97 protein-coding genes and 1 pseudogene (2 of these 98 cut by a window edge) are annotated in these 115,343 nt (G+C 63.1%); 43 read left to right on the top strand and 55 right to left on the bottom strand.

Going from position 1 to position 115,343, the window contains the following annotated elements:
• Both QYH69_RS07610 and QYH69_RS07605 read left to right on the top strand, forming a co-directional pair.
• Positions 1-453, top strand: partial view of a LysE family translocator gene (locus tag QYH69_RS07610; RefSeq protein ID WP_308831275.1) — the 3' portion only. Its footprint begins 159 nt before the window's first position; only the last 453 of its 612 coding nucleotides appear in the window; the start codon falls outside the window, past its left edge; it ends in the stop codon at positions 451-453.
• Between the two features lie 28 nt (positions 454-481).
• Positions 482-1,627: an FUSC family protein gene (locus tag QYH69_RS07605; protein ID WP_308831274.1), complete on the top strand. Its 1,146-nt coding sequence runs from the start codon at positions 482-484 to the stop codon at positions 1,625-1,627.
• A gap of 46 nt (positions 1,628-1,673) precedes the next feature.
• On the opposite strand, the gene QYH69_RS07600 is transcribed toward QYH69_RS07605, so the two are convergent.
• Both QYH69_RS07600 and QYH69_RS07595 read right to left on the bottom strand, forming a co-directional pair.
• On the bottom strand, positions 1,674-2,096 hold the full coding sequence (locus QYH69_RS07600; protein WP_308831273.1) for a hypothetical protein: 423 nt from the start codon (positions 2,094-2,096) through the stop codon (positions 1,674-1,676).
• Between the two features lie 81 nt (positions 2,097-2,177).
• A complete protein-coding gene (locus QYH69_RS07595) occupies positions 2,178-2,774 on the bottom strand; it encodes a nitrogen fixation protein NifQ (protein WP_308831272.1) in 597 nt (198 codons plus the stop codon).
• 255 nt (positions 2,775-3,029) lie between these two features.
• Here QYH69_RS07595 and QYH69_RS07590 point away from each other — a divergent pair, with 255 nt between their 5' ends.
• Together QYH69_RS07590 and QYH69_RS07585 are read left to right on the top strand one after the other, a co-directional pair.
• The gene (locus tag QYH69_RS07590; protein ID WP_308831271.1) at positions 3,030-5,147 is read left to right on the top strand and encodes an EAL domain-containing protein; all 2,118 of its coding nucleotides are present in this window, start codon (positions 3,030-3,032) and stop codon (positions 5,145-5,147) included.
• A gap of 145 nt (positions 5,148-5,292) precedes the next feature.
• Entirely contained in the window at positions 5,293-6,591 is a 1,299-nt protein-coding gene (locus tag QYH69_RS07585; RefSeq protein ID WP_308831270.1) for an aspartate carbamoyltransferase, read from the top strand.
• A 115-nt stretch (positions 6,592-6,706) separates the two neighbouring features.
• On the opposite strand, the gene QYH69_RS07580 is transcribed toward QYH69_RS07585, so the two are convergent.
• Positions 6,707-7,636 carry a LysR family transcriptional regulator gene (locus QYH69_RS07580; RefSeq protein WP_308831269.1) on the bottom strand — a complete coding sequence of 310 codons (930 nt, stop codon included), beginning with the start codon at positions 7,634-7,636 and terminating at the stop codon, positions 6,707-6,709.
• A 326-nt stretch (positions 7,637-7,962) separates the two neighbouring features.
• The gene (locus QYH69_RS07575; protein ID WP_308831268.1) at positions 7,963-8,352 is read right to left on the bottom strand and encodes a DUF4148 domain-containing protein; all 390 of its coding nucleotides are present in this window, start codon (positions 8,350-8,352) and stop codon (positions 7,963-7,965) included.
• A gap of 643 nt (positions 8,353-8,995) precedes the next feature.
• On the opposite strand from QYH69_RS07575, the gene QYH69_RS07570 reads away from it, so the two are divergent.
• The 6 genes from QYH69_RS07570 to QYH69_RS07545 all read left to right on the top strand — a co-directional run bounded on the left by QYH69_RS07570 (position 8,996) and on the right by QYH69_RS07545 (position 15,110).
• A complete protein-coding gene (locus QYH69_RS07570) occupies positions 8,996-9,790 on the top strand; it encodes a 2Fe-2S iron-sulfur cluster-binding protein (RefSeq protein WP_308831267.1) in 795 nt (264 codons plus the stop codon).
• A gap of 10 nt (positions 9,791-9,800) precedes the next feature.
• The gene (locus QYH69_RS07565) at positions 9,801-10,826 is read left to right on the top strand and encodes a xanthine dehydrogenase family protein subunit M (RefSeq protein ID WP_308831266.1); all 1,026 of its coding nucleotides are present in this window, start codon (positions 9,801-9,803) and stop codon (positions 10,824-10,826) included.
• Positions 10,823-13,054 (top strand): xanthine dehydrogenase family protein molybdopterin-binding subunit, encoded by a 2,232-nt coding sequence (locus tag QYH69_RS07560; protein WP_308831265.1) that lies wholly within the window; start codon positions 10,823-10,825, stop codon positions 13,052-13,054. The genes QYH69_RS07565 and QYH69_RS07560 overlap by 4 nt, the downstream gene beginning before the upstream one ends.
• 90 nt (positions 13,055-13,144) lie before the next feature.
• Complete coding sequence (locus tag QYH69_RS07555) at positions 13,145-13,741, top strand: nucleotidyltransferase family protein (protein ID WP_308831264.1); 597 nt, start codon at positions 13,145-13,147, stop codon at positions 13,739-13,741.
• A 278-nt stretch (positions 13,742-14,019) separates the two neighbouring features.
• Positions 14,020-14,742, top strand: coding sequence for a PIG-L family deacetylase (locus QYH69_RS07550; RefSeq protein ID WP_308831263.1), 723 nt, complete (start codon positions 14,020-14,022; stop codon positions 14,740-14,742).
• Between the two features lie 227 nt (positions 14,743-14,969).
• A complete protein-coding gene (locus tag QYH69_RS07545; protein ID WP_308831308.1) occupies positions 14,970-15,110 on the top strand; it encodes a hypothetical protein in 141 nt (46 codons plus the stop codon).
• A gap of 115 nt (positions 15,111-15,225) precedes the next feature.
• Here the strand turns inward: QYH69_RS07545 and QYH69_RS07540 are convergent, their stop codons facing one another.
• Complete coding sequence (locus QYH69_RS07540; protein ID WP_308831262.1) at positions 15,226-15,819, bottom strand: GNAT family N-acetyltransferase; 594 nt, start codon at positions 15,817-15,819, stop codon at positions 15,226-15,228.
• 171 nt (positions 15,820-15,990) lie between these two features.
• Between QYH69_RS07540 and QYH69_RS07535 the strand changes: the two genes are divergently transcribed.
• On the top strand, positions 15,991-16,833 hold the full coding sequence (locus QYH69_RS07535) for a hypothetical protein (protein ID WP_308831261.1): 843 nt from the start codon (positions 15,991-15,993) through the stop codon (positions 16,831-16,833).
• Here the strand turns inward: QYH69_RS07535 and QYH69_RS07530 are convergent.
• Positions 16,824-17,711, bottom strand: a complete 888-nt coding sequence (locus QYH69_RS07530) for a MipA/OmpV family protein (RefSeq protein WP_308831302.1) — start codon at positions 17,709-17,711, stop codon at positions 16,824-16,826. The genes QYH69_RS07535 and QYH69_RS07530 overlap by 10 nt on opposite strands.
• 508 nt (positions 17,712-18,219) lie before the next feature.
• On the opposite strand from QYH69_RS07530, the gene QYH69_RS07525 reads away from it, so the two are divergent.
• Complete coding sequence (locus tag QYH69_RS07525) at positions 18,220-18,696, top strand: glycine zipper 2TM domain-containing protein (protein WP_308831260.1); 477 nt, start codon at positions 18,220-18,222, stop codon at positions 18,694-18,696.
• A 68-nt stretch (positions 18,697-18,764) separates the two neighbouring features.
• Here the strand turns inward: QYH69_RS07525 and QYH69_RS07520 are convergent, their stop codons facing one another.
• The 3 genes from QYH69_RS07520 to QYH69_RS07510 form a co-directional block, all read right to left on the bottom strand.
• Positions 18,765-20,309: a methyl-accepting chemotaxis protein gene (locus tag QYH69_RS07520; RefSeq protein WP_308831259.1), complete on the bottom strand. Its 1,545-nt coding sequence runs from the start codon at positions 20,307-20,309 to the stop codon at positions 18,765-18,767.
• A gap of 263 nt (positions 20,310-20,572) precedes the next feature.
• The gene (gene dctA, locus QYH69_RS07515) at positions 20,573-21,898 is read right to left on the bottom strand and encodes a C4-dicarboxylate transporter DctA (protein ID WP_308831258.1); all 1,326 of its coding nucleotides are present in this window, start codon (positions 21,896-21,898) and stop codon (positions 20,573-20,575) included.
• Between the two features lie 205 nt (positions 21,899-22,103).
• On the bottom strand, positions 22,104-23,270 hold the full coding sequence (locus QYH69_RS07510) for a mandelate racemase/muconate lactonizing enzyme family protein (protein ID WP_308831257.1): 1,167 nt from the start codon (positions 23,268-23,270) through the stop codon (positions 22,104-22,106).
• 115 nt (positions 23,271-23,385) lie between these two features.
• On the opposite strand from QYH69_RS07510, the gene QYH69_RS07505 reads away from it, so the two are divergent.
• The 4 genes and pseudogenes from QYH69_RS07505 to msrA form a co-directional block, all read left to right on the top strand.
• Entirely contained in the window at positions 23,386-24,297 is a 912-nt protein-coding gene (locus QYH69_RS07505; RefSeq protein WP_075160263.1) for a LysR family transcriptional regulator, read from the top strand.
• Between the two features lie 277 nt (positions 24,298-24,574).
• Positions 24,575-26,404: a cytochrome c biogenesis protein DipZ gene (locus QYH69_RS07500; protein WP_308831301.1), complete on the top strand. Its 1,830-nt coding sequence runs from the start codon at positions 24,575-24,577 to the stop codon at positions 26,402-26,404.
• Between the two features lie 26 nt (positions 26,405-26,430).
• Positions 26,431-26,631 (top strand): hypothetical protein, encoded by a 201-nt coding sequence (locus tag QYH69_RS07495; RefSeq protein WP_308831256.1) that lies wholly within the window; start codon positions 26,431-26,433, stop codon positions 26,629-26,631.
• A 52-nt stretch (positions 26,632-26,683) separates the two neighbouring features.
• A pseudogene (gene msrA, locus QYH69_RS07490) lies at positions 26,684-27,175 on the top strand (peptide-methionine (S)-S-oxide reductase MsrA); the annotation flags it as partial.
• 148 nt (positions 27,176-27,323) lie between these two features.
• Here the strand turns inward: msrA and QYH69_RS07485 are convergent.
• The 3 genes from QYH69_RS07485 to aepX are packed head-to-tail and all read right to left on the bottom strand — an operon-like array spanning position 27,324 to position 31,327.
• Complete coding sequence (locus QYH69_RS07485; protein ID WP_308831255.1) at positions 27,324-28,391, bottom strand: 2-aminoethylphosphonate aminotransferase; 1,068 nt, start codon at positions 28,389-28,391, stop codon at positions 27,324-27,326.
• 42 nt (positions 28,392-28,433) lie between these two features.
• The gene (aepY, locus tag QYH69_RS07480) at positions 28,434-29,603 is read right to left on the bottom strand and encodes a phosphonopyruvate decarboxylase (protein ID WP_308831254.1); all 1,170 of its coding nucleotides are present in this window, start codon (positions 29,601-29,603) and stop codon (positions 28,434-28,436) included.
• The gene (aepX, locus tag QYH69_RS07475) at positions 29,600-31,327 is read right to left on the bottom strand and encodes a phosphoenolpyruvate mutase (RefSeq protein ID WP_308831253.1); all 1,728 of its coding nucleotides are present in this window, start codon (positions 31,325-31,327) and stop codon (positions 29,600-29,602) included. Before aepX ends, aepY begins: the two co-directional genes overlap by 4 nt.
• Positions 31,328-31,965: 638 nt before the next feature.
• Between aepX and QYH69_RS07470 the strand changes: the two genes are divergently transcribed.
• From QYH69_RS07470 to QYH69_RS07460, 3 genes are all read left to right on the top strand, one after another.
• Positions 31,966-33,516, top strand: a complete 1,551-nt coding sequence (locus QYH69_RS07470; protein ID WP_308831252.1) for a methyl-accepting chemotaxis protein — start codon at positions 31,966-31,968, stop codon at positions 33,514-33,516.
• A 229-nt stretch (positions 33,517-33,745) separates the two neighbouring features.
• Positions 33,746-34,492: an aquaporin Z gene (gene aqpZ / locus QYH69_RS07465; RefSeq protein ID WP_308831251.1), complete on the top strand. Its 747-nt coding sequence runs from the start codon at positions 33,746-33,748 to the stop codon at positions 34,490-34,492.
• Between the two features lie 202 nt (positions 34,493-34,694).
• The gene (locus tag QYH69_RS07460) at positions 34,695-36,461 is read left to right on the top strand and encodes a penicillin-binding protein 2 (RefSeq protein WP_308831250.1); all 1,767 of its coding nucleotides are present in this window, start codon (positions 34,695-34,697) and stop codon (positions 36,459-36,461) included.
• 4 nt (positions 36,462-36,465) lie between these two features.
• On the opposite strand, the gene QYH69_RS07455 is transcribed toward QYH69_RS07460, so the two are convergent.
• The 3 genes from QYH69_RS07455 to QYH69_RS07445 form a co-directional block, all read right to left on the bottom strand.
• Entirely contained in the window at positions 36,466-38,754 is a 2,289-nt protein-coding gene (locus QYH69_RS07455) for a cytotoxic necrotizing factor Rho-activating domain-containing protein (protein ID WP_308831249.1), read from the bottom strand.
• Positions 38,755-38,984: 230 nt separating this feature from the next.
• On the bottom strand, positions 38,985-39,230 hold the full coding sequence (locus tag QYH69_RS07450; protein ID WP_308831248.1) for a hypothetical protein: 246 nt from the start codon (positions 39,228-39,230) through the stop codon (positions 38,985-38,987).
• A gap of 37 nt (positions 39,231-39,267) precedes the next feature.
• On the bottom strand, positions 39,268-39,819 hold the full coding sequence (locus QYH69_RS07445) for a lecithin retinol acyltransferase family protein (protein WP_308831247.1): 552 nt from the start codon (positions 39,817-39,819) through the stop codon (positions 39,268-39,270).
• 493 nt (positions 39,820-40,312) lie between these two features.
• Between QYH69_RS07445 and QYH69_RS07440 the strand changes: the two genes are divergently transcribed.
• Entirely contained in the window at positions 40,313-40,597 is a 285-nt protein-coding gene (locus QYH69_RS07440; RefSeq protein ID WP_075160254.1) for a hypothetical protein, read from the top strand.
• 15 nt (positions 40,598-40,612) lie between these two features.
• A complete protein-coding gene (locus tag QYH69_RS07435; protein WP_308831246.1) occupies positions 40,613-41,395 on the top strand; it encodes a protein phosphatase 2C domain-containing protein in 783 nt (260 codons plus the stop codon).
• Positions 41,396-41,463: 68 nt separating this feature from the next.
• On the opposite strand, the gene QYH69_RS07430 is transcribed toward QYH69_RS07435, so the two are convergent.
• The 9 genes from QYH69_RS07430 to QYH69_RS07390 all read right to left on the bottom strand — a co-directional run bounded on the left by QYH69_RS07430 (position 41,464) and on the right by QYH69_RS07390 (position 54,235).
• Positions 41,464-42,864, bottom strand: a complete 1,401-nt coding sequence (locus QYH69_RS07430) for a sigma 54-interacting transcriptional regulator (protein WP_308831245.1) — start codon at positions 42,862-42,864, stop codon at positions 41,464-41,466.
• Positions 42,861-45,920, bottom strand: coding sequence for a peptidase domain-containing ABC transporter (locus QYH69_RS07425; RefSeq protein ID WP_308831244.1), 3,060 nt, complete (start codon positions 45,918-45,920; stop codon positions 42,861-42,863). Before QYH69_RS07425 ends, QYH69_RS07430 begins: the two co-directional genes overlap by 4 nt.
• 57 nt (positions 45,921-45,977) lie before the next feature.
• Positions 45,978-46,730, bottom strand: coding sequence for a peptidylprolyl isomerase (locus QYH69_RS07420; RefSeq protein WP_308831243.1), 753 nt, complete (start codon positions 46,728-46,730; stop codon positions 45,978-45,980).
• Positions 46,731-46,806: 76 nt separating this feature from the next.
• The gene (locus tag QYH69_RS07415; protein ID WP_308831242.1) at positions 46,807-48,180 is read right to left on the bottom strand and encodes an HlyD family efflux transporter periplasmic adaptor subunit; all 1,374 of its coding nucleotides are present in this window, start codon (positions 48,178-48,180) and stop codon (positions 46,807-46,809) included.
• Positions 48,158-50,776: an FHA domain-containing protein gene (locus tag QYH69_RS07410; RefSeq protein ID WP_308831241.1), complete on the bottom strand. Its 2,619-nt coding sequence runs from the start codon at positions 50,774-50,776 to the stop codon at positions 48,158-48,160. Before QYH69_RS07410 ends, QYH69_RS07415 begins: the two co-directional genes overlap by 23 nt.
• A 151-nt stretch (positions 50,777-50,927) precedes the next feature.
• Positions 50,928-52,352, bottom strand: coding sequence for an efflux transporter outer membrane subunit (locus QYH69_RS07405; RefSeq protein WP_374992363.1), 1,425 nt, complete (start codon positions 52,350-52,352; stop codon positions 50,928-50,930).
• A gap of 380 nt (positions 52,353-52,732) precedes the next feature.
• Positions 52,733-53,002: a hypothetical protein gene (locus QYH69_RS07400; protein ID WP_308831240.1), complete on the bottom strand. Its 270-nt coding sequence runs from the start codon at positions 53,000-53,002 to the stop codon at positions 52,733-52,735.
• 276 nt (positions 53,003-53,278) lie between these two features.
• Entirely contained in the window at positions 53,279-53,713 is a 435-nt protein-coding gene (locus QYH69_RS07395; RefSeq protein WP_308831239.1) for a DUF4399 domain-containing protein, read from the bottom strand.
• 72 nt (positions 53,714-53,785) lie between these two features.
• The gene (locus QYH69_RS07390) at positions 53,786-54,235 is read right to left on the bottom strand and encodes a DUF4399 domain-containing protein (RefSeq protein ID WP_308831238.1); all 450 of its coding nucleotides are present in this window, start codon (positions 54,233-54,235) and stop codon (positions 53,786-53,788) included.
• Between the two features lie 182 nt (positions 54,236-54,417).
• On the opposite strand from QYH69_RS07390, the gene QYH69_RS07385 reads away from it, so the two are divergent.
• Positions 54,418-56,319 carry an SUMF1/EgtB/PvdO family nonheme iron enzyme gene (locus tag QYH69_RS07385; RefSeq protein WP_308831237.1) on the top strand — a complete coding sequence of 634 codons (1,902 nt, stop codon included), beginning with the start codon at positions 54,418-54,420 and terminating at the stop codon, positions 56,317-56,319.
• Positions 56,320-56,335: 16 nt separating this feature from the next.
• Here QYH69_RS07385 and QYH69_RS07380 read toward each other — a convergent pair whose 3' ends face one another.
• Positions 56,336-58,600 carry a protein kinase gene (locus QYH69_RS07380; protein ID WP_308831236.1) on the bottom strand — a complete coding sequence of 755 codons (2,265 nt, stop codon included), beginning with the start codon at positions 58,598-58,600 and terminating at the stop codon, positions 56,336-56,338.
• 414 nt (positions 58,601-59,014) lie between these two features.
• Here QYH69_RS07380 and QYH69_RS07375 point away from each other — a divergent pair, with 414 nt between their 5' ends.
• The 4 genes from QYH69_RS07375 (at position 59,015) to QYH69_RS07360 (ending at position 61,090) form a co-directional block, all read left to right on the top strand.
• Positions 59,015-59,284, top strand: a complete 270-nt coding sequence (locus tag QYH69_RS07375; RefSeq protein ID WP_308831235.1) for a hypothetical protein — start codon at positions 59,015-59,017, stop codon at positions 59,282-59,284.
• Positions 59,285-59,437: 153 nt separating this feature from the next.
• Positions 59,438-59,710 carry a hypothetical protein gene (locus QYH69_RS07370; protein ID WP_308831234.1) on the top strand — a complete coding sequence of 91 codons (273 nt, stop codon included), beginning with the start codon at positions 59,438-59,440 and terminating at the stop codon, positions 59,708-59,710.
• A 120-nt stretch (positions 59,711-59,830) separates the two neighbouring features.
• A complete protein-coding gene (locus QYH69_RS07365) occupies positions 59,831-60,064 on the top strand; it encodes a hypothetical protein (protein ID WP_308831233.1) in 234 nt (77 codons plus the stop codon).
• A 420-nt stretch (positions 60,065-60,484) separates the two neighbouring features.
• Positions 60,485-61,090, top strand: coding sequence for a YigZ family protein (locus QYH69_RS07360; RefSeq protein ID WP_308831232.1), 606 nt, complete (start codon positions 60,485-60,487; stop codon positions 61,088-61,090).
• Positions 61,091-61,180: 90 nt separating this feature from the next.
• Here QYH69_RS07360 and QYH69_RS07355 read toward each other — a convergent pair whose 3' ends face one another.
• Positions 61,181-61,897 (bottom strand): H-NS family nucleoid-associated regulatory protein, encoded by a 717-nt coding sequence (locus QYH69_RS07355; protein WP_308831231.1) that lies wholly within the window; start codon positions 61,895-61,897, stop codon positions 61,181-61,183.
• 725 nt (positions 61,898-62,622) lie between these two features.
• Here QYH69_RS07355 and QYH69_RS07350 point away from each other — a divergent pair.
• Positions 62,623-64,632 (top strand): VTT domain-containing protein, encoded by a 2,010-nt coding sequence (locus QYH69_RS07350; protein ID WP_374992362.1) that lies wholly within the window; start codon positions 62,623-62,625, stop codon positions 64,630-64,632.
• A gap of 109 nt (positions 64,633-64,741) precedes the next feature.
• Entirely contained in the window at positions 64,742-65,776 is a 1,035-nt protein-coding gene (locus tag QYH69_RS07345; RefSeq protein WP_308831229.1) for a VTT domain-containing protein, read from the top strand.
• Between the two features lie 36 nt (positions 65,777-65,812).
• Here the strand turns inward: QYH69_RS07345 and QYH69_RS07340 are convergent, their stop codons facing one another.
• Complete coding sequence (locus tag QYH69_RS07340) at positions 65,813-66,955, bottom strand: diguanylate cyclase (protein WP_308831228.1); 1,143 nt, start codon at positions 66,953-66,955, stop codon at positions 65,813-65,815.
• A 344-nt stretch (positions 66,956-67,299) separates the two neighbouring features.
• On the opposite strand from QYH69_RS07340, the gene QYH69_RS07335 reads away from it, so the two are divergent.
• Entirely contained in the window at positions 67,300-68,886 is a 1,587-nt protein-coding gene (locus QYH69_RS07335) for an inorganic phosphate transporter (RefSeq protein ID WP_308831227.1), read from the top strand.
• Positions 68,887-69,017: 131 nt separating this feature from the next.
• Here QYH69_RS07335 and ppk2 read toward each other — a convergent pair whose 3' ends face one another.
• The 16 genes from ppk2 to QYH69_RS07255 form a co-directional block, all read right to left on the bottom strand.
• The gene (gene ppk2, locus QYH69_RS07330) at positions 69,018-69,944 is read right to left on the bottom strand and encodes a polyphosphate kinase 2 (protein WP_308831226.1); all 927 of its coding nucleotides are present in this window, start codon (positions 69,942-69,944) and stop codon (positions 69,018-69,020) included.
• 121 nt (positions 69,945-70,065) lie between these two features.
• Positions 70,066-70,467 (bottom strand): VOC family protein, encoded by a 402-nt coding sequence (locus tag QYH69_RS07325; RefSeq protein ID WP_308831225.1) that lies wholly within the window; start codon positions 70,465-70,467, stop codon positions 70,066-70,068.
• A 21-nt stretch (positions 70,468-70,488) separates the two neighbouring features.
• Entirely contained in the window at positions 70,489-72,189 is a 1,701-nt protein-coding gene (ggt, locus tag QYH69_RS07320; protein ID WP_308831299.1) for a gamma-glutamyltransferase, read from the bottom strand.
• A 267-nt stretch (positions 72,190-72,456) separates the two neighbouring features.
• Entirely contained in the window at positions 72,457-73,857 is a 1,401-nt protein-coding gene (locus tag QYH69_RS07315; RefSeq protein ID WP_308831224.1) for an aspartate aminotransferase family protein, read from the bottom strand.
• A gap of 72 nt (positions 73,858-73,929) precedes the next feature.
• A complete protein-coding gene (locus tag QYH69_RS07310) occupies positions 73,930-75,435 on the bottom strand; it encodes an NAD-dependent succinate-semialdehyde dehydrogenase (protein ID WP_308831223.1) in 1,506 nt (501 codons plus the stop codon).
• A gap of 163 nt (positions 75,436-75,598) precedes the next feature.
• Positions 75,599-76,090: an Lrp/AsnC family transcriptional regulator gene (locus QYH69_RS07305; RefSeq protein WP_308831222.1), complete on the bottom strand. Its 492-nt coding sequence runs from the start codon at positions 76,088-76,090 to the stop codon at positions 75,599-75,601.
• Positions 76,091-76,131: 41 nt separating this feature from the next.
• Complete coding sequence (gene doeB / locus QYH69_RS07300) at positions 76,132-77,232, bottom strand: N(2)-acetyl-L-2,4-diaminobutanoate deacetylase DoeB (RefSeq protein WP_308831221.1); 1,101 nt, start codon at positions 77,230-77,232, stop codon at positions 76,132-76,134.
• Positions 77,233-77,235: 3 nt separating this feature from the next.
• A complete protein-coding gene (gene doeA, locus QYH69_RS07295; protein ID WP_308831220.1) occupies positions 77,236-78,456 on the bottom strand; it encodes an ectoine hydrolase DoeA in 1,221 nt (406 codons plus the stop codon).
• 17 nt (positions 78,457-78,473) lie between these two features.
• Positions 78,474-79,478 (bottom strand): cyclodeaminase, encoded by a 1,005-nt coding sequence (locus QYH69_RS07290; RefSeq protein WP_308831219.1) that lies wholly within the window; start codon positions 79,476-79,478, stop codon positions 78,474-78,476.
• Between the two features lie 103 nt (positions 79,479-79,581).
• Positions 79,582-80,553: a hydroxyectoine utilization dehydratase EutB gene (gene eutB / locus QYH69_RS07285; protein ID WP_308831218.1), complete on the bottom strand. Its 972-nt coding sequence runs from the start codon at positions 80,551-80,553 to the stop codon at positions 79,582-79,584.
• Between the two features lie 116 nt (positions 80,554-80,669).
• Positions 80,670-82,067 carry a PLP-dependent aminotransferase family protein gene (locus tag QYH69_RS07280; protein WP_308831217.1) on the bottom strand — a complete coding sequence of 466 codons (1,398 nt, stop codon included), beginning with the start codon at positions 82,065-82,067 and terminating at the stop codon, positions 80,670-80,672.
• A 202-nt stretch (positions 82,068-82,269) separates the two neighbouring features.
• A complete protein-coding gene (locus QYH69_RS07275) occupies positions 82,270-83,673 on the bottom strand; it encodes an MFS transporter (protein WP_308831216.1) in 1,404 nt (467 codons plus the stop codon).
• A gap of 132 nt (positions 83,674-83,805) precedes the next feature.
• Positions 83,806-84,570 carry a phosphocholine cytidylyltransferase family protein gene (locus QYH69_RS07270; RefSeq protein WP_308831215.1) on the bottom strand — a complete coding sequence of 255 codons (765 nt, stop codon included), beginning with the start codon at positions 84,568-84,570 and terminating at the stop codon, positions 83,806-83,808.
• A gap of 31 nt (positions 84,571-84,601) precedes the next feature.
• Positions 84,602-85,606 (bottom strand): flippase-like domain-containing protein, encoded by a 1,005-nt coding sequence (locus QYH69_RS07265; protein WP_075160223.1) that lies wholly within the window; start codon positions 85,604-85,606, stop codon positions 84,602-84,604.
• Positions 85,603-86,451 carry a 2OG-Fe(II) oxygenase gene (locus tag QYH69_RS07260; protein WP_374992361.1) on the bottom strand — a complete coding sequence of 283 codons (849 nt, stop codon included), beginning with the start codon at positions 86,449-86,451 and terminating at the stop codon, positions 85,603-85,605. The genes QYH69_RS07265 and QYH69_RS07260 overlap by 4 nt, the downstream gene beginning before the upstream one ends.
• Positions 86,448-87,071 (bottom strand): CDP-alcohol phosphatidyltransferase family protein, encoded by a 624-nt coding sequence (locus QYH69_RS07255; RefSeq protein ID WP_374992360.1) that lies wholly within the window; start codon positions 87,069-87,071, stop codon positions 86,448-86,450. The genes QYH69_RS07260 and QYH69_RS07255 overlap by 4 nt, the downstream gene beginning before the upstream one ends.
• 333 nt (positions 87,072-87,404) lie before the next feature.
• Here QYH69_RS07255 and QYH69_RS07250 point away from each other — a divergent pair, with 333 nt between their 5' ends.
• From QYH69_RS07250 to QYH69_RS07230, 5 genes are all read left to right on the top strand, one after another.
• Positions 87,405-87,848 (top strand): hypothetical protein, encoded by a 444-nt coding sequence (locus QYH69_RS07250; protein ID WP_308831213.1) that lies wholly within the window; start codon positions 87,405-87,407, stop codon positions 87,846-87,848.
• A gap of 278 nt (positions 87,849-88,126) precedes the next feature.
• Positions 88,127-88,555, top strand: a complete 429-nt coding sequence (locus tag QYH69_RS07245) for an HIT family protein (protein WP_308831212.1) — start codon at positions 88,127-88,129, stop codon at positions 88,553-88,555.
• A 574-nt stretch (positions 88,556-89,129) separates the two neighbouring features.
• Positions 89,130-90,281, top strand: a complete 1,152-nt coding sequence (locus QYH69_RS07240; protein WP_308831211.1) for a porin — start codon at positions 89,130-89,132, stop codon at positions 90,279-90,281.
• 211 nt (positions 90,282-90,492) lie between these two features.
• Entirely contained in the window at positions 90,493-90,828 is a 336-nt protein-coding gene (locus tag QYH69_RS07235) for a sugar ABC transporter ATPase (protein ID WP_308831210.1), read from the top strand.
• A 10-nt stretch (positions 90,829-90,838) separates the two neighbouring features.
• Entirely contained in the window at positions 90,839-91,354 is a 516-nt protein-coding gene (locus QYH69_RS07230; RefSeq protein WP_308831209.1) for a metal-dependent hydrolase, read from the top strand.
• Positions 91,355-91,432: 78 nt separating this feature from the next.
• Here the strand turns inward: QYH69_RS07230 and QYH69_RS07225 are convergent, their stop codons facing one another.
• From QYH69_RS07225 to QYH69_RS07185, 9 genes are all read right to left on the bottom strand, one after another.
• Positions 91,433-91,723: a PAAR domain-containing protein gene (locus tag QYH69_RS07225; protein ID WP_308831208.1), complete on the bottom strand. Its 291-nt coding sequence runs from the start codon at positions 91,721-91,723 to the stop codon at positions 91,433-91,435.
• A gap of 107 nt (positions 91,724-91,830) precedes the next feature.
• Entirely contained in the window at positions 91,831-92,742 is a 912-nt protein-coding gene (locus QYH69_RS07220) for a hypothetical protein (protein WP_308831207.1), read from the bottom strand.
• Positions 92,729-93,241 (bottom strand): hypothetical protein, encoded by a 513-nt coding sequence (locus QYH69_RS07215; protein ID WP_308831206.1) that lies wholly within the window; start codon positions 93,239-93,241, stop codon positions 92,729-92,731. Before QYH69_RS07215 ends, QYH69_RS07220 begins: the two co-directional genes overlap by 14 nt.
• Before the next feature lie 13 nt (positions 93,242-93,254).
• Entirely contained in the window at positions 93,255-96,068 is a 2,814-nt protein-coding gene (locus tag QYH69_RS07210) for a lytic transglycosylase domain-containing protein (RefSeq protein WP_308831205.1), read from the bottom strand.
• Positions 96,069-96,104: 36 nt separating this feature from the next.
• On the bottom strand, positions 96,105-98,450 hold the full coding sequence (locus tag QYH69_RS07205) for a type VI secretion system tip protein VgrG (RefSeq protein ID WP_308831204.1): 2,346 nt from the start codon (positions 98,448-98,450) through the stop codon (positions 96,105-96,107).
• A gap of 469 nt (positions 98,451-98,919) precedes the next feature.
• A complete protein-coding gene (locus QYH69_RS07200) occupies positions 98,920-100,092 on the bottom strand; it encodes an FAD-binding oxidoreductase (RefSeq protein ID WP_308831203.1) in 1,173 nt (390 codons plus the stop codon).
• Positions 100,093-100,150: 58 nt separating this feature from the next.
• The gene (locus QYH69_RS07195) at positions 100,151-101,650 is read right to left on the bottom strand and encodes an aldehyde dehydrogenase family protein (RefSeq protein WP_308831202.1); all 1,500 of its coding nucleotides are present in this window, start codon (positions 101,648-101,650) and stop codon (positions 100,151-100,153) included.
• A 263-nt stretch (positions 101,651-101,913) separates the two neighbouring features.
• On the bottom strand, positions 101,914-103,308 hold the full coding sequence (locus QYH69_RS07190) for a heavy metal sensor histidine kinase (RefSeq protein WP_308831201.1): 1,395 nt from the start codon (positions 103,306-103,308) through the stop codon (positions 101,914-101,916).
• Complete coding sequence (locus QYH69_RS07185; RefSeq protein WP_308831298.1) at positions 103,305-103,976, bottom strand: heavy metal response regulator transcription factor; 672 nt, start codon at positions 103,974-103,976, stop codon at positions 103,305-103,307. The genes QYH69_RS07190 and QYH69_RS07185 overlap by 4 nt, the downstream gene beginning before the upstream one ends.
• A gap of 145 nt (positions 103,977-104,121) precedes the next feature.
• On the opposite strand from QYH69_RS07185, the gene QYH69_RS07180 reads away from it, so the two are divergent.
• The 3 genes from QYH69_RS07180 to QYH69_RS07170 all read left to right on the top strand — a co-directional run bounded on the left by QYH69_RS07180 (position 104,122) and on the right by QYH69_RS07170 (position 106,433).
• Complete coding sequence (locus tag QYH69_RS07180; protein ID WP_075160209.1) at positions 104,122-104,757, top strand: hypothetical protein; 636 nt, start codon at positions 104,122-104,124, stop codon at positions 104,755-104,757.
• Between the two features lie 165 nt (positions 104,758-104,922).
• Positions 104,923-105,573 carry a cytochrome b/b6 domain-containing protein gene (locus tag QYH69_RS07175; RefSeq protein ID WP_308831200.1) on the top strand — a complete coding sequence of 217 codons (651 nt, stop codon included), beginning with the start codon at positions 104,923-104,925 and terminating at the stop codon, positions 105,571-105,573.
• Complete coding sequence (locus QYH69_RS07170; protein WP_308831199.1) at positions 105,570-106,433, top strand: molybdopterin-dependent oxidoreductase; 864 nt, start codon at positions 105,570-105,572, stop codon at positions 106,431-106,433. The genes QYH69_RS07175 and QYH69_RS07170 overlap by 4 nt, the downstream gene beginning before the upstream one ends.
• Before the next feature lie 32 nt (positions 106,434-106,465).
• Here QYH69_RS07170 and QYH69_RS07165 read toward each other — a convergent pair whose 3' ends face one another.
• Complete coding sequence (locus QYH69_RS07165; protein WP_308831198.1) at positions 106,466-106,759, bottom strand: hypothetical protein; 294 nt, start codon at positions 106,757-106,759, stop codon at positions 106,466-106,468.
• Between QYH69_RS07165 and trpC the strand changes: the two genes are divergently transcribed.
• From trpC to QYH69_RS07145, 4 genes are all read left to right on the top strand, one after another.
• Positions 106,758-107,549, top strand: coding sequence for an indole-3-glycerol phosphate synthase TrpC (gene trpC, locus QYH69_RS07160; RefSeq protein ID WP_308831197.1), 792 nt, complete (start codon positions 106,758-106,760; stop codon positions 107,547-107,549). The two genes, QYH69_RS07165 and trpC, sit on opposite strands and share 2 nt — an antisense overlap.
• A gap of 425 nt (positions 107,550-107,974) precedes the next feature.
• A complete protein-coding gene (locus QYH69_RS07155) occupies positions 107,975-109,084 on the top strand; it encodes a catalase family peroxidase (protein WP_308831196.1) in 1,110 nt (369 codons plus the stop codon).
• A gap of 144 nt (positions 109,085-109,228) precedes the next feature.
• Positions 109,229-109,777 carry an RNA polymerase sigma factor gene (locus QYH69_RS07150; RefSeq protein ID WP_308831195.1) on the top strand — a complete coding sequence of 183 codons (549 nt, stop codon included), beginning with the start codon at positions 109,229-109,231 and terminating at the stop codon, positions 109,775-109,777.
• Complete coding sequence (locus QYH69_RS07145; protein ID WP_308831194.1) at positions 109,774-110,733, top strand: anti-sigma factor; 960 nt, start codon at positions 109,774-109,776, stop codon at positions 110,731-110,733. Before QYH69_RS07150 ends, QYH69_RS07145 begins: the two co-directional genes overlap by 4 nt.
• Before the next feature lie 196 nt (positions 110,734-110,929).
• On the opposite strand, the gene QYH69_RS07140 is transcribed toward QYH69_RS07145, so the two are convergent.
• Positions 110,930-112,378, bottom strand: a complete 1,449-nt coding sequence (locus tag QYH69_RS07140) for a helix-turn-helix transcriptional regulator (protein ID WP_308831193.1) — start codon at positions 112,376-112,378, stop codon at positions 110,930-110,932.
• Positions 112,379-112,796: 418 nt separating this feature from the next.
• Between QYH69_RS07140 and QYH69_RS07135 the strand changes: the two genes are divergently transcribed.
• On the top strand, positions 112,797-113,486 hold the full coding sequence (locus QYH69_RS07135) for a response regulator transcription factor (protein ID WP_308831192.1): 690 nt from the start codon (positions 112,797-112,799) through the stop codon (positions 113,484-113,486).
• Positions 113,487-114,035: 549 nt separating this feature from the next.
• Complete coding sequence (locus QYH69_RS07130; RefSeq protein WP_308831191.1) at positions 114,036-114,665, top strand: XRE family transcriptional regulator; 630 nt, start codon at positions 114,036-114,038, stop codon at positions 114,663-114,665.
• Positions 114,666-114,692: 27 nt separating this feature from the next.
• On the opposite strand, the gene QYH69_RS07125 is transcribed toward QYH69_RS07130, so the two are convergent.
• On the bottom strand, positions 114,693-115,343 hold the final stretch of the coding sequence (locus QYH69_RS07125) for an FAD-binding and (Fe-S)-binding domain-containing protein (protein WP_308831297.1). The gene runs 2,385 nt beyond the window's last position; the window shows 651 of its 3,036 coding nt (coding positions 2,386-3,036); its start codon lies off the right edge, out of view; the stop codon is at positions 114,693-114,695.

The raw sequence follows: 115,343 nt of genomic DNA, 5'->3' as shown, positions 1-115,343 counted from the left end.
CTCGGTTGCGCAGTCGCCGGTCTCGTCGCACTCGCGCACACGTTCGCGGCCGTGTTCGTCGCGCTGAAAGTTGCCGGTGTCGCGTATCTGCTGTACCTCGCGTGGAAGATGTGGCGTGCGCCGGCCGACGTGCGCGAGAGCCCGTTGCCCGCGCATCGATCGGCATGGCGCATGTTCGGCGCGGGGCTCGCGGTCACGCTCGGCAATCCGAAAATCATGGTCTTCTATCTCGCGCTGCTGCCGACGCTCGTCGATCTGTCGCATGTCGGCACGCTCGCCTGGCTCGAGCTCACGCTCACCATGCTCGTCGTATTGAGCGCGGTCGATCTCGGCTGGGCGCTCGTTGCCGCGCGCGCCCGCAAGCTGCTGACGAGCCGGCGCGCCGTGCGCATCGCGAATCGCGCGAGCGCGACGATGATGGCGGGCGCCGCCGCGGCCATCGCCACGCGCTAAGCGGCGCGCGACCCCGAAGCCGCCGCCGATGAATCCGCTCAACGCCTATGCCCAGCTCTCGCGCTCGGCGATTGTTTCGCTCGGACGCGAACTCGCCGCATGGAAGCCGTCGCAGGAGCGCGCGCTGTTCGGCGCTCAAACCGTGCTGTCGGTCGTACTCGCCGTAGCGGTCGCGCACGCGCTGCATCTGACGAACACCTGGTGGGCCGCGATCAGCGGCTTCGCGGTCATGCAGACGAGCTTCCAGGGCAGCATCGAGCGTTCCACGTACCGCATCCTCGGCACGCTGCTCGGCGCGCTCGTGGGCACCGTCGTCGGCCCGTTGATCGGCGACCGGCCGTGGCTCTTCATTCCGGTGATCGGCGCGATCGGCGGCTTCTGCGTCTACTCCGGCAACGGCGCGGTGGCTTCATACGCGTGGGTGCTCGGCGGCATCACGTCCCTGCTCGTCACCTACGAGGCGCACATCCTCGGGTCGATGGAGAAGACCGCGTCGTTCGCCGTGTTGCGAGTCGCCGAAGTGCTCGTCGGGACGCTGTCGTGCGTCGTGGTAGCGGGGCTTTTCCACATCGTGATCGAATGGCATCGGCGCAGGCGGACCGGCGACGCGGCGCCCTCGCCCGCCGCCGCGGCCGCGCCGCCCTTGCGCGAGCTGCGCGCCGCGCGGATGCTGCTCGGTCTGCAATCGGGACTGGCCATCGCCATCATCGCCGCGCTCACCTATACGCTGAACCTGCCCGGCTTCGCGCAGGCGCTCGTGACCACCGTCGCCGTGATGGTACTGCCCGCCGCATCGCTGACGAGCCTCGATCAGAAACCCGTCGTGCAGAAGATGGTGCAGCGGCTAACCGGGTGTCTGCTAGCCGGCGCGCTCGGCATTGCGCTGCTGCCGCTCATGAACGGCAAGGAGATCCCATGCCTGATCGCGCTGTCGTGCGGCGTGTGGGTCGGCTGCCACGTGCAGAGCGGCAGCGCCGGTGCAAGCTACGTGGGCCGCCAGTTTACGATCGCGTTCATCATGGTGTTCGTGCAGGACCATCACTGGTCGGCCGATCCGCTGCCCGCGCTGATGCGGCTCGAAGGCATCCTGATCGGCATCGTCACGCTCGCCGCCGTGATGTTCGCAACGTCAAACCTGCCGTTCCTGCCGTCCGCCGACGAAGCGAGCCCGTAGCGGCGCGCACCGCGCCGCTTGCCGCCGCTTGCCGTCCCTGGACGACCTACTTCCCCTCCGTCTTGCGCGCCTCTTCCGCGGCGGCCTTGTAGTCGTAAGTCGGATAGAACTCGGTCCGGTAGCCGCCCCAGGCGGTTTCCTCGAGCACACGGTTCACCTCGCGCAGCCGGTTGGCCGGCACGCGCAGCGTCACGACCTGACCGACGCCCATCATCACGTACCACGAAACAACCTCGATGCCCGGCGGCGGAAACGCCTTGTAGAACCCTTGCTTCGCGAGTTCCCTGTTGATCTCGGGCAATGTCTTCGACTGGTCGTGCTTGAGGAAAACGGTGAGCAGAAACGTGCCGTCGCCGGCCGGCGCCGCGGCGGGCGCGCCGGCCGGCGCGGTTTGCGCGAGCGCGGGTGCCGCGCTTGCAACCGCAGCCAGCAGACCGAGTGTCGCGATCAGCTTACGAACTGGGTACATCGACTTCTCCTGGAAACGTGGATGGGGATGCAGCAGCGGTCTTTATACCGGAATCGCCCGCGCGTTGCCGCCCCGTTTTCGTCACGTTTTCGGAAAGCAGAAGCCGAAGTCTTCGCAGCCCGGACACCCGGGCGCGGGCCCGGGCGTGCGCCCTTTGTCGAGCGCGACCTGCTCGGCGAGAAAGCGCTTCCAGCGCAGGTTGTCGACGTTGCGCGCAACGAGCCTCGGATAGTGGCGCGTCATGATGTCGGTGACGTCGTCACGGCCATCGAGACCGAGATCGCGCCACAAGTGATCGCCACGCAGGCACGCGGTCGAAACGATCGTCGCGAGGCACCACGCGTCGATTGCGTTCGCGATTGGTGGCCGTTCATGACGCAGCAACAGCCGGCGCAGATCGTCGACAAATGACTGATGTTGCGTCGCATCGGGGTGTTCAGGAAACGCTTCGAGCGGCATGGCCCCGGTCAGGACGGCGCCGGGGAAATGGCGCGCGGCCAGTGCGCCGAGCGTGTCACGCGGCAACCCGAGCTCCTGCATCGCGCCGCTTGCAAGCTTCGCCGCGATCAGTCGCGCAAACGTGATGGTGTCGGCCCGCACACGGTTGACCGCGTGATCGAGCAGGCTTTGTACACAGGCGTCGCGCGGCGTAGGCGCGTCATCGTTCGGCAAGGTCATCGTCCCGGCACCTCGGATTTCCCCGCATTCTCTTTCGGTGTCCGGCAATCGGTCTGCACATGAAGGCTCCGTGCAGAGCGCGCCTGGACTCGTCAGCACAATACGCCGAAAATGCGCGTCCAGCGACGATGTGGCAAAAATGCGCCGCCCGGTCCGGCGGTTCGCAACTGCGGGCGCGCAACGCCCTATGCGCATTAAATAATTGCAAGCTGGCGTCGATAACCAGTAAAGGAGTCATCTACCGCGGAACCTGTCATGCCGAGCTCGTATAACCTTGCACTCGTCGCGTTGTCGATCTTCGTCGCCACGCTCGCGTCCTACACGGCACTGGACCTCGCGGGCCGCATCACGCTGCAGGCGGTCTTGCGCCAGCGCCACGCGTGGCTCGCGGGCGGCGCAGCCGCGATGGGCGTCGGCATCTGGTCGATGCATTTCATCGGCATGCTCGCGTTTTCGCTGCCGATCCCGCTCGGCTACGATTTGCCGATCACCGGCGCGTCGCTCGCGATCGCCTTCGTCGTGTCCTACTTTGCGCTCGCGATCGTCACGCGGCGCACGCTGTCGCGCCCGCGCCTCATCGCGGGCGGCGTGCTGATGGGCGTCGGCATCGCCGGCATGCACTACACGGGCATGGCCGCGATGCGCATGGCACCGGGCATCCGGTATGAACCCGCCCTCTTCGCCGCTTCGCTTGCGATCGCCGTCGCGGCGTCGATGGCCGCGCTATGGATCGCGCACACGCTGCGCGATTCGAGCCAGCGCGGCATCATCGCGAAAAGGACCGGCGCTGCCGCAGTGATGGGCATGGCGATCACGGGCATGCACTACACGGGCATGGCCGCCGCCGACTTCGCGCCTGGCGCGATCTGCGGCGCCGTGCAGGGCGCGAACCCGAGCGTGATCGCCGGCGAGCACGCGCAGTGGCTGGCGACCAGCGTCATTCTGTTCACGCTCGCGATTCTCGTCGTGACGCTGCTGCTGTCGCGCTTCGATGCGCGCGCAAGCCTGCTCGCGGGCTCGGTCTCGACGCTGAACAACCAGATCGTGCGCCTCGCGACCTACGACACGCTGACCGGCCTCTTGAACCGCAGTTCGCTGACCGAGCGGATCGGGCGTGCGATCGACGTGTCGCGCGCGCGCCATAAGCCGTTCGCGCTTCTGTTCATGGACCTCGACGGCTTCAAGACGATCAACGACTCGCTCGGCCACGCGTTCGGCGACGAAGTGCTGAAGGCGTTCGCGCTGCGTCTGCTGCAATCGGTGCGCGTAGCCGACACGGTCGCGCGTCTGGGCGGCGACGAGTTCGTGATTCTTGCCGAAGACCTGACGTCGGCACAGGATGCCGCGCAGATGGCCGACGCCGTGCTCGCGCGCATGCGCGACGGCATCGTCGCCGATGGCCAGCCGCTGCAGGTCATGCCGAGCATCGGCGTAGCGCTGTTCCCGCAGGACGGCGACAGCGTCGACACGCTGCTGCGCCACGCGGACGCCGCAATGTACGAAGCGAAGCGCGAAGGCCGCGGCATCTACCGCTTCTTCGAAGCGCGCATGAACGAGGCCGCGATGCGAACGCTGAAAATCCAGCGCGCGTTGCACGAAGGTCTCGGCAAAGGTTACTTCGCGCTGCATTTCCAGCCGAAATTCCGCGGCGACAACGGCGAGGTCGCCGGCGCCGAAGCACTATTGCGGCTCGACCATCCTGAATTCGGCCAGCTTGCGCCCGTCGACTTCATTCCGATCGCCGAGCGTTCGGGCCAGATCGTGCAGATCGGCTACTGGGTCGTGCGCGAAACCTGCCGCCAGATCCGGCGCTGGGAAGCCGCCGGCCTGCCGCCGATGAAAGTAGCGGTCAACCTGTCGCCGCGCCAGCTGATCCAGCCCGAACTCGTGCCGACCATTCTTGACATCGCGCGTGCCGAACAGGTCGCGTGCGCGCAACTGATGTTCGAAATCACCGAAAGCGTCGCGATGCAGGACGCGCCTAGAACGATCGCGACCATCCACGAGTTCCAGCAGGCGGGCTTCGACATCTCGATCGACGATTTCGGCACCGGCTATTCGAGCCTCGCGTACCTGCAGCGTTTTCGCGTCAAGCAGCTGAAGATCGACCGCTTCTTCACGAACGGTCTCGACGACGACGGCCACGAAGGCCAGGCGATCGTGTCGGCGATCATCGCCCTCGCGCACTCGCTCGAAATGGACGTGGTGGCAGAAGGCGTCGAAACCGAGTCGCAGTACGACAAGCTCAAACACATGCAATGCGACGAGATGCAGGGCTTCCTGCTCGGCCGTCCGCTGACGGCCGACGCGTTCGGCGCGTTGATGCACCAGCAGATCCGGAGCCACCGCGGCGCATCCGCGCTGCTCAACTGAGCGGGCGGGCGCGGCTCGCCGCGCCGGCTTTTTCGGTATTTCCTTGACTTCGGGCGCCAGCGCATTAATATACGCATCGCGTATATCCGCTGACGAAACAACCAACGTCGATCTCAACGTCGGTCCGACTGGACGAGGTGCCCGAATGAGCGTTCCGCAACAAGCCTTTCTGCGCGATGCGATGCGTCGCATGAACCTGACTCGCGACGGCTTCGCCAGCCGCATCGGCGTGTCGCGCCGCGCGCTCGACACCTGGCTGCTGCCCGACGACTCGCAGGAGTCGCGCGCGATGCCGGAAATCGTCGAGCGCTTCGTCTCGGAAATCGTCGTGAGCGGCGACGCACCCGAAAGATATACGCAAAGCGTAGATTCCCGCCGCCCGACGCTGGCGAGCCAGTTCCTGTTCGAAGGCAAGCCGCAATTGCTGTCGGTGGACCAGTTCTCGCGCGATTCGGTCGAGGCGCTGTTTCGCGTCGCGGACATCATGCAGCCGATCGCGCGCCGCAGAAAAATCTCGCGCGTGCTCGAAGGCGCCGTGCTCGGCAACCTGTTCTTCGAAGCGAGCACGCGTACCCGCGTGAGCTTCGGCGCGGCGTTTTGCCGGCTCGGCGGCTCGGTGTGCGACACGACCGGCTTCACGTTTTCGTCGATGGCCAAGGGCGAGTCGATCTACGACACGAGCCGCGTCATGAGCGGCTATGTCGACGCACTCGTGATCCGCCACCCGGAGCAAGGCTCGGTCGCCGAATTCGCGCGCGCGACCAACGTGCCCGTGATCAACGGCGGCGACGGGCCCGGTGAGCATCCGAGCCAGGCGCTGCTCGACCTCTACACGATCCAGCGCGAGTTCTCGCGTCTCGGCAAGATTGTGGACGGCGCGCATATCGCGCTGGTCGGCGATCTCAAGTACGGGCGCACCGTGCATTCGCTCGTGAAGCTGCTCGCGCTCTATCGCGGCATCAAGTTCACGCTGATCTCGCCGCCGATGCTCGAAATGCCGACGTATATCGTCGAGCAGATCTCGCGCAACGGCCACGTGATCGAACAGACGCACGATCTGACAAGCGGCTTGCGCGGCGCGGACGTCGTCTATGCGACGCGTATCCAGAAAGAGCGCTTCACCGACGAATCGTTCGAAGGCTACACGCCCGATTTCCAGATCAACCAGGCACTCGTCGACAGCGCATGCGGCCCCGACACGCTGATCATGCACCCGCTGCCGCGCGATAGCCGTCCCGGTGCGAACGACCTCAGCACCGACCTGAACCACGATTCGCGGCTCGCGATCTTCCGGCAGACCGACAACGGCATTCCCGTGCGCATGGCAATTTTCGCGGTGCTGCTCGGCGTCGAGACGCTCGTGCAGCATTCGATGCGCGATGCGGCCTGGCGTCCGCCCGCGTATCTCGGCCCGGACGACGCGGTGTTTCACGGCATCGATTGACGATCGCGGCACGAGCGCACGCAGCAACGGCGCGATTGCGCTGCGAATGCGCGCCACGCAGCCCACGCACCCACGGCACAGCCGTGTGCGACCGGGCAAAGCTGCGCCGCGTTCGTCACGCCACGTCGAGTTCTTCGCTCGGCCGATACAGCGCATTGCAACCCGCGATCGCCTCCACTGCGAAGTCCACGAACGAGCGGACCTTCGGCGAAAGCTGCCGCAAGGTCGGATAGATGATGTGAACCGTGCGCCTCGGCGTGTTGTAGCCGTCGAGCACGCGCTCGAGCCTGCCCGTGCGCAGGTGGTCCGCTGCGATATAGCTGTGCACGTAGACGATGCCGGAGTCGGCGAGCGCCGCGTCGATCAGCGCATCGCACTGGTCGACCACCTGGCGCGCGGTATCGCCGACGCGCACGGTCCAGTCGCGGCTGCCGGACATGAAGTGCCAGTCGCGGCAACGCCGGGTATCGGGCGACATATACGCCACGCAATCGTGCTCGGCGAGATCGTCAGGAGTCCGAGGCCTGCCGTACTCGTTCAGATACTCGGGGCTCGCGCAAGCCACCCAGTGCGCAAAGCCGACCTCGCGCGCAATCAGACGGCTCGACGGCAGATCGCCGATGCGCACCGCGATATCGAAACCTTCCTCGATGATGTCCTGCATCACATCCGAGAAGCTCGTTTCGACCGTGATGTCGGGAAATTGCCGCTTGAACGCGACAAGCGCTGGCATCAGCACCGACCGGCCAAATGCCATTGGCGCCGCAATCCGCAAGCGGCCGGACGGCACTTGAGCGGACTGTTGCAACGCCGCCTCAGCATCCTTGAGACCGGCGAGAATCTCGCGACATCGATCGAAAAACACGGCCCCTTCCGCGGTCAGCCCGACACTTCGCGTCGAGCGATGCAACAGCACGACACCGGTTTGCGATTCGAGCCTGCTGACCGCCTTGCTGACGCCGGAAGCCGTCAACCCCATCTGTTTGGCTGCGCCGGTAAAACTCCTGGCTTCAGCGGCACGCACAAACGCCTCAACGGCAGACAAATCCATCTCGTCCTCAACAAATCGGCGAAAGCCATCTCGTTCATATCGAGCAGGCTTCGGCATCGTTACAGATTGCGGGTCTGATGCGACGTGAATTTTACGGAACATGACCGCAATAACAATCAGGCTTCCATTCATGACAGAGTTGACATGGATTCACTATCAACCCTGCCCCAGGCATGGCGCATACTGTCTGGCGCATCATGCAAAAGCGTTCACGTCGCATCGCGCATCATGCAGACACAGGATTGAGTCGGCCGTCTGGTTCGCATAACGAATCGACACGCGAGCTCCGTTGCCTGCATCGGCACGAATCCGGTCTCAACTCAATGATGGCGATACAGGTTGACCGGATATGCCCGCCCAAGATCGGCGCTATCGAAGCGCGCCCCTTGCGCGGAGCTGCCGAAGCCCGAGCCGCCGTACGACGATGCGGCCACGCTGGCGTTCGCGCTGGTATCCGCACCGCTTGCCTCGCGGTTCGCCGCTTGCTGCGCCATCTTTTGAGCGGCCTTGTTCGCGACGTAGACCGCCGACGGATTCCAGCCGGGATCCGGATAGTGCACCTTGCTCAGCGGATACGTCCCATTCTGTTCAGCCGAGATCAGGTCGGCGCGGACCTGTGCGCGCGTCAGCGGCGCGTTGTCTGCCGCATGGCCGACAAGCGGAAGGACAACGAATGAAGCAGCGATCAGAGCCTTGTTCAAGCGTTTCATCACAAATCCCCTTCGGTTTGGTGTGAACCGTCTGCGACGGCATGGGTTGAACTTTAGGGGGACGCCCGTTTGGCGTGAATGGCGCGTCGGCTCATGAAACTGCTCGATCGGCTCACGGGCCGTTTGCCAGATGCGAGTGCATCCGACGCTTCGATTCCGGCCCGATGGCTGAAACGAGCGCACAGGCCCTTATGCAGCGGACATACGGCAACGACGACGCGCCACGTGCAGCTATGCCGAGGATGCATGGCCTGCTGTGCTTTGTGCATCACATTCTTTTCAACCGTGTCTAACACGGCTGTCATGACGCACGCTCCGCGTGAACTTTGACTTTCAATCGCGCAAGACTCTGGTGCGCCTATTTACTTTTGACTTTGTTGCGTGCAACGTGCTGCGTTGAAGCGCGTGCCGATTCAGGCTTCCGTATTCGTCCTTCCGCTGTTGCCCGCCCCGGCTTTCATGCCGGTCGCACGTCGCGCGCGCCACGCGTCTCGCAGAGCGGGCGTGGGGCATCGAAATTGCTATTCCGGTTTCCGTCCACTACCGCCGGGCCATCGCCCCGCGTGGCGTGCTCGCCGCTCAAGGCAACGCGCCCGATGCTTCGCGAGTTTGCAATGGCCTTTCCTGGAGCAAACAGAACACCATGTTTAACGATCACGCTCTCGACCACGAGAATGCGCACGACGACACTGCCGGGACCGCCGGCGCGTCTCCCGCCCAACCGTCGCGCCGCCGCTTCCTGCAATCGGCGGCGGCCGCCGCGACCGTCGGCGCCGCGCCGCATCTGCATGCACAGACGCAGCCCGCGCAACCGGGCGCTGCGACAGCACCGCCGCCCGCGCCCGTTGCCGCGCGGCCGGTGAAGCTCGATATCAACGGCCGCGAATACACGCTGCAACTCGAACCGCGCGTGACGCTGCTGGACGCGCTGCGCGAATACGCAGGCCTGATGGGCACGAAGAAAGGCTGCGATCGCGGGCAATGCGGCGCGTGCACGGTGCTCGCGGACGGACGCCGCATCAATGCGTGCCTGACGCTTGCGGTCATGCATGAAGGGGAAAAGATCACGACCGTCGAAGGCCTCGCGCAAAACGGCACGCTGAGCCCGCTGCAACGCGCGTTCATCGAGCACGATGCATTTCAATGCGGTTACTGCACGCCTGGCCAGTTGTGTTCGGCGACCGCGATGCTCGGCGAATTCGGCGCGGGCACGGCGAGCACCGTCACCGCGGACGTGCGGCGCCGCCCGATGCAACTGACCGACGACGAAATCCGCGAGCGCATGAGCGGCAACCTCTGCCGCTGCGGCGCCTACGCGAATATCGTCGCAGCCGTGCGCGCAGCGAATGCCGGCGGCACGGCCAGCAGCAGCGCCGGGCACGACGGCAGCGGCGATACCATCGGCCTCGTCCCGGCTCACATCCCCACTCACGCGTAACGGAGCGCTCATGGACCCGATTTCCTATGAACGCGCCGCCGACGTGAACGGCGCATTACGCTCCGCGCAGGAGCCAGGCTCGATGTATATCGGCGGCGGCACCAACCTGCTCGACCTGATGAAAGGCGGTGTATCGCGGCCGATGCGGCTGATCGACATCACGCGCATCGGCGGCCTCGACACGGTCGCGACACTGCCCGACGGCGGGCTGCGCATCGGCGCGCTGGTGCGCAACACGGACGCGGCGAATCATGCGCTCGTGCGCGAACGGTACCCGTTGCTTTCGCAAGCCTTTCTCGCAGGCGCATCGCCGCAACTGCGCAATATGGCCACCGTCGGCGGCAATCTGATGCAGCGCACGCGCTGCCAGTATTTCTACGACACGGCCTTCGCGCAATGCAACAAGCGCCTGCCCGGCAGCGGCTGCGCCGCGCTCGAAGGCCTGAACCGCACGCACGCGATTCTCGGCGCGAGCCCGCAATGCATCGCGGTCAATCCGTCGGATATGAGCGTCGCGCTCGCGGCCCTCGACGCGGTCGTGCGCGTGCGCGGCCCGAGCGGCGAACGCGCGGTGCCGATCGGCGAATTTCACCGTCTGCCCGGCGCTCGCCCGGACCTCGATACGACGCTGCAAATGGGCGAGCTGATCCTCGCGGTCGATCTGCCGCCACCGCTCTTCGGCGACCACGCGCATTACCTGAAAGTGCGCGATCGCGCGAGCTATGCGTTCGCGCTCGTCTCGGTCGCAGCCGCGCTGCAGATGGACGGCAACACGGTGAAAGACGCGCGCATCGCGCTCGGCGGCGTCGCGCACAAGCCGTGGCGCGCAAGCGCCGCGGAACAGGCGCTGAACGGCCGTCCGCTGACCGATGCGAGGTTGCGCGAGGCCGCCTCCGCGGCGCTCGCCGACGCGCGCGCGCAGCGCGACAATGCCTTCAAGATCGAACTCGCGCAGCGCGCCATCGTGCGCGCCGTCAAGCAGGCCGCCAACCCGGCCTCCCCCCTGGCTGCGGATGACGCGGGAGGTCTCGCATGAACATGATCGGCTACCCGCTCGACCGCACCGACGGCGTGCTCAAGGTGACCGGCGGCGCCCGCTACGCGGCCGAGTTTCCCGAAGCAAGGCTCGCGCACGCGGTGCTCGTCACGAGCACGATCGCGAACGGCACGATCGCGTCGATCGACACGAGCCGCGCCCAGGCGCTGCCGGGCGTGCTGCTCGTGATGACGTACCAGAACGCGCCGCGCCTGCCGCAGAATGGCACGGCCGGCTTCGCGCCGCCCGCGGGCCGGCGTCTTTCGCTGTTGCAGGACAATCAGGTGCGCTACAGCAACGAGCCGGTCGCGGTCGTCGTCGCGGATACGCTCGAGCATGCGACCGACGCCGCGCATCAGCTGCGTATCGCGTATCGAAGCCAGCCGGCCGCGCTCGACTTCACGCAGGCGAAAGCGCGCATGCATGCGCCCGACAATCCGCAGGGGCGTCAAACCGATACGAAGCGCGGCGATCTCGACGCCGGCCTGCGCGAAGGCACGGTACGCGTCGACGCGGTCTACACGACGCCGATGGAAACGCACAATCCGATGGAGCCGCACGCGACGATGGCCGTGTGGGACGGTCCGCATCTGACGCTCTACGATTCGACGCAAGGCGTGACCGGCGCGAAGGTCGCGGTCGCAAAAGCGCTGGGCATGCCGGTCGATAACGTGCGCGTGATTTCGCCGTTCATCGGCGGCGGATTCGGCTGCAAGGGCTCGTCGTGGTCGCATGTCACACTGTGCGCGATGGCCGCGAAGCAGACGGGCCGCCCCGTGCGGCTCGCGCTCGAGCGGCCGCAGATGTTCGGGCCGGTCGGTGCGCGGCCGCGCACCGAGCAGCACTTCGTGCTCGCCGCGAAACCCGACGGCACGCTGACCGCGATGCGCCACGACAGCATCTCGGCCACCTCGGTGTTCGAAGACTGGACCGAGACCAGCTGCATGGTCACGCGAATGTCTTACGCGGTACCGAATCAGGTCACGACGCACCGGCTCGTGCAGCTGAACGTCGGCACTCCGACTTTCATGCGCGCGCCGGGCGAAACGACGGGCTCGTTCGCGCTCGAGTCGGCGATGGACGAACTCGCGGTCGCGCTGAACATGGACCCGCTCGAGTTGCGTCTGAAAAACTACGCGGAGCTCGACCCGCAGGAAGGCAAACCGTGGTCGAGCAAAGCACTGCGCAAATGCTACGAGATCGGCGCGCAACGTTTCGGCTGGTCGCGCCGCAGCGGCGCGCCGCGCTCGATGCGCTCCGGCAACACGCTGATCGGCATGGGCATGGCGACCGCAACGTATCCGGCGAACCGCAGCGAAGCGGCGGCGCTCGCGCGCATCCTGCCGGACGGCACGGCATTCGTCGCATCCGGCACGCAGGACATCGGCACCGGCACCTACACGGTGATGACGCAGGTCGCCGCCGATGCGTTGGGCTTCGAGACGCAGAACATCCGCTTCGCGCTCGGCGACTCGACGCTGCCGAACGCGCCTGGCTCGGGCGGTTCGCGCTCGGCCGCAAGCGTATCGCCCGCCGTGCGCGACGCGTCGACGCAAGTGCGCAACAAACTGATCGCGCTCGCGCTGGCCGACAGGGCCTCGCCGGTGTTCGGCACCGATGTCGCGGACGTCACGGTCGAAAAAGGCTGGGTCGTCAGCCGCAAGGATCCGTCCAAACGCGACCCGGCCGCGGCCGTGCTCGCGCGCGCCGGCGGCCAGCCGATCGAGGCGACCGCCAGCGCGAAAGCGGGCGACGAGCGGCAACGCTATTCGTTTCATTCGTTCGGCGCGGTGTTTGCCGAAGTGCACGTCGATGCGGACCTCGGCACGATACGCGTGGCGCGCGTCACGGCGGTCTACGACATTGGCCGCGTGCTCAACCAAAAGACCGCGCGCAGCCAGCTGATGGGCGGCATCGTCTGGGGCATCGGTGCGGCGCTCGAGGAAGAAAGCACGCTCGACCCGCGCGTCGGCCGCATCACGAATGCGAATCTTGCCGAATACCATGTGCCGGTCAATGCGGACGTCAACGCACTCGATGTCGTCATGCTCGACGAGCCCGATCCGCACATCAACTCGCTCGGCGTCAGGGGCATCGGCGAGATCGGCATCACCGGCGTGCCGGCCGCGATCGCGAACGCGGTCTATCACGCGAGCGGCGTGCGCGTACGCGACCTGCCGATCACCCTCGACAAGGTGATGCCCGGCATGCAGCGGCATTTCGTCTAGCGCGAGCGCCGGTGCGCAGCCGTTATGCGACTTGCGTGGCACCCGGTTGCGCCGCACAATCGGGTTCATTCCCTTCTTCCGGTGCCGCCCATGGCTTATGCGTCGCTCGCGACCGGTGTGCTGCTCGCCGCCGGTTATGGATCGCGCTTCGATCCGGACGGCCTCCACAACAAGCTGCTTGCCCGTCTGCCCGACGGCACGCCGGTCGCGCATGAAGCCGCGCACCGGCTGCTGCTTGTCGTGCCGCGCGTGATCGCGGTCGTGCGGCCCGGCTCCGACCCGCTCGCCCGCGTGCTCAACGACGCCGGCTGCGACGTCGTGTTTTCGAAGGACGCCGAACGCGGCATGGGCGCAAGTCTCGCCGCCGGCGTCGCGGCCAGCGACGACGCCGAAAGCTGGATCGTGGCGCTGGCCGATATGCCGCGCATCGCGGTCGCCACGATCGAAGCGGTCGCGCGCACGCTCGATGACGGTGCATCGATCGTGGCGCCGTATTACCGCGGGCAGCGCGGCCATCCGGCAGGCTTCGGTCCTGCCCATCGCGACGCGCTGCTCGCGCTCGACGGCGACACGGGCGCCCGCGCCCTGTTCGCGCTGCACGCGGTGACGCGGCTCGACCTCGACGATGCGGGCGTGCTGGCCGATGTCGACACACCGGACGATCTGCGCAAGCTAAGCCGCGACTGAAACGCTCCCGGGCCGCTATCAACCGGCTACAACCGCTATGGAACCGGCAATCCGCGCCGTCGGCTCTCTGCGACCGGGAACGGGCAGCGCGCCCGTTTCATCTCTCTCCCTCCACAGGCACAACGCTTGCGCTCCCTACGGGCGAACCGGCAATTGTCGGCCGATAAAACCCGCAGCAGCGCGCCGGTTTTGCATCTAAGCTGGTGAGGAGCCGCGGCCGCATAGCGCCACGATGGCCGCCCGCCCACCACCCCGGCAGGTCCGTCCACTCACAAACCATGAGCGAAACCAATCCGCGTCTCTTTGTCGTATCCCCGCATTTCGACGACGCCGTGTTCAGTTGCGGCGCGTTGCTCGCCACCTCTCCCGATGCCGCGGTCTGCACCGTGTTCGCCGCGCCGCCCGAGCATGACATGTGTACCGAATGGGATACGAAAGCCGGCTTTGCCGGCGCGTACGAATCCGTCCATGCGCGCACGATCGAAGACGACAACGCGCTCGCGGTGCTCGACGCAATACCGGTACGGCTGCCGTTTCGCGATGCGCAGTATCTCGATTCGCCGTCGATCGGCAAGCTCGCCGCCGCGCTCGAAGAGACCATTTACGGCTCGACCGCCAACACGCTGCTGATGCCGCTCGGGCTTTTTCACGCCGATCACCGGCTCGTGTTCGACGCATGCTGCGAAATCCTGCCGCGGCTCTCGCATCTGACGTGGTTCGCATACGAGGAAGCGATCTACCGGCCGATGCCGGGTCAGGTTCAGCAGCGTCTTATCGACCTCGCGAAGCGCGGCATCGTCGCAACGCCCGCGCATCCGGTTGCCGACCACACGCTCGACTGCGAGCGCCGGGCGTTGATAAAGCGCGAAGCCATCAGCGCGTACACGAGCCAGCTACGCGCGTTCGGTCCCGAAGGTTACGCCGACGTGTTTGCAGGCGAACGTTACTGGCGGCTCGATACGGCGCGGCGCTCGGCCGGCGAGCATCGCACGGGCAGATGAAGGCCGCGCTTCGAGGCGCGCGAATGGATACCGGTGCGCCGTGCGCGCGGCACACGACACGGGCTGCACGTTCGATCGAGCAAAGCCCGAGCAGGTTCGACCCTGATCGCCTACGCTATCTGTTGCAGGAAAGCGCATCGGGCATCGATCAGCAATCCGGCCACGTTGCTCCCCGCATCTGGCTAACCGATACAAGGCAAGCACGAGGTAACGCCATGATTTGCCGCATGCACACCGCTCCGATTCCCGAACCGCTCGCGGACCCGACGCGCGACCCGGAAGGCGATCCGCTCACGCCGCCGTCGCCCGGCCATCACAACGACGAACCGCAGCGCCCCGAAGGGCCTCCCGACAAGGACCCCGTGTAGCCGCACGGACGCCTGCCTGCGCTTGAGGCGGCTTGTCCAGGCGGCTTGTCGAGCCGTCTCGCGGCTCATCGCGGCTGATCGCGGCTCATTGCGGCATATCGCAACCCAACGCCGCTCAACGCGCGCGGCGCACCATGGGAATCATCGGTGGACAGGTGCTTACGCGCAGCATCGTCTGCACTTCGAAGCCGTGTCGCTCGTAGAACGGCACATTGCGCTCGTTGGACGACCACAGATACGCGGGCAGACGCGCCGCATCGCATTGAGCGAGGCGAGCCTGCAGCAGCAACGCACCGCGCCCGCGATTCTGTGCGGCTGGATCGACGCCGAGCGCCGACAGATACCAGAAAGGCCCTTCCGGCTCGTAGCGTTCGAGTTCTGCGGCCACGCCGCCGAACGTCTCGAGCTTGTCCGGCGCGCATCCCTGCTGCAGAATCGCGGCGATCGCGCCGTCGTCGTGGTGGACGCCCGGCGGCCGCCAGCAGGCGACCGCAAGGCCGTCGTCGGTCCGCTGCAACGCGGCCGAAGCGAACGCATTCGCGACCAGCACGCGAAACAGTTGCGTCGCATAGGTCAGCATGCGCAGCGGCGTGTCGAACACCCATCGCACGACAGGATCTTCGACATTCGCGAGCACGAGCGCCGCGGTGGCTGCGTCGAGATCGTCGGGTGCGTCGATCGTCTCGACGCGAAAAGAGTCTGAAAGCATGGGCGTTCAATCCGCAGGCTGGTTTCGTTGATTGCCGTTATTGCAGTTATTGCCGCTCGCACGGCCATCTGCCGCGTACGCCGCGTGCCGGCAAACAGAAGCGTCGTCCGACGATGCATTTCCGGCAGGCCCCGACAGGTATACTCCGGCTTTAAAATCCGCGCGTTCGACATGCTTGCTCTCAAGCTCACGCTGGTTCCCTCTTTCCTGCTGATCGTCTCGATGTCGGGCAAATGGTGGGGACCGGCGGTCGCCGGATGGCTCGCCGGTTTGCCGGTCGTAGCCGGCCCGATTCTCTACCTGCTCGTGCTGCAGCACGGTCCTTCGTTCGGTGCGCATGCGGCCACGCTGTCGCTGGCGGCGATTCTCGCATCGGAAGCGTTCAATTTCGGCTACGCGTGGACGTGCGGCGTTGCGCACTGGCGCGTCGCGCTCGCCGCCGGACTCGCCGCGTGGTTCGCCTGTGCGAACGCGCTTGCGCTGCTGCCCATTTCGTCCGGCGCGTTCGCATGGTCGGCATGGTACGCATCGACCGCATGGGCGCTCGGCGCAGCCGCGCTCGGCGTCGGCTTCGGCAATGCGTTTTTGCCAAGGAGCCGCGCGGCCGCGATCGGCGCGCCGCTCACGCGCATCGACCTCGCGGGCCGGATGCTCGCAGGCATCGCGCTCACGTTGATCGTCACCGCGCTATCGGGGCGGCTCGGCGCGGGCTGGAGCGGCGTGCTGGCCGTGTTTCCGCTGATGGGCGTCGTGCTGTCCGTGTCGTCGCACCGCGCGCACGGTCCGGCGTTCGTGATCGCGCTGCTGCGCGGCATGGTCGCCGGCCGCTTCTCGTTCGGTGCGTTCTGCCTCGTTCTGTCGTTCGCGCTGACGCGCGAGCCCGCCCTCCCGGCATTCGCGCAAGCGGCCGCACTGGCCATCTGCGTCCAGGCGCTGACGAAGCGGCTTGCGCAGTCGCGCGCAAGCCGCTTCACCCACGTCGAACGCCACGCGTCAGAACGGCATCAGAACTGATAGTTGAGCGAGATATCGCAGACGCCGCCGGTTTTCGTCTGGATGATCGGGCTGTTCGCCGCGCTGCCGAGCAACCGCTTGAGCGCGCCGTCGGCCGTCACGAACCAGTGCTTGTTGACGAACCAGATCATCGTGATGCCGAACCCCGCCGATTTGAGGCCCGCGCTCGCATCGTACCGGCGCAAGCCCGACGCGGCCGATTGCGCGGCATTCACGCCGAACCAGCTGTTCATATAGGTCGAATCGGCAAACGTCACCGACGGGCCCGCGAACCAGAAGAACGACTCCGAACTGCCTGGCATCGGCATATAGGCGCCGAGATCCATGACCCAGCCGTTCGACCCGCCGAGGCTGCGCGTGATCGCCGTCCGGAACGTCAACGGAAACTCCTTCGAGATCACATACTCGCCCGCGAGCTTGATCTCGGGCGCCGGGTTGATATTGCCAAGACCGTTCAGATGCTGCGGATCGTCGTGGCCGCGCCGTCCGAGGTCATACACCATGGCGACGCTCGTGCGCCAGTTCTGGCCCTGCAGCACGTTGACGCCGAGGCCTTCGCCGGTCGAAAGGAACGCGAGATCCTTGTAGCGGATATCGAGGCTCGGGCCCGCAAGGATGTGATAGCGTGACGACCCGTCGTAGCGCGGCTCGAACGTCATGCCCGCACCGACGCGCGTTTCCCAGGTCGGCAGCTTCGGCTCGTACAGTTTCTCGAGCGGGATGCCGGCCGAATATTGCCATTCGCCGAGCGGCGACGGCGTTTGCGCATAGGCGCCCGGTGCCGCCAATGCCGCGGCGGCGGTCGCCGTCGCCCAGAATGCCGCATTGCCCACGCCCGCCCTGGGCCTGTTTTTCTCGCGCCGGTGCTTTCCGCGCATATTCATCGAGCCAACCACCTGGCCGGTCCTTTTTGTTGACGCCACAACGCCTCCCATCTTCTGGTTAGTCGAGTCCCGGCCGTTTCCGCCACGAGTCGCCGTTTTGCTGCGCACGGCAACTACGGGCCTGTGCGTGGCTGGCCTGATTTGGGTGAGCGAGCATGCCAGCGTGCTTTTCGTGCCGCCTGCCCCGCGGCCGTTTGCTACACACTGCGCAAAATCTACTGCGTAAATTCGCAGCCATGCATGCGGTAGCAAACGGTGTTCCACGATTCGATGCGCGCAACTTTCCTGTTTTCGCGCGGGGCCGGCGCCAACGCGGCGCGATTTACCGCAAGGCAGGCGCTCCGTTCCAGTCCGCGCGGGGCAAGCCCGCGCCGCGCCCCGCGCTCGCTCGGCGCGTGGTCCCCTCATTGTGGGCTCATTCGGCGCCGCTACCCCGCAATCGTCAATGAAGCGTGGGGGAAGCGCCCGACCGGGTGGCACCGATGGCGCAACAAGGGAAAAAATGAAACGCTCACCGGTTCTCGCCGGCACCACGACACTGATCTGCGCGTTCGCGCTCTCCGGCTGCGCGTCGCCCGCCGGTTCGCCCGGCATCTACGGCGCAGCGCAGACGCAACGCGAAGAGACTATCCGCATGGGCACCGTCGAAATTGTGCGCAACGTGACGATCGACGCGAACAATGGCCAGCCCGGCGTGCCTGGCGCAGTTGGCGGCGGTCTGCTGGGGGGTGTGGCGGGCAGCGCGATCGGCCGGGGACACGGCTCGCTGCTGATGGGCGTACTCGGCGGCGTCGCGGGTGCGGTGGCCGGCAGCGAGGTGCAGCACAAACTCGCGCAGCAGCACGGTCAGGAAATCACCGTGCGCCTCGACGACGGCGCGTGGCGCGCGATCACGCAAAATACCGACGACGGCGTGTTCCGTCCCGGCCAACGTGTGCGCCTGCTGTCGAGCGACGGCATCACGCGCGTCACGTATTGACCGCTCAGCAACGCATCGGAACGTCGGCTATCGCAACGTTGCGACAGCCGATAACGGCGTGGCGCCGCTCAACCGAGCCGGAATACCGACACCGCCTTGCGCAGCGATTGCGCCTGCTCGTCCAGCGCGGCAGCGGCCGCCGCGGCCTGTTCGACGAGCGCCGCGTTCTGCTGCGACACCTGATCCATCTGCGTCACCGCGCGGTTGACCTGCTCGATGCCGTCGCGCTGCTCTTCGGACGCGGCGGCGATTTCGTCCATGATCGCGGTCACGTGCGCGATCGACTGACGCAGTTCTTCCATCGTTTCGCCCGCGGTGCCGACGAGGCGCGCGCCGGCATTGACACGCTCGACCGAGTCGCCGATCAGTTCCTTGATTTCCTTGGCTGCCGCCGACGAACGCTGTGCGAGGCTGCGCACCTCGCCCGCGACGACGGCGAAGCCGCGGCCCTCTTCGCCCGCGCGCGCCGCTTCGACCGCCGCATTCAGCGCGAGGATATTGGTCTGAAACGCGATGCCTTCGATCACGCCCGTGATGTCGGCGATCTTCTGCGAGCTGCGATCGATGCTGCCCATCGTCTCGACGACATCGCCGACGACCGTCGCACCGCGTCCCGCGATAACGTTTGCCTTGCCGGCCAGATCCTGCGCCTGCCGGGCGTTGTCGGCATTCTGTTTGACCGTTGCCGTCAGTTGCTCCATGCTCGCCGCCGTTTCTTCGAGCGAAGCGGCCTGCTCTTCGGTGCGCTGCGACAGGTCGCCGTTGCCGGCCGCGATCTGGCGCGTCGCGGTGGAGATCGATTCGGAGCTATGCGTGACCTGGCGAACCGTATCGGCGAGCCCGCCTTGCATCGTCTTCAAGCCTTCGACGAGCTTGCCCATCTCGTCTTGCGAACGCACGTCGAGACGGCCCGTCAGATCGCCGCTCGCGATGCGTCGCAACTGCTCGAGCACCGTGGCGAGCGGCCGCGAAATCGAACGGTTCAGGCCATTCGCGCACAGCACACAGGCGCCCATGCCGATCAGGATCAGCACGATGCCGATCGTGCGCAGCATGCGGAACTGGCTCTGTGCATCATCGAACGCGCGCTTGCCGCGCTCGAGCTTCCATTGCTGCAGCGCGTCCCACGACTTCGCGAGCGGCACCGTGTACTTGATGATGACGTTCATCGCGATGTCGTCGGCCGTCTTGCTGTCGCCTTTCCTCATCGCATCCATCAGCGGCAGCAGCGCATTCTGGACGATCGCGTTGCGCGCCGCGTTGGCCGCGTCGGCAAGACGCTGCTCTTCGGTTTCGTGCGGCAGCGCGTTGTAGTCCTTCCACGCCTCGTCTGAAATCGCGAGGTAGCTCGCGGCCTTGTCGATGAGCTTCGGTGCATCGGGCGCTTCGGGATGCAGCAGCGCGCGATCGAGCGTCGTGCGCGTGATCGTCAGATTCAGGTTCGATTTGGCCAGCGCGATCGACGAAGCAAGCTGGTTCGAGTACGCGAAGTCGAGATCGCCGCTCAGATCCTGCATGCCGAATTGCGCGAGCAGTCCGAGTGCGACGATCAGTACGCCGAGTATTGTGGTGGTGGCCCAAAGCCGGGCGGAAATCGAAAGGCGTGCAAACATGATTGACCAAATGAGTTGTTCTGGACGAACCGGGCAGCGATCGAACGATCGTAGAAACGGCCTGGTCTACCGCTGCTTACAACGGCACTGGCACGCCAAACTTGAGGCTTTCAGCGGGAAAAAAAACGTTGCGCCGAAGCGTATCGATGAGGTTCGTGACCGGGCCGTGAAAGACCGGTCACGTTGCTACTGTTTGCTACTGTTTGCTACTGTTTGCTGCTGGTCATGCGCTTTTTTTCATCTGCGCTGCATTCGTTGCGCGATCAACGGCCTTGCACCGTTACCGAGTCGAAACCAACCGTTTGCGGCGAACCGTCGTCGTTATCGGGATCGATTCGACCGTCGAGCACCGCCGTCGCGGTCGCGCGATCGAGCGCGCCTTCCCAGCGCGCGACGGCAAGCGTTGCCACGCCGTTGCCGATCAGATTCGTCACCGCGCGCGCTTCGTTCAGGAACCGATCGACACCGAGCAGCAGCACGAGGCCCGTTACCGGAATCTGATGCATCGATGCGAGCGTCGCCGCGAGCGCGACGAAACCGGCGCCCGCCACGCCGGCCGACCCCTTGGACGTGAACAGCAGCACGCCGAGTACGATCAGTTGGTCTTCGAGCGTGAGATGGATATTCATCGCCTGCGCGACAAAGATCGCCGCCATCGTCAGATAGATCGACGTGCCGTCCGCGTTGAACGTGTAACCGGTCGGCAGCACCATGCCGACCACCGACTTGCGGCAACCGAGCTGCTCCATCTTCACGAGCATTTGCGGCAGCACCGCTTCGGTCGAAGCCGTGCCGAACGTGATCAGGATTTCATCCTTGATATAGCGCAGGAACTTCCACAGCGACAGCCCGCACATGCGCATGACCACGCCGAGAATCACGACGACGAATACGACCGACGTCAGATATACGCACAGCATCAGCTCGCCGAACTGCTTGAGCGTGCCGATGCCGTATTTGCCGACCGTGAACGCGATACCGCCGAATGCGCCTATCGGCGCGACGTACATCACGATGCGCACCACGCCGAACATGCCGTGCAGGAACGTGTCGAGCATGTCGACGAACGGATCGGCGCGCCGGCCCATCTTCGCGAGCGCGATCGCAAACAGTACCGAGAAGAAAATGATCTGCAGCATGTCGCCGTTAGCGAACGAGCCGACCACCGTCGACGGCACGATGCCCGTCAGGAAGGCGATGGCGCCATGCTCTTTCGCCGCGTGCGTGTACGACGCGATCGCCGCGCCGTCGATATGCGACGGGTCGACGTTCATGCCGACGCCGGGCTTCATCAGGTTCACCACGACGAGGCCGATCGCCAGCGCGAAAGTCGAGACGATTTCAAAGTAGAGCAACGCCTTGACGCCGACGCGACCTGCTTCGTGGATGTCGTTCATGCGCGCGATGCCGACCACCACCGACGCGAAGATGATCGGTGCGAGCAGCATCCGGATCAGCTTGATGAACAGATCGCCGAGCGGCTTCATCTGCGCGCCGACGTCGGGATTGAAATGCCCGAGCAGAATGCCGATCGCGATACCGATCAACACCTGCACGTAAAGCTTCGAAAGGGTTTGCCTGATTCTCATCCTTGGTCTCCTTCTCACTTTCTGCTTCGGCTGGCATGCCGGCAGCCCGAAAAAGCGGCCAGCGTACCGATGGAACATGACAATGGGGAGTTCGCGCCCATCGTGTTTCCGCTTGTACCCGCGTGATCCCCGTTGTTACGACGAAGCCGCTTGCCCGCTGCACTCCTGATGCAGACGGACAAACGGCCTTTATCGAGCTGCGCGATTACGCGAGCAGCGTTTGCATCTGCTGATACAGATCGCTCTTGCCTTCGAAGCCGATACCCGGCAGATCGGGCATCGTGATGTAACCGTTATCGACCTTCACGCCATCGGGGAAGCCGCCGAACGGCTGGAACAGATCCGGATACGACTCGTTGCCGCCGAGGCCGAGACCGGCCGCGATGTTGAGCGACATCTGGTGGCCGCCGTGCGGAATGCAGCGCTTACGCGACCAGCCGTGCTCGTGCAGCATGTCGAGCGTGCGCAGATATTCGACGAGGCCGTACGACAGCGCGCAGTCGAATTGCAGCCAGTCGCGATCCGAACGCATGCCGCCGTAGCGGATCAGGTTGCGCGCATCCTGCATCGAAAACAGATCTTCGCCGGTCGCCATCGGCTTGTCGTAGTAGTTGCGCAGCGTCGCCTGCAGTTCGAAGTCGAGCGGATCGCCCGGCTCTTCGTACCAGAACAGGTCGTATTGCGACAGCGCCTTCGCATAGCGGATCGCCGTGTCGAGATCGAAGCGGCCGTTCGCGTCGACGGCGAGCTTCTGGCCGTCCTGCAGCACCGAGAGGATCGAATCGATACGGCGCAGATCTTCGTCGAGCGAGCCGCCGCCGATCTTCTTCTTGACGACCGTATAGCCGCGGTCGATATAGCTGCGCATCTCGTCCTTCAGCTTCTCGTGATCCTGGCCCGGGTAGTAATAGCCGCCTGCCGCGTAGACGAACACCTTGCGGTCCGGCACGCCGTTGCCGTAACGGTCCGCGAGCAGCTGGAACAGCGGCTTGCCTTCGATCTTCGCGACCGCATCCCAGATGGCCATATCGATCGTGCCGATCGCGACCGAGCGCTCGCCATGGCCGCCTGGCTTTTCATTCGTGAACATCGTCGCCCAGATCTTGTGCGGATCGAGGTTCGTGCCCTTGTCGTCGACGAGCGACGCGGGATCGGCAGCCATGATGCGCGGAATGAAGCGCTCGCGCATCAACGTGCCCTGACCGTAGCGGCCGTTCGAGTTGAAACCGAAACCGACCACCGGCTTGCCGTCGCGGATCACATCGGTCATCACGGCGACGCAGCTCAGCGTCATCTTGCTGAAGTCGATATAGGCATTGCGAATCGACGAACTAATAGGAAATGTCTTTTCGCGAATCTCGACGATCTTCATTCGGGTCTCCAGAAATCCTGCACGCTGCCGGTGCATACGACGTTTGAAAGACGAAAGATTACGTCCGGCAACGCGCGTTAGAATTCAGCAATATTCAATTGATAATTCAGTTTCAGTGAAAACCGACATCAACTCCGACCTCGAGTTTTTCGTCCTGCTGGCACGCCACGAGAGCCTCTCGGCGGCGGCCCGCGCGCTCGATCTGACGCCGCCCGCGGCGACGCGGCGCCTCGCCCAGATGGAGGAAAAACTCGGCGTGCGGCTCGTGAACCGCACGACGCGCACGGTCAGCCTGACGGCGGAAGGCGAGATCTATCTGCAGCACGCGGCGCGCATCCTCGCGCAGGTGCAGGAAATGGAGGATGCCGTGTCGAGCCACGGCGCCGCGCCGCGCGGCCTGCTGCGCGTGAACGCGTCGCTCGGCTTTGGCCGCACGACCATTGCACCGGTCGTATCGAAGTTTGCGAAGGCGTATCCCGATGTCGAAGTGCAGTTCGAAGTGACCGACCGGCCGATCGATCTGATTGAAAACGCCTTCGATCTGGCCATCCGCTTCGGCGAGTTGCCCGATCAGCGCCTCAATGCGCGGCGCATCATGTCGAACCGGCGCTTTTTATGCGCGTCGCCGGCCTATCTGGAACGCAACGGCACGCCGCAGAAAGTGGCCGATCTCGCGCATCACCGCTGCATCGTGCACCGTCAGAACGACGACGCTTACGGCATCTGGCGCTTCGTGCGCGAGCAGCACAGCGAAGCGGTCAAGGTGCATGGGATGCTGTCGAGCAACGACGGCGACATCGTGCTCGGCTGGGCGCTCGACGGTCACGGCATCCTGATCCGCTCGGAGTGGGACCTCGAAAAATATGTGAAGAGCGGCCGGCTGCGTGTCGTGCTGCCCGATTTCGTGCTGCCGGACGCCGATCTGTTCGTGTACTACCCGAGCCGCCAGAACCAGGCGGCGCGCGTGCGCGCATTCATCGATTTCCTCGTGGAACAGTTCGAGCCGCCGGCGCGAAAAGGTCGTTAGCAGCGCATCCAGACCGGCAGACCTGATAGAACAAAGGCCCGACGCTCGACGCTGCATATCGCCCGGAGCCGATCCATGCGCGTGCCGCAATTGTCATTTTCGCGAGCGTGACGCGACCAAGCGATATATCGGGGAATAACTGGCGGAAATCCGTGTTTGCCCGATGAAAGGAACCTGTTGATCGCACAGGCGCCGCGTTGTGCTGACGTGGCCGCGCATCGGCAGGAAGAGCGCCGCCGGTATGCGGCGCGCGCATCGCTTGCCGAGGTTGCCGAAGATGATTCCGTTTCTGATCGCATGGCTCGGTGGCGTGCTGACGATCGTCAGCCCCTGCATCCTGCCGGTCCTGCCGTTCGTGTTCGCACGCACGGGCAAGCCGTTTCTGCAAAGCGGGCTGCCGCTGCTCGCCGGCATGGCCGCGACCTTCAGCGCGGTCGGCGCGCTGGCCGCGGTCGGCGGCGGCTGGGCGGTCGCCGCCAACCAGTACGGCCGCATTGCCGCGCTCGTCGTGCTGGCGCTGTTCGGCCTGACGCTGCTGCTGCCGAAGCTGTCCGACTCGATGACGCGGCCGCTCGTCGCGCTCGGCGCGCGGCTCTCGGAGACCGCGCAAGGCGCCGATAACAAACAGACGGTCTCGGAGACGATCTGGGCGTCGCTGCTGCTCGGCGTCGCGACGGGCCTGCTGTGGGCGCCGTGCGCGGGCCCGATTCTCGGGCTGATCCTGACCGGCGCCGCGTTGCAAGGCGCGAGTGTGCACACGTCGTTGCTGCTGCTTTCGTATGCGGCCGGCGCGGCGACATCGCTCGCGCTCGCGCTCGTGGTCGGCGGCAAGGTGTTCAGCGCGATGAAGCAATCGCTGCACATCAGCGAGTGGCTCAAGCGCGGGCTCGGCGTAGCCGTGCTCGCAGGTGTCGCGGCGATTGCCGCGCATGCGGACACGGGTTTTCTCACGCATCTGTCGCTTTCGGGTACGAATAGCCTCGAGCAGAACGTGCTCGACCGCTTGCATCCGGGGAAAAACACTCCGAAGGACGCGATGGTGGCGGTCGCACCGGGCAACGCCGCCGCGGCAGGCGTCGAAGGCGCGCAGGCCATGTCGCAGGCAAGCCAGGCGGCCCAACCGGGCAGTCCCGCGCCACTGCCCGTCGAAGGCACGCTGCCGTCGCTCGACGGCGCCGTGCAATGGCTGAATTCGCCGCCGCTCACCGCGGCGCAACTGCGCGGCAAGGTCGTGCTGGTCGACTTCTGGACCTACTCGTGCATCAACTGCCTGCGCACGCTGCCGTACGTGGAAGCGTGGGCCGACAAGTACAAGGACGCAGGCCTCGTGGTGATCGGCGTGCATACGCCCGAGTTTGCATTCGAAAAGGACGTCGGCAACGTGAGCCGCGCGGTGAAGGACCTGAAGGTGAACTTCCCCGTTGCGATCGACGACAACTACAAGATCTGGCGCGCGTTCGACAATCAGTACTGGCCTGCCGATTACTTCGTCGACGCGCATGGCCGGATTCGCGCGCACCACTTCGGCGAAGGCGACTATGCGGGCTCCGAGCAGGTGATCCGTCAACTGCTGACCGAAGCGGGCGCGCACAACCTGCCGGGCGGTATGGTGAAGGACCCCGGCACGGGCGCCGAAGCAGCGCCCGGGATGGCCGACATCCAGTCGCCGGAGACCTACGTCGGCTACGACCGCGCGACGAACTTCGCGTCGCCGGGCGAACCGGTGCTCGACAAGCCGCACCGTTACACGCTCGCCAATGGTCTCGGTCTGAACGACTGGGCGCTCGACGGCACGTGGACACTCCGCGCCGAGCATACCGATCTCGATCAGCCGGGCGGCGCGATTGCGTTCCGCTTCCATGCACGCGATCTGCACCTTGTGCTCGGACCGACTGCGAACGGACAGCCGGTGCGCTTCCGGGTGACGATCGACGGCAAGGCGCCGGGCTCGAATCACGGCAGCGATACCGACGCGAACGGCACCGGCACGGTCACGACACAGCGGTTGTATCAGCTGATCCGCCAGAGCGGCACGATTACCGACCACACGTTTGAAATCCGCTTTCTCGACCCGGGCGTGCGCGCGTACGCGTTCACGTTCGGTTGATCCCTGCTTCAATCACGGAGACGACCATGAAGGACGAAGTTATCCAACCACCCTCGCGCAAGGGCGCCGCGGCTGCGCAACGGTTGCGCCGCCGCCTGCCGTTTGCCGCGCTTTTCGCCGCGCTCGTGGCGGGCGTCGGTTTCACTCAACGGCATGTCATGGCCGACGAGGCACACATGGCGCCGCCGCCGGCAGTCAAGTCGGATCGTAGCCATGTCGTTCTGTGAGCCAAGGAGTTGGTAGAATGTTTTGTCTTCCTAAGACCGCTTGGCCTCCGACTTGACGAGCGCGGTGTCGGGCTACACCGGCGGCGCGCAAGCGGCGGCCGGGTACGAGACGGTGAGCACGGGCACGACGGGCCATGCGGAATCGGTGCGCGTGACGTTCGATCCGCATCAGATCAGCTACGGACGCATCCTGCAGATTTACTTTTCTGTTGCGCACGACCCGACCGAGCTGAACCGGCAAGGGCCGGACGTCGGCACGCAGTACCGCTCGACGATCTTCCCGACCACGCCCGAGCAGGCCCGCATCGCGAAGTCGTATATCGCGCAGTTGAGCAACGCGCACGTGTTCGCCGATAAGATCGTGACGACGATCGAGCCGGATCGCACGTTTTATCCGGCTGAGGCGTATCACCAGAACTATCTGACGCTGCACCCGGATCAGCCGTATATCGCGTTCAACGATATTCCGAAGGTCCAGGATCTGAAGAAGCTGTTTCCGACGCAGTATCGGGACAAGCCGGTGCTGGTGAAGGTGGCTTCGTAGTTTCCGCTGCTTTCGCGGCTCGAAGAAGGTCGATGTCGACCTGTGGAATCATCGGCGCAAGGGCAATGTGACGGTCCGCTTGCGCCGATACGAGACCGGCGATCTTTGCCGCACGAGCTTTCGCTCGTCGCGCCTTTTTAGTCGACGCCTACTTCGTCAACTGATCGAATCCCTGCAATAACCGCTCGATATCCGGCGCATGGATATCGCCCATCGTCGAAATCCGGAACAGCTCCGCAGAGAGTCCACCCTGCCCCGCGTAGATAACGAAGCCGCGCGCTTTCAGCGCATCGTGCAATTGCGGATACGCCACCCCGCCCGGCAACCGGTATGCGCGCAGCACGACCGACGACTGGTCGGCCGGCAACACGCTCGCGATGCCACGCGCGGCCAATCCCGCCCGCACCTGCTCGGCGAGCGCCGCATAGCGCGCATGCCGCGCGGTCCACCCGCCTTCGTCGGCCATCTCGCGCAGCGCTTCGACGAGCGCGTAATACGCATGCACCGACGGCGTAAACGGCGTATTGCGCTGATCCTGCAATCGCGCAAGCCGCCCAAGATCGAGATAGTACGTACGGCTGGCGGCCACCTCGAGCGCGTCGCGTCGCACGATCACGAACGCCGCGCCCGGCACGCCATGCAAACACTTGTTTGCCGTAGCCGCAACCGCGGCGATCGTCGTATCGGCAAAGTCGATTGCTTCGGCGCCGAAGCTGCTCACGCCATCCACGAGCAAGCGCACGCCGCGCTCGCGGCATACTGCGGCAAGCGCACGCAGGTCGTTGAGCCGGCCCGTCGTCGTTTCGTGGTGAATCGCGGCGACATGCGTGATCGCACGATCGGCATCGAGTGCGGCGGCAATGCGCGCCACGTCCGGCGCCTGCATCCATTCGTGTTTGATCACCGTCTGCGCGATCTGGTATTGCGTCGCGATCGCGGAGATACGCTCGCCATACACACCGTTCTCGACCACGAGCAGCTTGCCGCTCCCGGGCACGAGCGCGGCCACCATGCTTTCGACCGCGGCAGTGCCGGAGCCCGTCATCAGCACCGCGGTCCACTGCGCGGGATCGAGACCATAGATCTGCAGCAGACGTGCGCGCGCTTCGTCCTGCAAATCGAAGAACTCGCTCTCGCGGTGGCACAGATCGGTTTGCAGCAGACTGTTGCGCACACGGGCGCTCAGCGTTACCGGGCCGGGATTCAGCAATAACATCGACGTTCTCCTCACTACTGACTATGCTGGCTGTCCCGCCTGCTATTGCGCAGTACTTGCGCCGATGTGGCGCATCAGACGGGTCTTGACATCGGGCGGCGCGATCGTCGGACGCGGCAAGCCGTCCGGCGTGCCGCGGCGAATCGCGAGCCGCACGAAACGCGGGCCGACGCCATCGGCACGCGGCGCGGCGAGCACCTCGTCGAGCACGCGCAGCTGATCGGTTTCCACCGCCGATGCGTAACCGCACGCGGCCGCGACGCCGGCGAACGATACCTGCGGCGACACCGTCGCCTGGCCGCCCGTCGAATCGTGCGCGCCATTATCGAGCAACACGTGAGTGAGATTCGCAGTGCCATATGCGCCGAGCGTAGCGAATACGCCCATGCGCATCAGCGCCGCACCGTCGCCATCGAGCGCGACGACGTGCAGATCGGGGCGCGCCAGCGCGAGGCCGAGCGCGAACGGCGTCAGGCAGCCCATCGAACCGACCATATACAGCTGGTTCGCACGGTCGTCGATCGCATACAGCTCGCGGCCGCAAAAACCGGTCGACGCGAGCACGACCGTCGAATCGAGCGGCGCATGTGCGATCACGCGCTGCAGCGCTTCATTGCGAGTCGGCAATGCGTCGGGCGCAACGCCGTCGAGCCGCGTCACCGCCGCTTTCGCCGCACCGCGCGGCGCCGCAGTGCCCGCCTTCAGTTCATACGGCTTGACACTACCCTTCTGCATCACGAGCGCATACGGCCGGCCCGTTTCGTCCATATGTCTGATTGCGCGATCGAGCGCGGGACCGATTGCTTCGGCCTCGGTCGGGAACGTCTCCCACGGAATTTCCATCGTGTCGAGCATGGCCGGCGTGATCGGGCCCATCAGCGCGTGCTGCGGCTCGTCGGGCACACCGGGCTGGCCGCGCCACGTGACGATCAGCAATTGCGGCAGCCGGAACGTCCATGTCAACGAGGTGAGCGGGCTCACCGCATTGCCGAGCCCCGAGTTCTGCATCATCGTGACGCCGCGTTTGCCGCCGAGCGTCACGCCCGCGACGAACGCCACCGCATCGCCTTCGTTGGCCGCCGACACGTAATGCAGATTCGGGTCCTGCAGCACGTAGTTGATGAACGGCGTCAGATACGAGCACGGCACACCCGCGTACCAGTCGAAGCCGCGCTTACGCGCCGCTTCGACGAATTGTGCTGCTTCGATCATCGCGCGCCCTCGTCCGCGCCGCCGGCTTGTGCGAGCGGCGTCTGCGCGTGCGCGAAATCGCCGGCGCGGCGGAAGTCTTCGAGATCGTTGACGCCGCGCCAGTGGCCGTGCACGTACTGCACTTCGACCTCTTCGCCCGCTTCGATCAGCGCATTGAGCAGCGCCGGCATGTCGAGCGACGCAAAGTCTGCACGCGTGCGCAGTTGCGCCACCACTTCCTTGAGGCGCGCGAGGCCCGCGCCGCGCACGTTCATGAGCCCGACCCAGCGGCCTTGCGGCGCCTTCGACGTCGCGCCGGCCGGCGCATCGTTCTCGTCGCTCGACACGCGGCTCAGCAGCACCTTGTTGCCGAACAGGTCACGGTCGTCCGACGCCGAACACCACGCGAAATCGCGCACGCTGCGGTTGGCCGCATGCGTTTCCGACGCATCCGACGAATCGACGACGACGCAGAACGGCGCTTCGCTTTCGACGAGGTCGCGCACGATATAGCTGCGGAACAGCAGATCGCCGTACGAGATGACCGTATCGCCCTGCAGACGATCGAGCGCGCAGGCCAGCGACGAAAGCTCGCCCGTCGTTTCATGGTGTTCGTTCACGACGAGCTTGATGCCGGCCGTGTCGATCGCGTCGGCGCGATAACCGCCGACCACCGTGATGTCGTTGACACCCTGCTTCTTGAACGCATCGACGAGCCAGCGCAACAGCGGCTTGCCGGCGATCGGCAGCATGACCTTCGGACGGTCGGCCGTGACCGCTTCGAGACCCTTGCCGCGGCTCGCCGCGAGCACGACAGCCGAGCCCGATGCGCGCGAGGCGGACAGGTAGCGGTCTTCCGCTTCCGAGTATTCGTCCGCGTCCTGCAGACGGAAAATCTCGTTTACGGTCGCCACGCGATCTTCGACGTTGACGAGCGTCTGGTGCTCGTAGATGTCCTTGACGACTGCCTGCATGGCCGACACGGCCGCGCGCAGCTGATGGTTCGCCCAGATCACCGCGCTGATGCCGGCCTTGCGGAACACATCGGTCGGCGTGCTGTAGTACTTGGTCGGCACGATCACGATCGGACCGCGGCCGGCCCATTCGCGCGCGAACTCGAGAATCTCGTCGGGCTTCGACAGCTTGCTGTGCATCAGGATCGCGTCGGCGCCTGCTTGCCGGTACGCTTCGGCGCGGCGCAGCGCCTCTTCCATGCCCCAGCCCGCGATCAGCGCCTCGACGCGCGCGACGATCGAAAAGTTTTCGTCGAGCTGGGAATCCTTGCCGGCCTTGATCTTGCCGCAGAACTCGTCGACGTCCGCGAGCGGCTGGCGTTCGCCGTTGATAAAGCTGTTCGTTTTCGGAAACTGCTTGTCTTCGATGCACACGCCCGCGATGCCGCGCTGCTCGAGCTTGCGCACGAGGCGGCGCACGTTGTTGAAGTTGCCGTAACCGGTGTCGCCGTCGAGCAGAATCGGCAGGTCGCTCGCGTCGGCCATGAATTCGAGCTGATCGACGACCTGAGTCCAGCTCGCCTCGTTGTTGTCGCGCACGCCGAATTGCGCGGAAATCGTCAGACCGGAGCCCCAGATCGCCTTGAAGCCCGCTTCGCGCACGATGCGCGCCGACAGGCCGTTATGCGCTTCCATCAGGAATTCGAGTTCACTGCTGAGCAGCATCTGGCGCAGGCGTGCGCTGCGTGACGTGACCGAGGTGGCGGAGAAAGAAGGTTCGCGTGCATTCATTTTGTGGCTCCTGCGGGCCGCTGCAATGGCGGCAAATCGTCGACGGCCGCTCGCGCGACGTCGCTGGGAAAATCGATCGTAATCGAGCTTGCGAACGCAAGCCTAAGCATGCGGAAAGACCAGGCGCGAGAGCGCTCGTCCGCTCCTGGGGAAAAATCGAATTGATCAATGCGGTTCTTGTGCAAATCGGTTCGGGCTGTCCGCAATAACGGGCCTTTTCGGCTGACCAAAAGTGGCGACTATATCGGAAATAAATCGCCCACGCCGCACTGGTGCGTCATTTATGGCAATTGATGGAATTAGTTTGAAAAATGTGTGATTTACCGCGGTACGTGCGAAACCCACGCGCCGCGCAAACCGATCGCGTCAGCCTCACGTTGCAGCGACTCACGACGATTTCCCAACGCACTGATTTATCAGACAAAAGTTACCGCGAACCGTTGCTGCATAAGGGTTTCCCCTGCTGCGCGCGGTTTGCCGCGCATCCGTTAACTGCACTGAGGCCTCGCAAAGTTCGTTTCGCGGCATCACCGTGAAAATCCGCTTTCAACGTTATCTCACGACTTCGTCTTTCGACTCGCACGACAACCGCGCTTGCAATCCACATCGCTTTATCCAGACACCCGGACATGCAGACCATGACGCTCAACAAGAAACTCGGCTCGATGATTGCCGTGCTGTGGATCGGCCTGATCCTGATCGGCGCGTTCGGCGCGTGGCAAAGCCGCGCATCGATGATCGCGGAGCGCCGGGCGCAACTGATGACGCTCGGCCAGGAAGCCAATTCGATCGTCAACCACTTCTACACGCTCTCGCAGCAGCACGGGATCGACGAAGCAGAAGCGAAGAAGCAGGCGCTCGCCGCGGTGGGCGCGCTGCGCTATGGCGCCGACGGCTATTTCTCGATCAACGATTCGAAGCCGGTGATGCTCATGCATCCGATCAAGCCCGAACTCGTCGGCAAGAACCTTGCGCATTTCGCCGACCCTGCGGGCACCCATGTATTCATCGAGATCGTGAAGGCCGGCGACCGCAACAGCGGCGGCGACTTCGTCGATTATCTGTGGTCGAAGCCCGGCAACGAAAAACCCGTGCCGAAGACGAGCTTTTCGCTGCGCTTCGCGCCGTGGGACTGGTATCTCGTCACCGGCATGTACATGGACGACGTGCGCAGCGCGTTCATCAGCAACCTCGTGCGCTGGCTCGCCATCACGTTCGCGCTCGGCGCGCTCGCCACCGTCGTGATGGTGCTCGTGCTGCGCAGCGTGCGGCGTACGCTCGGCGGCGACCTCGAAGTCGCGGTCGCGGCCACGCAGCGAATGGCGAGCGGCGACCTCGCGACCGCCGTGCCGGTATTGGCCGGCGATCATACGAGCCTGCTGCACGCGCTCTCCGCGATGCAACAGGGGCTCGTCGCGACGGTCTCGCAAGTGCGCATCGGCACCGAAAATATCGATGTGGGCGCAACGGAAATCGCCGCAGGCAACACCGACCTGTCGCAACGCACCGAGGAACAGGCGGCGGCGCTCGTGCAAACCGCATCGAGCATGGACCAGATGACGCACAACGTGAAGCACAATGCGGACAGCGCCGCGCAAGCGGCCCAGCTCGCGAGCCAGGCGGCCGACGTCGCGTCGCGCGGCAGCCAGGTCGTCGACAATGTCGTGCGCACGATGGGCGACATCACGAACAGCTCGCGGCAGATTGGCGACATCATCGGCGTGATCGACGGCATCGCGTTCCAGACGAACATCCTCGCGCTCAACGCGGCCGTCGAAGCGGCACGCGCGGGCGAACAGGGCCGCGGCTTCGCGGTCGTCGCGGCCGAGGTGCGCAGCCTCGCGCAGCGATCGGCCACGGCGGCCAAGGAGATCAAGGCGCTGATCGAGACGTCGACGGGCAGCGTCGACGCGGGCGCCGAACTCGTCGCGAGCGCGGGTTCGACGATGGGCGAGATCGTGCAATCGGTGCGGCGCGTCAACGAGATCCTCGAAGAAATCAGCCGCGCATCGCGCGAGCAAAGCGCCGGCATCGAGCAGGTCAATCGCGCAGTCGGCGAGATGGATCAGGTCACGCAGCAGAACGCGGCGCTCGTCGAAGAAGCGGCGGCGGCCGCGCATTCGCTGAAAGACCAGGTGAGCGGGCTGCGCGACGCGATCTCGACTTTCACGCTGCCCGCAAGAGCATAACAAGCGGCATAGAAAGGGACATAAAAAGCGGCCGCGCGCGGCAGAAATGCAGGCGCGCAATCTTCTTTTACACTCGCGCGCCCGCCCGGCCTACCCTTCACAAATCTTGACAGTCGATTTTCCCGAGCATGACTAAACTCCGCGCTCGGGAGCGGACCGGCCGCCCTGCTTCGTGCGGCTTCGGTTTCGCCTGCTCCCGCTTTTCGAAACTTCCGAGGGAGCACCCTTCATGTCCTTGTCCAAACGTCTCTTCGCCGAACTGTTCGGCACTTTCTGGCTCGTTCTCGGCGGCTGCGGCAGCGCCGTCCTCGCCGCGAGCTTCGCAGGTCCCGAACACGGGCTCGGCATCGGCTTCGTCGGCGTATCGCTCGCCTTCGGCCTGACCGTGCTGACGATGGCATACGCCATCGGCCACGTGTCGGGCTGCCATCTGAATCCAGCCGTCAGCATCGGGCTCGCGACCGCCGGCCGCTTTCCGATGCGCGACGTCGTGCCGTATATCGTCGCGCAACTCGCGGGCGCGATTCTCGGCGCCCTCGTGCTGTCCCTGATCGCCTCGGGCAAGCCCGGCTTCGACCTCGTGGCCAGCGGTTTCGCAAGCAACGGCTATGGCGAGCGCTCGCCCGGCCATTACACGATGGCCGCCGCGTTCATCTGCGAAGCGGTGATGACGGGCTTCTTCCTGTTCGTGATTCTCGGCGCAACAGACCAACGCGCACCGGCCGGCTTCGCGCCGATCGCGATCGGCCTGTGCCTGACGCTGATTCACCTGGTCTCGATTCCGGTGACGAACGCGTCGGTCAACCCGGCACGCTCGACGGGGCCGGCGCTTTTCGCAGGCGGCGCCGCTGTCGACCAGTTGTGGCTGTTCTGGACCGCGCCGATTATCGGGGCGATCGTCGCGGGCATCGCGTATCCGCTCGTCGCGGGCAGCACGAAGAGCGGCGAAGTGCGCGCATCGGGCGCGACGGCGTAAGCGGCTCATCGCATCGTGCGGCGCGTCGGGTCGAGCGGGTTGGTATTCCCGCAACGCCCGCCGCGCCGCGCTCGCATTCACATTACGTTTTAATTACAATCGGTGCGGCGCCGCGCAACCGCCGCACTCGCAACGGTTGCGTTGCACGTTCGTCGCACGCCGCTCCCGCGTGTCCTTCGCGTGCTCACTCACGTCCGCAACCATGGTCCTGAAAAAGAAAGCACAACCGAGAGCCGCCTATGCGAGTCACGCGAAACATCCGATGCTCGACGCGCGCCTGCCGGCGTGGCGCTCGAAGCTCATCGTGTTTATCGCCTTCACCGCGTTCGCGTCGCTCATCGGGCGCGCGTACTGGGTGCAGGTCGTCAATCGCGACTTCTATCTCGAACAGGGCCAGAAGCGCTATCAACGGACCATCGAACTCGATGCCACGCGCGGACGCATCGTCGATCGCCACGGCGCGCTGCTCGCAGTCAGTCTCGCCACCTATGAAATCTGGGCATCGCCCAAACTGATCGATGCCGATTCGCTGGCGCCGCTCGCCGCACTGATCGAACAACCGCTCGCGGAACTACGCCGCCGGGTGTCCGGCGACAAGTCGTTCGTGCTGCTCAAGCGCCAGGTCGACGCCGACACCGCGGAAAAAATCCGCAAGCTCGGCCTGACCGGCATCACGCAGATCGCCGATACGAAGCGTTTCTATCCGGAAGGCGAATCGGCCGCGCACGTGGTCGGCTTCACCGATATCGAAGACAACGGCCAGGAAGGTGTCGAACTGGCCGCGAACGATGCGTTGAGCGGCGTGCCGGGCCGCCGCGATGTGATCCGCGACCGCCTTGGCCGCGTCGTCTACGAAACCCGGCCGCTGCAGCCCGCGCGCAACGGCGCGACGGTTCAGCTCACGATCGACCGCCGCATCCAGCAGCTCGCCTATGCGCAACTGAAGGCCGCGATCGCGAAGCATCGCGCCGAAGCGGGCAGCGTCGTCGTGCTCGATGCGCGCAACGGCGAGATTCTCGCGCTGGCGAACTTCCCGAGCTTCGATCCGAACGACCGCGCGCGCCTGACCGGCCGGCAACTGCGCAATCGCGCAGTCGTCGACACATTCGAACCGGGTTCGACGATCAAACCCGTGGTGGTCGCGTTATCGCTCGATCGGGGCAAGGTCAGTCCGCGCACGCTCGTCGACACCGCACCTGGCTTCTGGAAGATCGGCCCGAATGTGATTCACGACACCTCCAATCACGGGCGCATGACGGTCGCCGAAGCGTTGCAGAAGTCGAGCAATATCGCGCTTGCGAAGCTCGCACTGAATCTTCCGGCCGAAACGATCTGGACCACGTATCAGCAATATGGGCTCGGCCACGCGCCGCAGCTGACGTTCCCCGGTGTCGCCTCCGGCAAGGTGCGGCCCTACGAGCGCTGGCGGCCGATCGAACAGGCGACGATGGCCTATGGCTATGGGCTGTCGGCCTCGCTGCTGCAGCTTGCGCAGGTGTACACGGTGTATGCGGGCGACGGCACGCTGCGGCCCGCGTATCTGCTGCACGAAACGCCGCCCGCTGCAACGGTGCGCGCCGCGATGCCGGACGCCGGCGAGCCTGGCGCCAGCCAGGCGGTTTCGCACGCGCGGCGCGTAACGACACCTGCCACGGCGGCGGCGATTCGCGACATGCTCGAAATGGCGACAGGACCCGGCGGCACGGGCCAGGCCGCATCGATCGAAGGCTATCGCGTGGGCGGCAAGACCGGCACGGCGCGCAAGCAGATCGGCGCAAGCTACGCGGCAAACCGCTATCGCGCGCTTTTCGTCGGCATGGCGCCGATGAGCGACCCGCGCGTCATTGTCGCCGTGATGATCGACGACCCGGCCGGCCGTGCATTCTACGGCGGCACGGTTGCCGGGCCCGTATTCTCGGCGGTGGCGGGCGGTACGCTGCAGTTGCTGGGCGTGCCGCCCGACACGTGAACGGCTAGACCGGCGGCTGCGCCGTATCGGAGTCGTCGGGCAGCGGCCCGGGCACCGCATAAGTCGCGCGCTCCCGATCCTTCGTCTTGTACCGGTATCTGATCGGGCTACCCCTGCCGCCCGCGGGCGAACCACCATCGAGCGTGCCCTTCTCGGCCAGCACGCTGACCGTGACCGCGCCCTTCAGGTCCTTCGACACGACCGCCTCCGCGGTACCGATCGTGCGCAGCTTCGGATCGTACTCGTGATAGTTGAACGTCATCATGTGCCAGCGCGGTCCGCTGGCCGGTCCGAATTCATGCCGGGGCACGTGCAGATACGCATTCGCCGAAGCGTCGGCTGCTCCGCCCACGGCGCCCAGCGTCGCACCGGCGCCGACCAGCGCCTGCGTGTTGTCCATCGATCGCCCGCTATAGACAAGCGCCGAAAACGGATACTGTCGCGCCACGAGGACGAGGTCCGTGTTGTCGCCGCTCCATTTGTACTCGCGCTGCTTCGTCGGCCCGATCTTGACGTGCGCATCGACGATGCTCTTCGCCCCTTGCTGCGCAGTCAGCCAGTCCGGACTCGATTCCGCGGTACCGGCGTGATAGGCATAGAGCGACGTTCCTTCCGACGCGAACAGCATCGTGCAGCCGTTCATCGCGCCGCCGCTGACGACGATGGTCGAGCCGCGCCGCAGATTGGCAAAAGGCAGCCTGATTGCGCCGACCCCCTGCCTGCCATTGCCGAGTTCGATGATCTCCGCGCCTTGCAGATTCATATTGGTGTTGCCGCCCCAGGATTTGCCGGCGTTGATCTTCGCACTGGCGACATAGGACGTCACATGCTCCGCCGATCCGACCAGCAATACGTCGCGCCGCTCGTCGTAGTCGGTCTTGCGCAACGGACGCGCCATCTCCATGTCGGTCACGTCCCTGTCGTTGCGGTAGAAGTAGAACCGCGTGTGGAAATCGTCGACCCGCATCCGGTCCTGATACGCATTGGCCGGCACCTCGAGGCTGATGGGGCCTCTGCCGGCGATTCGCTTCAGATCGTTGAATGCCCTTTGCGGGGGCTTCGGCACGGCGAGGCCCGTGCATCCGGTGCACGATCCCGCGCTCGAACTTTCCGCGCGCGCCGGTACGCGTGGGCGCGCGCCGCCCGTTTCATCCGTCGACGCGCGGCGCGGCCCCGCGGCCGCCTCGTCCGTCCCGCCCTCAGGCAGGTGCGGCGGACGGGTCGGGCTGAGCGGATAGCCAATCCGCCCGGACGGCAACCTCGTCGGCGGCTTGAACGTATTCTTGCGGACGATATGCGGTACGCCCGGTTGCGTCTCCGAAACCGGCAATGGAATCCGGAAGCGCGGAAAATCGAACGCGTAAATGGGCTCGTACTTCGGCCTCGAGTCGTATCGTGCCGGCGGCAGGAGAAGCGTGCGCCCGCCGGGGCTGGCCGCCGCGTCGCCCGAAGCACGAGAGCCGGGTTTCGCTCGCGCCTGCTTCGTGTCCACGACCTTATAGGCGCCGGTCAAGTCAGAAGACAGCCTCTCTTTATCGACCGGTTCCCCACTGATCATCCTGTTCACCGAATCGAGCACCGAACCGGCCAGCTGGCTGATGTTGCCCGTCTTCGAAACGGCGGCAGCCGCATCGACAATGCCCGCATAACGGTAGATCTGCTCCTCTTCTTCGGCGCTCAGCGCGTCGCCATGCACCGCTTTGCTCACGAGGTCCTTCGCGCTCGAAATGAAAGAAGCGAACGGCGACTTCAACGCGTTCGCGGTCGTCCCGACGACGTCCTTCAACGAGTAGTCAGTCTTGATCCGCACGCCGCCGATGTACTCCACCTTCGGCGGCTCGCTACGCGGCTCGGCCTCGCCCGCCGGTTGCGTGGTTTTTTCCCGACCGTTCGAACCGTCCCGCCTCGCAGGAGGATCCGCAACACGCGCGCTCGCGGCCGGTGGCCCCTTGGAATTCGCGGGCTCCTCGCGCAAGAAAGCAAGGCGTTCGCGCAGCACGTCGTACAGCTTGAGAACTTCGCCGTCCTCGATCGATAGTTCCGCGCCGGCATCCTCGTTTCGCTGTATCGCTCGCGCATGCTCCTCGAGAAGCAGCAGCCGCGGCGCCATCTGAACGGCGTTCGGATAAGCCTCCAATGCGCGCTGGTCCGTGTCGCCGGAATCGGCCGCAGGCACGGCCCGGGCCGGCGGCTCGACGACGCGCGACACAGGCACTGCGCGAGCCGCTGGCGGCAGATAGGAACTATCGCCTGCCGACTGAGAAGTGCCGAGTATTTTTTCCTGTATCCACATGACGGTGTCCTCTGCAAATTGCATTGCGAAGCGCGCAGCTTTCTGCAGACGATACGACGTACCATCGCGCGAATGTAGTGAACATCCGGCACCGCCATGCGGGCCGCGGCCCCCGCGCCAGCGACCTTCTCTCCATCTTAAGGCCCGTTTAATTTTCCACGCAGAAGATGCCTGCTATCCCCTGTTGAGCCGCCGAAGTCAGGCGGCGCTTTTTTTGGGGAGCGTGCGACTCAAGCGTGCCGCCATCCTTCGAACACTGGCCGCTTTTGCGCCGGCGGAAAGACATTCCACGAGCCGTCGCCATGGCGAAAGAAAAAGAACGACAACAAGCCATCGGGCCTCATCGCTTCGACTCGTACGCAACCACGCCCGGCCCCCGCCGTACGCGAACAACGCATAACGCGCGCGGGTGCCGCGGCCGTCGGTGCGAGCCATTTGTCGACAGCCGAGCGCAATGTCTTTCCGGTCGTGTTCATGATGGTCTCCTCGATCCCGAGTTCGATGCCACTTGCCTTATGCAGCACGAGCAGCGATCTGGCCGCTCCTGCTTCCGAATCCCTGAGACACGTATGCCCTCACGAGGCACAGCAGTGCGCGCAGCGCTGCATGCGGGCGCGTGAGGCACGCGTGGACCTGCTCGCTGCGGCTTTCGCCGAACACGCACCAGGCGCAGAAGTGTTCGCAGTTGTTGGTCAGCAGCCGGTAGCTGTTTTCGCCGAGGCGCGAGCGCGCGCGGCGTACCGTTTCCGCACCGGCAAACTTCGGCAGCGGATGCGGCAGCACGGCAATCGCATGGCCCGCCGCAAACTGCTCGAGCGTCACTTCCGCGACCGGGCCGCGATGCGCCGAACCGGCATAGCCCGCGTAGTGGACGATCTTGCCGCCGCCGACATAGATGCCGTGATGCGCGTAGCCGCGGCGTTGCGTGACGAGGTGAGCGCCGAGCGCAGGTTCGTCGTCGAAGCCATAAACCGTGACATCGTTGACGACGCAAGCCGCTGCGCCGCGCAGGGAAGCGACAGGCTCCGGTTCGACGATGCTCGCTGACTGGCAGGTGATGTTCATGGCTCGCTCGCTTCGCTGTGGAAGTCCAACACTGTTGCGAGCGTTTTCGCATCATCCGGACCAGCGTGCGCAAGTGCTTGATCTATCGGGGAAACGTGCCAAATCGACACGAATCGGCGGGCCCTTGTGTGCGCCGCATTCCAACACTGTTCACACGGCGGTGTTGGCAGCCGACGATCAGTTTGCCTACGCGCCATGATTCGCGTCGCGAGGCGCACGATAAAGCTCACTGGCTTGCACAACGGCAGATCGGCGTTCAATGTGTTGGGTGTCCCAACGTTTCGCGCCCGCCCATGTTGGCCGCCGCAAGACGCAAACAGCCGAAGCCGCGCGCGACGATCGGCATCGCTATGCGAAGAACGCCGCGCAATCAATGGCTTGGACGCCGTAGCCGGAACGCATTCGGACTGGCATACGCTTTGCACGTATCTGCCGCAGCTATCCATTGAAACACAGCAGCCGCACACCGCCGGCTCCTTCCGGAGAACCGATCATGGCCTCGATTGCTATTCACGACCTCTCGCATAATCTCGCGCTCGATCGCAAGGCAATGACCGCGATTCGCGGCGGCGGCGGTGCGCCATGGGTATTCGGCTGGATTCAGCCGTATGTGCGCAGTTCGCCGAGCATGGGCCCGGTCGTCAATCTGTACGAGGTGCAAAACAATTTCTACGCGGACCAGATGATCAATCAGTTTCAGACCGTCGACGTGCGCAACAGCGCGCCGAATTCGAACATCAGCGTCGCGCCGGACGCGCTCAGCCGGAACACCGCCTGACCCACTGCCGGAATCGTGATGTGCGCGAGCCACTTCCGCTGGATGTCGTCGGCGCGCTCGGAAGCCGGGCGCGTGCGCGACATCAACGAGGATGCCTGTCTTGACGAGCCGGCGCACGGGCGCTGGGCCGTCGCGGACGGCATGGGCGGCCATGCGGTCGGCGACGTCGCGAGCCGTCTCGTGATCGAAGGCCTCAGGCAATTGCCTGACGCAGCGAACCGAATGACCGGAAATCTCGCGCAAGTACACGCGCAATTGCTCACCGCGAATCAGCAGTTGCGCGACGAAGCGGCGCGCCGGCAAGTGCAACGGATCGGCTGCACCGTCGTCGTGCTGCTCGCCTGCGATCGCTTTTGCGGGTATTTGTGGGCCGGCGACAGCCGCATCTATCTATGCCGCAACGGCCAGTTGCGGCAATTGACGCGCGACCACAGCCACGTCGAGGAATTGCGCGCATTGGGCCAGCTGACCGACGAGGAAGCACGCCATCATCCGGCACATCACATCATTACACGTGCGATCGGCGCGACCGATCAACTCGTTCTCGATGAAGACACGATTGAAGTGGCCGATGGAGACGTCTTTCTGCTTTGCAGCGATGGTCTGTCGAACGAGCTGACCAACGCAGAGATTCTCGCCACGCTAGTCGCCACGTCGCCGTTCGATTGCCGCCGCGTCACCGATGAACTCGTCGACATGGCGCTCGCGCGGGGCGGGCGAGACAATATCACCGCGATCGTCGTGCTGGCCGAAGATCCGCTTGCGGCAGATAAGACGCTGTTGAATCCGACGAGCTGATCCGGCACGCCGCGTTGCAGGCGCATCGCGCGTGCGCGTACTGCATGCGCGCCTCGCGCCGCGCTCGCCTAGCGCATATCCGCTTCGCTCTCATCCGCATCGTCGGCATGGTTCTTCTGCGCCGCGCCACGTTGAGGCTGAGAATGCGGATGACGAAAATCCTTCGAATGCAGCCCATGCTTTTTCAACAGCATCTGCAGATGCGAGCGGTTCATATCGACGCGCCGCGCCAGTTCCGCCACCGTACCGCCGACTTCGCGCAAGCCGCGCTGCAGGAACGCTTTCTCCGCTTCGTCACTGGCCGCGCGCTTGGCGTCGCTCAGCGACAGCAGATTCGATATGCCGGATTCGGCTCCTCCACCGTTGATCGTTGCACCGATCTCGAGCCCCGCCGATGCGGCGACGGCCGACGGCGAATTCGCGGCAGGCCGCACATCGACCGGCAAGTGTTCGATATCGGCGATGTCGCCGGCAAGGCACGACACGCGATACAGAATGTTGCGCAATTCGCGGATATTGCCTGGGTACGCATAAGTAAGCAGGAAATCGCGCAAACGCGGCGTCATTCTGACAGGCCGGCGCTTGAGCGCGCCCGCTGCTTCGTCGCCGAAATACGAGAACAGCAGCGGAATTTCGTCGCGCCGCTCGCGCAGCGGCGGCAACGTCACGTGAATCACACTGAGCCGGTAGAACAGGTCTTCGCGAAACGTGCCCTGTTCGCTGAGCTTGCGCAAGTTGCGATTCGTCGCCGCGACGATGCGCGTATCGACCGCGATCGGTTCGTCGGAACCCACGCGCTGGATCTCGTGAGCCTCGAGTACCCTCAGCAGTTTCACCTGGCCCGGCAACGGCAGCTCGCCGATCTCGTCGAGAAAGATGGTTCCCGTATGTGCGCTTTCGAATTTGCCCTTGCGATCGCTCGATGCTCCGGTAAACGCGCCCTTGCGATGACCGAACAGTTCCGACTCGAGCAGATTGTCCGGAATCGCCCCGCAGTTTACCGAAATGAACGGCTTGTCCGCACGGCTGCCGTTTGCGTGGATCACCTTCGCCATGAGTTCCTTGCCGGTTCCGCTTTCGCCGTCGATCAGCACCGGCAAATCGGTCGGCGCGGCTTTCTCGGCAATTTCCAGCGCTTCGAGCAACTTCGGATTGTCGCCGAAGGTGCCTTCGAAAATAAAACTGCGTGCCAGCAGCGCTTCGCGCCGCGCGCCGCGCGTACGGGCCTGTTCGGCCGCGGCCGCGCTTTCCGGCTCCGCCGTCGCGGCCTGCACGAAGCGCTCCTTATGCGATAGCTGCATCGCCTCGTCGCGCAGCGCGCTGGCCTGGCGCAACAGCTTTTCGATGTCCGCGCGCTCGAGCCTCGAAGACCAGCGCAGCGTCGAACGCAGAATTTCAATCTTTTCGATGAGCCCCGCATACGATATGGCGGGGCTGCTGTCTTCCGGCTGGTCGAGTATTTTCATCATGCACTCAACTGTTTCTGGACGAGCTGGTAGTACATGCCCTTCCGGTTCACGAGTTCCTCGTGCCGTCCCTGCTCGACAATTGCGCCCTCATACAGCACGAGAATCTTGTCCGCCCGCATGATCGTGCTCAACCGGTGCGCGATGATCACCGCAGTGCGGCCTTTCAGGATGTCATGCATATTGCCGAGGATATTGCTCTCCGATTGCGTATCGAGCGCCGACGTCGCTTCGTCGAATACGAGCAGACGCGGGTCGTGATAAAGCGCCCGCGCAATGCAGAGCCGCTGGATCTGTCCGCCCGATAGCCCGATGCCGCGCTCGCCGACCACCTGTTCGTAGCCGAGCGGCATCCTCGCGATAAACGCATGCGCGTCGGCCATCTTCGCGACTTCTTCGATGCGGCGCCGGTCGGGCGTATCGTCGCCGCTCGCGATGTTTTCTGCGATCGTCCCCGAAAACAGCAGGTTGGTCTGCATCACATAGCCGATCTGCGCGCGGTAATAGCCCTTGTCGATCACATTGAGGTCGTAGCCGTCGACGGTCATCTTGCCCTCGGTCGGCGTATAGAAGCCGACCAGCAGCTTCGCGAGCGTCGTCTTGCCCGAGCCGCTGCGCCCGACGATCGCCACGAGTTCGCCTGGCTTGATATCGAAGCTGATGTTTTCGAGCACATACGGCGCGTCGCTTTCGCCATAGCGGAAATAGACGCCGTTGAGGCTGATCTCGCCTTGCAGATCGGGCAGCATCACGCGCGACTGAAGATCCTGCGGCTTCTGCTCCGGCTCGATATCGAGCACGTCGCCGAGGCGCTCCACGGCCACGCCCGCGTCGTTGAGCATGCTCCACAAGCCGACGAGGCCCATCAGCGGGCTCAACACGCTGCCCATGAACGCATTGAATGCGATCAGCTGCCCGATCGTCATTTCACGCGCAAGTACGAGGTTTGCGCCAACCCAGAGAATCGCGATCGTCGTCGCCGCATTGAGCAACTGGCTGGCGAAGCCGACCATGATGTTGAACGCATGCGCGCGGTACTGCACTTCGAGCGCCTTCGCATACTTCTTTTCCCAGCGCAGCCGCACGGGCCGCTCGATACCCATGCCCTTGACCGTCTCGACGCCGGACAACGCCTCCATCAGAAACGCCTTCGAATCGGTCGACGCGGCGAACACTTCCCGCGCATAGGCCTTGATCTTCGGGGTTGCGATCACCGTCAACGCAATGATCGGAATGACGAATGCGATCAGCGTCAGCGTCATCTTGACGTTGTAGAAGAACATGATCGCGAAATAGATGAACACCATCAGCAGGTTCAATGCGGTGGTCACCGTCGATTCCGTGAGGAATGCGCGTATTGTCTGGTTCTCCTGGAAGCGCGCGAAAATGTCGCCGGTCTTGCGCTTCGCAAAGAACGAAAACGGCAGGGACAAGGTGTGCCTGAAGAATTGCGACATCATCGCGAAGTCCATGTTGCGCACCATGAAGTTCGACAGGTACGCGCGTATCGTCGACATCAGCTGCGAAAACACGTTCGAAATGATGAGCCCGATAATCAGCAGATGCAGCAGCCCGATGTTCTGATGGACGATCACGCCGTCGAGGATGTTCTGGATAATGAGCGGCGGAATCACGCCGAGCACCTGAATCACGAAGGTCGCCAGAAACAGGTATGCAAGTATCTTGCGGTACGGCGTCAGGTAACCGATAAAACGCAGCCATGGCGAACGCGATGCCGCCAGTTGAATGAGATTCGCACCGGGCGTGAAGAGCAGACACGTGCCGCTCCAGCCGCGTTCGAAATCTTCGACGGCAAGCTTTCTGAAGCCGAGCGCCGGGTCCGCGAGCCACACGGTGTCGTGCGATACGCCATACACGACCACGTAGTGGTAGCCCTCCCAGTGAATGATGAACGGCAACTCGAAGCCGCGCAGCGAATCGAAGGTGCACTGCACGCCGTGCGTCGTGAAGCCGAGTGCTTCGCCTGCGCGTGCGAGACTATCGAGCGTCGCGCCCTGCGTCGTCACGTTCGCAAGTTCGCGCAATTTGCCGAGCGTCATCGGAATGCCGTAGTGCTTGCAGACCATCGCGAGGCACGCGGCGCCGCAATCCATCTCCTCTGCCTGCTCGACGAGCGGAAAACGCCTGATCACGCGCTCGCCGAATTCCGGCTTCGTATGCAGATCGAGCGTCAGCGGACGCTTGCGCCGCTGCTCGAGCCGCTTCTGGCGCTCGAGTTCGCGGTCCGCATAGCGGATGCGCTCGTCGAGCGCCTCGCGCAGTTTCGGATTGCGCTCGAGGATGAAATGCACGGTGCGCTCGGGAATCACCAGCAGTCGCGTATCGGCGCTCGCCACTACGGAGGCCATCTGCTCCTGGCGCATCAAACATGCCTTTTCACCAAAAATCTCGCCGTCGCGCAACGTGGCGATCGTGTAATCGTGCCCGTCTTCGTTGCGTACGATCTTGACCTCGCCCTGACGCACGACATAAAGGCGCCGGTCGTCGCGTGCGTCCTGCTTCAGGATCTCCTTGCCCGCGCTGACGCGTTTGACGCCGACACTGCGCACATATTCTTCGAGTTCCGTCCTGTTCAGCTTGCCGCGCAAATCGAACAGTTGCGCGACGAAGCCGCCCGCTGAATTGATCGCCACATAGCTTGCCACGAAGGCATGCGCGGCCTGATTCGCGACGATCACCGGCTCGATCGCCGCGTGCGGGATAAACAGCAATTCTGTTTTAGCGGACGCACGTACCGACGACTCATGGATATACGCACGCAGCATCGCGATCTCGCCGAAGATCTCGCCCTGCTTGCGCACGCCCATGCTGATTTCCTTGCCGTGCTCTTCGGTGAAAATGCGCACGGAGCCCGACTTGATGACGAACAGTCCATCCGCCGGATCGCCAGCATTGCATACCGTTTCGCCGAACGTATAGAAGCGCGACTGCGCCTGCGCGGCGAGACGCTCGATCTCGTCGCGCGAAAACGGCGACAGAATTTCAACCGAAGCAAGAAAATCGGCGGTGGATGGCGACGTTTGCGGAGGAGCGTCCATATCAGTGGCGTCTCGACGGATTCATGGCATGCGAGGGAAACAGTTGTTCTGTTGCCGTCAGCGCGCCTCGATAATGTGTTCCTGCGCACGCGCCATCAGCCACTCTTCGCGCAACATACGTTTGATTTCCGATGTCACGTCGTCGTCGAGCGTTGCCGGGTACTTCGCGGTTACTGCGAAGATTTCGAAGCACGAACGGTCCGACGACGCAAACGGCCCAAGCAGATCGCCGACCGCGGCATTGAAGATCTTCGCTTCGATATCGGGCTTCAGCGACCCGCGCAGCACCTTGCCGATCACGCCGCCCGCCGGGCCCGTATCGGCGATAGAATGCTCGCGGGCCATATCGGCGAACGCGTCCGGGTCGTCGTGCAGATACGAAATCATCTCCCTCGCCTTGCCTTCGCTATCGAGCACGATATGGCTGACCTCGATCGCATCGAACTTCGGCGAATTCAGCGAGAAGTACTCTTCGATCGCCCGCTTGTCCGCGATGCGCTCGAGCATCTTTTCCTGATACAGCCCGTCCGTGATGAACGATTCGAACTGATCGAGCGACACGCCCATCGCGTCGAGGTACTGGTTCGTATCGGCGGCGCGATGCAGGCCTCGCACGCGGCGAAACTGATCCGCACGCTGCTGGATGTCCTCGTCGCTGACGGTGATGCCGTGCTTTTTCGCGGCATGCACGGTGAGCTTGTCGCGCACGAGCTGCTCGATCAGGCTTTCGAACTGGCCCGTCAGTTTGAGCAAACGGATGAACTCGGCATCGTCGACCACTTCATCATCGATTCTTACAATCGCGGTCATCTTGTTCGCTCCTGTAGTCGTGCCCTTCCTCGAGGTGCCTGCCGTGCAACGGTCAGGGAGAGGCACTTGCGTTCTGTTATCCGGCCAGTTGCCGGAACGGGTCGAGTCCGAGGTCGATCAATCTGCGTTCGCGCACGACGATTTCCGCACTCGCGGTCATGCCGTAACGCAGCGGGTAGCGGTTTTCAGCGACCTGGTAATAATCTTTGTCGAGCGTGACGCGGCCTTCGTAGACGGGCTGCCTGTCGGGTCCCGAAGGCTTCGTCGCCGGCGAAATGTAAGCGAGCGTGCCTTTGACGATGCCGTAGCGCTGGTAAGGGAATGCATTGAACTTCATCTTGACCGCCATGCCCTCATGCAGGAATGCGCGGTCCCGCTCGGCGATTTCGATCTTCAGCACAGGGCGTGCATCTTTAGGGGCAATGCCGCCAAGCGGCGCATTCGCCTGGATCTTGTCGCCCGTCTGCGTCGACGTGACATCGGTGATCACACCCGAGACCGGTGCGAGAATCAGCAGGAAATTGTCCTTGTCGATATTCTCGAAACGAATACGCGCGGCGGCATCCGATACGAGACGCGCGGTTTGCAGTTGCAGACGCAACTTGTCTTCGGTGCTCGTGATCTCGCGCACGGCCGCGTCGTATTGCAGCTTGAGGCTCGTGGTCTGCTGACCGCTCGTTTCGAGCTGGGCGTTTGCTTCGGCGAACTCGTGGCTCAACTTGAAATCGAGCTCGGTCAACTTCGATTGCGCGACACGATAAGCGTTCTCCGCTTCCAGATATGCGTTGCGCTTCTGGGCCACCTGCAGTTCCGCTACGCCGCCACCGCCCGGTTGTGCAAAAAGACGCGCGTATTTATCGAACTCGCTACGTGTCGCATCGCGAAGATTGCGCGCATTGTCGAGGTTGCTGCGCGCCTCTTCGAGCGCGGCCTTTTGCCCTTCGGCGAGCTTCGTCGTCCCTTCGGAAATGCGATTTTCGTGCAGCCGCTCCTCCACTTCCAGCTGATCCTTGAGCGCCGCGGCTTTACGCTCCATCAGTTGCTTCTTTTCGGGGAACTGCTTCCATTCGCGCTCCGCATCGTCGAGTTTGAGCTGCGCCTGCAGCGCATTGGTCGCCGCTTCGATCGCGCCGCGCGCGTTGAGCCGCGCGAGCACATCGCCTTTCGATACCGGTTGCCCTTCGGCGATGTAGAGGTCCGCGAGCTCTCCGTCGATCGGCGCATAGATGCGCCGCACGTCGGACTCCGGCGATAACGTTCCTTGTGCGGTAACGATCACATCGGCGCGGCCGATAAACGACCACAGCAAACCGGCCGCCACGAGCGCGACCATCGCCAGCACGAGCGCTTGCGCGATGCGCACCGGCTCGGCCGTCAGAATCGCAATGCCTTCGACGCTGTGGTCCTCGAGCGCCTCGTGCAGTGGTTTAGGGTGAGGATCGCGCTTCACGGTCTTCGCCTCCTCCGATCAATGCGAGCTTCGCTTTCAGCAAGCCGGGCTCGAGCACCATGCGCAGTTCCTCGAGCGAGCGGCGTTGCAGCGCGCTTTCCGCGTCGATGTCTTCGACCAGTTGATCCCACTGTGACGGATGCTCCGCCCTGAGTTGCGTATATACACGCATTCCCTGATGCGCGGCAGCCTGTGCGTCGGAGAGCAAACGCGCCTGGCTGCGGAACCGGTCGGAAACGCCCGATTCGAGGCGCTGCGTGCCGCCGATCGAGCCGTTCGCGCGGTACTGGCGCCACAGGTTCTGCGCACGTTCGAGCTGGGCATGCGCCTGCGCCAGTGCGTTGTCGCGCAGCGACGCGACGTCCGGCGCAATTGCACGCGCGAACCATATGTCTTCGGCGGGATCGAGTCCCGCGTAAAACGACAGTAGACGCTGTTGATAATCTTTGCCGCCGCGATGGCTTCGCAAATCCGCGAATTGCGCGGCAAGGGTCTTTTTATGCGCGTATTCGGCTGCAATCTCTTTGGACCATGCGCCCCCTGCAATCTGTCGCAAGATGTCGAGCGCCTGTTGCGTATCGCCGCGCTGCCAGGCGGCAATTGCCTCGTTATGCTGACGAATCACATCGGGCGACGGCAAGCGCGAAGCGGCCAGCTGGCGGTATTGCGCCTGAAACGGCGGTGTACCGAATCGCACCTGCTTCATCTGCGCGAGCAGCGGCGTCAGCCGTCTGGCCAACAGCGCATTGAGCAAGTCGATGTATTGACGCAGGTCGGCGCGCAGACCGTCGAGACCTGCCAGCCGCGGATAGCGCTGCGCGTAGTCGTCGAACACGGCGGTCAGCGCATCGGGTTTATCGCGCACGAGCTCGGCGCCGATTGTCGTATTGAGCCGATCGATGGCTGCCACATATACCGAGTCGTCGCTTTGCAGTTTGCGCAGATGGCTCAACGCAAGCGCATACGGGTCGGCGAACTGCGGCACGTATGATGCGATCCGATCGAGCGTGCGCTGATGGCTTTTAGGGTCGTCGTCCCAGTGCTGGAGCAGGCGATTGATGCGCGCCTCGTCGCCATAGATCCGGATAGGCGCGTCGCCGCCCGCCTGCGCGTCGCCTGCCGCGGCTGAGGTTTTGTGCCGCGACGCAAAACGCTCGAGATCGCCGACCCATTGCAACTCGTCGATCAACGGCACCGTGTCGGTATTGCCGGCACCCGACGCCTTCATGCCGCCGGTCAGCGCCGCCGCGCGGTCGAACTGCCCCGCGCGCAGCGCGTCGAGCCAGCCGGGCACGCGCGCTTTCATCAGCGCGACGCTGGCCAGTGTCTTGACCGCATCGTCCGCAGGATGGTGCGCGAGATAAGCATTGGCAACGACGAGTGCCCGTTCGTCGTCGCCGCTCGCAAGCAGTTGCTTGAGCTCGCGCTGCGACGCGCCTCTCATGTAAAGCACGGTCGCCATCGCCGCGATCAGCACCATCACCGTAAGCGATCCGATTCCGATGCGCCGCAAGGTCGTGCGGTCGCCGCCTGCGAACGTACGTGCGTATTCCGCGGCGAGTGCGCTAAACAGGTTGCGCGGACGGCGCGAACGGGACTCGTCAGCGGCACGATCGGTCGCTGCGGGACGCGCAGCCTCGTTGACTTCGTCCTCGCGTTGCACGGCGCGATCGACATAGAAGATGTCAAGAAAGGAATGCGCCGCGCCGACAAACGTCGTCTTGTCCATGTCGACTGCCGGCTCCATTGCAGGTGCAAGCGGCGGCGCGGCCCGTGCGGCGGACGGTTCAACCTGCGGCACAGCGCCTTCGTCCGCCGCATCGTGCGGAGCATTGCGCGCCATCAGATGCGTAATGGTCGGCTCGATACCGGGCGCTTTATGCACCTTCACGCGATAGACGAAATGGTCGCTGCCGAAGCCAAGCACATCGCCGTCCCGCAGCGCGCACGCCGATGCGTCGAGCCGCTTTCCTCCGACGAACGTGCCGTTCGTGCTGCCGAGATCCTCGACATACGGTTCGCTGCCGCGCAAAAACAGATGTGCATGGCGCCGCGAAATATAGTTGACCTGATGCGGAAACCGGTCTTTATAGCGCGCAAACAACGGATCGCTTTTGCTGACGAGAAACGGGAACGCCTGCACGTCGATCGGCTCGAGACGCAGATCGTCCCGCGTCGGGACCAGCGTAACGCTCACCTGCTGCGCCGCCAGCGCCGCGGCCGCATCGAACGCGCGCGGCTCGATGCCGACGCGATAGGCAAGCCCGCCGCCGAAACACAACTCGTCGCCGGCGCGCACACGGCTTGGCGACTCGCGCACGCCGATGCCGTTGACCGACGTGCCGTTCTTGCTGTCGAGATCGGCGACATACACGGCGCCATGTTCGGAGAAGATGCGTGCATGGCGCCTCGACAGGCGGGCCACGCACTCGTGCGGATAGTCGGCGAACGGTGCTTCGCTGCGGCCGATGGCGAAAAGGCTCTCGCTAATCCGGATCACGCCGAGCGCCGGGTCCGAAACCGGCACGAGCACGACATCGAACTCCTGGTTCAGGGTCGCCCGCATCTCAGCAATCGGAGCTTCGCCGGGGTTCATTTTTCTGGATCACTAAGCGTATACCCGCTGCTGCTTCTGTCGAATCGAAGCGTCAGAGGAATGCATTCGGAAAGCGCGCAGGAGAGCGCGCGAGCGGCCCAAAGCGGGGGGCGGCGGGCACACAGCGATTTTAAGTCACGCATGACGGTAGTCAATTCTTAACGTCGTTCACCTGCATCTGGATATCGACCGGCGGCCAACCTCCGCCAAGCGCCTTATAAAGCAACACCGTGTCCGACAGAATCTGCTGATGGTTCAGCAACAGTTCGAGCTGCGCTTCGAGGTAGGACCGGTCCGTCTCGAACACGTCGAGTTGCGAAATCACGCCCTCTTTCAATTGCGCACTGACCTGGTCCGCGACGATGCGCAGCCGCTCGACCTGCTGCAGCAACTCGACGCGCTGAGCCTTGTGCGCATTCAGATTGACGAGCGCGCTCTCGACTTCCTCGAATGCACCCATCACGGTGCGCCGGTACTCCTGCTCGGCCACCGTGGCCTGCGCTTCGGTCGTCTTCACATGTGCACGCACGCCAGGGTCGAGAATCGGAATGTTGATGCTCGGCATGACGCCGAACGTGAACGATTTCAGCAAATCCGACAAAGCGAGGCTTGCGGTGCCGCCATGCGCGGTGAGACTCACGGTCGGCAGTTGCGCGAGTCTGGCCTCGCCGACGAGGTCATACGACTCGAGCACGCGCAATTCGGACGCGACGATGTCGGGGCGTCTTGCCAGCAGTTGCGACGGCAAGCCGGCCGGCACCGGCGGCAACTGCACGCGCTGCTGCAAGTGTCCGGCCGGTACCTTGTATTCGCCGGCCGGCACGCCGATCAACGTGCACAGCGCGTTGTTCGCGAGATCGCGCGAACGGCGCAAATCGAGCAGATCCTTCGTCAGACGGTTGATCTCGGCCTGTTCGCGCAGCACCTGCGTCTTCGGTATCAGTCCGCTCGCGCTCATACCCTCGAAGATCGTCAGGATCTGCCGGTTGGCGTCGATCATCTTCTGTTGTTGCTCGATCTGATCGTCGAACTGCAGGATCTGGAAATACGTGGTCGACACGTTCGACACCAGTTCCAGATATCCCGCGCGCCAATCGGCTTCGCTCGCGCGAAACTCGGCCTTTTGCGCCTGCACGCCTTTTTCGACCTTGCCCCAGATATCGATGTCCCAGTTCACCTGCGTCCCAAGGTTGTACTGCTTTGAAAACGGCACGCCGGTCGTTTTTTCGAAATTCGCGCCGGCGCCGAGATCCATCGTCGGCAATGCCCCGGACTGGGCTTCGGCAATCTGGGCGCCCGCTACATTGATGCGAGCGGCGAGAATCCTGATGTCGAAGTTGCCGTCGATGGACTTCGCGATCAGCGTGTTCAGGTACGGATCCTGAAAGGTCTTCCACCAGTCCGGCTCGATCGCGTCGGACGCGGAAATGGACGTGCCGGTGCGGTCGGTCCACGATGCTTTGGCCGGCGTATCCGGGCGCTTGTAGTCGGGCACGTGTGCATCGATGCAGCCGCCGAGCAACGCACAGGCGAGCAGCGCCTCGATGGCGACCGCGACGACAGGGGTGAAACGCACGACGGTGCGGCGACTGCGGATCCGCCGCGCGATGTGGTTGCGGACTGCTAGATCCGGCAAGCGGCGAACCAATGAACGAGGCGACACGAACACGGTATTCTCCGAACGAACCCGGCGATGCCACAGCAAGGCGCGCGATTCAAGTAAAGCACGTACCGCGCGGCATCTCTATCGATATCCGCGTGAATCGAGGTGTACTGGAAAGCGTGCGCCGAACGCAGTGCGTCGAGCGGCCCGTATGGAAAGGACGATTCTGCTTATCTGGTTTTTGATGCGCGACCGCTTACGGCGAACGATCGAGCGCGCTTCGCACTGTCAATGCGCACTGCGATGCGGCCCGCGGAAAGCCCGGTCCAGCCTCCGCGGAGCCGTCAGGCCACTTAATAGACGTTGACGTTGTTCGTCGCGGTCATCGTCGGCGTGATCGTCGTGTTGAAGTTCTTCGCGAACGCGTTGCCGTTGCCGCTCACGTTGTTGACCGATTGCGACTGGTCGATGAGTTGCTGCGCGCTTACGTGCTTGCTGTCGTCGAACTTGAACGACAGGCTCGGGAGGTACGGGTAAGCCATATAGCCGCCACGCACGGCCTTCATCGCCTTGCTGTCGAGTTGCTCGGTAACGTGCAGGTCTTTGATCATCAGCGATTTCATCACGGTTCTCCTAAGAAGGTGGACGCAGAGGTTTGCGTTTTCAGGTTCGAGCATTTCCTGTCTGCTCGCGGCTTACTAACGCATAGGCTGTGCCAGTAACGAGCACGCTTTTGCTTCAAGGCTGCAGAGCCTTGTAAACACGGGCGTTTCACTCGATGCACCGCCCGAATGGCAGGTTGCGTCGCGCCCGTTGCTGTTTCGAATAGATGGGTGTGGGCCAACATCGCGCGGCTCGGTGTTGCCTCGCGGGCCACACCTGGCACACATGCGCTGCCTTCACCTGGCGATCACCGTGATTTTCTTCGAATAGATCGGCGGATCGGTCGGCACGTGCCTGTCGTCGCCCATCAGCAATTGCAGCGTGTGCTTACCGGGCGGCAACTCGATCGTCGTCTCGGTTTCGCCGGCGCCGAAATGCAGATGCTGGCGATCGGATGGGATCTCCTGGTCCATCGGCGGCAGATCGCAATCGATCAGCAGATGGTGATGCCCCGTGTTCGGATATTTGACGCCCTTGGGAGCAACGCCCATATAGCGCAGCCCGAACCACACGCGAAACGGCTTGTTCGCCGGCACGACCTGACCGTCGTTCGGGTAGCCGATATACACGATCGCATCGCGCGGCGCCGGCGTCGTGCCGGCCGACGCATTGGCTACGAACCCGCACATCAACGCGGCAAACGCCGCCGCAGCAGCAAGGATTCTGTACATGACTGGCGCTCTCCGTCGAGCATCGTTCGCGCGGGCTCCTGAGCCTTGGGACGCTAAAGCCCCAGGAGACCCTTACTTGACGATGATCGTAATTTTCTTCGAGTACACGGGCGGCACATGGGGCACGTGGTTCTGATCGCCAAGCAGCAGTTGCAGCGTGTGCTTGCCCGGCGGCAATTCGATGCGCGCATCGGTCTCGCCCGCGCCGAAATGCAGATGCTGGCGATCGGATGGAATCTCCTGGTCGAGCGGCGGCAGATCGGTATCGATCAGCAGATGATGGTGCCCGGTGTTGGGAACATTGACGCCTTTTGGACACACGCCCATGTTGCGCAGCCCCATGCGAACCCAGAGTTTGCCGCCCTGTATCACCGCGCCGTCGTACGGCCAGATGATGTATTCCTGCGCGCCGGGCGGCGACGGCGTCTGCTGCGCGGAGTGCGCACTCGACGGACCTAGCGCGATGCATGCCGCCAACGCAATCGACAGCGCGGCCAGCACACCCGTTTTTGTTCTTCGCATGGCGCATTCTCCCGATGGAAGGTCACGGCTTTGCGATTCTGATTCAGCTTAGGACGGAACGTGCCAAAAAGATACGCATCACTCGTTAACGTTCTGACGTTCGGACTGCGTGCTATCTTTTTGATGAAGGCCGGCGAGTTGTCCCATACCCATAAACGGTTCATAGCGCACAGGATTTGAATATGTGGCGAACACTCCTGCTGGTGTGCATGATCGGGCTCGGCAGCGCGCACGCCGCCAGCGACGATGCCGTATTTGCCGAACGCAAAGTCGCGCTGGTGATCGGCAACAGCCACTATCCGGCTAAGCCGCTCGCCAACGCCCGGCGCGATGCCGGGGCCGTGAGTGCGGCTTTGCAGTCGCTAGGCTTCGAGGTGGTTAGCGTGGCCGATGCAACGCCGCAGAAAATGAATGAGGCAATTGCCGAATTCGCCAGGCGGCTGCAAGCAGGTGGTGTCGGTCTCTTCTACTTCGCCGGACACGGCATTCAAACCGCGCATGGCACTTTGCTGCTTCCCGCGGGCATCGACGCGCGCAAGCCCGCTGCTCTGGTACGCGACGGCATCGATGTCGCGACGGTATTGCGCGTCATGTCCGTCGCGCGGCCGCGGCAGCGCAATGTGGTCGTGCTCGACGCCTGTCTCGTGCAGCCGTTTGCGCGCCCTTCTACCGTCGATGCCGCCCTGCCGATACTGCCCGCGCGGACATTCGTTGCGTATGCAGCGGCGCCCGGAGCAATGGCGCTGGACGGTGCGCAACACGGCTTGCTGACCGACGCATGGCTGCATCGGATGGAAGACGCGCCGCCAATCGCGCAAAGCGACAGCATCGATACGATGGTCGCGATGCTTCGGCATGCGGTGGACGAGGTCGCGTTGCTTACACACGGACAACAAAACCCATGGACGTCGTCATCGATGCATGAAGCGTCGGGCCCGGCCAGCGACGGCGTGCGGAATCTCGATGCGTTGCGACGTCTCGCGCTCGCCACAACTGCATACGAGGCAACCGTGCCGATGCCCGGCCGCGGCATCCTGCCAAAGGACAGCAACGAACAATACGAACTGACGTTCTGGGACTCGATCAAGGACAGCAATTACGCGAGCGACTACGAAGCCTACCTGAAGGCTTATCCAAACGGACGCTTCGCGACACTTGCGCGTGCGCGCATCGAGCGTCTCAAAGGCGCGGCCGGTGCGCAAAAACCGCAAGCGGCGCCGACCTCGCCAGCCCCTCAAGCGGCCGCGCCGGCAACTCCGGCTGCCCCCGCACCGCAACCACAACGTCCCGCCGCTGCATCGCCTGCGCCAGCGCCCGCACCTGCTCCCTCGCCCACCCAATCGGGTGCAAAAACAACCGCCGCCGCAAGCGGCGAGAGCAAGGACTGCGCAACCTGTCCGGTGATGATCTCGCTGCCCGCCGGTTCGTTCACGATGGGCAGCAACGCCGACGATCCATCCGAAAAGCCGCCGCATCGCGTGACCATCGCGGCACCGTTCGCAATCGGCAAATACGAAGTGACGGTCGAGCAATGGAATGCATGCGCGGATGCGAGTGCATGCCCGCGCCTCGCCGCCGAGAACAATTCGGTGAAGAACGCGCCGGCACGCGATCTAAGCTGGGACGACGCCCAGCTCTACATCAAATGGCTCGCCAAAACGACGGGCAAACCATACCGCCTGCCGACCGAAGCCGAATGGGAATACGCGGACCGCGCGGGCACGACGTCGAAATACTGGTGGGGCGACCAGATGCGCAAGGGCCACGCGAACTGCAAGGACTGCGGCGATCCATGGCATAAGGAGGGCCCCGAAAGCGTCGGGACGTTCGCGGCGAATCCCTATGGATTGCACGATATGAACGGCAGCGTATGGGAATGGGTCGGCGACTGCTGGCACAACTCGTACCAGAACGCGCCGAACGACGGCCGCGCATGGGACGCGCCGGGCTGCAACATGCGTGTGATCCGCGGCGGCTCATGGCGCGAAGGCAGCGATTACATGCTCACGTCGACGCGCTTCAAATACAGTCAGAGCGTGCGTCAATCGCAAGACGGCTTTCGCGTCGCGAAAGACCTGAAATAAGCGCGCTGGCCGCTACTCAGCGCCCGCGCGCCTTGCTCGTGATCGGTGCGATGTCCGCGACGATCTTTTCCTGCCCGTATTTTTCAGCCATCTGTTTGAGCCTTGTGTCGAGCAGCCTCAGATAATCGGCACGCGCTTCGCTTTCCGGCCGCAAGCTGTCGAAAAGAGGGGCGGGCGTGATCAGAAGCACGACGAGTTCCGTGCCGAACGGCTTCGACACGATCCAGTCGCCGCCCGCGCCGATCGTCGCCTTGTAATGCGGCGGTGCCTGATTGTCCTTGGCGCGCGGGCCCGGCACCATATGCACGACAGTCCCGTCAAGCACGTAGTAATCGACGTTCACGTATGAGTCGTAGCCCGGCGTCGACACATCGACCACCAGCGGGTCGCCTTCGGTAAGCTGCCCACCGGGTGCACGCATGTGCAACATCGCGACATGGCCTGCATTCCAGTTGCGAGCCCAGTAAGGCGCGTATGCGTCGAGCACTTCGCATTTGTCTGCGCCAAGCGGCCGGACGTCGAGGTTCAGCGCGTCGACGCCCGGCACGGTGCCGACCGTCGTCTTCAGCGTGTCGATGCCTTCGGGTTGCGCGACGAAGCCGCGCAGTTGCACCGCGCGACCGCTGATCGATGCGGCGAGCGCGGAGCACGGCAGCCTGGCGAGCAATGGCGAAACCGCCGCGAGTGTCGGCGGTGGCGCGGGCGTGATGTTCGCCGTTCGCGCCGGTGTTTCACCTTCATGTAGGGTTTGCGTTTGCGTTTGCCTTTGCGTTTGCGCTTGTGCCGCCGCTTGCGACGCGCCGATCGGGCCCGTCTGAACCGGCGCCTCCGAGGTACCCGCTGCCGTCGTTTCCGAAGCCGACGACAGTTGCTGCCCGGAATCCTGTTCGGTCGGCGGCGCGCGATAGCGATAAACACCGGCGCCCGCCGCAACCAGCGCAAGAAGCGTCGCTATACCGGCCTTCAACGGCCAGCCGGACAATGCGCCGGACGCACCGTTCGCCTTTTCCAACGCGCCTGGCAGCGCCCTCGACTTGACGTTCCCCGAGCGCGCCTCGTCGCTGCAAAACTCTTCGACAAAGCGCGCGACCGTTGGCATGCGCGTCGCCCGATCGAACGAGAGCGCCGCGCGCAAGGCACGCCATTGCCGCGTGCTCAGTTGCTCGGGACGCTGCGGCTGTCGATGCGCGGCGCGCGCCTGGGTCGCGGACATGCGATCGAACGGATGGCGGCCCGTCAGCAATTCATACGTGATGCAGCCAAGCGCATAGATATCGTCGCGCGGATCGGGCTCCAGATGTTCGAGCATTTCCGGACTGGCATACGCGGGCGTCAACGCGCCGAGGCTACCGGGGTCGAATACGGTAGCGTCGTTTTCTTCCTCGCTTCGCTGAAACACGCGCGCGATGCCGAAGTCGATGACTTTCACTTCGCCGTGTTCGGTCAGAAACACGTTTGCGGGCTTGAAATCGCAATGCACGAAGCCGCGCTCGTGCGCATAGGCAAGCGCGGCCGACATACCGCGCACGATCGGCAAAGCCGCACCAACGGGCATGCCGTGGAAATCGGGCGTACGCAGTATCTGGCTGAGCGGTTTGCCCGACAGGTACTCCATCGTCAGATAGACGATTGCGCCATCGCGATCGAAGTCGTAGACGGTGACGATGTTCCGGTGCGCGAGCACCTGAGCTTTGCGCGCTTCACGCTGCAGTGCGATCAGCGACTTCGGGTTGCCGCGAAACTGCAGATTGAGCACCTTGATCGCGACGTACGGCTTGCGATCGGATGCTTCGAGCTTCCGCAGATCGAGCGCTCTGTAAACGGTGCCCATGCCGCCGATGCCGAGACACTCTTCAAGCACGAAACGGTTGTTGAGCGTGTCGCCCGTGCCTTTGACTTCACCGGATGGAGCGCCGTGCGCAAGCGTCGCGCCAATCGTTCCCGACGGCGACGAAGACGGCGGCGGCACCGGCTGCACGGGCGGCACGTCCGCCGCCGCGCCGCGGCGCGTATCGCCATGGCCCGGTGCGGTTTGCACACGCGTTTCCTCGCCGCCGGCCGCCGCGAGATTCGATACGGGCAACTGCACGATTCTGCGATGGACCTCCGCATAGAGATCCGCCGGTAACGGCATCCGTGCATGCGCTTCGCGAAGGACGTCGAAAAGCCGCGCCGGGCCCAAGCCGTCGATCGTCAACGTGCTGTCGAGCTCAGCGACGAACGCATCGTGCGAAAGCGCGCCGCTCTGGTAATCCCGGATCAGATGAGCAAGGTTGGCCATGGGTGCGTAGCAATGCAGCGCTCGTTGGAATGGAACGGATCCTTTCGTAATCAATTACATGCGCTCGTTCGATAGTAGCCCGCACGATTCTCTTTCGCAAAGGGAAATGGCCGCGTATGCGGCTAACCCCATGTGTTGCGAACCCGCCAACAGCTTCGGGCATTCAGTTGGCCTCAACCCGTCATCGGCACGCTTCGGCCGCTTTCGCCGGCGCGCCGCGCATCGTGTCCTGACATGCGCCGGTTCTGTGCACATCGACGCAAGCCCTTATCCATCAACGGACGCTCCGCTTTTGCAGCGCATTTGCAGCGCTCGTTGCGTCGTCTGGCACAGCCTGTGCGTTAGTGACGCCCGAGCAGACAAGATGCTCAAACGAACCGCAAGACCCATCTATTCCTTGTTAGGAGAACTTTCATGAAATCGCTGACCATCAAAGACCTCGCCATGGCCGAACAACTCGACAGCAAGGCAATGCAAGCTGTGCGCGGCGGCTATATCGCCTTTCCGCACTATCCGGACCTGTCGCTCAAGTTCGATAACAGCAAGACGGTCAATGCGCAGCAACTTGTAAACCAGTCGCAGGACGTGAGCAACATCAGCAACAACGGCAACGCGTTCGCGAAGAAATTCGACACGACGATCACGCCCACGATGACGGGCATGAACAACGTCAACGTCTACTGATTACGGATCATGCACGGGGGACCGGGAGCGCGCGGGCCGCGGCGCTCCCGGTAGCCGCAGTCCGGCCTGTTTGCCGCTGTCGCTGTTTTTGCCTGCTTGTTTGCCTGCTTGTTTGTCCCGTTTCCTGCTTTCCGATCTCCGTGGAGAAATATCATGTCGTCCATCATCATTCGCGATCTGTCCGGTATCCGGACGCTCGAGCACGGCGAGATGTCCGCCGTCTCCGGCGGCGCGCCCGGCAACTCGTGGCTCGCCGGCCTTGGCCCGGTGGCCAACGTCAACATCGGCGTCAACCAGAACATCACGCAGATGCAGTTCGTCAACGTCGAAGCACTGAACAACGTCGGTGTGATCGGCGCTGGCTTCGTGCCGCCGAATCTGAACGTCAGCCCCAAGCTTTGGGCCAGCACGAATGCCGCCGTGTGATCACACGCTGCAGCGGAGGAACGGGGACCTCCGCACCGTGCGCTAGCGCGCGCTCCCGAATACCGGAAGCGCGCGCCTTTTCCTATACTGTTTGCTTGTGATCAAACCTCGGGAACAGCCATGGCCAAACTCGTTATCAAAGACCTTTCCGCGAGTGTCGAACTCGACCGCCAGGCGATGACCGCGATCGTCGGCGGTGCCCGCGTCGGCACGCGCGTCTTCGGCGCTGCCGGCGACACCCAGGCCGCCGCTTCGCGCACGATTGCGCGCGTCGTCGATTTTCCGCCTGGCTTTTCGTCCACACGGCAAACCGTCGACGAGCGAATTCCGGCGCAAAGTCTGTTGCGAAAGTGACCGGCAGCACCACCTGCAACGCCGTACGTCAGGCATGTATTCTTGACATATTTGTCGAAGACATCGCACGTGCGCACGGCCACGCGCCCAACGCTGCTTGCGTCGCCGGCGCCGCAGACCGTGCAACAAAAAGCCCCTCTTTGCGCTCACGAATAAGAGGGGCGGCCATTACCCCACCGCACTATCGATTGCCGGATGACGGATCGCCGGATTGAGGAGTCCGGCATCGCTCCAGCCAGAAGCGAGATCCGTCATGGTGGCGATTATCCGATGCGAAGCACTGCGCGTCATTGCACAGGTTGACAAGACACCCTTACTGGAATGGCGCACAATGCAGCGTTCCGATACGAGCAACCGCGCGAGCAACCGCGCGAGCAACCGCACGAACAACCGCACGAACAACCGCATTGCCGACCCACCTTGCCAACCTTTACCCTGCCCAACGCGTTGAGCGCGGAACTCGAAATCCGCAAAAGCCGCTTTATCGGATACGCGATTCCGGTCGCGGACCGTGACGCCGGAATGGACGAGCTACGCCGCCTGCGTGAAGCGCATCCGGCGGCAACTCACGTGTGCTGGGCCTTACTAGCGGGTGGTCAGTCGGGCATGTCCGACGACGGCGAGCCATCGGGCACAGCGGGCCGGCCGATTCTCGAAGTGCTGCGCCACCACGATCTCGACGGCGTGCTGGCGGCAGTCGTTCGCTACTACGGCGGCGTCAAGCTTGGTGCGGGCGGGCTCGTGCGCGCCTATACCGATGCGATTGCAAGCGTCCTGCAGGACGCACCGCGTGTCGAACGGATTGCACTTGCAGCGCTTAAGGTAGAAATCGGCTACGCGGATGAAGCGCGTGTGCGGCGCTGGATCGAGCAGCAGAACTACACGCTTGAAAACAGCACGTATGAAATGGACGTATGTCTTGCGATTCGCATGCCCGTCACGGCGCTCGATGGTGCGCGCGACGCATTGCGCGACCTCACGCAGGGCCGTGCAATCTTTCCTTCCGACGCCGGTCAGGAACGCTAATGCGCGCTTCCGGTCGCTAAAGCGAAACGGGCGGCAACGCGACGGCGAAGTTCGCCGCGCGTACCGCCCGACCGATCAAACGATGCCTGTTCAGCTTAGTGCAAGTGCGCCATTCGCCGCCGCAGGCGCAGCGACCGGCGCGGTATGGGCCGTGACCTTTCGCGCCGTGCCGCGCCCGGTTTTACGCACAGGCGCCTTTCTCGCCGTCTCGCCGGTTGTCTTTTTCGCCGTCTTGCCGGCGGCCGTGCGGCCCGATGCAAGCTTTTTAGCCGCGCCTTTGCGACCGGCGGTCTTCTTTGCTGCAACGCTTCCGACAGCTGTTTTCCTGGCCGCGGTCTTCTTAGCGGCAACCGACTTTCTGCCTATGCTCTTCTTAGCCGCGGCCTTTTTCGCCGTTGCCTTTTTAGCCGCAGCCTTCTTTGCCGGCTTTGCAACAGGTTTGACGCTCGCGCCGGCAGCCGCGCTGCCGCCATCGATCAAGAACCTGGTCCGATCTTTCACGTTCTTGATCCATGCCGGCGGCCGGGCATGCCCGCTCCACGTCGCACCCGTTTTCGGGTCACGGTACTTGGGCGGCAGCTTGCCTTTCGTCGCGCCCGCGCTCTTCGTCTTGCCGTTTGCAAGACCGAGACGCGCGCGTTCCCTTCTTGCCTTGCTACGTGCTTCGATATCTCGCGTGGTCAGCCCATGCTTGATCATCAGCTCGCGAATCTGGTCAAGCGCGCCTTGCGCCCGCTTTGCGATGATCGCATCGGCCTGCGCTTGCAGTTTCTTCAAGCGCGTCTGGATCTGCTCCAATGTGGCCATACTCCTCTCCTGGTTGAACGACATAAACGGACTATGCCATGGATATAGGTTGAAGTGCTATCTTTTGAACGTAAAGTAAGGTAATAACAACAAATTGAGCCTTAGCAAACGTCGCAAAAAAGCAAATTAAGGCCAATCGAATAATACGCAAGCAAGACTTCCCGTCTATTTTCTTGCTCACAGCCAACATGCGCCGCCACGCCGTTAGCGGTCTTTAACAGAACTGCAGACTAGCGGCCGTGCGCAAGACACGACAGCAGACCCGACAAAAAACGCAACAGCGACCTTGCCGTGAACCGGGTTTCGGATATTCAACCGATAAGAACCGGAAATTCTGGGCATTGAATCGGAGTCTGTATGGACGATCGTCCAATAAGGTCTATTGATAGGCCATGCGTTCCATGGCATCGGCAGATGCGTTCTTTTGCAATGACCGGGTATTACCCTTCAGCACCGACCGCTTTGTGGGCTCTAACAAATCCCGCGCGCCATGCTTACGTTTTGAATAACCCGCGGGTTACCGCAACGCACGTACTTCACGCTTGCGCTGCATGCCGACCACGTGTTTGGCGAGCGCCGCTGCGCGAACCCATCCATTACCCTTAGACTGTCGACTTCATGCAGGGCGCACGAGGCCGGGAAGCACCGTTTTGTCGCAATCAGTCATCTCCGCATTGACCGCCCCATTCACACACGCGTTGACCTCGATACATCGGGAGATTCATATGGAGCATGCGTACGTCCAGTTATTGCACCTGCTAGCGGGGCACACTGGATGGACGTTGGCCGTCGTCTTCCTCGCCGCATTTCTCGAAGCCGTCGCCTTCATCGGCACTTTCGTGCCGGGCAGTACCGCGCTGTTCGTGGCGGGTGCGCTGGTCGGTACCGGCACGCTCAATCTCGGCTGGCTGCTCGCGATCGCCGTGGTCGGCGCCATCGCCGGCGACGGCATCAGCTACTGGTTCGGCCATCGCTACCGCGACAAGATCGCTCGAGTCTGGCCGTTTCGCACCCATCCGCGGCTGCTCGAGCGAGGCCATCAGTACTTCGAAAAGCACGGCGCCAAAGCCGTTCTGTTCGCCCGTTTCGTCGGGCCGTTGCGCGCGGTCGTGCCGGTCGTTGCGGGCATGCTGCAGATGCCTCCCGGCCGCTTCTATGCGATGAACGTGCTGTCCGCGGTGCTATGGGCACCCGCGCACATCCTGCCCGGCGTCGTCTTCGGCGCGTCGATACAACTGGCCGGCGACGTGTCGTTCCGGCTCGTGGCCGCGCTTGCCATCGTCGTCGGCGCCGTGTGGCTCATCTTCATCGCCGCGCGCTTCATTCTTTCGCATGCGCGCGCCTGGTCGGTCACCTCGCAGCGCAGGGTCGTGTTATGGGCGCGCCTGCATCGCAGGCGCGCCGCCGGCCGCTTCGTGCTTCGCATTGTCGATCCATCGCAGCAACACAGCGTCGCGCTGGTCGTCGCGATCTCGTTCATCGTCCTGCTCGGCGCGGGCGTTTTCTTTGGCGTGCTGCAGGATGTCGTGCGCGGCAACCCGCTCGTGCAGATGGACGCATCGGTCTATCGCTTCATGCGCGCGATCGACTCGCCATGGTTCGCTGACGTGCTCACGCGGTTCACCGCGCTCGGCACGGTGCCGACCCTGACGGCGCTGATCGCAACCGGCGTGCTGTGGATGGTTGCCGAGCGCCGCTGGCGTACCGTCGTCTACTGGATTATCGCGGTCGCGTTTTCGCAGATTCTCATCATCGGCATCCAGCTGATCGTGCATCGCGCGCCGCCATGGAGCGGCAGCGACTACGCGTACGCGTTCCCGAGCAATCACGTCGCGGCGAGCGTGATCGTCTATGGCTTCCTTGGTTTTATCCTCACCCGCAGGGTCGGCATATTCAGCGCGATCGTCGTGACGACGGTCGGGACCGTGATCCTCGTTGCAATTGCATTTGCAGGACTGTACTCGGGGCGCTACGCGTTCTCGGACGCGATCGGCGGTGCGGCGTTCGCGGCGGTCTGGGTGGCGATCGTCGCACTCACCGCGGTCTGGCGCAATCCTCACGCCGCGCCGATGCGCCCCTGGATGCCCCTTGTCGTGCTCGCCGTCATTTGCATGAGCGTAGTGCTGCAATACCGCTTCCGCCCCGACTCGCTCGCGCTGCCGCCGATGGTGCCGCGCCCGCCGATTGTCGTGAGCGAAGCGCAATGGACCGATTCCCTGTGGAAGACTTTCCCGTGTTACCGGTCCGATCTGAAAGGTGAGCGCCGCGAACCGATCACGGTGCAATGGACCGCCGATGCCAGTCAGATCGAAGCGCAACTGGCCAGCCGCGGCTGGGTGCCCGGCACGCGCGTCTCCGCACACAGCCTCTTTTCGCTGATCTCGCCGAATGTGCCCGCGATGGATCTGCCCGTGCTGCCCAAGCTCAACGACGGGGAACCGTCTTCACTGATCTTCGCGCGCCAGCGCGAGCGCCGCGACGAGCGCGACGTGCTGCGCTTCTGGCGCACTGGTTACGCAGTGCAACGCAAGCCGGGCGCCGCGGCAACGCCGATCTGGCTCGGCTCGCTCGTGCACGAGCGGTTACTGCGTCCGTCGTGGCCATTCAATGTATTGCGCACCGACCGGCAAATCGATCCGATGATTTCCGAGCGCGGCCAATCGGACTGGCAGGCGTTCGAAATGTCGCGCGGCATCGGCTGCAAGGGCATGCCGGTCACGCTAATTGCTCGTTGAGGGTGGCCGAACCCCATGCTGCGCGTGGCGTTCATCCATGCAACAATGCCTGGGACCGGAGCGGCCGCCGCCCGCTCATAGCTCGACTTCCGCTTGAACCCGCGGCGCCATGCAAGGAGACATTCCCGTGATCGAGTTTCCGGCTGCGGCAGTCGCGACATGGGGCAGCGCGCTGGTATTCCTCAATGTGCTGATCGCGCGCCTCGGCGTACCGATTCCCGCGGTGCCGCTGCTGCTGTTCGCCGGCGTCGCAATCGTCGACCATCGGCTATCGTTCTGGCATGTGCTCGCGGCCGCGGTGCTCGGCGCGATGATCGGCGACGGCGTCTGGTTCACGGCGGGGCGCATACTCGGTCGCCGGCTCATCCACGGTCTCGCGCGTTTATCGGTTACCGTCGAAAAGCGTGTCAGAAAAGCACGCGCTCTGTTCGTCCGCTTCGGACCCGCCATCGTCGCGGTATCGAAGTTCGTGCCGGGCCTCGCGATCATCACGCCGCCGCTGATGGGCACCACCCGCGTGCGCCCGCTGATCTTTTTCGCATGGGACGCGATCGGCGTCACCGCGTGGGCTACCTTCTGGCTGCTCGGCGGCGCGCTTTTCGAACGGCATTTGCGGATGCTGATCGTCGAAGTGCGCAGGCACGGCTGGACCGCGATCGACGTGCTCGTCGTGCTTGCGCTGCTCTATCTGCTGTATCGGCTCATTCTGCGCTGGCGCCTCCAGCCGCCGCTCGCGCTCGCGCAGGTCTCGCCGGAACACGTCGAAGCGATGCTGCGCCCGTCCCTGCCGCCGGTCATTCTCGATGCGCGTCCCGAACCGGTACGGCAGCATGAACCCTATCGGCTGCCGCGCGTGAGGGCAGTCGAAGCCAATTCGCTCGGGGAAGTGGACGAAGTCGAACGCAATACGGTTGTGTATTGCGTGTGCCCCGACCACGAAACGGCGCGTACGTTATCGCGGCAGATGCGCGACAGGGGCTTCAAGCGCGTGCGTGCGGTAAAGGGCGGACTGGATGCGTGGGAGCGGCGCGGCTATGCGGTCGAGCCGGTACCGCTCGAGCGCGGGCGGCGTCGCGAGGCGCCGGATGACGTGTCGTTCGAGGACGGACCGAGGTGTCAGATTACGCTGCGCGGCATTGCCTAGCCTCGCAACGTCAGCGCCCGAAAGCAGGCGCCGGCATCACGGCTTGGCGCCGGCGCTGGTATGGACGAAGCCCGCAGCCGAAGCCGACGCCCCCGCACCGGCAACGACGATGCGGTCGCGCCCTTGCGCTTTCGCCTGATAGAGACTGCGGTCCGCTTCGAGCAGCCACGTGTGATAGTCGGGCATGTCGGGCGTCAACTGCGCAATGCCGGCGCTGATCGTGCACGGACATGACGCATCGGGCTCGCGCGCCTGCTCGCGCACGCGCAGCAGCAAGTCCCTTGCGATCGACTGGGTCTCGCGCAAGGTCGCTCCGGGCAGCACCACGCCGAATTCCTCGCCGCCGTAGCGTCCGATGCTGTCGCCCGCGCGGAAATGGCTGCGCAGCACGGCCGCGAACGCGACGAGCACCGCGTCGCCGGCCGGGTGGCCCAGCGTGTCGTTGATGTTCTTGAAGTGATCGAGATCGATCAGCAACAGGCACGATGCATAGCCGTTCGCGCGGCAGCGCTCGAACTCGAGCGCGAGTTGACCTTCCCAATGCCGGCGGTTCCAGAGCCGGGTAAGGCCGTCGGTACGGCTCAGATGCTCGAATTCGCGCGTGCGCGCGGCGAGCTTTTGCGACATCCGGTACATCGCCCAGCCGAGCGAGAGCGGGTAGACGATCAGCAACGGCAAACTGGCGACGATGGTCGCCATGGTCGACATCGGCGTAAACGTGAGACCGAGCACGGCCGCGCCGATCACGACGCCGGCCGCGTGCGCGACGAGGCCGCGCGCAAAGAAACGCAGACCGCCGGCGGCGATATTGTCCATGCTGAGCATGACGAGAATCACGACGCTCGGCAGCACATTGAATTGCATTGCAACAATCCAGAAGCCGCCGAAAACCGAATCGATCATCAGATTGAGCCGCTCGCCGCGATACGGGACAACCCACGCGAGCGCCGCGCGGCGCGCGACATGCGGCCAGATAATGCCGTGAAATACAGCAAGGCTCCATATTGCAAAGCCGCGCTGCTGACCGAGAAGAACCGAACCGACGCAAATAAATCCGAGGCCGAGTCCGATAATGCGTAATCGATAGGTGCGTTCGACGAACCGGGTGCCCTTGCCGGCCATGCCGTCCGCCGCCTGATCCGCCGCCTTGCCCGTCGCTCGAACCGTTTCTGACGCCATCTGGCACCTGCGCAAAGAACAGCCGAATTCAATGACAATCGATAAATGCACGGACTGCGTGCAACGCCATAAAGCCGCAAACATAACGCGTTTAATACGGTAAAAAATTCTACCAGTTTATTGATCGCGCGCCGCATGATGCGCAGGTTTTTCCACCGCGGTTTTATTCGCGCCGCTGTCCGTAAATCGCCTTAAGCCGATCCCCGATATTTGACTTAACCGGCGCTTTAAAGCGTTCGACCATCGGCTTTTACGCGGCAAATCGGCCATTCGCCTGTCATCCTGCCGACACACTTGCCACTCAGCATCAATGGTTCACGCGACCACCCTGGGAGGCACACGCCATGCCGGAACTCTCCTTCCCGCAAGCGGGTTCAGCAACCGGAAAAGGCCGCAGCGCCGGCCTCATCGTCTTTTTCATCGTCGTGATCGCCGGCGCGGTTTATTGCGCCACGCACCTGATCGACGATTTACAGGCCGTCAGGCAATCGTCGTTCCTGCCTTATCTGCTGCTTGGCATCGCACTACTCATCGCGCTCGGATTCGAGTTCGTCAATGGTTTTCACGATACCGCGAATGCGGTGGCGACCGTTATCTATACGCATTCGCTGTCGCCCAATATCGCGGTGGTCTGGTCCGGCGCATGGAACTTCCTCGGTGTCCTGACTTCCACCGGAGCCGTCGCGTTCGGCATCCTGCAGTTGCTGCCGGTAGAGCTGATCCTGCAGGTCGGCAGCAGCGCCGGCTTCGCGATGGTGTTCGCGCTGCTGATCGCCGCGATCATCTGGAATCTCGGCACATGGTATCTAGGCTTGCCCTCGTCGAGTTCACACACGCTCGTCGGCTCGATCATCGGCGTGGGCCTGATGAATCAGTTGTTGCATGGCGCATCGGGCACGAGCGGCGTCGACTGGAACCAGGCGCTCGGCGTCGGCAAGTCGCTGCTGTTTTCGCCGGTCGTGGGTTTCCTGCTGTCGGGCTTGCTGCTGCTCGTGCTGAAGGCGATCGTCCACGTGCCGGCGCTATATCAGGAGCCGGCCGGCAACGAGCCCCCGCCGTTCTGGATCCGTTCGCTGCTGATTCTCACGTGCACCGGCGTGTCGTTCGCGCACGGCTCGAACGACGGTCAGAAAGGCATGGGTCTCATCATGCTGATTCTGATCGGCACCGTGCCGACCGCGTATGCGCTGAACAAGGCGGTCACGCCCGCGCAAACGCAAACCTTTCTTGCGGTGGCACAGCAGGCAGCCACTGCGTTGGGCAACTACACGAACGGCGCACCGCCCTCGGTTGCACCGCGCGGCGACGTCGAGCACTACGTGCAGACGCACCGGTTGCAGGCGACCACGCTGCCGGCGTTGCAGCAACTGGCCGAGCGCATCGGCCAGCAGGTCGGCCAGTCGGGCTCGCTGTCCGCCGTGCCGCAGGACAAGGTCAACAACGTGCGTAACGACATGTATATCGCCTCCGAAGCAATCCGCCTGATGGAAAAGGCGAAGTCGCCCGCTTTCTCGGAGAACGACGCGAAGGCGATCGACAACTTCAAGAAGCAGATCGACGGCGCGACGAAGTTCATTCCGACGTGGGTGAAAGTTGCCGTGGCGATTGCGCTGGGGATGGGCACGATGGTCGGCTGGAAGCGCATCGTTGTCACGGTCGGCGAAAAAATCGGCAAGCAGCACCTCACTTACGGGCAAGGCGCGTCGGCCGAAGTCATTGCGATGCTGACGATCGGCGCCGCCGACGCATACGGCCTGCCGGTGTCGACGACGCACGTGCTGTCGTCGGGCGTAGCCGGCACGATGGCGGCAAACGGCTCGGGCCTGCAGTGGAGCACCGTGCGCAGCCTGGTCCTCGCATGGGTGCTGACGCTGCCTGCCTCCATCGCGCTGGCCGCGGGGCTCTACTGGTTATTCCGCGAGCTGTTCTGATACCCCGTACGCGGCGGTTCGCTCGAGCCAATGCCGCAATAATCGCTCCGGCGCCGCAACGCCGCGGTCACAAAAAATGCGGCAGAGTCGCACACTCTGCCGCATTTTTCTTCAAGCCACGCAATACCGCATCAGTACAACTCAGGCACGATCATCTCGGCCGCCACCGGCTGCCGGATATAGTCGGGATGATGGACGCGCCCGGGCAACGTAATGGACGAGTGCTCGACTTCCTTATACGGCACCTGGCTGAGCAGATGATGAATGCAGTTCAGGCGCGCGCGCTTCTTGTCGACGGCCTGCACAACCCACCATGGCGCTTCGGCAATATGCGAGCGCTGCAGCATCACTTCTTTCGCCTGCGTATAGGCTTCCCAGCGGCGGCGGCTTTCGAGGTCCATCGGGCTGAGCTTCCACTGCTTGAGCGGATCCTGGATACGCGCCTGAAAGCGGATTTCCTGTTCTTCGTCGGTAATCGAAAACCAGTACTTGAGAATCTGGATGCCGCTGCGCACGAGCATTTTTTCGAACTCCGGTACCGAGCGGAAAAATTCTTCGTACTCCGCGTCGTTGCAAAAGCCCATCACACGCTCGACGCCCGCGCGGTTGTACCAGCTGCGATCGAACAGCACCATCTCGCCGCCGGCCGGCAGGTGGCTCACATAGCGCTGGAAATACCACTGCGTGCGTTCGCGGTTGTTCGGCGCCGGCAGCGCGGCGACGCGGCACACGCGCGGGTTGAGGCGCTGCGTGATGCGCTTGATCGCCCCGCCCTTGCCGGCCGCGTCGCGGCCTTCGAAGATCACGACGAGACGATGGCCGGTCTCTACGATCCAGTCCTGCAGCTTGACCAGTTCCCCCTGCAACCGGAACAGTTCGCGGAAATAGAGCTTGCGTAGCGCGCGTGCTTCATCGGATACCGCTGCGTCACCGTCGAGGATGCGGTCGTCGACTTCCATCTCCAGTTCCTCATCGTATGCATCGATGAGGTCTTCTTCGAAACGCTTCTGCCGTGCGGCCAGCGTCGTCGGGTCGTTGTCCCGGTCGAACTCGTTCATCGCGGTTCTCCACGTTGCGCGCTGCACTGTTATGGCAGCGCCGAAAGATCGATTATCGAAGCGCCAAATGTCAACTTTGTTACCTGACAGCGCGATGTAATCGAAGGTGCGTCCGTGAAGTTTAGCGCAGCCGTTTCGCGAAGCTCAGTTGATGGCCGTCCGGGTCGCGAATATGAAAATAACGCTCGCCCCAGCTCGCATCGGCAGGCGCGCTTTCCGGTACAAGGCCCGCATCGAGCGCGCGCTGATAGAGCGCATCGACATCGGACACGTGAATGATCACGCGCCCCCACCAGTTGATCGGCCCGTGCGTTTCCGCGATGAGGTTCAAATGCGCGCCGCCGAACGCGTATGACGTGAAGTCCGCGTCGGGGCCGCCATACGCGAACGGAAAGCCGAGCGCGGCATAGAACTGCACGGCGCGCGCCATATCGCTCGTGCCGAGCGTGACGGCATTGATCGATTCGATGCGCGGCGCGCGCGGCTCAGCCGGCGGCGTGGCGTTTTTCGCATGTCCGGACATCGCGCTCCTCCATGCAAGCGGCTACTGGAACACGCGCGTCACGCCGCGCCCACGCGGATCCGACACCGGCACCGGCGTATCGCCGTCGATCTTGATTGCCTGGACGTCGCCGTTGAAGCTCTGCGATTTCAGCACGTAGCCCTTCGCTTCGATCTGCTTTGCAAGTTCGCCGTCGACCGGCGCATACGGTTCCCAGAAAATTGCGTTCGGCGGCAGCAACTGATGGTGGAAGCGTGGTGCCGCAACCGCTTCTTTCAACGGCATGTTGAAATCGTACACGTTGTTGATCACCTGGAAGATCGTCGTGAAGATCCGCGAGCCGCCGGGCGTGCCGATGACGAGCGACACCTTGCCGTCCTTCGTGAGAATGGTCGGCGTCATCGATGAAAGCGGGCGCTTCTTCGGCTCGATCGAATTCGCGTCGCTGCCGACCACACCGAACATGTTCGGCACCCCCGGCTTCGCTGCGAAGTCGTCCATCTCGTCGTTGAGTACGATGCCCGCCCCCTGCACAACGACACCCGAACCGAAATAGCCATTGATCGTATAGGTGTTCGATACCGCGTTGCCCCACTTGTCGACGACCGAGAAGTGCGTCGTCTCCGCCTTTTCAGGCATCGACGTGCCGAGTCCCGGCACCACGCTTTTCGTATCGGAAGGCGTATTCGGATTCACTTCGGCCGCGCGCTTCGCGAGATAGGCATCGTCGGTCAGTTGTGCAACGGGCACCTTGTAGAAATCCGGGTCGCCAAGGTATTGCGCGCGATCCGCGAATACGCGCTTTTCGATCTCCGCCAGCAAATGGATATACTGCGCCGAATCGAGGTCAACGCCATTGAAATCCTGCTTGAGGTCCGCCTTCATCTTGAGCAGTTGCACGAGACCGACCCCTCCGGAACTCGGCGGCGGCGCCGTGATGACTTCATAGCCATTCCACTTCGCCTCGATCGGCTGGCGCCACACGGCGCGATAGTCGTGCAGGTCGCGCTTCGTGATCAGCCCATGTCCGCGCATCGACGCGGCGATCAGATCGGCGGTCTTGCCGTCGTAAAACTCTTTGGCACCGTTGTTCGCAATACGCGTGAGCACCGCTGCAAGATCGGGCTGCCTGAACGTTTCACCGGCTTTCATGCCGCCGAAATACGTATCGAAGTTGGTCTTGCCTTCGAATTCCTTCGCGGCGGCGTCGCGCCGCTGCATCAACAATTCGTCGACGACAAAGCCATCGCGCGCATATCTGATGGCTGGCGCAAGCACCTGCTTCCATGTCAAGCGACCGAAGCGATGTTGCGCTTCCCACATGCCGGCCACCGTGCCAGGCACACCGACTGCGTAATAACCGACGAGGCTTTTCCCTTTGATCTCGTTGCCCTGATCGTCGAGATACATCGTTCGCGTCGCGGCCAGCGGCGCACGTTCCCGATAGTCGATGAAGTATGGCTTGCCGTTCACATAGAGTGTCATAAAGCCGCCGCCGCCGATATTGCCGGCTTCGGGATACGTGACCGCGAGCGTGAATGCGATAGCGACCGCGGCATCGACCGCATTGCCGCCTTCCTTGAAGATCTGTTGCGCGGCGTCGGCGCTGTATTTGTCGGCAACCGCGATCGCCGATGCGGACAGTACGACCGGCTGCCTGGCAGGCGGCTTCGCATAGACCGGCGTCGCCTCGAGAAAGCCCGCCGAAATGGACACGATCCCGGCAAACGCCAGGCCCGCGATCGAGAGTTTCGCTTTGTTGGTAGCCTTCACCGGCAGTCCTCCATGACACAAATGACTAATACTCAAAAGCTCGCGAGAAAGTCTGTCATGGGCTTATAACATGCCAACGCGTCGCTGCGAACCCCGCCGCATGCATCTGTCGCGCATGCGGCGGTGCGGCGTGACCATCGCCGACCGCTGTCTGGCGGCGCGAGCGGCAACCTCGAGCAGCGACCCCAGGCAGCGACCCTGGGCACCGGCCCCAGGCACCGACCGTATGCACCGACCCTAAGCCGCGGTCTTCGAATCGAGCACCTGTTCCGCCACTTCATCGACCGCTGCCTTCGTGAGACGCACGATCTCATCGACGTCCGCGCGCGTCGCGACGAGCGGCGGCGCAAAGCCGAGAATGTCGCCATGCGGCATGGCACGCGCAATCAGACCGCGCTGGAACGCGGCGGCCGAGACGCGCGGACCGACCTTCAACGCGGGATCGAATGGCCGGCGTCCCTGCCTGTCGGCCATGAACTCGAGTGCAGCAAGCATGCCTGCGCCGCGCACTTCGCCGACCAGCGGATGCGAATCGAATACCGCATGCATCTGCCCGAGCAGATAGGCGCCTGTTTGCGCTGCCTGTTCCGTCAAGTTTTCGCGTTCGAGAATATCGAGGTTCGCAAGTGCCGCGGCCGCGCAGACCGGATGCCCCGAATACGTCCAGCCGTGTCCCATCGGTCCGTTCTCCTGTGACGCGCTGTCGATCACGTCCCATACGCGCTCGCTGACGATCACACCGGAGAGCGGCGCATAGGCGCTCGTCAGGCCCTTGGCGACCGTGATCAGGTCCGGCTCGATGCCATAGTGCTGCGCACCCATCTTCGAGCCGAGCCGGCCGAAACCGCACACCACTTCGTCGGAAATCAGCAGGATGTCGTGCTTCTTCAACACCTTCTGGATGGCGGGCCAGTAACCGGCCGGCGGCGGCAGGATGCCGCCCGTGCCCATCACGGGCTCGCCAATGAATGCGGCGATCGTATCGGCGCCTTCTTTCGCGATCAGCTTTTCGAGCTCGTCGACGCAATAGTCGACGAACTGCGCTTCGTCCATGCCGGCCGGTGCCTGACGGTACCAGTGCGGACAAATGGTGTGCTTCACGCGCTCGATCGGCAGATCGAAGAACTGGTGGAAGCTCGGCAGTCCGGTCAGCGAGCCCGTGACGATGCCCGAGCCGTGATAGCCGCGCTGGCGCGAAATAATCTTCTTCCTGTTCGGCCGGCCCTTGACGTTGTTGTAGTACCAGACGATCTTGATCTGCGTTTCATTGGCGTCGGAACCCGACATGCCGTAGTAAACCTTCTTCATGCCCGCAGGGGACCAGTCGATGATGCGCGACGACAGCTCGATGATCGTATCGGTCGAATGCCCGACATACGTGTGGTAATACGCGAGCTTCTTCGCCTGCTCATAGATCGCGTCGGCGACTTCGGTGCGGCCGTAACCGATATTCACGCAGTAAAGGCCGGCGAATGCGTCGATATACGACTTGCCCTGGTGGTCTTCGATGCGAACGCCCTTCGCGCCGGTCACGATGCGGCCCGGCAGCGCGCCGCTCGCGTGATCGTGCGCATGGGTCGACGGGTGCATGAAGTGTGCGCGGTCCGCGGCGAACAGATGGTCGAGTGATTGATTCATGGATGCTCCTTCCTAATGTGCAGTTGCGTTTGATATGGCGACGTTGTTTGCGAACGTGGTCCGATGCGTGCGTCAGCCGGCGAAGGCATGCTGTGCGCCGCGCGGCGCCTGGGAGACGGGCAGGCCCAGTTGCCCCAGACAGAAGTAGCGCGTCTCGACGAACGGCTCGAAGCCTTCAGGCCCGCCTTCGCGACCGAGCCCCGATGCCTTCATGCCGCCGAACGGAATCGGTGCGCCGGTGAATTTCGCACCGTTGACCGACACCATCGCGAAGTCGAGGCGGCGAATCACCTGGAATACCGTGTTCAGATCGGTCGCACACAGATACGCGGCGAGCCCGTATTCCGTGTCGTTCGCGCGTTCGATCGCTTCGTTAAGCGTATCGAACGCCGATACGGCCGAGATCGGCGCGAAGTTCTCTTCGTCGTAAGCGCGCATGCCGGGCGTCGCATCCGCGATCACGGTCGGTTCGAAGAACCATCCACCGCGGGCATGCGGCGTGCCCCCTGCCGTGATGCGTGCGCCCTTCGCGCGCGCATCGTCGACGCGGGACACCGTCGCGTCGAATGCGGCCTGATGCATGAGCGGGCCGACGTCGACGTCCGCATCGAACGCGGCACCCACGCGCAGCGCACGCACGGCTTCGCTGTATCGCTCGACGAATGCCTCATACAGCGGCCGTGCGACGAGAATGCGATTGGCCGCGCAGCAATCCTGGCCCGACGTCTGGAACTTCGCCGCAACGGCAACGCGCACCGCCTGCTCGAGATTCGCGTCTTCGGTGACGATAAACGGTGCGTTGCCGCCGAGCTCGAGCGACGTCTTCTTGATGCCCGATTGCGCGGCCGCCTGCATGACAAGGCCGCCGACGCGCGTCGAACCCGTGAAGCTGACCGTGCGCACGCGCGGATCGCGCACGAGCGTTTCCATCGCCATTTGCGGCTCGCCGAGCACGACGTTGAAGACGCCGGGCGGAAATCCCGCTTCCTCGGCGAGTTGCGCCAGCGCAAGCGCCGAGAACGGCGTCTCGTGCGCGGGCTTGACGACGACCGTACAGCCCGCCGCGAGCGCCGCAGCGGCCTTGCGCGTGATCATCGCATGCGGGAAATTCCACGGCGTAATCAGTGCGGCGACGCCGACCGGCTCGAGCATCGTGCCCAGATGCGCGCCATCGATATGCGTCGGAATCGTGCGGCCGTTCAGGCGCTTGCCTTCGTGCGCGAACCATTCGATAAAGCTCGCGCCATAAGCGATTTCGCCGCGCGATTCGGCAAGCGGCTTGCCCTGCTCGATCGAGAGAATGCCGGCGAGATCGGTCTGATGACGCATCACGAGTTCATGCCAGCGCAGCAGCAGCGCCGCGCGCTTCGCAACCGGCACGTAACGCCAGCTTTCGAATGCGCGCTGCGCGGCGTCGACGGCTTGCGTGATCTGCGGTGCTTCGAGCATCGGCACATGGCCGATGACTTCCTGGTCCGCAGGGTTTTGCACCGCCACCGTGGACGCGCTGTCGCTATGCACCCAGCGTCCGTCGACGTAGCACAGCGATTTGAATAGAACGGGATGACCCAGCAGCATGACGACCTCCTCCGTGTTCGATGTCTCCCATTACTTTAGGGGCGGTGGGGGCACGATTTTTTCGTTTCGGGCACCTGTGCATTGCTGCTTTTTCTGTATTGCGCGTGCGAATTGCGGCTTTTTCGGGTGCGTCTTTGCACGGGACGTTCCGCGCAGTGCGTCATTACATGTCGTCTGACGCGACGTGATCGGCCCAATCGGGCAAATTCTCCGGCATGTTCTTCACTACCTTCGTCACGATATATGTGAAATAGCGCTCGATGCCGAGTTCGTCCGTCAGCAACGAATCGATAAAGCGCTGATAGTGGTCGATATCGCGCGACATCACATGCAGCACATAGTCGACGCCACCGCCCGTCGCATGGCATTGCACCACTTCGGACGCTGCAGCAATGCGCTCTTCGAAACGGCGCATATCCTGCGCCGTATGCCGCGCCAGCGTTACTTCGACGATGATGCGGCTGCCCTTGAACGCACGCGCCCAGTCGACGTCGGCCCGATAGCCACGTATCAGGCCGCTTTCCTCGAGCCGGCGCACGCGCTCCCACGCCGGCGAAATCGACAGATTCACCTCCTCGGCGAGACGGGACTTCGTGATGCGTCCGTCGCGCGCGAGGATGCGCAAAATGGCGAGATCGTAGCGGTCGAGTTTCATGTTGTACGCGTGCGCATGCCCGTTGCCTGCATTGCAGCCGCTCAACGCGACTTCGATGCCGTTGCGGCCGCCTGCCCTGCTCCTCGAGCAACCGGAATGCCGCGTTCGACCACATCGGCAACCACCGCCACCGTGTCGCCGATATGCACGAGCCCCGGAAAATGCCGGGCAGCGAGCAATCCGCCGCGGCGCGCGCGGTATTCGACAGGCGGCACGCCGGTGCGCGTTGCATCGTAGATGCGCGCGACGACGTCGCCCGCTTCCACCATGTCGCCGAGGTCCTTGCACAGTTCGAGCAAGCCGTCGTGCTCGCTCGTCGTGTAACAGGTGCCGTCGGGCATGTCGAGCAGCGTCGTCGTGCGCGCGGCCGCGTTACCCGCACCGGCTGCTTGCGAAACGTACTTCTGTGCGTACTGCGCGTTCCACGCGAGCACGCCCGCATGCGCGAGAAACCCATACACGCCGCGCACCGCGACCGCGACGCTTTCCACCGTGGCCGTGCCGCCGCCGCCCAGTTCGGTCGACACGAACACCTTGCCCGCTTGTTCGACAGCGCTGTCGAACAAGCCGATGCTGTCGAGTTCGAGCATCCGCATCGAATAGGGTGCGCCGAACGCGTTCATGGCCGCTTCGCAGCGTGCCTGCTGCGCCGCATCTTCGAGCACGTGGATCGCGGCGAACGGTACGAAATCGAGCGTGCGGCCGCCTGCGTGTATGTCGAGCACATAGTCGGCCAGCGGCAGCAGATAGCGCTGGAAGTAATCGGCGATCTTCTCGGTAACCGTACCGTCGGGCTTGCCCGGGAAGCTGCGGTTCAGATTGCCGCGGTCGATTGGCGACGTGCGCGTACCCGCGCGGAACGCCGGGTAGTTCATGTACGGCACGATGATCACGCGGCCGGCCACGTCGCTCGCCTTGAGCGTCGATGCGAGTTTCGCGAGCGCGATCGGACCTTCGTATTCATCGCCGTGATTGCCGCCCGTCAGCAGCACGGTCGGCCCTTCGCCGCGGCGGATCACCGTGATTGGAATCATCACCGCGCCCCATGCGGACGCGTCGTGCGAATACGGCAGCTTCAGGAAGCCGTGCTGTTCGCCCTCGGCATTGAAATCGATCGTGGCCTGAATCGGCGATGCCCGCATGTGCTACTCCTTCACGAACAGCTTGCGCGGCGTATTGCAGAACGTCTCGACGCCGGTATCGGTAATCAGGATGCTTTCCGTGATTTCGAGCCCCCAGTCGTCGAGCCACAGCCCCGGCATGAAGTGGAACGTCATGCCCGGTTCGAGGACCGTCTTGTCCCCGGGACGCAGGCTCATCGTGCGCTCGCCCCAGTCCGGCGGATAGCTCGCGCCGATCGGGTAGCCGCAGCGGCTGTTCTTTTCGATGCCGGCCTTGCGCAGCACCGAGAAGAACGCGTTGGCGATGTCTTCGCACGTATTGCCTGGCTTTGCCACCGCGAGCCCGGCCTCGATGCCTTCGACGACCGCACGCTCGCCTTCGATGAAATGCCGCGGCGGCTTGCCCAGATACAAGGTGCGCGACTGCGGGCAGTGATAGCGCCTGAAGCAGCCCGCGATTTCGAAGAACGTGCCGGCGTCTTTCGCAAACGGCGTGTCGTCCCACGTCAGATGCGGCGCGGCCGCGTCGGCGCCCGTCGGCAGCAGCGGCACGATGGCCGGATAGTCGCCGCCATGGCCCGCCACGCCGCGGATGCCGGTCGAATAGATCTCCGCGACGAGATCGCTCTTGCGCATGCCCGGCTCGATCTTCTCGACGATATGCGCATGCATCTTCTCGACGATGCGTGCAGCGATACGCATGTATTCGATCTCGCGCGGCGACTTCACGGCGCGCTGCCAGTTCACAAGCCCTGTTGCGTCGTGCCATTTCGCGTTCGGCAGGTTCTGCACGAGCGAACCGTACGCGGCGGCGCTGAAATAGTAGTTGTCCATTTCGACGCCGATACGCTGTGCCTGCCAGCCACGCGCGCCGATGACTTCGCGCACGAGGTAGCCCATCGGATGGCGCTCGGTCGACTGCACGTAATGATCGGGATAACCGACAATATTCTCGCGCCGCATGAAGACCGTGCGCAGCGCACCGTTCGCGTCCTGACCGCGGCCGAACCAGACGGGCTCGCCTTCGAGCGCGAGCAGCACGCACTGATGCACGTAGAACGACCAGCCGTCATAGCCTGTAAGCCACGCCATGTTGGTCGGGTCGCTGACGATCAGCAGCTCGATTCCCGCCATCTGCATCGCGCGGCGCGTCTTCGCGATCCGCGCGTCGTATTCGGCCCGTTCGAACGATAGCCGTACGACAGGCTCCGCGGCCTGCCGTTTCTGTTGCATCGATTCCGACATCGTCTCCTCTCAGCGCGTCATGCGCGCGTTGCTTCGTTGCGAAAAAGGGTTCCCGCGCCGGCTTCGCGAGCACGCGCAAGCGCGAGCGCCGCAATCGCGGTGTCCTGCGCGCCAGTTCCAGTCAGATCGCACAGCGTGATTTCGTCGTCGCTCGCGCGGCCTCGCGCCGTGCCCGCAATGACTTGTCCCAGCTCGGCGAAAGTTGCGCGCGCATCGACCGCACCCGCCTCGAGCGCGTGATGCAATTCGCCGAGCACGCGTGTTTGCGACGCGCGGTCGCAGATATAGCGCACCGCCGCGAGTGCCGCGGGCGCGATCTCGTTCTTGTGCTCGGCGTCGGAGCCCATCGCGGTGATATGCAATCCGGCATGCAGGTCCGCCGCCTGAATCAGCGGCTCGGTACTCGGCGTCGTCGTGATGGCGATATCCGCTTCGGCCACCGCATGACGCGGGTCGCGCGCGACTTCGCATGCGACGTTCAACCGCGCCGCGATGTCGCTTGCGAAGCGCTCGGCGCTGTCGCGCCGGCGCGCCCAGACGCTTACCCGCTCGAACGGCCGCACGAGCGCTAACGCCTGCAACTGCAGGCGTGCCTGCTCGCCCGCGCCAAGCACCGCGACGTGTGGCGTGGCGCGCTTCGCGAGCCAGCGCGCGGCAACCGCACCCGCCGCCGCCGTGCGCACCGCAGTCAGATAACCGTTGTCGAGCAGCACCGCTTCGGTCAAACCGGTTTTCGCCGACAGGACGAGCATCAGGCCATTGAGACTCGGCAAGCCGAGCTTCGGGTTGTCGAAAAAGCCTGGGCTTACCTTGATTGCGAAGCTGTCGAAGCGCGGCAGATACGCGGTCTTTACGTCGACTTCGCCGTTGTGTTCGGGCAGATCGAGCCGCAAAATCGGCGGCATGGCGACCGCTTCGGTCGCAAGCGAAGCGAACGCGGCTTCCACCTGGTCGATCGCAGCAAGATCGAGCGGCACGAGTTCGCGAAGCCGGGCTTCGCTTAGCAGAGTGATGGCTGTCATGTGATGGTCCGTTTCGGGTCGCGGCGAGCAGGTGTCGTTGCTCAGTGCGTTGTCGATAACCTCAGCGATAACCTCAGCGATAACCTCGGGCGCTTACCGGCGATTACCCTGCAATCACGCGGCGGTGCTGCTCGATATCGATATTCGCGCCGGTCACGATCAGCACGAGCGGACCGCTCTGCAGCGAATCGCCGCGCAACGCACCGTCGAGCAGAGCGGCGATGCCGACCGCCGCCGCACCTTCGACAACGAGCCGTTCCTCGCGGTACGCATGCACCACGCCGCGCGCAATCGATGCTTCGTCAAGCAAGAGCAGGTCGTCGATCAGCTCGCGCGTCAGCGAAAACGTATAGCGATTCTCGAGACCGATGCCGCCGCCGAGCGAATCGGCAAGCGTTTCGAGTTCTTCGACCAGTACGGGCTCGCCTGCTGCGAGGCTCGCATGCATCGCGGCGCCACGCTCCATCGACACGCCGGTGAGGCGCACGGCCGGGCTGATCTGCTTCGCGGCAAATGCAACGCCCGCGAACAGACCGCCGCCCGACAACGGCACGACGATATTCGCGACATCGGGCAGCGCTTCGACAATCTCGAGGCCGAGCGTGGCCTGGCCCGCGATCACGTCGAGGTGATCGAACGGAGGCACATACGCAAAGCCTTCTTCGCGCGTCATGCGCATTGCTTCCGCTTCCGCGTCGTCCTGACTCCTGCCGACGATATGCGCGCGGGCACCGAGCGCGCGCACCGCTTCGACCTTGTTGCCCGGCACGAGCGACGACATGCACACGGTCGTCTCGATGCCGAGCGAGCGAGCCGCATATGCGACTGCGCGACCATGGTTGCCGGTCGATGCGGTCACGACACGCTTGCAGCCGTGCTCCGTAAGACGCGCAAGTGCATTCGTCGCGCCGCGCAGCTTGAAGCTGCCGGTCGGTTGAACGGTTTCGAGTTTCAGATAAACCGGGGTGCGCGCAAGCGCCGACAGCGATGCTGATTCGATCAGCGGCGTACGGCAAACGCGCCCTTCGATACGACGGCGCGCGCGGTAGACATCGGCAAGCGTAAGAACGGACATGGACTTCGATACTTCATTGAATGAGGCCCAGTCTAATGTTGCACAAAATGATTTCCATTGTCCTGGTACATTTCAGCTGCGCTCGCCGCGATACGGCACCTGACGCCGTGCTTTGATCAGCCGAAATCGTGCACTTGCGGATATTGCTCGAACACGCCGCGCATGGTTTGCAATGCATCGCGATAGGTGTCTTCCCCAACCTCCGCACCCACGCACAAACGCACCGCGTTCGGCCGGTCCGCGCCGCGTACGAGGAACGGATCCGGCGACGTCACGGCAATCTCGCGATTGCGCAATTCGCGCACGAGGCGGTCGGCCTGCCAGTGGTCCGGCACCCGCAACCACGCGGACAGCGCATGCGGATGCGCACCAAGCACGTATTCGCCGAGCACCTGCTGCAGTGCGGCCTGACGCGCTTCGAGCCGCTCGCGCTGGATCTGCACGAGACGCGCGGCGGTACCGTCGTTGATCCAGCGCGTCGCGACTTCGGCCATCGGCGACGTCGCCATCCAGCTGCTCACGCGCAGCACGCTTTCGACGCGCAACGCAAGGCGGCGCGGCGTCGTCATATAGCCGACGCGCAGGCCCGCGAGCACGGACTTCGTCACGCTCGTGCAGTAGAACGACAGATCGGGAATCAGGCTGGAAATCGGCGGAATCGGCTTCGCAGGCAACGGACCGTAGACGCCGTCCTCGATCACATAGACACCGTAGCGCTCCGCGATCCGTGCAATCGCACGGCGCCGCGATTCGGGCATCATCGCGACGGTCGGATTATTCAGCGTCGGCGTGCAGACGAGCGCGGTAATCCGCTCGCTGTCGCACATCTCTTCGAAGTGCTCAGGATGAATGCCGTACTCGTCGATCTCGAGCCCTTTGAGCGTAAAGCCGAGCACGTTCGCCGAACCGATCACGCCATGATCGGTGAGGCTTTCGGCCAGCACGGTATCGCCGGGGCCGACGAGCGATGCAAGCGCGAGAAAGATGCCATGCGCCGCGCCGTTCGTAACGAGCAACGTATCGATCGATGCGGGCATACCGAGCGTCGCGAGCCAGTCGATGCCAGCCTGACGGTGCCGTTCGAAGCCCGCGATCGGCCGGAACGCGCGAATCCACGGTTGGTCTTCGGTGGCGGCCAGCGCGGCACAGACCTTGCGCCACATCGCGTCGTGTTCAGGCGTGTGAATGATCCGCGCAATCGAAAAATCGACCACCGATCGTTCCGCCGTGTCGAGCATATACGTCGACATCGCTTCGGTGACGCGCTCGGCGACGAAACTGCCGCGCCCGACTTCGCAGCGAATCAGCCCTTGCCGTTCGAGTTCCTTATATGCATTGGTCACCGTTTGCACGCTGATCGACAGCTCCGACGCAACGTCGCGCTGCGGCGGCAGGCGCGTACCCGCCGGCAACTCGTCGCTTTCGATGTCGCCGGCAATCGCCTTCACCAGCCGCTTGTACTTCGATTCGACGCCGTGCACAGCCAGCACAGCCTCCCGCCATTGCTCGATCAACTCGTTCTCCTCGCTCTTCCCTATCCATAGTGCGACCAAATAGCGCGGGGAAATAATTGTCCTAGAGCAATTCGGGTGGAAAATCTGGCTTGTAAGCTGTGTTTCGTGCCGATCGCGCGCATACGGCGTGCCACCGCAGGATCGCGCGCGTCGGCGGCATCGCGCTGCTTTACAGGTCCCTCGCGAGCCTGGCCAGGCGACGTTAGACGCTGCCTCGTTTGCCGCGCGCGAGTTCGTCGCCGCTGCCCTGAGGAAGACGCGCGGTCACGGGAATCGACGCGCACGAGAACAGACCGACCACGAGAAAGGCCGGCCAGAAGTCGGACCACACGATTGCTTTGTGCCCTTGCAGCACATGCGAAATCTGCAGCACGATGCCGGCGATCGTTACGCCGAGACCGAGCGACAGTTGCTGGATCACGCTCGACACACCGGTCGCGCGGCCGACGTCGCGGCTCGGAATATCCGCATACGCAAGCGAGTTCAGCGAGGTGAACTGCAGCGACGGGAAAATGCCCCCGACGAGCACGACGCACCATATCAGCCAATGCGGCGTGCCCGGAAAAAACAGACCATAGACGGCAATCGCGCAGCCCGCGAATGCCGCGTTATAGATAAGCACGGTTCGAAAGCCGAAGCGTGCAAGCACGCGCAACGCGATCGTCTTCATGAAGATGGCGCCGAACGCCGACGCGCAGGTAATCGAGCCGGACTTGAATGCGGTCATGCCGAGCCCTTCCTGCAGCGCGAGCGGCAACAGAAACGGCACCGCGCCGAGGCCGACGCGAAATAGCGATCCGCCCACCACGCTCGCATGAAAAGACGGGATGCGCAGCAGCTTCAGATCGAGCACCGGCAATTCGACGCGGCTCGCGTAGAACCAGTAGACGAACAGCAGCGCGGCGCCGAGCGCGCACATCGCAAACGTTGCCATGTCCGACACGAGCGCGGTGCCGATCAGCGAGAGACCGAGCATCAGCAACGCGGCGCCGCTCGCCGAGAGCAGGAAGCCGAACCAGTCGAGCGGCCCGGGATGTGCTTCGCGCAGGTTCTGGATATGCCGGTTCGTGAGCCAGATGCCCAGAATACCGATCGGCACGTTGACGAAGAAAATAAGCCGCCAGTGCAGATACGTCGTGATAAAGCCGCCGATCGGCGGCCCGACGACCGGTCCCAGCAGTGCAGGCACCGTCAGATAGTTGACCGCGCGGATGAACTCCGACTTCGGCATCGAGCGGAAGATGATGATGCGCCCCACCGGCACCATCAGCGCGCCGCCGACACCTTGCACGAAACGCGCGGCGACCAGTGTGGCCAGCGACGTCGATGCCGCGCACATCAGCGAACCGACGACAAAGATGCCGATCGCCGTACGAAACACCGTGCGCGAGCCGAAACGGTCGGCCACCCAGCCGCAGATCGGGATGAAGACGCCAAGCCCGATCACGTAACTCGTGACCGCCAGTTTCAGCGTGATCGGGTTACTGCCGAAGTCGCGCGCAATCACCGGCAGCGACGTGACGATGACTGTCGAGTCCACGTTCTCCATGAACATCGCGCAGGCGACAATCAAAGGAACGATAAAGGCGCCTAATGCAAGAGGCATGCAAGGGCTTGGAAAAGGAAGCCGAGATATTGCAACCGCGGTATCGCCGCCATTTAACGGTTACGATACCGCACTGAAACGATGTCGGGATTGCGGCGCAGCCTGACGTGAGGCGAAATCCGGACGGGCGCGTTAGCGCGACGCGCCGACCAACGGCTGAAGCAACGGCAGGATCTCAGCGGCCGCACGCTCGACGTCGTTCGGGAAGTCGATTTCGATCCACGGCGCACCGGTCACGTCGGCCGTTTCGAATACATGGCTGCGTTCGAGCAGCAGGTCGCGCACCGCTTCTTCGTGCGGCAGATTCGCGCGGCCGCTATCGATATAGCCCGCGACGATCTCCGCAAAACGCTTCGCCGCGTCTTCGCGCAGACGGAAAAAACCGATCGATTCGCCAATCGTGTCGTACGCGAGGTTTGCCGCGACCTGCTTGCGCAGTTCGACCGGCACGCCGTCTTTCAGGCACAGCTTCACCGGCTCGTCGCCGGTTTCGAAGTCGCGGTCGATCAGCAGGCGGTTCGCCTGTTGCCCCGCCACGAGCGGCGCCAGAATGCGCTCGTCGTACAGCACGTCCGCATCCATCAGCAGCACGTCGCCGCCGCGCGTCAACGCATCGGCGACCGTATGCACGGTCAGCACGCTGCCGAGGTCGTAGCGCGGGTTCAGCATGATGTCGACGGGCCGATGCCAGCCGATCCGCTTCAGTTCCGCTTCCACCGATTCGGGCTGAAAGCCGAGCGCGAGCACGACGTCATGCACGCCTGCCGCGTCGAGCATCTGCAAATGACGCTCGAGCAACGTCATGCCGTCAAAGCGCAGCAGGCATTTCGGATATTGTTCGCCGGGCTGTTGCTGAAGACGCAGGCCGAGGCCCGCGGCAAGAATGATGGCGCGCATTCGCGGTCCTTCTGTTTCGGTTTCGGGTGAATCAATCGGTGGCCGGCATGCGCGTGGTACGCCGCCGTTGCCAGCTTCTTTCGCTGAAGTGCAGATAGAGCAGTCCTGGCAGACCGAGCAGCAACTCGCGTGCACGCTTGGACAGCGACAACGCGAGTGCCGCCTCGGGCGGCAAGCCGACGAGCGGTGCAAGCAGCAGATAGCCGCCCTCCTGAACGCCGAGCGAGCCCGGAATGGCAAAAGCGGCGCCGCGAATCGCCTGACCGATGCTTTCGAGCAGCAGCGCGTCGACCCAGTCGACCGGGTGGCCGAGAAAGCGCAGCGCGAGCCACACTTCCGCCGTGCCGATGACCCAGCCGGCAAGGCTCAGCACGAAGCTCGCGACGACACGGCGGCGCTCGCTGTACAAGGCCTGCACCGCTGCATCGACGGCGTCGGCGCGCATCGTCAGCGACGACCAGTCGCGCTTGCCGAAAACCTTCGACATCGCGCGCAGCGCCCGGCCGAACAGACCGCGCCGCTGCGCCAGATAGAAGCCGACCACCATCGCGCCGAGCACCGCAGTCGCGATCGTCGCGGCTGTCTCGAGGTTATGGAATGCGCCATGCGACGCAAATGCGCCGAACAGCAACAGGCCGAGCATCGCGAAAACCAGTTGACCGATGGCCTGCAAGGTCGTGCTGACGGTGATCGCGGCGGCCGCATCGCGCATCGGCATGCCGCGCTGCGCGAGCTGGCGGACCATCATCACGGGGCCGCCGATCTGGCCGGCCGGCAACAGGCTGTTCACCGATTCGCCGATCCAGCGCGCGAACACCGCATCGCGCCCGGTTACCCGGTCGCGGCGCTTGTCGAACAGCACGGAAATCGCACCTGCATCGAGCACGAGCGGCAGCAGATGCAGCGCCGCGACGAGCGCGAGGCCCCAGCCTGCCGTGAGCAGCGTCGATGCGACCGAGCCGAAGCCCTGCCACGCGAGCAGCGCGACGAACAGCGCACCGCCGATCGTCAGCAGGATAAGGGCGGCCCGACTCACGCGCGCCCTCCGTTATTGCCCTTATTGCCGCCCTTATTGCCAACCCCGGCAAGCTGGCGGAATACCTGGCGGAAACCGAAATACGCGATCGCGTCCTTGAAGTTCGAGATCACGCGGCGCCATGGGCGCATGTTCGGATCGGTCACGTACTCGAAGGTCAGCGAGACGCGCATTTCATTATCTTTGGCCGCCGTAATGCGATGGCGCAGCGTGTCGCCATCGAAGAACACGAGACCGCCAGGCGGAATCTTCACCGAACCGGGCACGTCCGCCACGTCGGGATTTTTCGTGTGCAGTTCATAGTCGAGCCGGCACGACGATTCGTCGATGACGCCGAGCAGCAGCGTATAGCGGCGGCCGTCGTAGTAGGACGTGTCGTAATGCCAGCCGATATGGTCGCCGGCACGCGTGTAGTAATACAGCGCGTAAGCATGCGGATCGTCGTCGGGCGAGACGAGCAGTTTGTCGCCGGTCAGCTGCTCGAGCCAGCCGATCAGCTCCTTTGAGCGATACAACTCGGCGATGAACGGCGCAAGCCGGTCGATCGTATGGCGGCTGACGCTGCCGCCCTGCTTGTGGCCAGGCAGATAATTGCGGTTGACTTCGCCAAGCAGTTCGCGCGCGCTCGCAATGAGTTGCGCGGTCACTTCGGGCGCGAGGAACTCGTCGAGATACAGGAACGAACCCTGGTCGGCGAACTGCTTGCGCAGCTGTGGATTGTCGAACGCGCGCACGCGACCCGCGACCGATCGGTCAGGGTCCGGAACGGCCGCTGCCGGCGGCGAGCCGGCAGCGAGAGAAGAAGCTTGCATAACGACGTACGGTCGTTCGGCTGACGTGCTCATCGGCTAACCCACATCTGACTGGCTTCCTGCTTGGCTTCCATCAACGGACGGCTGCGGCGCACGACGCGCCGGTGGTCGATCACGACCCACGCCGCAAAGAGCGGTGCGCCAATCGAAGCGGCGATCAGAAACGGCGTGACACCGCCGAACAGCGTAACGAGCGGCAACAGGTACAGCACGTCTTCGGTTTCGAAGCCGCCGACCGATGCCTGCTTTGTGCCGGCCTTGCCTTCCAGTTCCTCGATGCGCATGCGCAGAAAAAAGATCAGCGCAACCGCCACGCCTGCAACGCAGCCAAGCAGGAACGGCGGCACGGAGAGGCCGATCCAGCTCTGCACGTGCGCCGCCTGCACGCCATAGCCAATGCCGCCGAACAGCAGCACGGTGACGAGCGCATCCGAGGCGAGGTCGTAAAAATGACCGATGCGGCTCGACTTGCCGCTGACGCGCGCCAGCTCGCCATCGGTGTGATCGATGAAATTGGACAGGATGATGAAGAACGCACCGAGGTTGGTCCAACCGTATCCGCCGCGCGCGAGACAAAGCGCGCCCGCAAGGCCGATCAGCAGCCGGACGGTGGTGAGGTGATTCGGTGTGACACGCGTATCGACGAGCGGCATGATCAGCCGCCGCGCCAATTTTGCATCCCACATCCTGGGCGGCGGAGCGCTTTTAGGCGCCGCTGATAGGGGTTCTTTCGATGTCATAACCCGGCAATATATACGGGAATGGATTTTCATGCCCGCATTTGTCGTGAAACTGTTGGTTTCGGCTGGATCGCTTGCCCAGCGTCGCAAGCAGGAATTGACAAAGCCAGCTAAAGTGCCGCCTTTGTTGCCGGGTTGTTGTGAAATTGTCGGGTGCCTCAGATGGCGTCGAGGATTGCTCCGCGGTCGCGCAGCGCGGCTGGCGACCTCGGAACCGACGAGCACGGCGTGCATTCGACCAAGAATATGAAACGCACCTTCATTGTCTTTTTCGCGGCGCTCATTGCCGTCGTTGTCGTCACGACACCGCTCGCTTCACGCGCGGCCGAACTCGATGCAGCGCTCGCTTGCGGCGAATCGGCGCACCAGTTCATCGGCAGTCTTGCAGATCAGCAACTGATCGACCCGGAGCCGATGCGCGTCGAAAGCAATTCGATCAATGCGTTCCAGCCGGTGCGCGGCGAGCGGCTCACGGCATTCGGATTCACTGTGTTCGCGGTGGTCGGCTACGAACAGGACGACCCGCTCTTCAAGCGCGGCAAGGGCGAACCGCTTGCGAAGTCCGCTTACGGTGCGGTGGTGTTCGGCAACACCGAGAAGGTGCAGGCGGTGGTTACCGCGGCGGGCAGCAACGCGATCGTGCATCATGTCGGACCGCACATCACGGCGATCTTCTGCAAACGCAAATAAGGCTCTTCGCAAACGGTAAGAGACGCTTTGCTTCGCGCAGCTGCACTGCACTGCACTGCACTGCACTGCACTGCATGTGCCGTTCAGGTCGTCCATAACTTCGCCTGATAACAATGTGGAGACCCTGCGCACACGAACGCCAGGTCACTGGGCGCAAACAGGATACTTTGCGCCGCGCACAAACGATGCAGCCGCTAGAATCGTCGCTCGCTTTCTGCCGCGCGCTCCGCGCGCCTTCCTCCACTTCCCCGAATCTTCCCGATTAGCGAGGCCCGCTGATGGCATACGATCCGCAGAACCCTTTCGCCCGTATCCTGCGTGGCGAGTTGCCGTCCCTGCGCGTTTACGAGGACGACGTCACGGTCGCGTTGATGGACATCATGCCGCAGGCCGATGGCCATGTGCTCGTGCTCACGAAGGAACCGGTCGCCGAAATATTCGAACTGTCCACGGAAGGCGCGGCCGCCTGCATGCGCACGGCGCGCCAGGTCGCACGCGCGGTGAAGGCCGCGCTCGATCCGCCTGGCGTCATGATCGTGCAATTGAACGGCAGCGCCGCCGGACAGACGGTGCCGCACGTGCACTTCCACGTGATTCCGCGTCACTCCGGGCTCGAGCTGAAGCTGCATGCAGCCGGGTCAGCCGATATGGCTCAACTGCGCGATTTCGCCGATCGGATCAGGGCTGCGATGCCTGAAGACGAGTAACGATGCTGTCGATTGCCTGTTACCGCTTTTCGAATAGCGATCGTTTATTTCGGCTGAAATCATTCGAAAGCTAAATAAATTCGAATAGCGCAATAATCGAAACAAAATCGGTAAAAAAAACGCGGCCCGAAAGCCGCGTAAGAAAGTACAGATAAAAAAGACCACCCTTGGTCAAGGGGCAGCTCAATTGTATGCGCATGCGGCTCCAGCGGCGACTACATATCGTGGAAAAGTTCTTTGCCAAAAACCACACGAATAAATTGCCCGCTTTCCGATTTTCGAACTTTTCGTTCTCTTTCGCGAAAGCACGGCACGTCGCGCCCGAACAACAGCCTCAGGATTGACACGCATGTCAATCGCCAGTGCCGCGCGCGATTTTTCCTTTATCTAAAGGCACTTACGACGATTAATCGCGCTATTCCGATTTTCGGAACTGATTGTTGCGCGATATGCAGTTAGGGCCTGGAATAATCAGAATAAACTTCGCTTCGGATCGTCTGGCGGCCGCGCGATCGGCGGCGGTATGCACAGTATCAACGCGATTCTCTACGCACTGTCTCGGAGTTTACAAACCATGAAAAAAAGCCTTTTCGTTGCGAGCATCATCGGCGCATTCGTCGCGCCGGCTGTATATGCGCAAAGTAGCGTGACGCTGTACGGTACGCTGGACGCTGGTCTCGTCTACTCGAACAACCAGGGCGGCCATAGCAACTGGCAGCAATCCAGCGGCAGCGTGTCGAACACGTACTTTGGCCTGAAGGGCAACGAAGATCTCGGCGGCGGTCTGCATGCGATCTTCACGTTGGAAAGCGGCTTCAATCTGAACAACGGCCAGTTCACGCAGAGCAACAACCTGTTCAACCGTCAGGCGTTCGTCGGTTTGCAGAGCAACCAGTACGGTACGGTTACGCTCGGTCGCCAGTATGACTCGATGGTCGACTTCCTCGCACCGCTGTCGGCAGCGGGCGGCGGCTACGGCAACAACCTCGCGGCCCACCCGTTCGATAACGACAACCTCGACAACTCGTTCTCGGTTCAGAACTCGGTGAAGTACACGAGCGCGAACTACTCCGGTCTGACGTTCGGCGGCCTGTATGGCTTCTCGAACCAGGCGGGCCAGTTCTCGCAGAACCGCGCATGGAGTGCGGGCGCATCGTATAACAACGGTCCGTTGAACATCGCTGCGTCGTACCTGCAACTGAACAACGCGGGCTCGAACGTGAGCGGTGCGATTTCGGTGCAGAACGGCAACGCGAACATCGCATCGAACCAGCAGCGCACGTATGGCGCAGGTATCGGCTATACGTACGGCCCGGCCACCGCGAACTTCGTCTACACGCATACGCAACTCGACGGCGTGCAAGGTCTCTCGTCGGGCGGCTTCGTACTGCCGGGCGTGGCAGGCATGAACCTGCACCTCGACAACTACGAAGTCAACGGCCGTTATGCACTGACGCCGGCATTGAGCCTCGCGGCTGCATACACGTTCACGGACGGCAAGGTGACGGGCACGGCGAACAACGGCGATCCGAAGTGGCATACGGTGTCGCTGACGACCGACTACTCGCTGAGCAAGCGCACGGACGTGTATCTCGAAGGCGTGTACTCGCACGCATCGGGCGAACTTGGCAATTTCGGTGCTAACGTTGCGACGATCAACACGCTCGAGCCGTCGTCGACGGGCAACCAGGTCGCGGCTGCCGTGGGTCTGCGTCACCGCTTCTAAGCAGTGGATGCCGGGCCGTGCGATGGCGGCCTGAAGGCTGCTTGAAATAAGGCAGCGATACCCTGCCCTGCATCGATGAACGCGCGCGTCTTCACGACGCGCGCGTTTTTTTGTGAATGCCGCAGACCGGTTACTGAATGTAAACCGTCTTTTCGTCGCGCTTTAACGCGTGTGACAATCGCGTCGGCACAGACATTCAAACGACCCAACGATGAAAAAACTCCTTCTACTCGCGCCGCTTGTGTTCGTGGCGGCCTGCGGTTCGTCGCGCGGGCCCGAGAGCGCGGCATCCGGCACGATGGTCTATGTATCGTCCGCTCGCCAGACATCGGATATTGCGCGCTGCCTCGACAGGCGTCTGTCGCGCGTGCATACGTCGAATAGCAACGGTTCGACCGAACTCACGGTGGGGTCGTCGTCGAACGGGTCCTACTTCATTACGCTGACGCCGTCGCGCGGCGGCTCGGTGGTGAAGGTCGTACGGGGCACGTCGGACGATCCGCCTGAAGAGGAACTGCGCTTCGCGATCGCGCGGTGCACGACGTAGCCGCATCGGGATGGCTTCGAGTGCTGCGCATCATGCAACCGGATGGGCCGCTGGCGCGATTGCCGCGGCAACCGTCGCTCATTCGGGTGCCGGTGGGCCGTATCACGTGTGGATCGCGATCGCGTTTGGCGCAGGCGTAACCGGCGGCACCGCGCCGGATTGGCTCGAAGTGGCGTGGTGGTCGCGCACGCGCAGACTCTGGATCACGCATCGTACGGCGACGCATTGGGGTGTCGCGTGGATTGCGCTGCTCGCCGCTGCTTATCATTGGCTTGGACATTATCCGGTCGCGGCGGCGCTGTTCGGGTTTGCGTGCGGCGGCGTCATGCATCTGCTCGCGGATTGGCCGAACCCGCTCGGCGTGCCGTGGATCGCTGCGCGTCATTCGTTGAACTGGTGGAATAGCGGGCGATGTGATTTGCTGGTGGTGGCGGCGGCCTGGGCGGGTGCGTGGTTTGTCGTGACGCGTTTGTGGGCGCATCGGTGGCATGACCCGCATTGGCTGAAGGCGATGGGGATCGGTTGACGTGTGTTTTCCCTTGAGCCGCAGTTCGTTGTGGAAACGCTTCAGCGCTGCGTCTCACGTGGGCGCCTCTTAGGTAGCTTATGCGCGAGGCCCGGAGCGATCCTGCGAGGCGATCAAACGCGGAGGCCCGGCGCAATTGCATACGCACCAGTCGCCGCTAAGCGCGGACTTCCGGCCGTCCGGGCCTTGATCTCGTGCGCCGCCTCCGGCGCACACGATGCGACCTGTGCTGTTGCATGCCGGGCAGTGGACCGGGTCGCCTTCGTAAGCGACGGCGCGGTTTTGCAGCATGTCGCGCCTGGAAGTGGCGGATACGCGGCCGCCGGCTGTGGTGGTGTCGCCGTCGCAGATGTCGTGGCGCAGGGTCATGTGGTTCTCGCAGTTGTTATCCGCCGGGTCGCAAAGTACTAACTCCTGGCCAGGTGGCACTCAATGCAACGGCCAATGGTTCGACTATCGGTGTTCCCCGTGCGTGCCTATTCGATCGAAAACGAGGGCCGCCCCGGCACCGGGCGCCTTCCAATCCAATCAGGGTTCAGGTTTTTTAAAGGATCCTGTAGCGGACGCGGAACAACGAAGGTTTCCCCCTCGAATTGCATGTCGTATCGATCCCTTGTCCACTCGCTGGTCGTTCTGTTGCAACTCCCGGTGTCCGAGTCGAAATATCTGGAATCGACGTTCACGACGAATTCTCCCTTTCCGCCGGCCCCAAACTTGTCCCACGCCACTAACGTTTTCACCTCTTTCCCCGTAAATTCACACTTGCCGTTGCCGCTTTGTTCGTACAGAGACATCAAAATAGGGCCTGCAATCATTTTCAACTGAATTCCGCGAAATACATACAGCCTCATCCATTCTTCATGGAACGGCTGCGCTTCCGACGTATTTTTGCGTGAATATCGCACGCCAAATGCATGTGCGGAATCGTCCATCTGGTAATCTGTTGTGTCGATCGTCACTCCAGACGATTCGAGCACCTCCGCATTGAATAAATCTGACTCATCAACGGAACCGATCACAAGATTTCTTTCCTCGTCGACGACTGAAACAATAAATGCGGAATGCTTGGGATATGACCCGCCCGTTACATAGCTCGTGTAAGGAATGACTATAATAGATAGCCCCGGGTACGCATCCCACGCTTTGCAAATATAGGGGGTGCTTCCGATGTTTGTCATCGAGATATCGTTAGCGCGAACCATCGAAGACCGTACGTTTTTCATCAGTCTTTCTACGGTATCATCCGAAAATTTTCCACAGGCAAATGCCGGATTACCCAGTATCATAAATATGATACCAAGCAACACACGGCTCGTTTTGCACTCTTTTAGTTTACAAAAAATGCTTCCCGCGGACACCGTGCACAAGTCCCAATTATTGAAGCTCATGTAATTTCTTCCTGACAGATCCAGCATTTTTATATTTGAAACTTGAATACTCCCCTTCATGCCTTCCTTCAAAACCAGAGCCAAAAATACGGGATAAAACTTCATTTCGTGAAAAGCGAGTTCCATGTTCCGATACATTGAAGACATGAATCTCATAGTAATCTGCGTCCGTATCAACGCCCGGAAGGTAGAAATGCCATTTCACTATCAATACAAGAAGTGGCCGCTCCTTGAATTTTCCTTTAAAAACACTGGCCACATCGGGCAATGCACTCCCCATCTGGCTGAACTCGGCAATGGCAACCCGATTGCCATCCGCCCCGATGAAATCAACGTTCACAATTTCCGGATCGGAGTCAATATGATTGATCTCGATAGCATCAGCTGGTGAAAATAACCCGATGTCCACCTTTTTGTGATCGTTCTGCACGAAGGGCGACAGCACTTGCGCATTAAGTGAAATTGAGATTAATGCGAGCGTTGCGGCAAACATTTTCATTATATGTGCCATATTAGATCTGCACATCACGAAACACGCCATTTCTGATAATCCATTTGAAATTATCGCGCCGCTGACCATAGCTATCCGATTTTTTATTTATTAGCGCCGTGATGCCATCAACCTTTTCGTCCACGTTCGAATGTGTCGTCTGATCGGCAATTTCGAACAATCGATGTGAAATCCAGTAGTAGATTCCGGAGCGGGTTCCATAAGTTACGCTGGAAAGCAAATCGGGATCCTTTTCAAAATCCGGAGCATCACCGGGCCAGTATTGCGAATAGGCTTTTGCAAAGGCTTTGTAATTGAAACGACCGGTGGTCTGTTTCAGACCTCTACCGCGATACTTCCAGCCATCGCCACTTGAAACTCCGCCATTACCGTTTTTTCCAGCATACGCTCGATTGGCAATAGCTTCAGCGTTGCCCGCAACTGGCGAGTGAGACCCGTAGGCTTCCGCCTCGGCTGGATTTTCCCTGAAATACCTGAACTGCGCCTTCAGCGTGTCCGGCCTGTAATAACGTAAATCTTCCTCCAAGGTGCAAGACGGCCCTGCTTCCTGCATGATTTGAGCAAAAAAATGACTCAGCCGCAGCTCCGTATTTAATTTATATCGTTCAGAATCAGCATTGATTTCCGCCGCGATTCCAGAAAGTCGCTCATCGGAAACAGCAGGCCTGGGCCATATCTCCCTCAGCATCTCTACTGTAACGACCGATTTACAGCGAAAATTCCCGACCAGCGCAATCGGATGAATATGATGGACGACAGGACTATCCGGAAAGCCCTCGACCTTACCGCGCACCTCATCCCACAACTGCAGCTTTCTGACCCGCTGCAGTTCGCACTCCCAGTTCTCCTGGGAATTGCGCATTAACGGTGTTAGCGCCTGCCAGCGCTCGACATTCCCGCCCCACTCGTTTTCATAGCGCAGCACGACATGCGCAAGCTGACTCGCCAGCTCGCGCTGAAACATTGCCCGCTGAATCTTCGCGGCTGTCACCTTTGCGCGGCCATCCGTGTCGAGATCCGGCTTGCTCCCATCCAGCGCGGGCACGCGCGCGACGACCTGTCCGACGCGACGCAGCAGTGCGCTCGCATTGACCGCCTCCTTCGACGAGGCGTACTCGGCCTTCTCGCGCGCCTGTGCGGAATCAGTCACGACAAGATTGCGCCGGAACGCATCGGTGAGCTTGATATCGGTCGCATCGACAATCTCGAATCCGGGCCAAGCCCATGGGCTCTCCCATCTCGTACCGGGATGGTCCTTTTCGCAAACCCATCGCCACGTCCGTCCACCGTTTCCCGCAGGCACGTGCAGCGCCCACCAGTGCACGCCCTGATCGTCGACGACACGGCTATCGTCCGCGAGACCATCGAGGTACGCGCGCGGCAGGATCAGCGACTCGTCGATCGTGGGCCCGTCAAGAGACTTCAACTGCAGCGGAAACCGTCTCCATGCGCGAAGGCCCTTCGGCGAATCGAGCTTGTCTTTATCGCTGCGCGCTATCCAGATCGGCTTCCCGTACGGGACGACAAACGTTGTAGACGGGTCGCGCCACAAAGGCTGCACCTTCATCCACGTCCCGCTCGCGGGGCTGTCGGCCGTCGCCGTAAGCTTCTCCATCGGCTCGCCATCCTGTTGCACCACGATGTCCGGCTGCGCCGGCACCACGAGCTTCGCGCCCGGCTCGATCATCAGAATCGTGCGATCGCTCGCGGGCAATTGCGCCGCGCGCGCCCGGCTTTTGGCGAGAAACGCAGCAAACTCGCCGCCCGCAAACACTTCCATATGCACGAGCGGCCGCACTGTCTTCGGCGGCAATGGCGTCGAGTGTTCGTAGTCGAGGAACTGGCCAATCTGTCCCAGCAGCGTGCCCGCCTTCACTGCAATTGGCTGCGGCGGAATCACCACACGATCGACGCCATCGGGCTCGCGCAACGGTTGTTGCGCATGCAGATTGATCCAGCCATAGTCAATACCGGCGGCGTGCTGGCCATTCCGACCACTGCTGCCGTGTTGCTCGCGCGGGCCGTTAATGCGCAATGCAATTGCATTGCCCGAGGTAACGGCTTTGACACGCCCCCATCCACCGCGCCGTTCACCCACCTTTATTTCGCTGTTCTCGGGCAGAAAAGCCGTTCTGGTGCCTGCGGTGAACTGCCCATGCGTCGTTGCAGTCTGCGGCTCCGTGAAGCAGAAGGCTCCGGCCGCACCACTGTGCTCGTAACGTTCCTTGCCCGTCACACGATACGTATCGACGCCGAGCCACCAGCCAGGGCGCGCGAGCTTCGCGTCTGCGTCATAGGTGCTCCAATCCGCCATATGCAAGGCCAGACTGAAAAACGTCAGCGTCTCATCGGCAGGCCGAGGTGCGGTGGTACCCGGCGCACGCGGCAGGGTCATGCGATGACGCGTCAGCACGAAGCCCGTCGAATAGAGCGCCCAGCACGAACCCTTCGTGAACTGAAGATGCGCATACGCGTGGTCCAGCCTGTAGGCAACGATCTCCCCGTCGGCGATCAGACGCACACCGCCCGACTGGTCGACGCTGGCCGCCGACCCCGCTCCGAAATGCACGCCCCCATGCGGAAAACCATTCACGGCGAGCGGAAAGTATCCGTCGTTCATCATGCCGAGCGCCTGATAGAACGTCTGCGGATCGGTCTCTTCGCCGCCGCGCTTGCATGGAAACGGATAGCACCACTTGAGCGCGGGCGTCCTGACCGGTTTCGCCGGTTTCGCGGATTTTGCCGTTTGCGCGGCAGAAGCATGCGGATGAGACGGCGTATGTCCGTGCGGACTCGATTTCAATGAAGTAGTCATGTCGACGATGCGAAAAGCGGCGTTGCGTTGAAGCGATCAACCGGAGAATTTCGAGCCGTGGCCATCGAGGTCGGACAGTCCATTTGCATGCGGCAACGAAGCGCGAGTCACCGCCCCATCCGGATCGACCCTGCTCCACGAATGCGCGCGCTCGACGTAATCGCCCGGCGTCGCATGCGTGATGCCGTGAGGCGTGATCTGGTAATACGAGCTGCCGCAACGGATCAGGATTTCCTTTTCCGCCTCGATCAGCACGCGCCCTTCGATGCTGCGGATATGCATGTCCCGCTGCGACGCGAGCTCGAGCTCGTCGCTTTGCGCCTGTATCCTCACCTTGCCGCGCGCGGCGATCAGCCCGATGCCGGACTGTTGCGAGAACAGCGACAAGGCCTCGCCCGCTGCAATCGCAATCTTTTGGATCGCACTGACGTTGAATGCGGACGATGTCGCCACGCTCACATCGCGGCGCGCCGATACCATTACGGGCCCATCGGTTGCCATGCCGATGCCGTGCGGCGCGGATATCGCGATCACCGCCTGCTTCAGGCTATCGAGCTCGTCCTTGAGCCAGCGGTTCTGCGCCTTGATGTCCGCGATCTCGGCTTTCGCCTCCGCGGCGATGTCGGCGAGCGCCTGCGCCTGGGCCTGGGTCAACTCGAAGCGGGCGGTCATGTGCTTCGTGTCGGCCTGCTCGCCGAGCGCATCGGCCTGCTTGTCGGCCGACAGATGCAAGCCTTCGCCGCCGCGCACATTACCCTTCAGATCTGTCCGCAGTTCGAACCCCGCCCCGCGCACATTTCCGTCGCGATCGGCCGTATGCCCGAGATTGAGCTGCGACTTCCCATGCTCGGTCGCAACCTTGATGTGCTCCTCGCCCTCGAAGTTGTCGAATTCGAGCGTGTTGTTCGCACGCGTTCGGAGCGTGTCGCGCGCGTCCCAGGGCCGGCCGGCGACGATCGGGTCCATGTGCTGAGCCGTGTGCAGCACCTGGCTGATATAAGGCAGATCCGGGTTGCCCCACATGAACGAGACGGTCACGACCGTTCCCTCGACCAGCCCGAAGTGAAAGCCCGTGCGCCCAGCGCCCGCGAACGGTTTCGCAAGCCTCATCGGGCAACTGTTCAGGCCCGGCGTGCGCGGGTCGCGGTCGAGATGGAGGTCGACGATATAGCGCCCCTGTTCGTCGATGTACGGGTCCTTGTAGCCGCCCGTCGATGCGATGCGTCCGGTCACCGGCCCCTGCACCCTTGGCCACGTCTCTTCAAGCAGCGGCAGACGGTAAAGCCGGTCCGACGGAATCGCGGTGAAGCCGACGCGATAGCCTTTGCCGCGCGAGGCGCCGCACGTCACGCGCACGGCGAGCAGGCCGTGTTTCGCGTCGGGCAGTTCGCGGTTCGATAGCTTCAACACGCTGCCTGGCGCGAGATCGAGCATGTCGCACGTGCCGCGATACTCGATCTGCGCGGCGCGTGATGCTTCGCCGCGCAGCCGCGCTTCGTCGCTGGCCTCGCCGGCGCTCAGGTACGGCGGACCCCAGATATACGCTTCGCCCGATGTGGTGGGGTCGTCGCGTATCTCGTAGCTGGCTTCCACCGGCTTGTCCAGCAGGCTTTCGGCGCTGAACGTGCGCACCGTGTAGCGCGTCGCGATTGTCGTCGCGCGTATCTCGAGCGAGTCGACCGATTCGACGCCATTGCTCTGCATGCCGCTGAACGGCTGCCACGCGACGTTGAGATTCGGGTCGCGGCGGTAGTGCGTGAGGTCGTCGCAAAAGCGCACCTTCTCGCAACGCCGGCCTTCGCCGCAGACGTACCAGAGCCCCGAGCGGCGGCACAGCCGCGTGATAAACGCGAGGTCGTCCTCGCCCCACTGCATGACGAACTCGCGCTTGCGGTAGGTGCGATACAGCGTCAGTTCGAAATCCGCGAGCAGTTTGTCGAAGCCGTTTTCGCGCAGAATCTGCGCGATGATTTCCGGGTCGCTCCTGTCGACGAAGAAGCGGCTTTTCGGGTTATTGCGTAGCAGCGCCATGCGCGACTCCAGCACCACTTCGTAACTGGACTCGTCGCGATTGCTGTTCAACAAGGCAAAACCGGTCGTCACGCCGAAGACGCGTCGCTCCGGCTCGGGATCGCTCCACTGCTGCTGCGGCGGCTGGATAATGAAGGTCGCCGGCTTGTTCAAATATTCGCTGCGCGCGAGATCGTGCCGCGGATGCGTGAAGCGGATCACATATCGCGTCGGCTCGCCGATCGCGCGCTGACCCTCGAACGAAAACACGTCGGCCTGCGCGCAACTGCGCGATTGCGGTATATCGAGGCGGTAGTACTGATGAGCGCCTGGACGCGACGACGCGTCCGGCGTGGCCGGCGGTAAATACACGAGTTTCTCTCCCCTTCAACGTCAGTCTCAAGCTAAATATCGCCTGATTGGTTGAAGCGGATGATACGGTCCGTTCGATGTGCGTTGATCGATGCACACACAATTTGACAACCGTCTTAAGAACGTCTGATAAGGACGCGCACTCTAGCTGTCGGGCTTCAGAGAAGTTAGGTAGCGGTTGCGAGAGATGTCGCGGTTATCAACAGATTCGCTTGATAGGCGTGTGCATAACCTGCGCATGACTCACGCAAGTGTTTGATGCATCGGAGATTCGTCGCCGTGCTCGTAATAAGCCAACGATCTCGGCGTCGCGGTCTGTGCTGGCGCTTACGTTATCCACAGTTCGTGTGGAAAAAGCCGTGGACATCCTGCGCAAGACTCGCGCAACTCCTTGACGCAATTGATGTTCGGCTTGCGCGCCGCAAACCGTGCAAGTTAGCCGTTCATGGCGAAGCACGGCGCTCGTCGTTCAGACAACGTTCTTCTCGACGAACGGACGATTCGCGAGCACACGGTCGAAGCCGAGCATCGACAGGTCGAGCGTCGTGTATCGTCCGTGCAGGATCAGCTCGCTGACTCCGCGGCCCGTCGCCGGACCTTGCTGCAAGCCATGTCCGCTGAAGCCGTTCGCGAAGATGCAGTTATCGACGTCGGGATGAAGACCGATGATCGCGTTCTGATCGAATACGTTGTATTCGTAATAGCCTGACCACGCATGCAGCACACGCAACGCCTCGAACTGCGGCACGCGATGCGCGAGCGCCGGCCAGATCACATCGTCGAACAGCGCATGGTCGACCTGATCGAGCGGCAGATCGTCGGGGTCGTTGTCCGCGCCTGGCGACGCGCCGCAAATATAGGTTTGGCCTTCGGGCCGGAAATACACGCCGCTCGGGTCGATCAGCAACGGGCACCGTTCGAGCCGCGCCGGTGAACTGACGTTGAAGATGCTGCGGCGACGCGCATACACGGGCAGTTCGAGGCCGAGCATCGTGGCGACGCGGCGCGACCATGCGCCGGCCGCATTGACCACCGTATCGCACGGATAGGCGGCGCCGCTCGCGGTCGACACTTGCGTCACGCGCCGGCCATCGCGAATCAGTGCGGTTACGTCGTCGGCAACGTAGCGCGCGCCCAGCGCCTGCGCCTTCTTGCGCAGCGCCTGCACGAGCCCATAGCCGTCGAACCAGCCTTCGCCGCTTTCGCCTAACGCGCCTGCCGCGAGGTCTTCGGTATGGAGCCACGGAAAGCGCTGCGCGAGCGCGCGTGGCTCGAGCAGACAGATATCGGCGCCAAGCCTCGTTTGCAGCGCATGATTGTCGCGCAGCGTGGCGGCGCCGGCTGGCGTCGCCAGGAACAGGTAACCGCCTTCATGCAGATCGATCGACGGCTGCGTACCGTCGAGCGCGAGCCGTTCACCGATCGAGCGCAGAAATTCGATACCGAATAGCGACATCTGCACCGACAGCGGCGTCGAGAACTGCTGCCGGATCGATGCGGCCGACAAGGCCGACGACGAACGCGCATAGCTCGGATCGCGCTCGATCACGGTCACGTCGACGGTGGGATCGGACACGCGCAGAAAATACGCGATCGAACTGCCGATCACGCCCCCGCCGACGATGACGACTTTCTCACTCACGCGTGCAGCTCCAACGGTGACAGCAATGACAAAGATAAGCGCGACGGCGCTTCGCCCATCAACCGAGATTGAAATCGATGCCTTGCGCGAGCGGCAGCGCGGACGAATAGTTGACGGTGTTCGTCGCGCGGCGCATATACGCTTTCCACGCATCGGAGCCCGATTCGCGCCCGCCGCCCGTTTCCTTTTCGCCGCCGAACGCGCCGCCGATTTCCGCGCCGCTTGGCCCGATGTTGACGTTCGCGATGCCGCAATCGCTGCCCGACGCGGACAGGAAGCGTTCCGCCTCACGCAGATCGGTGGTGAACACACACGACGAAAGCCCATGCACGGCCGCGTTATTCGCATCGACGGCCGCATCGAATTCCTTGTAGCGCATCACATAGAGAATCGGCGCGAACGTCTCCTTGAGCACGACCGCCGTCTGCGACGGCATTTCGACGATCGCCGGACGCACGTAGTAGCCGCCTTCATGTCCTTCGACTTCGACGCGCTCGCCGCCCGTCACCTTGCCGCCTTCGGCACGCGCCTGTTCCAGCGCGGCCTGCATTCGCTCGAACGAAGGCTTGTCGATCAGCGGACCCATCAAGGTGCCCTTTTCGAGCGGATTGCCGATCGGCACCTTCGCATAGAGTTGCTTGAGGCTTTCGACGGTCTTCTCATAGACGCTTTCGTGCACGAACAGCCGCCGCAGCGACGTGCAGCGTTGCCCCGCCGTGCCGACCGCTGAAAACAGGATCGCACGCAGCGCGAGTTCGCGGTCCGCGCTCGGTGTGACGATGCCGGCATTGTTGCCGCCGAGCTCGAGCAGCGAGCGGCCGAAACGCTTCGCGACTTCCGCGCCGACCGTACGGCCCATTTCCGTACTGCCGGTCGCGCTGACGATCGAGGCGCGCGGATCGGCAACGAGTTTCGCGCCCACCTCGCGTCCGCCCGTGACGACCGCCGTGAGCCCGGCCGGCGCATCGCCGAATTCGCGCAATGCGTCGTTCAGGATCTGATCGACCGCGATTGCCGTAAGCGGCGTCTTTTCCGAAGGCTTCCACACCACCGCATTGCCGCACACGAGCGCAAGCGCCGCGTTCCATGACCACACGGCCACCGGAAAATTGAACGCCGAAATCACGACGCAGGTGCCAAGCGGATGCCACGTCTCGGCCATGCGGTGACCGGGCCGCTCGGACGCGATCGTGAGGCCATACAGTTGCCGCGACAGACCGACCGCGAAATCGCAGATGTCGATCATCTCCTGCACTTCACCGAGTCCTTCCTGCAGAATCTTGCCGGTTTCGAGCGATACGAGGCTGCCGAGCGCCTGTTTCTTTTCGCGCAGCCGGTTGCCGAGCAGGCGCACGAGCTCGCCGCGCCGCGGTGCGGGCACGTTGCGCCACACGGCGAACGCCTGTTTCGCGGCGGCGAGCGCCGCATCGACTTCCGCGGCCGAGCGGTTCGGCGCGCGGCCGATCAGTTCGCCGGTGATCGGCGAATGCACGGCGATGTCGCCCGCTTGCACCGCTTCGGCAATGCCGAGTTCGGCGAGGATGGTCGAGGCGTTCATCTTGGCTCCTTTCTGAATTTCCAATACGAAACAAAAGACGGTCCGAAGACTATACACGCCGAGTTTTATGGCGACAAGGTGAATGACAGCGTCGCAGGCCGATCGACCTAATGCGGCTTAAATGCGCGAAAGGAAGGGTTTTCCCGAGTGACCGTGGATGCGGAACCCGCGCGGCGCTCCACCGGGCAAGATCGCGGCACATTTGTTTCCTATAAGAAATTATGCTGCGCCGGCGGAATTGGATGCACCGCGATTTTCCGCCGTTACGCGCGCGGGAAGTGCAATTCGAAGCGTACGATGCTCGGCGCCGGGCAGGACACCGACGCACTGCCGCCATGCAGATTCATGATGGCCTTCACGATCGCAAGCCCCAGCCCGCTCGACTCGGTAAATCTGCTGCGCGCCGCATCGGCACGATAGAAGCGGTCGAACAGGCGGCCCATCAGATCGGCGGGAATCTGGCCGTCGTTTTCGACGACGATCGTCGAGCCTCGTTCGTCCTCCTCGCCCTTCAGGCGGACGACCGTATCGTTCGCGCCGTAGCGCACCGCATTGACGACGAGATTGTTGATCGCCCGCCGGCACAGCATCGGGTCCGCAAACAGTGCACCGCGCGCGTCGACGTTAAAGCGTATGCCGCGCTCGTCGGCGATGCCTTCGAAGTATTCGGCGATCTTGTTGAGTTCGTCGGCAAGCGCGACCGGTTCGCGCGCAATGGCAAGCGCCGCATGATCGGCACGCGCGAGAAACAGCATGTTTTCCGCAAGATGGCCGAGCCGGTTCAGCTCTTCGAGATTCGATTCGAGCGTCTGCTGATACTCGTCGACGTCGCGCGTTTGCGCGAGCGTCACCTGCGTCTGGCCGATCAGCACATTGACCGGCGTGCGGATCTCATGCGCCAGGTCGGCCGAAAACTGCGACAGCCGTTGATAGCCTTCGGCAAGGCGATCGAGCATCGCATTGAACGCGTCGGTGAGCAGTCGCAATTCGGCCGGCGCCTGACGGCTGTCGAGGCGCACCGAGAGGCTGGTCGGGTTGATCTGCGCGGCACGCATCGCGATTTCGCGCACCGGGCGAAAGCCGCGCCGCAATACGCCGTGCGCGAGCAGTATCGCCGCGAGTGCGCCGGCGAGCGTCGCGAGAACGATCCGGTCGCGATACTCGGCCAGAACGTGCGTCTCGCTCGTCAGCGGATGGCCGGCAATCACGGTAACCGGTTCGCCGTCCTCGCGGGCAAGCGTCGTCGCGTAGGTCCAGTGCACGCGCACGCCGTTGGGCAGCGACGTTTCGCTGATGCCGGCAAGGCGCGGCTGATGCGCGCGCGAGTCGCCGAGGTCGGGCACCGGCAGACGATCGGGATTGACGTCGATAATCGGCGGCTCGCCGGGGCGGCGAAAAATCAGCACGTCCTGCTCCGCGCCGAGCATCGATTCGAACAGCAGCGGCCGCGCTTTCAATTCGTTGACGGTGTACATCTGCCGTGCGAGCCGGCTGAAATGCTCGGCCCGGCTCATCAGCGCAATATCGGCGCGATGTTCGAGCGCAATGCGCTGCGAATGATAGAAATACGCGCCGAGCGCGGCCGTCACCGAGCACGCGATCAGCGCGAACAGCACCGTCGTGCGGAAGATCAGCGAACGCGTCGTCCAGAGTTTCATGAACCGTCGTCGAGCGTGTAGCCGATGCTGCGCACCGTATGAATCAGCTTCTTTTCGAACGGATGGTCGATCTTCGCACGCAGCCGCTTGACCGCCACGTCGACCACATTCGTATCGCTGTCGAAGTTCATGTCCCACACCTCCGATGCAATCTGCGTGCGCGATAGCGCCTCGCCCTGCCGGCGCACGAGCAGATGCAGCAGCATGAACTCCTTGTTCGTCAGCGGAATCTCGACGCCTTCGCGAGTCGCCTTCCGGCGCAGCACGTCGAGCTTCAGGTCGGCCACCTGAAACACGTCGCTTTCGCGCATCACCCCGCGGCGCAACAGCGTGCGGATGCGCAGCACGAGTTCGGTGAACGAAAACGGCTTGACGAGGTAATCGTCCGCACCGAGCTCGAGGCCGCGGATGCGGTCGCTTACATGATCGCGCGCCGTGAGGAAAATCACCGGCACATCGCGCTTTGCACGTAGCGACCGCATGATTTCCCAGCCGTCGATGCCAGGCAGCATCACATCGAGCACGACGAGGTCGTAGGAATGTTCGAGCGCCATATGCAGGCCATCGGTGCCGGTTCGCGCGAGATCGACCGCATAGCCGCTTTCGCGCAACCCTTTCTTCAGATAGTCGCCGGTCTTCGGATCGTCTTCGATCACGAGAATGCCCATATCGCCTGTTGTCATCAATTTTCCTCCCGGGATTCTATGCCGCGCTCACTTCTCGTTCATGACGTTTTTGTCATACATCGGTCACCTTCAGGAGCCACTGAGACTATTACGCTGCTCGGATTCTCAACAACCGGTAAGGCAACAGATGAAGCTTGTTCCAGGCGGTTTCATGCGCAATATCGTCGCACCGGCGCTGGCGGCCGGCGCGTTTCTCGCCGCAGGCCCGGCTGCCTATGCGCAAAGCGCGCAACAACCGACCGGCGTGCGCGGCACGATTACGTCGTTTGCAGGCGACGCGCTCAAAGTGCACACGCGCGACGGTAAGGACCTCGACGTAAAGGTCCCGCAAGACACGCCGATCCGTGCAGTCACGCTCGCGAAGATCAACGAGATCAAGCCGAACAGCTACATCGGCACCGCTGCGATCCCGCAGGCGAACGGCACGCTGAAGGCGCTCGAAGTGCATGTGTTCCCGGAAAGCATGCGCGGCACCGGCGACGGTCATCGTCCGTGGGATCTCGGCCAGAACAGCTCGATGACGAACGGCACGGTCGGCAACGTCAAGGTCAGCAACGGCCGCACGATTACCGTCAGCTACAAGGGCGGCGAGAAGAAGATTTTCGTGCCGGAAGACGTGCCTATCGTCGACCTCGAACCGGGTGACAAGTCGCTGCTCGTACCGGGTGCGAAGGTCGTGCTGTTTGCGCACAAGGAAGCTGACGGTTCGTTGACGGCGAATTTCATTTCCGCGGGTAAGAACGGCGTCACGCCGCCGATGTAAGCGACGCCGCAAGCGGCATCGCAATCTCGGCAGACAGGAGAAACGCGCGCGCCGCGATGACGCCGGCCGCCTGACCCGCTCGCTTCGGGGATGGCCGCCGGCTTCGCCGTTTCATCGGCCGAATGTCGGCCGGCGATCAATCGATTCAAGCGGGACACACATTCGATGGCAGAAAAACCGCCTGAGGGCACGCGTACGCAACGCGTCGTCGTGCACACGCTCGTCGTGCGCATCACGCATTGGGTCAACGCATTCGCGATGGTCTGCATGGTGATGAGCGGCTGGGCAATCTACAACGCGTCGCCGCTCTTTCGGTTCAGATTTCCCGAATGGGCGACCGTCGGCGGCTGGCTTGGCGGCTCGATCGCGTGGCATTTCGCCGCGATGTGGCTGCTCGTGGCGAACGGCATCGTTTATCTGATGCATGGCCTTGCGACGCGGCATTTCCGCAAGCATTTCCTGCCCGTCTATGCGCGCGACGTGCTGCGCGACTTCGTGCGCGCGGCGACCTTCCGTCTGCCCCACGAAACGGGCGTCTACAACGCAGTACAGCGGCTACTGTATATCGTCGTGCTGCTGCTCGGCGTGCTGCTCGTCGCGTCGGGACTCTCGATCTGGAAGCCGGTGCAGTTCTACTGGCTCGCCGACTTCTTCGGCGGCTACGACTTCGCGCGGCGCGTGCATTTTGCCGCGATGGCCGGTGTGGTCGGCTTCGTGGTCGTGCATCTTGCACTTGTCCTGCTTGTTCCGCGCACGCTGCCGTCGATGATCACCGGCCGCGCGCGACGCGTCGTTCATGGAGGCACCGACGCATGAGTTCTTCGCGCAAACCCATCGACCATAACGTGAGTGCGACAGGCGCGGGCGCCGCCCGCGATCCCCGCGATCCCCGCGATCCCCGCGATCCCCGCGATTCCCGCGCGCAGCCGCTGCGCGAGCGCATCGTACTCGCCGATCACAGGCCGCAGATCGAACGCGTCGAACGGCGCCTTTTCCTGCGCTCGTCGCTATCGCTCGGCGCGCTCGCGATGCTGTCGGGCTGCAATATGCAGGACGGCGATTCCGTCGACAAGGTCTTATGGGCCATGTCGCGCTGGAACGATCGCGTACAGGCGTGGCTTTTCGACCCGAACCGGCTTGCGCCAACCTATTCCGCAAGCCAGATCACGAGGCCGTTTCCGTTCAACGCGTTTTACCCCGAGTACAACGTGCCCGATATCGACGGTTCCGGCTATGCACTCGAAGTGTCGGGCCTTGTCGCCGATAAAAGCGACTGGAATCTCGCACGTCTGCGCAAACTGCCGCAAACCTCGCAGATTACGCGGCACATCTGTATCGAGGGATGGAGCGCGATCGGCGAATGGCGCGGCGTGCCGTTTCGGACGTTCCTGCAGCGCATCGGCGCCGATACGAGCGCGCGCTATGTCGGCTTCAAATGTGCGGACCACTATTACACGAGTCTCGACATGGCGACCGCGCTACATCCGCAGACCCAGCTCACGCTCGACTTCGGCAGCGAGCCGCTGCCGCCGAAATACGGCTACCCGCTGAAGCTGCGTGTGCCGACCAAGCTCGGCTTCAAGAACCCGAAACATATCGCGGCGATCTTCGTGACCAACGAATATCCCGGCGGTTATTGGGAAGATCAGGGCTATAACTGGTACAGCGGTTCGTGACGTCCGCCGCACGCATGCGGGACTGAATCGCGTCATTCGCCCGTTTCGCGGGCGCGATTGAGCCGCATGCCGCAAATCGGCCTGCTTTGCACCATTGCATTTCGCTGGAATATCGGGCGCGTACGGCTGTTCAAATAGACGACACGCCTGTCAAGGATGTGCGACTCAAGCCAATCCCGATTCATGGCAGGCAAATCGAATTGCGCTTGCGATTTGCCCGAACACTCCATGTCTTTCCTTCCCGGCATTGGCTTCCATTCGTGCACGGCGTGTCGGCGCGAACGAACCGTTTTATTTTTTACCTTGAAGCCCAGCGAGATCACCATGTCCGATGTTCTGACCAGAATCATTTCCGTCAAGCGCGAAGAGATCGCCGCAAACCGGCAAGTGAAGCCAATCGAGGTATTGCAGCGCGAAGCACAGGCGCAGCCCGTGCGCGACTTCGTCGGCGCGCTGCGCGCAAAGCATGCGAGCGGCCTGCCCGCGGTCATCGCGGAAGCAAAAAAGGCAAGCCCGTCCAAAGGACTGATTCGCGACCCATTCGAACCCGCGCAGATTTCCGCGTCGTATCAGCGTCACGGCGCGGCCTGCATGTCGGTGCTGACCGACCGCAACTTCTTTCAGGGCTCGCCGGCGGATCTGACCGCCGCGCGCAACGCCTGCAACTTGCCCGTGCTGCGCAAAGACTTCATGGTCGACCCGTATCAGTTCCACGAGGCGCGCGCGATGGGCGCCGACTGCATTCTGCTGATCGCCGCGGCACTCGAACCCGCGCAAATGCGCGAGTTCGAAGCGCTTGCGCATTCGCTGAAGATGGCCGTCCTTGTCGAGGTGCATTCGCGCGATGAACTGGACGTTGCATTGACGCTAAAAACGCCTCTGGTGGGCATCAATAACCGCAATCTACGCACTTTCGAGGTGACGCTCGACACCACGCTCGGCATGCTGCGCGACATTCCGGAAGACCGGATCGTCGTCACCGAGTCAGGCATTTTGCGCCCCGCCGATGTCGAAAGGATGCGCGATGCGGGCGTCGACACGTTCCTCGTCGGCGAAGCGTTCATGCGCGCGCAGGATCCAGGCGCCGAACTCGCGCGGCTATTCTTTAATGCGTAAGTCAATCGCGTCGATAAAGAATTGCTAATTCAATTTCCGAAACAATCAAGACGAAAAACGCTGCCGGATGTCGCTGTCCGGCGCGTGCGGAACTAAACAAATGAGCCTTTGGCACTAAACAAGCCGACAGAAATGAATGTGCGGGGCGTAAAGCCCGAAAGCGCTTGAGCATCTTTAAGAGCCTGATTCGTTCGCCCTCCATCGCATTCGCCGTCTTTAATCCGAGCCCTAATTGAAATGCGCCCAGGACGCTGCATGGAGGACGGCGCTCGGCTATACTGATCCGCTTGATTGCGCGCTGAACGACGCTCGCTGCTTGATAAGCGCGGGTTAGCGTCGAAAGGTCCTGGCGGGTCCTCGCCCGATGCGATGCATTGGGCCATTGCCCCGACGAACCGAAGGCCGAGCCAGGCTGGAAATTATCGATGGCAAAAACGTTCGACTACCTGAATAAAGTGTTGCGCGCGTCGCAGGCAGCATGGGCTTCTCCATCGCTTCTGCTGCGTTACGCGATCATCGTTGTCGCGATCGGCGGGATTTCGTTCGCATATGCGTTCTCCGCGGGCTGGGTCGGTTGGCCCATTCATCGCGCGCCGCTTTCGGCCACGCGCATCGTCAATTCATTTGAATCCGTAACGGGCCCGCACCCGGGTTTTCGCCGTAATCACGCTAAAGGTATTTGCGTCACTGGCCGATTCGAAAGCAACGGTGCGGGCACTGCGCTTTCTCGCGCCCACGTGTTCGCGCCTGGCGTGATTCCCGTCGTCGGACGCTTTTCGGTACCGGGCACGAATCCGACCGTAGCCGACGGAGAATCGCGCCTACGCAGCCTCGCACTGCGTTTCGCGGTTCCGGACGCAGAGGAGTGGCGCACTGCGATGAACTCGGCGCCGATTTTTTCCGTGAGGACGCCGGACGAGTTCGTTGCGGAACTCGCGGCCCATCGCGTGGACAAAGCAACCGGGAAGCCGGATCCCGCCCGCATCGCCGCGTTCGAGGCACAGCATCCTGACGCGCGCGCATTTCGTGAATGGAACAGAGCACATCCCGCTTCGTCAGGCTTCGACAACGCGACTTACTACAGCGTCAGCGCATTCCGCTTCGTTAAAGCGGACGGCACTTCGCGATACGTGCGCTGGAGCATGGTGCCCGACGCTGCGTACGAGCCCGTCGATGCGACGCAACGCCGCGATCCGGATTTCCTCGCGCATCGGCTCGTCAACACGCTGGGTCGCGGTCCGTTGCGCTGGCATCTGATGCTCGCGGTCGCGCAGCCAGGCGATGCGATCAACGATGCGACGAGGGTTTGGCCGCAAACGCCTGATCGCGAGCGCATCGATGCGGGCACACTGGTTATCGACCACGCAGCGGCGCAAATCGATGGGCCGTGCCGCAACGTCGATTTCGATCCGCTGGTTTTGCCGGCCGGTATCGAGCCGTCCGCGGATCCGCTGCTGGCTGCGCGCTCGGCCACGTATTCGGAGTCGTTTTACCGGCGCATGTCGGAAGAAGTTCGTTACTCAAGCAAACGTTAGCGTTAGAACAAGCAATGCTCAGCAAACTTTATTACGAGAAGTTAAACTCGTATGTTGCCGTGTGTTCCCATCTACGGCCGCACCAAGCGTCGCCTTGGACGACGCGTTTCGATTACTACAAGGGACAAACGAGGAACTCCGTCGATGACCGACGCAGACTTACCCAGCCTCCTGCCGGGCATGCTGCCGCGCCTGTGGGCGTTCGCGCTGCGCATCACCGGTGATCAGCACGATGCGGAGGATCTTGTTCAGCGCGCGTGCGTGCGCGCTCTCGAGCGTGCTCATCAGTTAAGGCCCGGCACGGCGCCGCTTAGCTGGATGTTTTCTATTGTGCATTCGACCTGGATCAACGAGTTGCGCGCACGCAGCGTGCGCAGCCGCTCCAGCATGCAATGGGACGACGCATTGCTCGAAACCGTTGCCGACCCGGCTGCACGTTCGCCTGAAGATCAAGTGATGAACGGACAGATCATTGATGCGGTCTCACGCTTGCCGGAAGCACAACGCGTCGTTATGCTTTTGGTTGCGGTGGAAGGCCTGAGCTATAGCGAGGCTGCAGAAGTCCTCGAGGTGCCAGTCGGAACGGTCATGAGCCGTTTGTCGCGGGCACGCCAGGCCATAGGTGCGCACTTCGGCGTGCGGGAAGGCCAGAAAATGAAGAACACGGTTAAGAGCAAGGGCGAAGTGTCATGAAACTGGACGACATGCTACTCATGGCGTATGTCGACGGTGATCTATCGCCTATCGAACGTCAGGAAATCGAAAAGGAGATTGCGGCCTCTCCCGAAGCGGCGGAGCGTGTGGCGCTGTTTTCAGCATCGCGTCTGCCGTATAACGATGCGTTCGCCGACCAGAAGCTGCCTCCGGTCCCCGAAAGCCTGACGAAAAAAATCGAAGCCCTGGCGCGCGCGCATACGGCGCCGGCCAGCACTGCATCTGCGTCATCGTCTACCTCCCAACCTGTGTCGTCGGACCGCAGCGCGAATGATGCGCACATCGAACATGGCGCGAAAATGCCGCCGTCTGCGCCCGTGCGTTCGCGAATGCGTGTCGCGCCTGCGTGGCTTGCGGTGGCGTTCGTGGCAGGCGCGTTCTGTTTCGGCGGGGTATTGCGTCTCGCACCGGGCCTCAACCCTGCACAAAGCACGTTGACCACCGCATCGAACGGTCCTTCGACGTGGATTCGGGCAGTGGTCGATTATCAGAAGCTTTATTCGCGCGAAACCGTTGCGTTCGGCCCCGTCGACACCGAGACGTCCGCACAAACGGTCGCGCAGATTCGTCAAGACGACAAACTGTCGTTGCGCGTGCCCGACCTGAGCTCTGCCGGACTCACGTTCAAGCGCGTCACGCGTCTGCGTTTTCAGGGCAAGCCGCTCGTGCAGATCGAGTACTTGCCTCCGGAAGGCCCGCCGGTCGCATTGTGTGTGATGAAAGATATGCGACCGGACGTGGCAGTCGCGCAGGCGACCGTGTCCGATATGAAAGTCGTCACGTGGCGGCAGGACGAGTTGCACTACGCACTTGTCGGCGGGGAGAACAAGGGCCTCGACCTGATGGCGATCGGCAAGCAGATCTCCGGACAAGGCGTCGATCAGCTGTTCGGCAAGGCCAATTCGGCTTCGGCGGGGCACCGCACGCTCGGCTAGCCCGCTCTTCTTCCATATCTGTGCCACCAGAAACGCTTAGCCGATCAGGCCTTCCCGCTTTCGGCCAAGCGGTTACGTCGGCTCACACCATCCGTTTCGTCAATCGCGGCGCGCGCGAGCACAAAAAAGAAGGCGATGACGCGCATGCGCCATCGCCAATGGGAACACCGTTTGAAGCGAAACGCCGCTGCCTGGCCTAGCGATTCAGCGTATCGGAAGGCGCTTCGTTGAACTCGCGGCGGTAGCTGTTCACAAGCGTCGAGCGATTGCTGACGCCCCACTTGTTCGCCGTGGCCAGGATGCCGTTTTCGTGTGCACCTTCCGACGTCTGCAATTCGGCGCGGATGCGTTCCATGCGCAGGCGGCGCACGATTTCGCTCGGCGTCGAACCGAGGCTGCTCTTGAACGCGCTTTGCAACGCGCGCTCGGTCACCCCTATTTCACCGGCGATCTCGCGAATCGACAGATCCTTGCGATCGAGGTTATCGACCAGATACCGGTACGCGCGGCGATAACGCGCAGGCAGCCGCGCGCCGATATCGTCGAGTTGCTCCGGCACACGCACCGTGCGCTGCGCGTAACGCGCGAGCGCGCCCGCTTCGTCGCGAATGCAGCGCATCGCCGTCAGCGCATAGCGCGTGTAGACGCGCAGCGATTCCGCATTGCGCTCCTGCTGATGGCGCAGCTTCGCAAAGCAGTACAAATACTCGAGCTGTCGATGGCTTTGCGGCATCCGCACTTCCGCATTGAGCAGCGTGAGGATCGATTCGGCCAGCGCAGGCGCGCCGCCGGCGAGGCTCGCGAGCACGATCTCGATGCGCACCGCGCCCTGGTAGCTCGCGATACCTTGCTTCCCCGCCCAGTCCGCATGTGCGCCGAGCACATGGCCGACGTCGCGCTGGCCGTTCGCGAGCTGCATCAGTTGCTTGAGGTAATCGGTGCGTGCGCGCAGGAGCGGCATCTGCACCGTGTACGTGCTCACGCGCGGCGTCGTACCCTGCATCGGCGCGATGCGCGGTGCACCTTCGCCGGCAAGGCCCGACTGCCAGTACACGTGGTCGCTGAGTTCCGGATGCGAGCGCAGCTCGCTTTGCGTGGCGACGTCGAAGCGCACGGCCGTCAGCAGTTCGCGCCAGCCGCGTGCGTTTTTGAGCGTCGTGCTCGAATCGTCGATCAGATCGTCTAGCGCGTCGAGTACGCCGTCCGCATCCCGCAGACGGCCGAGGCCGAACAGCACGCCGAACATGCCGAAGTAGCCTTCGAGACGCAGCGCCAGATCGCTGCCCGGCTGGTCGACGAGGCGCATGAAGCACGACATCGCCGTGCCGTAGCGGCAGCGGAACAGCGCCTGCCAGCCGGCGTTGCGGCAAGACGCGAATCGCACCTGTTCCTTCGACGTGCGCATCAGCTTCTGCGCTTCCCGGTACGACTCCTCGGCATCGACATCCATGCCGACCGCCATCTGAAGATCGCCGTGCAACTGCAGCAGGCCGGGAAGCAGATCGGGATCGCAGGTATCGACGTGGCGCGACGCCTGGGCGGCGGCGGCCTGTATCCGGCCCTCGGAAATGAGCTCGGTCAACGCGGGAGGGATCGACGTCGACGTCAACATCGAGACGTAGGGGAAGTAGAAAGTGGCAAGCATGGCGGGCTCCGTTGGCGATTCTGTGCGGACGTGTCAAACGTCCGGGTGCTCGGGCAAACCCGAACACCGCAACGGAACCCAATGTAGCCAAATCGTCGGCCGGGATTCTCAATAATCCGGCACGTTAAATGAACTTGAGCATTGTTGAGGATTGACGGCCCTCGAATGTTCGCTTCCCGGCACTTCCTTTCATTTTCCGAACGTTTGCCGAATGACTTTCGGCTTTGCATGCCAGGCGGCACTTCGCGCGATCAGATGTGCAGCTTTCGGATGCGAAGTGGGAATACGCCCCCTCTATCGCGTGTTGTGTTGGACAGAGCACGACGCGACGACCGTTCGTAGCCAACGACCATGGACCTGACCCGCCGGGGTGGATTTGCGCTTCATTGCGAAGCGCGGTGATCGTTACGGAGAAATCATGCAGATTGCCTTTTACACACAAAACGACCACTTGTTTCGCGAGATCGACAAGGCATTCGAAGAGGACGGCAACTACCGCTGCATCCGCTTTACGAGCGAGCTTCCGTTGATCCGTTTTCTCGAGCGTCACGATGCGGCGCTCGTGCTGTTCGACGCGGGCCGAAGCGTCGCCGCTGGCCGGGGCGTGCTGTCGTGGCGCGCCTGCCACTTCCGCCGCGACCTGCCCGTGATGATGATCGGCCAGTCGTGGGACACGGACAACATCATCGAGGCGCTCGACGCCGGCGTCGACGAGATTGCGGTCGGCACGCCGAGCGCGAAGGAAGTGCTGGCGCGCGCGCGCCGCACGATCGCGAAGAACGGCGGCGGCACGAATTCCGACAGCCGCATTTCGCTCGGCGAATACACGATCGACCGTTCGACGAGCGCGATCAGCATCAACGGCCAGCACATCAAGCTGACCGCGCGCGAACTGACGCTCGCATGGCTGCTGTTTGCGAACGCCGGCACACTCCTCACGCGCGAACAGATTGCGCGCGCGGTCTGGGGCAAGGAGGCGATCATCGCGAGCCGTTCGATCGAGCAGCATATCTACAAGCTCCGTAGCAAACTGTCGCTCGGTGAGCACAGCAATCTCCAGCTCAAAACCGTTTATTCGAAGTCGGATCGTAGCCATGTCGTTCTGTGAGCCAAGGAGTTGGTAGAATGTTTTGTCTTCCTAAGACCGCTTGGCCTCCGACTTATCCGTTCTGATTGCACCCGATGCAAGTTTGGTAGCGTGTCCCGCCAGGTTCCGGCACCAAACTCGCATAGGTGCATTTTTAGCCTATTGGGCAGGTTGAACGAGCACAGTAGCGAAGGAGCGCGCGGCGACCCGAACCTCCGCAATGAATTAATGCCGTTCGGCGGAATAGTCGGCCTCGCTGCCTGTCGGTAGCGCGGCAAGGCGGCAATCGCATCGCGCGTCATGTATGACAGTTATGTGAACGATCTGCGCGATGTTGCGGAACGTCCGCCCTTTTCCGATGGGAAACTCGGTGCGGCCGGCGGCGACCCCTATACTCACGGTCCGTGGCACGCGCGCGAGTCGCTTGCAATCCCGATGTTATTATCGGAAACAACGACAGATCGAGTGCACCGGTACCGAGCCCATCGACTGAGGCGATCAATGCGGCAGTCGTACCGCAACCTCTCTCTATCGTGCGCCGCTAACCGTCTCCCACTCACGCCACGCCACATGGATACCGCTTCCGCCAAACCCGCCGAGTCCGCGACGTCTGACCTCGGCCGGCGCGTGCGCGCCGCGCGGGTCGCGCTCGATCTGACGCTGGAAAACGCGAGCCGCCTGTGCGGCGTATCGCGCTCCACACTGTCGAAAGTGGAAAACGGGCTGATGTCGCCGACCTTCGACGTACTGCAAAAGATCGTGCTCGGCCTCAAAATCGATCTGACCGATCTGTTCGGCGCGACGCAGAAACCAGGCGCAGGCGGCCGCCGTGCAGTCACGCGCAAGGATGGGGGACAGCGTCACGCGTACCGCGGCTATCAGATGGAATTGCTGGCGACAGATCTCGCCCACAAGGCGATGCTGCCGTTTCGCATCCGCATTTCCGCGCACACGCTCGACGCGTTCGACGATTGGGGCCGCCACGAAGGCGAAGAGTTTCTTTATGTGATCAGCGGCAGCGTGTGCCTGTACTCGGAGTTGTACGCACCGACGCATCTGAATGCTGGCGACAGCATCTACTTCGATAGCCGTACCGGTCACGCGGCCGTGTCAACGAGCGAAGAGGACGCCGACGTGCTGTGGATGGCGACCGGCGCCGAATTCGTGCAGCCGGAGGCCGAACCGGCCAGGAAAAAGTAGCCGGCCGGCGTTTTCCGCACAGCTGCTCTAGACCGCGCTTGCCGCCGTCGCGCGACTCAGTTGCGCCGAACCTTGCGCGAGCGCCCGCTGCGCAAGTTGCGCGATATGCAGCGCATGCCGGCCTGTCCCATGTTCGATCTGCTCGCGGCAGCTAAAACCGTTGGTCAACACGATTGTCTGTTGTGAAGCCGCGCGTACGGCAGGAAACAGCTTGTCTTCGCCGATCTTCTCCGACATTGCGTAGTGCGCTTCGTTGAAACCGAACGAACCCGCCATGCCGCAGCAACCGGTATCGAGCAACTTCCACTGCACGCCAAGGCGCTCGAGCAGCGCCGTGTCGCCTTGCATGCCGAACAACGTCTTCTGATGGCAATGACCGTGCACGATGACTTGCGCATCGAGTTTCGGCCACTCGAACGGCTGTCGCGCGACGAAATCGGAGAACAGGAAAGTCTGCGCGGACAGGCGCCGCGCCGCGTCACTGTCGGGCAGCTGTTTGAGCAATTCGTCCTTGAAGACCGACAGGCAGCCGGGCTCGAGCCCGACGAGCGGCACGCCGGCGGCGATCTCGTCGGCGAGATCGTCGAGCACGTTCACGAGCAGTTCGCGCGCGCGATCGAGCAGGCCGAAGTCGTACAGCGGCCGGCCGCAGCACAGGCGCTTCTTCGGCAGAACGAC

The sequence above is a fragment of the Paraburkholderia sp. SARCC-3016 genome (assembly GCF_031119615.1).
Lineage (GTDB): Bacteria > Pseudomonadota > Gammaproteobacteria > Burkholderiales > Burkholderiaceae > Paraburkholderia.
The sequence above is the reverse complement of the archived record's forward strand: the minus strand, read 5'-3'. Positions and strand labels throughout refer to the sequence as shown.

Bases quoted from the DNA above. Each gene is read 5' to 3' on its own strand.
- QYH69_RS07260 (WP_374992361.1), bottom strand. From the start codon at position 86,451: ATGAGCACGTCAGCCGAACGACCGTACGTCGTTATGCAAGCTTCTTCT.
- QYH69_RS07230 (WP_308831209.1), top strand. From the start codon at position 90,839: ATGGCTTCGAGTGCTGCGCATCATGCAACCGGATGGGCCGCTGGCGCG.
- QYH69_RS07225 (WP_308831208.1), bottom strand. From the start codon at position 91,723: ATGACCCTGCGCCACGACATCTGCGACGGCGACACCACCACAGCCGGC.
- QYH69_RS07545 (WP_308831308.1), top strand. From the start codon at position 14,970: ATGCACACCGCTCCGATTCCCGAACCGCTCGCGGACCCGACGCGCGAC.
- aepX (WP_308831253.1), bottom strand. From the start codon at position 31,327: ATGAATGCACGCGAACCTTCTTTCTCCGCCACCTCGGTCACGTCACGC.
- QYH69_RS07170 (WP_308831199.1), top strand. From the start codon at position 105,570: ATGAGTTCTTCGCGCAAACCCATCGACCATAACGTGAGTGCGACAGGC.
- QYH69_RS07145 (WP_308831194.1), top strand. From the start codon at position 109,774: ATGAAACTGGACGACATGCTACTCATGGCGTATGTCGACGGTGATCTA.
- QYH69_RS07235 (WP_308831210.1), top strand. From the start codon at position 90,493: ATGAAAAAACTCCTTCTACTCGCGCCGCTTGTGTTCGTGGCGGCCTGC.
- QYH69_RS07345 (WP_308831229.1), top strand. From the start codon at position 64,742: ATGCAAGGAGACATTCCCGTGATCGAGTTTCCGGCTGCGGCAGTCGCG.
- QYH69_RS07255 (WP_374992360.1), bottom strand. From the start codon at position 87,071: ATGCCGCTCGTCGATACGCGTGTCACACCGAATCACCTCACCACCGTC.
- QYH69_RS07555 (WP_308831264.1), top strand. From the start codon at position 13,145: ATGGCTTATGCGTCGCTCGCGACCGGTGTGCTGCTCGCCGCCGGTTAT.
- QYH69_RS07460 (WP_308831250.1), top strand. From the start codon at position 34,695: ATGGTCCTGAAAAAGAAAGCACAACCGAGAGCCGCCTATGCGAGTCAC.
- QYH69_RS07400 (WP_308831240.1), bottom strand. From the start codon at position 53,002: ATGAAATCGCTGATGATCAAAGACCTGCACGTTACCGAGCAACTCGAC.
- QYH69_RS07525 (WP_308831260.1), top strand. From the start codon at position 18,220: ATGAAACGCTCACCGGTTCTCGCCGGCACCACGACACTGATCTGCGCG.
- QYH69_RS07440 (WP_075160254.1), top strand. From the start codon at position 40,313: ATGGCCTCGATTGCTATTCACGACCTCTCGCATAATCTCGCGCTCGAT.
- QYH69_RS07575 (WP_308831268.1), bottom strand. From the start codon at position 8,352: ATGAAACGCTTGAACAAGGCTCTGATCGCTGCTTCATTCGTTGTCCTT.
- QYH69_RS07290 (WP_308831219.1), bottom strand. From the start codon at position 79,478: ATGACAGCCATCACTCTGCTAAGCGAAGCCCGGCTTCGCGAACTCGTG.
- QYH69_RS07275 (WP_308831216.1), bottom strand. From the start codon at position 83,673: ATGCCTCTTGCATTAGGCGCCTTTATCGTTCCTTTGATTGTCGCCTGC.
- QYH69_RS07530 (WP_308831302.1), bottom strand. From the start codon at position 17,711: ATGCGCGGAAAGCACCGGCGCGAGAAAAACAGGCCCAGGGCGGGCGTG.
- QYH69_RS07425 (WP_308831244.1), bottom strand. From the start codon at position 45,920: ATGGACGCTCCTCCGCAAACGTCGCCATCCACCGCCGATTTTCTTGCT.
- QYH69_RS07380 (WP_308831236.1), bottom strand. From the start codon at position 58,600: ATGGCCAACCTTGCTCATCTGATCCGGGATTACCAGAGCGGCGCGCTT.
- QYH69_RS07190 (WP_308831201.1), bottom strand. From the start codon at position 103,308: ATGAAACTCTGGACGACGCGTTCGCTGATCTTCCGCACGACGGTGCTG.
- QYH69_RS07485 (WP_308831255.1), bottom strand. From the start codon at position 28,391: ATGTTATTGCTGAATCCCGGCCCGGTAACGCTGAGCGCCCGTGTGCGC.
- QYH69_RS07570 (WP_308831267.1), top strand. From the start codon at position 8,996: ATGTTTAACGATCACGCTCTCGACCACGAGAATGCGCACGACGACACT.
- QYH69_RS07240 (WP_308831211.1), top strand. From the start codon at position 89,130: ATGAAAAAAAGCCTTTTCGTTGCGAGCATCATCGGCGCATTCGTCGCG.
- QYH69_RS07420 (WP_308831243.1), bottom strand. From the start codon at position 46,730: ATGACCGCGATTGTAAGAATCGATGATGAAGTGGTCGACGATGCCGAG.
- eutB (WP_308831218.1), bottom strand. From the start codon at position 80,553: ATGTCCGTTCTTACGCTTGCCGATGTCTACCGCGCGCGCCGTCGTATC.
- QYH69_RS07495 (WP_308831256.1), top strand. From the start codon at position 26,431: ATGAAGGACGAAGTTATCCAACCACCCTCGCGCAAGGGCGCCGCGGCT.
- QYH69_RS07540 (WP_308831262.1), bottom strand. From the start codon at position 15,819: ATGCTTTCAGACTCTTTTCGCGTCGAGACGATCGACGCACCCGACGAT.
- QYH69_RS07410 (WP_308831241.1), bottom strand. From the start codon at position 50,776: ATGAACCCCGGCGAAGCTCCGATTGCTGAGATGCGGGCGACCCTGAAC.
- QYH69_RS07365 (WP_308831233.1), top strand. From the start codon at position 59,831: ATGGCCAAACTCGTTATCAAAGACCTTTCCGCGAGTGTCGAACTCGAC.
- QYH69_RS07305 (WP_308831222.1), bottom strand. From the start codon at position 76,090: ATGAAACTCGACCGCTACGATCTCGCCATTTTGCGCATCCTCGCGCGC.
- QYH69_RS07325 (WP_308831225.1), bottom strand. From the start codon at position 70,467: ATGTCCGGACATGCGAAAAACGCCACGCCGCCGGCTGAGCCGCGCGCG.
- aqpZ (WP_308831251.1), top strand. From the start codon at position 33,746: ATGTCCTTGTCCAAACGTCTCTTCGCCGAACTGTTCGGCACTTTCTGG.
- QYH69_RS07470 (WP_308831252.1), top strand. From the start codon at position 31,966: ATGACGCTCAACAAGAAACTCGGCTCGATGATTGCCGTGCTGTGGATC.
- QYH69_RS07600 (WP_308831273.1), bottom strand. From the start codon at position 2,096: ATGTACCCAGTTCGTAAGCTGATCGCGACACTCGGTCTGCTGGCTGCG.
- QYH69_RS07535 (WP_308831261.1), top strand. From the start codon at position 15,991: ATGCTTGCTCTCAAGCTCACGCTGGTTCCCTCTTTCCTGCTGATCGTC.
- QYH69_RS07510 (WP_308831257.1), bottom strand. From the start codon at position 23,270: ATGAAGATCGTCGAGATTCGCGAAAAGACATTTCCTATTAGTTCGTCG.
- QYH69_RS07390 (WP_308831238.1), bottom strand. From the start codon at position 54,235: ATGCGAAGAACAAAAACGGGTGTGCTGGCCGCGCTGTCGATTGCGTTG.
- QYH69_RS07550 (WP_308831263.1), top strand. From the start codon at position 14,020: ATGAGCGAAACCAATCCGCGTCTCTTTGTCGTATCCCCGCATTTCGAC.
- aepY (WP_308831254.1), bottom strand. From the start codon at position 29,603: ATGATCGAAGCAGCACAATTCGTCGAAGCGGCGCGTAAGCGCGGCTTC.
- QYH69_RS07270 (WP_308831215.1), bottom strand. From the start codon at position 84,570: ATGCGCGCCATCATTCTTGCCGCGGGCCTCGGCCTGCGTCTTCAGCAA.
- QYH69_RS07210 (WP_308831205.1), bottom strand. From the start codon at position 96,068: ATGACTACTTCATTGAAATCGAGTCCGCACGGACATACGCCGTCTCAT.
- QYH69_RS07140 (WP_308831193.1), bottom strand. From the start codon at position 112,378: ATGCTTGCCACTTTCTACTTCCCCTACGTCTCGATGTTGACGTCGACG.
- QYH69_RS07430 (WP_308831245.1), bottom strand. From the start codon at position 42,864: ATGATGAAAATACTCGACCAGCCGGAAGACAGCAGCCCCGCCATATCG.
- QYH69_RS07565 (WP_308831266.1), top strand. From the start codon at position 9,801: ATGGACCCGATTTCCTATGAACGCGCCGCCGACGTGAACGGCGCATTA.
- QYH69_RS07455 (WP_308831249.1), bottom strand. From the start codon at position 38,754: ATGTGGATACAGGAAAAAATACTCGGCACTTCTCAGTCGGCAGGCGAT.
- QYH69_RS07310 (WP_308831223.1), bottom strand. From the start codon at position 75,435: ATGCTGCTGGGTCATCCCGTTCTATTCAAATCGCTGTGCTACGTCGAC.
- QYH69_RS07520 (WP_308831259.1), bottom strand. From the start codon at position 20,309: ATGTTTGCACGCCTTTCGATTTCCGCCCGGCTTTGGGCCACCACCACA.
- doeA (WP_308831220.1), bottom strand. From the start codon at position 78,456: ATGTCGGAATCGATGCAACAGAAACGGCAGGCCGCGGAGCCTGTCGTA.
- QYH69_RS07375 (WP_308831235.1), top strand. From the start codon at position 59,015: ATGAAATCGCTGACCATCAAAGACCTCGCCATGGCCGAACAACTCGAC.
- QYH69_RS07585 (WP_308831270.1), top strand. From the start codon at position 5,293: ATGAGCGTTCCGCAACAAGCCTTTCTGCGCGATGCGATGCGTCGCATG.
- QYH69_RS07370 (WP_308831234.1), top strand. From the start codon at position 59,438: ATGTCGTCCATCATCATTCGCGATCTGTCCGGTATCCGGACGCTCGAG.
- QYH69_RS07165 (WP_308831198.1), bottom strand. From the start codon at position 106,759: ATGGTGATCTCGCTGGGCTTCAAGGTAAAAAATAAAACGGTTCGTTCG.
- QYH69_RS07135 (WP_308831192.1), top strand. From the start codon at position 112,797: ATGCAGATTGCCTTTTACACACAAAACGACCACTTGTTTCGCGAGATC.
- ppk2 (WP_308831226.1), bottom strand. From the start codon at position 69,944: ATGAACGAGTTCGACCGGGACAACGACCCGACGACGCTGGCCGCACGG.
- QYH69_RS07605 (WP_308831274.1), top strand. From the start codon at position 482: ATGAATCCGCTCAACGCCTATGCCCAGCTCTCGCGCTCGGCGATTGTT.
- QYH69_RS07220 (WP_308831207.1), bottom strand. From the start codon at position 92,742: ATGAGCTTCAATAATTGGGACTTGTGCACGGTGTCCGCGGGAAGCATT.
- QYH69_RS07590 (WP_308831271.1), top strand. From the start codon at position 3,030: ATGCCGAGCTCGTATAACCTTGCACTCGTCGCGTTGTCGATCTTCGTC.
- QYH69_RS07175 (WP_308831200.1), top strand. From the start codon at position 104,923: ATGGCAGAAAAACCGCCTGAGGGCACGCGTACGCAACGCGTCGTCGTG.
- QYH69_RS07450 (WP_308831248.1), bottom strand. From the start codon at position 39,230: ATGAACACGACCGGAAAGACATTGCGCTCGGCTGTCGACAAATGGCTC.
- QYH69_RS07130 (WP_308831191.1), top strand. From the start codon at position 114,036: ATGGATACCGCTTCCGCCAAACCCGCCGAGTCCGCGACGTCTGACCTC.
- QYH69_RS07185 (WP_308831298.1), bottom strand. From the start codon at position 103,976: ATGGGCATTCTCGTGATCGAAGACGATCCGAAGACCGGCGACTATCTG.
- QYH69_RS07560 (WP_308831265.1), top strand. From the start codon at position 10,823: ATGAACATGATCGGCTACCCGCTCGACCGCACCGACGGCGTGCTCAAG.
- QYH69_RS07500 (WP_308831301.1), top strand. From the start codon at position 24,575: ATGATTCCGTTTCTGATCGCATGGCTCGGTGGCGTGCTGACGATCGTC.
- QYH69_RS07340 (WP_308831228.1), bottom strand. From the start codon at position 66,955: ATGGCGTCAGAAACGGTTCGAGCGACGGGCAAGGCGGCGGATCAGGCG.
- QYH69_RS07385 (WP_308831237.1), top strand. From the start codon at position 54,418: ATGTGGCGAACACTCCTGCTGGTGTGCATGATCGGGCTCGGCAGCGCG.
- QYH69_RS07355 (WP_308831231.1), bottom strand. From the start codon at position 61,897: ATGGCCACATTGGAGCAGATCCAGACGCGCTTGAAGAAACTGCAAGCG.
- QYH69_RS07335 (WP_308831227.1), top strand. From the start codon at position 67,300: ATGCCGGAACTCTCCTTCCCGCAAGCGGGTTCAGCAACCGGAAAAGGC.
- trpC (WP_308831197.1), top strand. From the start codon at position 106,758: ATGTCCGATGTTCTGACCAGAATCATTTCCGTCAAGCGCGAAGAGATC.
- QYH69_RS07180 (WP_075160209.1), top strand. From the start codon at position 104,122: ATGAAGCTTGTTCCAGGCGGTTTCATGCGCAATATCGTCGCACCGGCG.
- QYH69_RS07215 (WP_308831206.1), bottom strand. From the start codon at position 93,241: ATGAAAATGTTTGCCGCAACGCTCGCATTAATCTCAATTTCACTTAAT.
- QYH69_RS07195 (WP_308831202.1), bottom strand. From the start codon at position 101,650: ATGAACGCCTCGACCATCCTCGCCGAACTCGGCATTGCCGAAGCGGTG.
- QYH69_RS07150 (WP_308831195.1), top strand. From the start codon at position 109,229: ATGACCGACGCAGACTTACCCAGCCTCCTGCCGGGCATGCTGCCGCGC.
- QYH69_RS07595 (WP_308831272.1), bottom strand. From the start codon at position 2,774: ATGACCTTGCCGAACGATGACGCGCCTACGCCGCGCGACGCCTGTGTA.
- QYH69_RS07250 (WP_308831213.1), top strand. From the start codon at position 87,405: ATGAAACGCACCTTCATTGTCTTTTTCGCGGCGCTCATTGCCGTCGTT.
- QYH69_RS07315 (WP_308831224.1), bottom strand. From the start codon at position 73,857: ATGAATCAATCACTCGACCATCTGTTCGCCGCGGACCGCGCACACTTC.
- QYH69_RS07155 (WP_308831196.1), top strand. From the start codon at position 107,975: ATGGCAAAAACGTTCGACTACCTGAATAAAGTGTTGCGCGCGTCGCAG.
- QYH69_RS07245 (WP_308831212.1), top strand. From the start codon at position 88,127: ATGGCATACGATCCGCAGAACCCTTTCGCCCGTATCCTGCGTGGCGAG.
- dctA (WP_308831258.1), bottom strand. From the start codon at position 21,898: ATGAGAATCAGGCAAACCCTTTCGAAGCTTTACGTGCAGGTGTTGATC.
- doeB (WP_308831221.1), bottom strand. From the start codon at position 77,232: ATGCGGGCATCGCCGATTCAGGCCACGATCGATTTCAATGCCGAGGGC.
- QYH69_RS07395 (WP_308831239.1), bottom strand. From the start codon at position 53,713: ATGTACAGAATCCTTGCTGCTGCGGCGGCGTTTGCCGCGTTGATGTGC.
- QYH69_RS07350 (WP_374992362.1), top strand. From the start codon at position 62,623: ATGGAGCATGCGTACGTCCAGTTATTGCACCTGCTAGCGGGGCACACT.
- QYH69_RS07445 (WP_308831247.1), bottom strand. From the start codon at position 39,819: ATGAACATCACCTGCCAGTCAGCGAGCATCGTCGAACCGGAGCCTGTC.